The 115,343-nt window shown below is 35.0% G+C and carries 121 protein-coding genes and 1 riboswitch (1 of these 122 running past the window's edge); of the genes, 34 read left to right on the top strand and 87 right to left on the bottom strand.

Annotation, left to right across the window (positions count from 1 at the left end):
* Nucleotides 1-1,233: the 5' portion of an MATE family efflux transporter gene (locus tag HF969_RS02585; RefSeq protein ID WP_210727880.1), read on the bottom strand. The gene continues 99 nt to the left of window position 1, outside the view; only the first 1,233 of its 1,332 coding nucleotides appear in the window; its start codon is at nucleotides 1,231-1,233; the stop codon falls past the left edge of the window.
* A 197-nt stretch (nucleotides 1,234-1,430) separates the two neighbouring features.
* On the opposite strand from HF969_RS02585, the gene HF969_RS02580 reads away from it, so the two are divergent.
* Nucleotides 1,431-2,897: an NCS2 family permease gene (locus HF969_RS02580; protein ID WP_090289213.1), complete on the top strand. Its 1,467-nt coding sequence runs from the start codon at nucleotides 1,431-1,433 to the stop codon at nucleotides 2,895-2,897.
* A gap of 60 nt (nucleotides 2,898-2,957) precedes the next feature.
* Here HF969_RS02580 and HF969_RS02575 read toward each other — a convergent pair whose 3' ends face one another.
* From HF969_RS02575 to HF969_RS02540, 8 genes are all read right to left on the bottom strand, one after another.
* On the bottom strand, nucleotides 2,958-4,943 hold the full coding sequence (locus tag HF969_RS02575) for an FtsX-like permease family protein (protein ID WP_090289212.1): 1,986 nt from the start codon (nucleotides 4,941-4,943) through the stop codon (nucleotides 2,958-2,960).
* On the bottom strand, nucleotides 4,937-5,695 hold the full coding sequence (locus HF969_RS02570; RefSeq protein WP_090289211.1) for an ABC transporter ATP-binding protein: 759 nt from the start codon (nucleotides 5,693-5,695) through the stop codon (nucleotides 4,937-4,939). Before HF969_RS02570 ends, HF969_RS02575 begins: the two co-directional genes overlap by 7 nt.
* Before the next feature lie 104 nt (nucleotides 5,696-5,799).
* Nucleotides 5,800-6,483 carry a sensor histidine kinase gene (locus HF969_RS02565; RefSeq protein ID WP_168427142.1) on the bottom strand — a complete coding sequence of 228 codons (684 nt, stop codon included), beginning with the start codon at nucleotides 6,481-6,483 and terminating at the stop codon, nucleotides 5,800-5,802.
* 216 nt (nucleotides 6,484-6,699) lie between these two features.
* Complete coding sequence (locus tag HF969_RS02560) at nucleotides 6,700-7,383, bottom strand: response regulator transcription factor (protein ID WP_090289209.1); 684 nt, start codon at nucleotides 7,381-7,383, stop codon at nucleotides 6,700-6,702.
* A gap of 14 nt (nucleotides 7,384-7,397) precedes the next feature.
* The gene (gene gloB, locus HF969_RS02555) at nucleotides 7,398-8,102 is read right to left on the bottom strand and encodes a hydroxyacylglutathione hydrolase (protein WP_090289208.1); all 705 of its coding nucleotides are present in this window, start codon (nucleotides 8,100-8,102) and stop codon (nucleotides 7,398-7,400) included.
* 14 nt (nucleotides 8,103-8,116) lie between these two features.
* Nucleotides 8,117-8,686, bottom strand: coding sequence for a methylated-DNA--[protein]-cysteine S-methyltransferase (locus HF969_RS02550; RefSeq protein ID WP_090289207.1), 570 nt, complete (start codon nucleotides 8,684-8,686; stop codon nucleotides 8,117-8,119).
* Nucleotides 8,687-8,740: 54 nt separating this feature from the next.
* Complete coding sequence (locus HF969_RS02545) at nucleotides 8,741-10,129, bottom strand: LPXTG cell wall anchor domain-containing protein (protein WP_090289206.1); 1,389 nt, start codon at nucleotides 10,127-10,129, stop codon at nucleotides 8,741-8,743.
* A gap of 187 nt (nucleotides 10,130-10,316) precedes the next feature.
* Entirely contained in the window at nucleotides 10,317-10,850 is a 534-nt protein-coding gene (locus tag HF969_RS02540; RefSeq protein ID WP_168427141.1) for a GNAT family N-acetyltransferase, read from the bottom strand.
* Nucleotides 10,851-10,939: 89 nt separating this feature from the next.
* On the opposite strand from HF969_RS02540, the gene HF969_RS02535 reads away from it, so the two are divergent.
* Nucleotides 10,940-11,422, top strand: coding sequence for a hypothetical protein (locus HF969_RS02535; protein ID WP_090289204.1), 483 nt, complete (start codon nucleotides 10,940-10,942; stop codon nucleotides 11,420-11,422).
* Nucleotides 11,423-11,480: 58 nt separating this feature from the next.
* On the opposite strand, the gene HF969_RS02530 is transcribed toward HF969_RS02535, so the two are convergent.
* Entirely contained in the window at nucleotides 11,481-12,383 is a 903-nt protein-coding gene (locus HF969_RS02530; protein ID WP_168427140.1) for a magnesium transporter CorA family protein, read from the bottom strand.
* Nucleotides 12,384-12,628: 245 nt separating this feature from the next.
* Between HF969_RS02530 and HF969_RS02525 the strand changes: the two genes are divergently transcribed.
* Entirely contained in the window at nucleotides 12,629-13,921 is a 1,293-nt protein-coding gene (locus HF969_RS02525) for a ClC family H(+)/Cl(-) exchange transporter (RefSeq protein WP_090289202.1), read from the top strand.
* 112 nt (nucleotides 13,922-14,033) lie between these two features.
* On the opposite strand, the gene HF969_RS02520 is transcribed toward HF969_RS02525, so the two are convergent.
* Nucleotides 14,034-14,360, bottom strand: coding sequence for a hypothetical protein (locus HF969_RS02520; protein WP_090289201.1), 327 nt, complete (start codon nucleotides 14,358-14,360; stop codon nucleotides 14,034-14,036).
* A 194-nt stretch (nucleotides 14,361-14,554) separates the two neighbouring features.
* On the opposite strand from HF969_RS02520, the gene HF969_RS02515 reads away from it, so the two are divergent.
* Entirely contained in the window at nucleotides 14,555-14,944 is a 390-nt protein-coding gene (locus HF969_RS02515) for a helix-turn-helix domain-containing protein (RefSeq protein ID WP_090289200.1), read from the top strand.
* A 73-nt stretch (nucleotides 14,945-15,017) separates the two neighbouring features.
* On the opposite strand, the gene HF969_RS02510 is transcribed toward HF969_RS02515, so the two are convergent.
* From HF969_RS02510 to HF969_RS02460, 11 genes are all read right to left on the bottom strand, one after another.
* Nucleotides 15,018-15,644 (bottom strand): ABC-2 transporter permease, encoded by a 627-nt coding sequence (locus HF969_RS02510; protein ID WP_090289199.1) that lies wholly within the window; start codon nucleotides 15,642-15,644, stop codon nucleotides 15,018-15,020.
* A 46-nt stretch (nucleotides 15,645-15,690) separates the two neighbouring features.
* On the bottom strand, nucleotides 15,691-16,317 hold the full coding sequence (locus tag HF969_RS02505; protein ID WP_168427139.1) for an ABC-2 transporter permease: 627 nt from the start codon (nucleotides 16,315-16,317) through the stop codon (nucleotides 15,691-15,693).
* An 11-nt stretch (nucleotides 16,318-16,328) separates the two neighbouring features.
* Nucleotides 16,329-17,183, bottom strand: a complete 855-nt coding sequence (locus HF969_RS02500) for an ABC transporter ATP-binding protein (RefSeq protein ID WP_090289197.1) — start codon at nucleotides 17,181-17,183, stop codon at nucleotides 16,329-16,331.
* A 2-nt stretch (nucleotides 17,184-17,185) separates the two neighbouring features.
* Nucleotides 17,186-17,560: a GntR family transcriptional regulator gene (locus HF969_RS02495; RefSeq protein WP_090289196.1), complete on the bottom strand. Its 375-nt coding sequence runs from the start codon at nucleotides 17,558-17,560 to the stop codon at nucleotides 17,186-17,188.
* Between the two features lie 117 nt (nucleotides 17,561-17,677).
* Complete coding sequence (locus HF969_RS02490; protein ID WP_090289195.1) at nucleotides 17,678-18,088, bottom strand: GNAT family N-acetyltransferase; 411 nt, start codon at nucleotides 18,086-18,088, stop codon at nucleotides 17,678-17,680.
* Nucleotides 18,089-18,223: 135 nt separating this feature from the next.
* Nucleotides 18,224-19,351 carry a radical SAM family heme chaperone HemW gene (gene hemW, locus HF969_RS02485; RefSeq protein ID WP_090289194.1) on the bottom strand — a complete coding sequence of 376 codons (1,128 nt, stop codon included), beginning with the start codon at nucleotides 19,349-19,351 and terminating at the stop codon, nucleotides 18,224-18,226.
* A gap of 118 nt (nucleotides 19,352-19,469) precedes the next feature.
* The gene (locus tag HF969_RS02480; RefSeq protein WP_090289193.1) at nucleotides 19,470-19,733 is read right to left on the bottom strand and encodes a barstar family protein; all 264 of its coding nucleotides are present in this window, start codon (nucleotides 19,731-19,733) and stop codon (nucleotides 19,470-19,472) included.
* Nucleotides 19,730-20,347, bottom strand: a complete 618-nt coding sequence (locus HF969_RS02475) for a ribonuclease domain-containing protein (protein ID WP_245694796.1) — start codon at nucleotides 20,345-20,347, stop codon at nucleotides 19,730-19,732. The genes HF969_RS02480 and HF969_RS02475 overlap by 4 nt, the downstream gene beginning before the upstream one ends.
* Nucleotides 20,348-20,578: 231 nt before the next feature.
* Complete coding sequence (locus tag HF969_RS02470; RefSeq protein WP_090289192.1) at nucleotides 20,579-21,514, bottom strand: metal ABC transporter solute-binding protein, Zn/Mn family; 936 nt, start codon at nucleotides 21,512-21,514, stop codon at nucleotides 20,579-20,581.
* Nucleotides 21,511-22,350: a metal ABC transporter permease gene (locus HF969_RS02465; RefSeq protein ID WP_090289191.1), complete on the bottom strand. Its 840-nt coding sequence runs from the start codon at nucleotides 22,348-22,350 to the stop codon at nucleotides 21,511-21,513. The genes HF969_RS02470 and HF969_RS02465 overlap by 4 nt, the downstream gene beginning before the upstream one ends.
* A 1-nt stretch (nucleotide 22,351) precedes the next feature.
* The gene (locus HF969_RS02460) at nucleotides 22,352-23,083 is read right to left on the bottom strand and encodes a metal ABC transporter ATP-binding protein (RefSeq protein WP_090289190.1); all 732 of its coding nucleotides are present in this window, start codon (nucleotides 23,081-23,083) and stop codon (nucleotides 22,352-22,354) included.
* A 223-nt stretch (nucleotides 23,084-23,306) separates the two neighbouring features.
* Here HF969_RS02460 and HF969_RS02455 point away from each other — a divergent pair, with 223 nt between their 5' ends.
* Nucleotides 23,307-23,960, top strand: a complete 654-nt coding sequence (locus HF969_RS02455) for a metal-dependent transcriptional regulator (RefSeq protein WP_090289189.1) — start codon at nucleotides 23,307-23,309, stop codon at nucleotides 23,958-23,960.
* Nucleotides 23,961-24,019: 59 nt separating this feature from the next.
* Here HF969_RS02455 and HF969_RS02450 read toward each other — a convergent pair whose 3' ends face one another.
* A complete protein-coding gene (locus HF969_RS02450) occupies nucleotides 24,020-24,958 on the bottom strand; it encodes a linear amide C-N hydrolase (RefSeq protein WP_090289188.1) in 939 nt (312 codons plus the stop codon).
* A gap of 157 nt (nucleotides 24,959-25,115) precedes the next feature.
* On the opposite strand from HF969_RS02450, the gene HF969_RS02445 reads away from it, so the two are divergent.
* Nucleotides 25,116-26,291 (top strand): iron-containing alcohol dehydrogenase, encoded by a 1,176-nt coding sequence (locus tag HF969_RS02445; RefSeq protein WP_210727868.1) that lies wholly within the window; start codon nucleotides 25,116-25,118, stop codon nucleotides 26,289-26,291.
* 38 nt (nucleotides 26,292-26,329) lie between these two features.
* Here the strand turns inward: HF969_RS02445 and HF969_RS02440 are convergent, their stop codons facing one another.
* Nucleotides 26,330-26,758 (bottom strand): NusG domain II-containing protein, encoded by a 429-nt coding sequence (locus tag HF969_RS02440; protein ID WP_090289186.1) that lies wholly within the window; start codon nucleotides 26,756-26,758, stop codon nucleotides 26,330-26,332.
* 11 nt (nucleotides 26,759-26,769) lie between these two features.
* Nucleotides 26,770-27,291 (bottom strand): Gx transporter family protein, encoded by a 522-nt coding sequence (locus HF969_RS02435; RefSeq protein WP_090289406.1) that lies wholly within the window; start codon nucleotides 27,289-27,291, stop codon nucleotides 26,770-26,772.
* A 96-nt stretch (nucleotides 27,292-27,387) separates the two neighbouring features.
* Here HF969_RS02435 and HF969_RS02430 point away from each other — a divergent pair, with 96 nt between their 5' ends.
* Entirely contained in the window at nucleotides 27,388-28,431 is a 1,044-nt protein-coding gene (locus HF969_RS02430; protein ID WP_168427138.1) for an FAD:protein FMN transferase, read from the top strand.
* Nucleotides 28,432-28,510: 79 nt separating this feature from the next.
* Here the strand turns inward: HF969_RS02430 and HF969_RS02425 are convergent, their stop codons facing one another.
* From HF969_RS02425 to HF969_RS02410, 4 genes are all read right to left on the bottom strand, one after another.
* Nucleotides 28,511-29,377 (bottom strand): D-alanyl-D-alanine carboxypeptidase family protein, encoded by an 867-nt coding sequence (locus HF969_RS02425; protein WP_090289184.1) that lies wholly within the window; start codon nucleotides 29,375-29,377, stop codon nucleotides 28,511-28,513.
* A gap of 143 nt (nucleotides 29,378-29,520) precedes the next feature.
* On the bottom strand, nucleotides 29,521-29,766 hold the full coding sequence (locus HF969_RS02420) for a hypothetical protein (protein WP_090289183.1): 246 nt from the start codon (nucleotides 29,764-29,766) through the stop codon (nucleotides 29,521-29,523).
* Entirely contained in the window at nucleotides 29,766-31,895 is a 2,130-nt protein-coding gene (feoB, locus tag HF969_RS02415) for a ferrous iron transport protein B (protein ID WP_090289182.1), read from the bottom strand. Before feoB ends, HF969_RS02420 begins: the two co-directional genes overlap by 1 nt.
* On the bottom strand, nucleotides 31,888-32,379 hold the full coding sequence (locus HF969_RS02410) for a FeoA family protein (protein ID WP_090289181.1): 492 nt from the start codon (nucleotides 32,377-32,379) through the stop codon (nucleotides 31,888-31,890). Before HF969_RS02410 ends, feoB begins: the two co-directional genes overlap by 8 nt.
* A gap of 229 nt (nucleotides 32,380-32,608) precedes the next feature.
* On the opposite strand from HF969_RS02410, the gene HF969_RS02405 reads away from it, so the two are divergent.
* The 4 genes from HF969_RS02405 to HF969_RS02390 are packed head-to-tail and all read left to right on the top strand — an operon-like array spanning nucleotide 32,609 to nucleotide 35,702.
* The gene (locus tag HF969_RS02405; protein WP_090289180.1) at nucleotides 32,609-33,565 is read left to right on the top strand and encodes a ring-cleaving dioxygenase; all 957 of its coding nucleotides are present in this window, start codon (nucleotides 32,609-32,611) and stop codon (nucleotides 33,563-33,565) included.
* Between the two features lie 3 nt (nucleotides 33,566-33,568).
* Nucleotides 33,569-34,468 carry a VOC family protein gene (locus HF969_RS02400; RefSeq protein WP_090289179.1) on the top strand — a complete coding sequence of 300 codons (900 nt, stop codon included), beginning with the start codon at nucleotides 33,569-33,571 and terminating at the stop codon, nucleotides 34,466-34,468.
* A gap of 13 nt (nucleotides 34,469-34,481) precedes the next feature.
* Nucleotides 34,482-35,093, top strand: a complete 612-nt coding sequence (locus HF969_RS02395; protein ID WP_090289178.1) for a flavin reductase family protein — start codon at nucleotides 34,482-34,484, stop codon at nucleotides 35,091-35,093.
* A 9-nt stretch (nucleotides 35,094-35,102) separates the two neighbouring features.
* Complete coding sequence (locus HF969_RS02390; RefSeq protein ID WP_090289177.1) at nucleotides 35,103-35,702, top strand: alpha/beta hydrolase; 600 nt, start codon at nucleotides 35,103-35,105, stop codon at nucleotides 35,700-35,702.
* Nucleotides 35,703-35,719: 17 nt separating this feature from the next.
* Here the strand turns inward: HF969_RS02390 and HF969_RS02385 are convergent, their stop codons facing one another.
* Together HF969_RS02385 and HF969_RS02380 are read right to left on the bottom strand one after the other, a co-directional pair.
* Complete coding sequence (locus HF969_RS02385) at nucleotides 35,720-37,093, bottom strand: MATE family efflux transporter (protein ID WP_090289176.1); 1,374 nt, start codon at nucleotides 37,091-37,093, stop codon at nucleotides 35,720-35,722.
* Nucleotides 37,094-37,198: 105 nt separating this feature from the next.
* Nucleotides 37,199-38,092, bottom strand: a complete 894-nt coding sequence (locus HF969_RS02380) for a class I SAM-dependent methyltransferase (protein WP_090289175.1) — start codon at nucleotides 38,090-38,092, stop codon at nucleotides 37,199-37,201.
* A 242-nt stretch (nucleotides 38,093-38,334) separates the two neighbouring features.
* Here HF969_RS02380 and HF969_RS02375 point away from each other — a divergent pair, with 242 nt between their 5' ends.
* From HF969_RS02375 to HF969_RS02365, 3 genes are all read left to right on the top strand, one after another.
* Nucleotides 38,335-38,742, top strand: a complete 408-nt coding sequence (locus HF969_RS02375) for a helix-turn-helix domain-containing protein (RefSeq protein ID WP_090289174.1) — start codon at nucleotides 38,335-38,337, stop codon at nucleotides 38,740-38,742.
* An 11-nt stretch (nucleotides 38,743-38,753) separates the two neighbouring features.
* On the top strand, nucleotides 38,754-39,095 hold the full coding sequence (locus HF969_RS02370) for a hypothetical protein (protein ID WP_090289173.1): 342 nt from the start codon (nucleotides 38,754-38,756) through the stop codon (nucleotides 39,093-39,095).
* Between the two features lie 105 nt (nucleotides 39,096-39,200).
* A complete protein-coding gene (locus HF969_RS02365) occupies nucleotides 39,201-40,277 on the top strand; it encodes a YeiH family protein (protein WP_090289172.1) in 1,077 nt (358 codons plus the stop codon).
* 61 nt (nucleotides 40,278-40,338) lie between these two features.
* On the opposite strand, the gene HF969_RS02360 is transcribed toward HF969_RS02365, so the two are convergent.
* From HF969_RS02360 to HF969_RS02315, 10 genes are all read right to left on the bottom strand, one after another.
* Nucleotides 40,339-40,788, bottom strand: a complete 450-nt coding sequence (locus HF969_RS02360) for a hypothetical protein (protein WP_090289171.1) — start codon at nucleotides 40,786-40,788, stop codon at nucleotides 40,339-40,341.
* 211 nt (nucleotides 40,789-40,999) lie between these two features.
* The gene (locus HF969_RS02355) at nucleotides 41,000-41,533 is read right to left on the bottom strand and encodes a GNAT family N-acetyltransferase (protein WP_090289170.1); all 534 of its coding nucleotides are present in this window, start codon (nucleotides 41,531-41,533) and stop codon (nucleotides 41,000-41,002) included.
* Between the two features lie 27 nt (nucleotides 41,534-41,560).
* Nucleotides 41,561-42,025: a hypothetical protein gene (locus HF969_RS02350; RefSeq protein ID WP_090289169.1), complete on the bottom strand. Its 465-nt coding sequence runs from the start codon at nucleotides 42,023-42,025 to the stop codon at nucleotides 41,561-41,563.
* Between the two features lie 104 nt (nucleotides 42,026-42,129).
* The gene (locus tag HF969_RS02345) at nucleotides 42,130-42,933 is read right to left on the bottom strand and encodes a TatD family hydrolase (protein ID WP_090289168.1); all 804 of its coding nucleotides are present in this window, start codon (nucleotides 42,931-42,933) and stop codon (nucleotides 42,130-42,132) included.
* Between the two features lie 26 nt (nucleotides 42,934-42,959).
* Nucleotides 42,960-43,700 carry a tRNA threonylcarbamoyladenosine dehydratase gene (locus HF969_RS02340; RefSeq protein ID WP_090289167.1) on the bottom strand — a complete coding sequence of 247 codons (741 nt, stop codon included), beginning with the start codon at nucleotides 43,698-43,700 and terminating at the stop codon, nucleotides 42,960-42,962.
* A 125-nt stretch (nucleotides 43,701-43,825) separates the two neighbouring features.
* The gene (locus HF969_RS02335; protein ID WP_090289166.1) at nucleotides 43,826-44,578 is read right to left on the bottom strand and encodes an amino acid ABC transporter ATP-binding protein; all 753 of its coding nucleotides are present in this window, start codon (nucleotides 44,576-44,578) and stop codon (nucleotides 43,826-43,828) included.
* Nucleotides 44,571-46,208 carry an ABC transporter permease subunit gene (locus HF969_RS02330; protein WP_425431564.1) on the bottom strand — a complete coding sequence of 546 codons (1,638 nt, stop codon included), beginning with the start codon at nucleotides 46,206-46,208 and terminating at the stop codon, nucleotides 44,571-44,573. The genes HF969_RS02335 and HF969_RS02330 overlap by 8 nt, the downstream gene beginning before the upstream one ends.
* 208 nt (nucleotides 46,209-46,416) lie before the next feature.
* Complete coding sequence (locus tag HF969_RS02325; RefSeq protein WP_090289165.1) at nucleotides 46,417-47,754, bottom strand: C1 family peptidase; 1,338 nt, start codon at nucleotides 47,752-47,754, stop codon at nucleotides 46,417-46,419.
* Nucleotides 47,755-48,186: 432 nt separating this feature from the next.
* A complete protein-coding gene (locus HF969_RS02320; protein ID WP_090289164.1) occupies nucleotides 48,187-49,038 on the bottom strand; it encodes a DUF2268 domain-containing putative Zn-dependent protease in 852 nt (283 codons plus the stop codon).
* Nucleotides 49,039-49,117: 79 nt separating this feature from the next.
* Nucleotides 49,118-49,768 (bottom strand): alpha/beta fold hydrolase, encoded by a 651-nt coding sequence (locus HF969_RS02315; protein ID WP_090289163.1) that lies wholly within the window; start codon nucleotides 49,766-49,768, stop codon nucleotides 49,118-49,120.
* Nucleotides 49,769-50,225: 457 nt separating this feature from the next.
* Between HF969_RS02315 and HF969_RS02310 the strand changes: the two genes are divergently transcribed.
* From HF969_RS02310 to HF969_RS02290, 5 genes are all read left to right on the top strand, one after another.
* Nucleotides 50,226-52,073, top strand: a complete 1,848-nt coding sequence (locus tag HF969_RS02310; protein WP_090289162.1) for an alkaline phosphatase — start codon at nucleotides 50,226-50,228, stop codon at nucleotides 52,071-52,073.
* A gap of 67 nt (nucleotides 52,074-52,140) precedes the next feature.
* A complete protein-coding gene (locus HF969_RS02305; RefSeq protein ID WP_090289161.1) occupies nucleotides 52,141-52,845 on the top strand; it encodes a hypothetical protein in 705 nt (234 codons plus the stop codon).
* Nucleotides 52,846-52,866: 21 nt separating this feature from the next.
* Nucleotides 52,867-53,922: a hypothetical protein gene (locus HF969_RS02300; protein ID WP_090289160.1), complete on the top strand. Its 1,056-nt coding sequence runs from the start codon at nucleotides 52,867-52,869 to the stop codon at nucleotides 53,920-53,922.
* Complete coding sequence (locus tag HF969_RS02295) at nucleotides 53,903-54,211, top strand: hypothetical protein (protein WP_168427137.1); 309 nt, start codon at nucleotides 53,903-53,905, stop codon at nucleotides 54,209-54,211. Before HF969_RS02300 ends, HF969_RS02295 begins: the two co-directional genes overlap by 20 nt.
* An 85-nt stretch (nucleotides 54,212-54,296) precedes the next feature.
* Entirely contained in the window at nucleotides 54,297-54,593 is a 297-nt protein-coding gene (locus HF969_RS02290) for an antibiotic biosynthesis monooxygenase family protein (protein ID WP_090289158.1), read from the top strand.
* A gap of 275 nt (nucleotides 54,594-54,868) precedes the next feature.
* Here the strand turns inward: HF969_RS02290 and HF969_RS02285 are convergent, their stop codons facing one another.
* The 9 genes from HF969_RS02285 to HF969_RS02240 all read right to left on the bottom strand — a co-directional run bounded on the left by HF969_RS02285 (nucleotide 54,869) and on the right by HF969_RS02240 (nucleotide 63,393).
* Entirely contained in the window at nucleotides 54,869-55,330 is a 462-nt protein-coding gene (locus tag HF969_RS02285) for a peroxiredoxin family protein (protein WP_245694795.1), read from the bottom strand.
* A gap of 284 nt (nucleotides 55,331-55,614) precedes the next feature.
* Nucleotides 55,615-56,229: a glutathione S-transferase family protein gene (locus tag HF969_RS02275; protein ID WP_210727865.1), complete on the bottom strand. Its 615-nt coding sequence runs from the start codon at nucleotides 56,227-56,229 to the stop codon at nucleotides 55,615-55,617.
* A 77-nt stretch (nucleotides 56,230-56,306) separates the two neighbouring features.
* Complete coding sequence (locus HF969_RS02270) at nucleotides 56,307-57,044, bottom strand: SDR family NAD(P)-dependent oxidoreductase (protein WP_090289155.1); 738 nt, start codon at nucleotides 57,042-57,044, stop codon at nucleotides 56,307-56,309.
* Nucleotides 57,045-57,203: 159 nt separating this feature from the next.
* Nucleotides 57,204-58,592: an aldehyde dehydrogenase gene (locus HF969_RS02265; RefSeq protein ID WP_090289154.1), complete on the bottom strand. Its 1,389-nt coding sequence runs from the start codon at nucleotides 58,590-58,592 to the stop codon at nucleotides 57,204-57,206.
* Nucleotides 58,593-58,637: 45 nt separating this feature from the next.
* The gene (locus HF969_RS02260; protein WP_090289153.1) at nucleotides 58,638-59,660 is read right to left on the bottom strand and encodes a D-alanine--D-alanine ligase family protein; all 1,023 of its coding nucleotides are present in this window, start codon (nucleotides 59,658-59,660) and stop codon (nucleotides 58,638-58,640) included.
* 585 nt (nucleotides 59,661-60,245) lie between these two features.
* Nucleotides 60,246-60,620 (bottom strand): dihydroxyacetone kinase phosphoryl donor subunit DhaM, encoded by a 375-nt coding sequence (gene dhaM, locus HF969_RS02255; protein WP_090289152.1) that lies wholly within the window; start codon nucleotides 60,618-60,620, stop codon nucleotides 60,246-60,248.
* Nucleotides 60,620-61,198, bottom strand: a complete 579-nt coding sequence (gene dhaL, locus HF969_RS02250) for a dihydroxyacetone kinase subunit DhaL (RefSeq protein ID WP_090289151.1) — start codon at nucleotides 61,196-61,198, stop codon at nucleotides 60,620-60,622. Before dhaL ends, dhaM begins: the two co-directional genes overlap by 1 nt.
* Before the next feature lie 36 nt (nucleotides 61,199-61,234).
* On the bottom strand, nucleotides 61,235-62,224 hold the full coding sequence (gene dhaK / locus HF969_RS02245; RefSeq protein ID WP_090289403.1) for a dihydroxyacetone kinase subunit DhaK: 990 nt from the start codon (nucleotides 62,222-62,224) through the stop codon (nucleotides 61,235-61,237).
* Between the two features lie 29 nt (nucleotides 62,225-62,253).
* Nucleotides 62,254-63,393 (bottom strand): glycerol dehydrogenase, encoded by a 1,140-nt coding sequence (locus HF969_RS02240; RefSeq protein ID WP_090289150.1) that lies wholly within the window; start codon nucleotides 63,391-63,393, stop codon nucleotides 62,254-62,256.
* Nucleotides 63,394-63,570: 177 nt separating this feature from the next.
* Here HF969_RS02240 and dhaS point away from each other — a divergent pair, with 177 nt between their 5' ends.
* From dhaS to HF969_RS02225, 3 genes are all read left to right on the top strand, one after another.
* Nucleotides 63,571-64,122: a dihydroxyacetone kinase transcriptional activator DhaS gene (gene dhaS / locus HF969_RS02235; protein ID WP_090289149.1), complete on the top strand. Its 552-nt coding sequence runs from the start codon at nucleotides 63,571-63,573 to the stop codon at nucleotides 64,120-64,122.
* Nucleotides 64,123-64,162: 40 nt separating this feature from the next.
* Nucleotides 64,163-65,677 (top strand): glycerol kinase GlpK, encoded by a 1,515-nt coding sequence (gene glpK / locus HF969_RS02230; RefSeq protein WP_090289148.1) that lies wholly within the window; start codon nucleotides 64,163-64,165, stop codon nucleotides 65,675-65,677.
* Nucleotides 65,678-66,029: 352 nt separating this feature from the next.
* Nucleotides 66,030-66,659: a phosphatase PAP2 family protein gene (locus HF969_RS02225; RefSeq protein WP_090289147.1), complete on the top strand. Its 630-nt coding sequence runs from the start codon at nucleotides 66,030-66,032 to the stop codon at nucleotides 66,657-66,659.
* A 39-nt stretch (nucleotides 66,660-66,698) separates the two neighbouring features.
* Here the strand turns inward: HF969_RS02225 and HF969_RS02220 are convergent, their stop codons facing one another.
* Nucleotides 66,699-67,022: a hypothetical protein gene (locus HF969_RS02220; RefSeq protein ID WP_090289146.1), complete on the bottom strand. Its 324-nt coding sequence runs from the start codon at nucleotides 67,020-67,022 to the stop codon at nucleotides 66,699-66,701.
* Between the two features lie 508 nt (nucleotides 67,023-67,530).
* On the opposite strand from HF969_RS02220, the gene HF969_RS02215 reads away from it, so the two are divergent.
* Nucleotides 67,531-68,082, top strand: coding sequence for a DUF421 domain-containing protein (locus tag HF969_RS02215; RefSeq protein WP_168427136.1), 552 nt, complete (start codon nucleotides 67,531-67,533; stop codon nucleotides 68,080-68,082).
* Nucleotides 68,083-68,143: 61 nt separating this feature from the next.
* Here HF969_RS02215 and HF969_RS02210 read toward each other — a convergent pair whose 3' ends face one another.
* The 4 genes from HF969_RS02210 to HF969_RS02195 all read right to left on the bottom strand — a co-directional run bounded on the left by HF969_RS02210 (nucleotide 68,144) and on the right by HF969_RS02195 (nucleotide 71,352).
* A complete protein-coding gene (locus HF969_RS02210; protein ID WP_090289144.1) occupies nucleotides 68,144-68,923 on the bottom strand; it encodes a dimethylarginine dimethylaminohydrolase family protein in 780 nt (259 codons plus the stop codon).
* 500 nt (nucleotides 68,924-69,423) lie between these two features.
* A complete protein-coding gene (locus HF969_RS02205) occupies nucleotides 69,424-70,038 on the bottom strand; it encodes a DUF2812 domain-containing protein (protein WP_090289143.1) in 615 nt (204 codons plus the stop codon).
* A complete protein-coding gene (locus HF969_RS02200; RefSeq protein ID WP_143406539.1) occupies nucleotides 70,025-70,354 on the bottom strand; it encodes a PadR family transcriptional regulator in 330 nt (109 codons plus the stop codon). The genes HF969_RS02205 and HF969_RS02200 overlap by 14 nt, the downstream gene beginning before the upstream one ends.
* A 143-nt stretch (nucleotides 70,355-70,497) precedes the next feature.
* Complete coding sequence (locus HF969_RS02195) at nucleotides 70,498-71,352, bottom strand: MerR family transcriptional regulator (protein ID WP_090289142.1); 855 nt, start codon at nucleotides 71,350-71,352, stop codon at nucleotides 70,498-70,500.
* 544 nt (nucleotides 71,353-71,896) lie between these two features.
* Here HF969_RS02195 and HF969_RS02190 point away from each other — a divergent pair.
* The 7 genes from HF969_RS02190 to HF969_RS02160 all read left to right on the top strand — a co-directional run bounded on the left by HF969_RS02190 (nucleotide 71,897) and on the right by HF969_RS02160 (nucleotide 78,153).
* Entirely contained in the window at nucleotides 71,897-72,877 is a 981-nt protein-coding gene (locus tag HF969_RS02190; protein ID WP_090289141.1) for a LacI family DNA-binding transcriptional regulator, read from the top strand.
* A complete protein-coding gene (gene rbsK / locus HF969_RS02185; protein WP_090289140.1) occupies nucleotides 72,877-73,785 on the top strand; it encodes a ribokinase in 909 nt (302 codons plus the stop codon). Before HF969_RS02190 ends, rbsK begins: the two co-directional genes overlap by 1 nt.
* Nucleotides 73,760-74,158, top strand: a complete 399-nt coding sequence (gene rbsD, locus HF969_RS02180) for a D-ribose pyranase (RefSeq protein ID WP_090289139.1) — start codon at nucleotides 73,760-73,762, stop codon at nucleotides 74,156-74,158. The genes rbsK and rbsD overlap by 26 nt, the downstream gene beginning before the upstream one ends.
* Before the next feature lie 10 nt (nucleotides 74,159-74,168).
* Entirely contained in the window at nucleotides 74,169-75,650 is a 1,482-nt protein-coding gene (locus HF969_RS02175; protein ID WP_090289138.1) for a sugar ABC transporter ATP-binding protein, read from the top strand.
* Nucleotides 75,650-76,603: an ABC transporter permease gene (locus tag HF969_RS02170; protein ID WP_090289137.1), complete on the top strand. Its 954-nt coding sequence runs from the start codon at nucleotides 75,650-75,652 to the stop codon at nucleotides 76,601-76,603. Before HF969_RS02175 ends, HF969_RS02170 begins: the two co-directional genes overlap by 1 nt.
* A gap of 20 nt (nucleotides 76,604-76,623) precedes the next feature.
* Entirely contained in the window at nucleotides 76,624-77,550 is a 927-nt protein-coding gene (gene rbsB / locus HF969_RS02165; RefSeq protein ID WP_090289136.1) for a ribose ABC transporter substrate-binding protein RbsB, read from the top strand.
* 77 nt (nucleotides 77,551-77,627) lie between these two features.
* A riboswitch (SAM riboswitch) is annotated at nucleotides 77,628-77,726 on the top strand.
* 67 nt (nucleotides 77,727-77,793) lie between these two features.
* On the top strand, nucleotides 77,794-78,153 hold the full coding sequence (locus tag HF969_RS02160; protein ID WP_090289135.1) for a hypothetical protein: 360 nt from the start codon (nucleotides 77,794-77,796) through the stop codon (nucleotides 78,151-78,153).
* Nucleotides 78,154-78,505: 352 nt separating this feature from the next.
* Here the strand turns inward: HF969_RS02160 and HF969_RS02155 are convergent, their stop codons facing one another.
* The 11 genes from HF969_RS02155 to HF969_RS02105 all read right to left on the bottom strand — a co-directional run bounded on the left by HF969_RS02155 (nucleotide 78,506) and on the right by HF969_RS02105 (nucleotide 89,888).
* Entirely contained in the window at nucleotides 78,506-79,846 is a 1,341-nt protein-coding gene (locus tag HF969_RS02155; protein WP_090289134.1) for an MATE family efflux transporter, read from the bottom strand.
* Nucleotides 79,809-80,438 carry a TetR/AcrR family transcriptional regulator gene (locus tag HF969_RS02150; protein WP_090289133.1) on the bottom strand — a complete coding sequence of 210 codons (630 nt, stop codon included), beginning with the start codon at nucleotides 80,436-80,438 and terminating at the stop codon, nucleotides 79,809-79,811. The genes HF969_RS02155 and HF969_RS02150 overlap by 38 nt, the downstream gene beginning before the upstream one ends.
* Nucleotides 80,439-81,753: 1,315 nt before the next feature.
* Nucleotides 81,754-82,281, bottom strand: coding sequence for a GNAT family N-acetyltransferase (locus HF969_RS02145; RefSeq protein WP_090289132.1), 528 nt, complete (start codon nucleotides 82,279-82,281; stop codon nucleotides 81,754-81,756).
* 108 nt (nucleotides 82,282-82,389) lie between these two features.
* Nucleotides 82,390-84,483, bottom strand: a complete 2,094-nt coding sequence (locus HF969_RS02140; protein ID WP_210727864.1) for a heavy metal translocating P-type ATPase — start codon at nucleotides 84,481-84,483, stop codon at nucleotides 82,390-82,392.
* Nucleotides 84,473-84,769: a DUF6110 family protein gene (locus tag HF969_RS02135; RefSeq protein ID WP_090289131.1), complete on the bottom strand. Its 297-nt coding sequence runs from the start codon at nucleotides 84,767-84,769 to the stop codon at nucleotides 84,473-84,475. Before HF969_RS02135 ends, HF969_RS02140 begins: the two co-directional genes overlap by 11 nt.
* A 229-nt stretch (nucleotides 84,770-84,998) precedes the next feature.
* Nucleotides 84,999-85,667, bottom strand: a complete 669-nt coding sequence (locus tag HF969_RS02130; RefSeq protein ID WP_090289130.1) for a haloacid dehalogenase type II — start codon at nucleotides 85,665-85,667, stop codon at nucleotides 84,999-85,001.
* A gap of 50 nt (nucleotides 85,668-85,717) precedes the next feature.
* The gene (locus HF969_RS02125; protein ID WP_090289129.1) at nucleotides 85,718-86,101 is read right to left on the bottom strand and encodes a nuclear transport factor 2 family protein; all 384 of its coding nucleotides are present in this window, start codon (nucleotides 86,099-86,101) and stop codon (nucleotides 85,718-85,720) included.
* 86 nt (nucleotides 86,102-86,187) lie between these two features.
* The gene (locus HF969_RS02120; protein ID WP_090289128.1) at nucleotides 86,188-87,708 is read right to left on the bottom strand and encodes an ABC transporter permease/substrate-binding protein; all 1,521 of its coding nucleotides are present in this window, start codon (nucleotides 87,706-87,708) and stop codon (nucleotides 86,188-86,190) included.
* Nucleotides 87,705-88,433: an ATP-binding cassette domain-containing protein gene (locus HF969_RS02115; RefSeq protein ID WP_090289401.1), complete on the bottom strand. Its 729-nt coding sequence runs from the start codon at nucleotides 88,431-88,433 to the stop codon at nucleotides 87,705-87,707. The genes HF969_RS02120 and HF969_RS02115 overlap by 4 nt, the downstream gene beginning before the upstream one ends.
* On the bottom strand, nucleotides 88,426-88,872 hold the full coding sequence (locus tag HF969_RS02110) for a MarR family transcriptional regulator (RefSeq protein WP_090289127.1): 447 nt from the start codon (nucleotides 88,870-88,872) through the stop codon (nucleotides 88,426-88,428). Before HF969_RS02110 ends, HF969_RS02115 begins: the two co-directional genes overlap by 8 nt.
* 353 nt (nucleotides 88,873-89,225) lie before the next feature.
* Nucleotides 89,226-89,888 (bottom strand): DsbA family oxidoreductase, encoded by a 663-nt coding sequence (locus HF969_RS02105; RefSeq protein WP_090289126.1) that lies wholly within the window; start codon nucleotides 89,886-89,888, stop codon nucleotides 89,226-89,228.
* A gap of 406 nt (nucleotides 89,889-90,294) precedes the next feature.
* Here HF969_RS02105 and HF969_RS02100 point away from each other — a divergent pair, with 406 nt between their 5' ends.
* Both HF969_RS02100 and HF969_RS02095 read left to right on the top strand, forming a co-directional pair.
* On the top strand, nucleotides 90,295-90,717 hold the full coding sequence (locus HF969_RS02100) for a hypothetical protein (RefSeq protein WP_090289125.1): 423 nt from the start codon (nucleotides 90,295-90,297) through the stop codon (nucleotides 90,715-90,717).
* Between the two features lie 18 nt (nucleotides 90,718-90,735).
* Complete coding sequence (locus HF969_RS02095) at nucleotides 90,736-91,170, top strand: DUF2871 domain-containing protein (protein WP_090289124.1); 435 nt, start codon at nucleotides 90,736-90,738, stop codon at nucleotides 91,168-91,170.
* 328 nt (nucleotides 91,171-91,498) lie between these two features.
* On the opposite strand, the gene HF969_RS02090 is transcribed toward HF969_RS02095, so the two are convergent.
* From HF969_RS02090 to HF969_RS02040, 11 genes are all read right to left on the bottom strand, one after another.
* Nucleotides 91,499-92,299, bottom strand: a complete 801-nt coding sequence (locus HF969_RS02090) for a PHP domain-containing protein (protein WP_090289123.1) — start codon at nucleotides 92,297-92,299, stop codon at nucleotides 91,499-91,501.
* 208 nt (nucleotides 92,300-92,507) lie between these two features.
* Nucleotides 92,508-93,188, bottom strand: coding sequence for a YesL family protein (locus HF969_RS02085; RefSeq protein WP_090289122.1), 681 nt, complete (start codon nucleotides 93,186-93,188; stop codon nucleotides 92,508-92,510).
* Nucleotides 93,172-94,518: an MATE family efflux transporter gene (locus tag HF969_RS02080; protein ID WP_090289121.1), complete on the bottom strand. Its 1,347-nt coding sequence runs from the start codon at nucleotides 94,516-94,518 to the stop codon at nucleotides 93,172-93,174. Before HF969_RS02080 ends, HF969_RS02085 begins: the two co-directional genes overlap by 17 nt.
* On the bottom strand, nucleotides 94,502-95,398 hold the full coding sequence (locus HF969_RS02075) for a metallophosphoesterase family protein (RefSeq protein ID WP_090289120.1): 897 nt from the start codon (nucleotides 95,396-95,398) through the stop codon (nucleotides 94,502-94,504). The genes HF969_RS02080 and HF969_RS02075 overlap by 17 nt, the downstream gene beginning before the upstream one ends.
* 43 nt (nucleotides 95,399-95,441) lie before the next feature.
* Nucleotides 95,442-96,344 carry a carbohydrate ABC transporter permease gene (locus tag HF969_RS02070; RefSeq protein WP_090289119.1) on the bottom strand — a complete coding sequence of 301 codons (903 nt, stop codon included), beginning with the start codon at nucleotides 96,342-96,344 and terminating at the stop codon, nucleotides 95,442-95,444.
* 70 nt (nucleotides 96,345-96,414) lie between these two features.
* Nucleotides 96,415-98,115, bottom strand: coding sequence for an extracellular solute-binding protein (locus tag HF969_RS02065; RefSeq protein WP_090289118.1), 1,701 nt, complete (start codon nucleotides 98,113-98,115; stop codon nucleotides 96,415-96,417).
* A 31-nt stretch (nucleotides 98,116-98,146) separates the two neighbouring features.
* Entirely contained in the window at nucleotides 98,147-99,154 is a 1,008-nt protein-coding gene (locus HF969_RS02060) for an ABC transporter permease (RefSeq protein ID WP_245694794.1), read from the bottom strand.
* A gap of 1 nt (nucleotide 99,155) precedes the next feature.
* Nucleotides 99,156-100,295, bottom strand: coding sequence for an ABC transporter ATP-binding protein (locus HF969_RS02055; RefSeq protein WP_090289117.1), 1,140 nt, complete (start codon nucleotides 100,293-100,295; stop codon nucleotides 99,156-99,158).
* 488 nt (nucleotides 100,296-100,783) lie between these two features.
* Nucleotides 100,784-101,227, bottom strand: a complete 444-nt coding sequence (locus tag HF969_RS02050) for an 8-oxo-dGTP diphosphatase (RefSeq protein ID WP_090289116.1) — start codon at nucleotides 101,225-101,227, stop codon at nucleotides 100,784-100,786.
* Nucleotides 101,228-101,306: 79 nt separating this feature from the next.
* Nucleotides 101,307-102,530, bottom strand: coding sequence for a peptidase T (gene pepT / locus HF969_RS02045; RefSeq protein ID WP_090289115.1), 1,224 nt, complete (start codon nucleotides 102,528-102,530; stop codon nucleotides 101,307-101,309).
* Nucleotides 102,531-102,555: 25 nt separating this feature from the next.
* On the bottom strand, nucleotides 102,556-104,094 hold the full coding sequence (locus HF969_RS02040) for a YfcC family protein (RefSeq protein WP_090289114.1): 1,539 nt from the start codon (nucleotides 104,092-104,094) through the stop codon (nucleotides 102,556-102,558).
* A 298-nt stretch (nucleotides 104,095-104,392) separates the two neighbouring features.
* On the opposite strand from HF969_RS02040, the gene HF969_RS02035 reads away from it, so the two are divergent.
* Nucleotides 104,393-105,910: a DUF5067 domain-containing protein gene (locus HF969_RS02035; RefSeq protein ID WP_090289113.1), complete on the top strand. Its 1,518-nt coding sequence runs from the start codon at nucleotides 104,393-104,395 to the stop codon at nucleotides 105,908-105,910.
* A 251-nt stretch (nucleotides 105,911-106,161) separates the two neighbouring features.
* The gene (locus HF969_RS02030) at nucleotides 106,162-107,556 is read left to right on the top strand and encodes an alanine/glycine:cation symporter family protein (RefSeq protein ID WP_090289112.1); all 1,395 of its coding nucleotides are present in this window, start codon (nucleotides 106,162-106,164) and stop codon (nucleotides 107,554-107,556) included.
* Between the two features lie 242 nt (nucleotides 107,557-107,798).
* On the opposite strand, the gene HF969_RS02025 is transcribed toward HF969_RS02030, so the two are convergent.
* From HF969_RS02025 to HF969_RS01980, 10 genes are all read right to left on the bottom strand, one after another.
* A complete protein-coding gene (locus HF969_RS02025) occupies nucleotides 107,799-108,293 on the bottom strand; it encodes an AAA family ATPase (RefSeq protein WP_090289111.1) in 495 nt (164 codons plus the stop codon).
* A gap of 44 nt (nucleotides 108,294-108,337) precedes the next feature.
* Nucleotides 108,338-108,769 carry a GNAT family N-acetyltransferase gene (locus HF969_RS02020; RefSeq protein ID WP_090289110.1) on the bottom strand — a complete coding sequence of 144 codons (432 nt, stop codon included), beginning with the start codon at nucleotides 108,767-108,769 and terminating at the stop codon, nucleotides 108,338-108,340.
* Nucleotides 108,770-108,799: 30 nt separating this feature from the next.
* Nucleotides 108,800-109,621, bottom strand: a complete 822-nt coding sequence (locus HF969_RS02015) for a TraX family protein (RefSeq protein WP_090289109.1) — start codon at nucleotides 109,619-109,621, stop codon at nucleotides 108,800-108,802.
* 17 nt (nucleotides 109,622-109,638) lie between these two features.
* Nucleotides 109,639-110,037 carry a YxeA family protein gene (locus HF969_RS02010; protein ID WP_090289108.1) on the bottom strand — a complete coding sequence of 133 codons (399 nt, stop codon included), beginning with the start codon at nucleotides 110,035-110,037 and terminating at the stop codon, nucleotides 109,639-109,641.
* A 13-nt stretch (nucleotides 110,038-110,050) separates the two neighbouring features.
* Nucleotides 110,051-110,800 (bottom strand): hypothetical protein, encoded by a 750-nt coding sequence (locus HF969_RS02005; protein ID WP_090289107.1) that lies wholly within the window; start codon nucleotides 110,798-110,800, stop codon nucleotides 110,051-110,053.
* Nucleotides 110,793-111,593, bottom strand: a complete 801-nt coding sequence (locus HF969_RS02000) for an ABC transporter ATP-binding protein (protein ID WP_090289106.1) — start codon at nucleotides 111,591-111,593, stop codon at nucleotides 110,793-110,795. The genes HF969_RS02005 and HF969_RS02000 overlap by 8 nt, the downstream gene beginning before the upstream one ends.
* Before the next feature lie 12 nt (nucleotides 111,594-111,605).
* Entirely contained in the window at nucleotides 111,606-112,274 is a 669-nt protein-coding gene (locus tag HF969_RS01995) for a zf-HC2 domain-containing protein (RefSeq protein WP_090289105.1), read from the bottom strand.
* Entirely contained in the window at nucleotides 112,264-112,770 is a 507-nt protein-coding gene (locus HF969_RS01990) for an RNA polymerase sigma factor (RefSeq protein ID WP_090289104.1), read from the bottom strand. Before HF969_RS01990 ends, HF969_RS01995 begins: the two co-directional genes overlap by 11 nt.
* A 31-nt stretch (nucleotides 112,771-112,801) precedes the next feature.
* Nucleotides 112,802-113,755, bottom strand: coding sequence for a VanZ family protein (locus tag HF969_RS01985; RefSeq protein ID WP_245694803.1), 954 nt, complete (start codon nucleotides 113,753-113,755; stop codon nucleotides 112,802-112,804).
* A 1,119-nt stretch (nucleotides 113,756-114,874) separates the two neighbouring features.
* On the bottom strand, nucleotides 114,875-115,343 hold a 469-nt coding region (locus HF969_RS01980; protein WP_168427135.1), incomplete at its 5' end, for a hypothetical protein.

The following is a 115,343-nucleotide window of genomic DNA, read 5'->3' as shown; positions in this document are numbered from 1 at the left end:
CGTTCCTGAAAATCCAATAATAGGTGTTAAAACAAAAGCTGCTATGACCCGCATAATTAATTCCGCTATCCCCGCCATCGTTGGAATAAAGCTATCATTTAATCCTTGCAGGGTAGAACGCAAGATGAATAAAAGCGCAAGTAACCAATAAAATGGTGCTGTCAGTAAGAAAAAATGGTGTCCGTAAAGATGAAGTGTTTGTCCTGAAGCAGGATCGCCAAATAAAGAAGTAAAGTATCCCCCCGTAAAAATGAGAAATACAGCAAAAGCAAAAGATACCCCAAACGAAAGTAAGAGAGCTTGTTTCACACCATCATTAATACGACTATATTGTCCAGCCCCATAATTTTGAGCTGAATATGTTGACATAGCAATGCCGAAAGACATTAAAACTTGAATAACCAATTGATCAATCTTTGAAGCTGCTGAGTAACCCCCAACAGCTTCTGGGCCAAGTGTATTCAGGGCTGTAGATACTGAAACAGCACCAATAGCAATAATTGATGTCTGGAATGCCATTGGAAATCCTAATTGACAATGATGAATAATTTCTGATCGTTTGAAGTCAAAATCTTTACGACTAACTTGAAGAAAGTAGATATCTTTTTGAATAACATAATAACAAATCAAGACAGCAATCAGTTGGGATAAGACTGTCGCATAAGCAGCACCAGCTACCCCTAGCTTTAAATAAACAATAAACAAAATATCTAAGATAATATTGGCAACTGTCGTAATCACTAGTGAAACAACCGGAGTTCGACTATCCCCTATCGCTCTTAAGATATTACTGACCATATTAAAGAATACGGTAACAGTCATTCCTGCAAAAATAATGAACATATAGTCATACGCATAAGATATAATAGCATCTGGCGTTCCCATTAATTTTAAAATATCTTTTAAGAATATAGTTGAAAGAATAGTTAGTATGGCAGTGACAAGAATAGCTAAGACAATATTGATAGCCACACTTCGTTTAACCCTAGTATAATCTCTTGCACCAAAGGCTTGAGCTAAGGGTATCGAGGTGCCTCCAGTAAATCCTTGGGCAAAGCCAAGGATTAAGAAGCCTAAAGAACCAGCCAAACCAACACCTGCCAAAGCATTTAAACCAATAGTCCTTCCCACAATGAAAGTATCTACCATATTGTAAACTAATTGAAATAAATTTCCGATAATTAAAGGAACTGAAAAGCGAATTATTTTTTTGATGGGTGAACCACTTGTCATATCATTCACTGGCTTACCTCCTAGATTCTATACCTATTTAGTATATGAGAAATAAGAGATCGCTTCAATGAAATGGAAAAATTTCTTTTTCAAAAAAGACGAACATTTGGATTTACCACCTCTCTAAATGTTTTTATGGTCTTCCGAAAAATCAGCATCTCTGTTACAATCATTTCATCAATTTGAGGAGGAAATTAATGGATACTATTCGCAATTATTTTAAGTTTTCTGAAAATCATACTGATTTTGGCACTGAGGTTCAAGCAGGAATTACAACTTTCCTAGCAATGTCTTATATCATGTTTGTTAATCCGGCTATCTTATCTCAAGCTGGAATGCCTGCTCAAGGGGTATTCCTTGCTACTATTTTCGCAGCAGCTATCTCCACCTTATTTATTGGTTTGTTTGCTAACGTTCCTTATGCTTTAGCACCGGGTATGGGATTAAATGCCTTTTTCACTTATACTGTTGTTTTCGCATTAGGATTTACTTGGCAAGAAGCACTTTCTATGGTCTTTATCTGTGGGATATTAAATGTTCTAATCACCATTACGAAAGTCCGTAAATTATTAATCGTATCAATCCCTTCATTTTTACAACATGCTATTTCGGCTGGTATCGGTATTTTTATTGGTTATATCGGTTTAAAAAATGCTGGCTTACTACAATTCACATCTGGAGCAGGGAATATAATTTCAGTTAACAATGGGGACCCAATGGCCGATACCATTACTGGTGGGGTACATACAGTTGTTACAGATGGTGGTATCGTTCCTGAACTCGTGAATTTTACTCAGCCTGGGGCTTTAATCGCAGTTGTAGGCATTATAGTTACAATTATTTTAATGCTTAGAAAATCCAAAGGAGCGATCTTAATTGGTATCGCGGTTACCACCCTATTAGCTTTTATAACCGGTATCGTTGACTTAGGACAAGTGTCCTTTGCTAATAATTCTCTATCCTCAGCTTTTACAGATTTAGGGAAAATCTTTGGCGTTATCTTTACGAGTGCAGGCATTCCTTCACTATTTGGTGATATTACCCGCCTACCTATTGTTTTAATGACAATCTTTGCTTTCTCACTTTCAGATGTGTTTGATACAATTGGAACTTTTATTGGTACTGGGCTACGTTCAGGCATCTTCTCCAAAGCTGACCAATTAGCTTTAGAGTCGGGTTCAGGCTTCACCTCAAAGATGGATAAAGCTTTGTTCGGTGATTCAGTCGGCACTATCTTTGGAGCTATCTTAGGTACTTCTAATACCACTACCTTTGTGGAATCTTCTGCTGGTATTGGGGCCGGAGGACGTACAGGCTTTACTTCTGTGATTACAGCACTTTGCTTTGTTCTTTCAGCTTTCTTATCACCAATCATCTCATTAATACCAGCGCAAGCAACCGCCCCAGCATTAATTATCGTAGGGATCTTGATGGTTAGCTCTCTATCTGATATTGATTGGTCTAATTTTGAAGATGCTGTTCCTGCTTTCTTTGCTTCTGTTTTCATGGGATTAACCTATTCTATTTCAAACGGTATTGCTGCAGGGTTCATTCTTTATGGCATTATTAAAACCGCAAAAGGACAAGCAAAAGAAGTTCACCCAATCATTTGGGTATCGATTGTCCTCTTCATTATTAACTTTATTGTCCTAGCTATAATCTAATTGCTTAATTTTTTAAAAACCTGCCTTCTCATTTTGAGGAAGCAGGTTTTTAATTATAAATTAATCTTCTTGATTAATAATACGATAGTATGCCTGAGAAGTTAATTGGTAAAAAATGAGATAAAAAAGGACAAACCCCAATACGACTATGGTGAAACTAATCAGATAATCATTAAAATTATTGACTCCTAATAGACCTAAAACTTTGAAAATAATTTGACTTGCGAACAAATTATGAATAAGGGCAAAAATTAATGGTAAGAAGAAAACCCACAGGACTTGAGAGCGGATGGTTTTTTTGATTAATTTTATAGGCAAACCTACTTGTTTCATAATTTGATAATTCTTTTTATCTTCATGCCCTTCTGATACTTGCTTGAAGTAAAGCATTAAGATCATACCTATTATTAGTACACTTGAAACGATTAAACCGATAAATAATAAGCCGCCATTAAGCTGATATAGCGACTCTTTTTTAATAGCTTTACTCTCGATGATAAAGCCTCGCTTATCCGCCAATTTTTGAACCGTATTTTCAAACTGAACCTCTTTCAAATCAAAATATAAAGAGCTAACAGTAGATAGTTTTGCTTCGGGGTTATCTAATAAATACCTTTGCATTGCTTGCAACTCTTCTAAAGAATTTAGACCTAAATACAGTGCATCAACACCAATTATAGGAGGAATAATCTCACCTTTACCAATATAGACCGAGCGTGCTTTTCCTTCTTTCCAATAAATTTTTTTCCAATGCGATAAATCCTTTAAATTAGAAGCAAGAACCCACTGGTCTTCTTGAATAGAATCATCGGGATATCTAGCCAGATAATCTGCCTTTAATCCGAGAACAACAAAGCTATTCTCTCCCTGTTCCACCTTTTGCTTTTGACCAAGCTCTAACAAAGGATAAATATGATCTTCTTTAATCAAGACAGTCTCCAGTGCATTTGTTTCGATTAGATCATTCGAAATTAAATCGGTTGATTGAAGCTCTGATTGAAATTTTTGTAATAAATCAAGTTGTTCCTCAGTTGTTTTTTCATAAGCTTGAGAAGGGGCAAAAGAGACCTCATACTCTCTAGGCATGGAACCTTCTGCCGCATTTTCCATATTTCGATAGGTGGTTAAGGTCATTCCCAAAACCATCAAAATGCCTGAAGCCAAAATAGTAATAGAGGCTAAGGATGTAGCATTTTTGCTGATTCTTTGTAACATACCTGATGTGCTTAAGAAATGAGTAGGTTGATAATAATAGGGTTTATTTTTTTGCATCATTTTCAATACAAACACCAGAAAAGCCATAAAAAAAGTGTAGGTTCCGATCATCACTAAAAAAATAGCTATAAAAATCATAGAGAGTGAATCTAAAACACCTTTAGTGGTAAGAGCGATGTAATACCCCGCCGCTAAAGTGACTAAACAGATCACTAAGATAATCCAACGGTTATTAACACGCCCATGTCCTTTACGACTATCCTTCATCAAATCCAGTGATTGTAAACGCTGAATTTTTAAAGCTGATAAAAAGTAGATAATGGAGTAAGTTGCCACCATCAATATCAAAGTTACAATAGCAGCTGAGGAGTCAAAAGGATAATCCATAAAGCCCGCCCCTGTATCTTTCATCAAACGGTTTAATAAAACAAATAAAAAATTTCCCGTCAAATAACCAATTAATATACTGAATGAGGCGTTAATGATTAAGAGAATAACAAATTGGGTCAAAGAAATACGACGGACATGCTTCTTTTCTAAGCCCAATATGGAATAAAGGCCAAATTCTTGGGTAAGTTTCTTACGGATAAAGCTAGAAGCATAAAGAACAATAATTATGATCAATAAGGTAGCAAAGAAAACCCCAATCATTAAAATTGATCCTAGCGCCGGTGACCTATCGATAATATACTGATTACTAGTAAGGGAAAGTATAATATACTCTAAGGCAAAAAGAATAATCGAAGCTAAACTAAAAGGTAAAAAAAGGGCCTTGTTCGATTTCATTGATTTGATAGCTGACTTACGGATAACTGCGGACATCTTTAACATTTTGCATCCCTCCGCCCGTTCAACATAGCCAAAGAATCTGAAATAGCAATTTGGAAATCACTAGAAGTTTGCTGACCACGATAGATTTCATGATAAATGACTCCGTCTTTAATGAATAAAACACGATTCGCAGATGAAGCAGCTTTAATTGAATGAGTAACCATTAAAATTGTATTACCGATTTGATTCAACTTTACTAAAACTTGCATAATCTGTTCAGAAGTCTTAGAATCTAAAGCCCCTGTAGGTTCATCAGCTAATACAATATCAGGCTGATTTATTAAAGCACGGGCAATAGCAATTCTCTGCGCTTGTCCACCTGAAATTTCATAAGGATACTTATCTAATAGCGACTCCACGCCAACAAATTTAGCCACTTTATCGAGTTGATTTTCCATTTCTTTAATGTTTTTTTGTGAAAGAACCATGGGTAAGAGAATATTATCGCGATTAGTAAACCCATCTAACAAATTGAAATCTTGAAAAACAAAACCTAATTTCTCACGGCGAAAACTAGCTATCTGATCCTCCCTAAGATCTGAGAAATCGAGCTCATTCAATAAAACTTTACCTGCAGTTGGTTGGTCAAAAGTAGCTAAAATATTTAACAAGGTTGATTTACCAGAACCAGACTCTCCCATAATCGCAACATATTCTCCCTCATTGATCCCAAAATCAACATCTCTTAAGGCAATCGTCTTATTTCCTCTACCTTTATAAATTTTTTCAACATGTTCTACTTTTAGTAACATCTATTTCTCCTCCTCTATTCCTTAATTCAATTATAACGAATACTTATATTGACAGCTTTTAAGTAAGCTTACAAATAACAAACTAACCTTACAAAATTGTAAGGTTAGTTTGTTTCTTGATTAAATCGAATAGAAAAAGTGGTCCCTATATTCTTTTGAGACTTTACCTCAATGGGTTGGCTAAGACGTTCACTTATCAAACGGACCATATATAAACCAATACCAGAAGATTGCTCGTTCAATAACCCATTATGTCCTGAATACCCTTTATCAAATATTTTAGGTATATCCTGAGGATTAATCCCCCTACCATCGTCACGAATTTCTAATTCTTGACGGTCTTCTATCCATGTAATCCAAATATTACCATGTGTGCTATATTTTAGAGCATTGGATAAAATTTGTTCAATCATAATCTGGCAAAGATTTGCTTCTGTTAAAACTTCTCGATCGATTGGCTGATAATGCAAGGTGATTGTCTGGTGAATAAATTGATGGCGATAACGTTTCAAAAGTGGTTGGATCAAATCATTCAACCTGATCCGACTAAATAACATATCTCTTTTTGGATTAGTAACTTTGAGATAATTTAAGGCCAAATTCGAATAGGCTTCAATTTTTACTAATTCTTGATTGAGTAATCCATTAAAAGGGTGATTTTTCTTTTCTAACAACATTTTACTTGCTGTGATGGGGGTTTTTATTTGGTGAACCCACAACAAGAAATAGTCTTCCATATCTTTTTCTTTTGTTAAATGTTTGTTTTTTTCAACTTGTGATTCATGCAATAAAATTTGGTACTTCTGCTGATAACTGATTTCCTTTTTAAAATTAAACCATTGAAATATTAAAAACATAAGCAACAGGATTAGTGCTAAGAAAAAAGGGAAAATAAATATTGTCCAGCTAAGATTAAATAAATAAAAAACTAAAGCAAAAAGTGCCAAGGTAAACATAACAAATACAATTAAACTAAGATGTCTGTTTAGAAATGCTTTCATCGACTAGCCCTCATTTCTTAATAAACAATAGCCCACATTCTTTTTGGTTCCAATAACTGGATCACGTTTGAGGATACTTAATTTTTTCCTTAATCTTGAAATATTCACCGCCAAGGTATTATCATCGATAAAATTATTTTCTTGCCAACACGCATCTAAAATATCTTCTCTTCTAGCATAGTCACCTTTTTTCTTGAACAACTCGAATAAAATTTGATATTCTGTTGCAGTTAATTCAATCGCTTCTCCTTGATACTCTATAGTTAAAGCCTGAGTATTAAGAATCATCCCATCAAATATATATTTCATCTTATTTTCAGGTAAATAGTTATAGCTCCTTCTTAAAAGGGCCTGAATCTTTGCAACGGTTAATTGGAGATCAATTGGCTTAATTAAATAGTCATCTCCGCCCATTTGGAGAGCCACCATCTGGTCCAGCTGATCGGACAATGAGGAAATAAAAATAATAGGAATTTGCGAATGAGCCCTTAATTGGCCGCACCAATAATAACCATTTTGAAAAGGTAAGTTAATATCCATTAAGACCAGATGAGCTGGCCAAGCCAAACACTCCTCAACAACACTTTCAAAATTTTGACAAATTTTAACTTCAAACTGATGTCTTTTGAGGGTATTAGCTAGTCCCTCGGCGATAATAGGGTCATCTTCTACTATAAATATGCGCATCCCTAGTTTCCTTTCTAAAATTGATCACGAGCTTTTCTTAATTGGATAAACTCTGTCAAACTTCTTACCTGTAAAAAGAGATTAATTTGCTTTTCTCTTTCGACTGTTGAAGGTAAACTGGGTATCCCCTTAGATCTTATGTCCTTAACATGTTTTTGTTCCTTCATTAGAACTTGGTTATTCGGCTCCACTGTTAAAGCAAAGGCAAGATTGGTTAAAGTGTATTCATGACCAGCATATATTTTAGTGGTATCTGGCAAAGCCTTAATCTTTTGAATCGTCTCAAATTGCGCTTGGTAATCATTGGTAAATACCCGACCACAACCTGCTGAAAATAAAGCATCCCCACAAAACAGATGGCTATCCATCAAATAAGAAACATGCTCTTCACTATGCCCTGCTGTCTTTATAACCTTATATTCACACTGATTGATCGTAAAATGATCACCTTCTCTAACCACATAATCAACACGCTCCTCAAGTTCAACCGGTCCATAAACAGCTACTTCTTGCTTTTGACTAGCCAATAAACTGTCTAATCCTCCCACATGATCTTCGTGAAAGTGAGTTAACAGCACCGCCTTAAGATTTAAGCCATTCGTATTCAGATATTTAAGTAAATCGTCACTTTCTCCAGGATCAACCACAATGATGTCTTGATCCTTTTCAATTAACCAAATATAATTGTCTTCTAATGCAGGTAAGGCTTTTATTTGCATAACTATCTTCCTTTCTATTTATTCGATTTCTTTTTTTCATGTTCAATTAACCAAGCTTTGTTAGCAATACCACCATTATATCCCGCTAAGTCACCTGTAGCAGATAATACACGGTGACAAGGGATAATTAATAAAATAGGATTGGCTGCTAGGGCTCCGCCGACAGCTTGAGGGGATACTGTCCGTTTGTTTTCAACTTGAAGGGAATGCGTTATTTCACCATAAGTGGTCAGTTGTCCATAAGGAATTTCAGCTACTTTTCGCCATACTTGCTGACGAAAAGTAGTTTGAAAAAGAGGTTTAAGTTCAAATTGAATAGGATTAAACCTTTGACCTTGGAAATAGTCGTCTAACCATCTAATAATTGGAGCAAATTCAGGACTCGTACTTGCTATTAATTGATACTTGTCTGACAACTTATTTTCTATTTGACCTTTCCCACGAAACCAAAGGGCAGTTAAGGCACCCTTTTCAATGAGTAATCGCATCTCTCCAATTGGACTGTTATAGTTAGCAGCTAATAACATGACTTCCCTCCGATCCATCTCACTTAGCTTAATCCTATCAGAAAACGAGATCTGCATAAACAAAAACCTGCTTCATAAATGGAAGCAGGTCCAATAATAAAGAATACTCAACTATTCTTTTATGAATCGAATGCCAAACAGGCCTAATATACTAGCCATTAAGACCGGTAAGACACTTTGCGATTCTCCGGTTTGTGGTAATGCCGATTTAACTTGATTGTTTATATCGGCAACCGTTGTTTCTTTTTTATCAACTACTATATCTTTCAGAGATTCTTGGGGGATGTGATATTCCTTCACTAATTGATCCGCCAGGACCGAAAAGCTCTCTTGGCCCTCATTACGGTTTTTGATTCTATAATTTTCCCATAAGATAACATTATCCGCCAAAGCTTTAAGTTTATCAGCATCTAACCCATATTGCTCGATCATGATTTTTTCTAATCTTTGAACTTCATGAGCAAATACGTCCGGATAAGTTTGAACCAGATGGTTAAAGACAGTACTAGGATCTCCACCTTCTTTATTCACTTTTTCTGCTAATAAAATTAAAATGTCATCCGAAAATTCTTGCAATTGCTCTTCTATAATGGGAGTCGATTGCAACAGCTCTTGGCGTATCATTTGCGCTCGAGTTTCATTATTTTTAATTGGTAGAACATGACCTTTATTTATTAATTTATCAGCTAAGGCATCGTAGTCAACCTGCCCTTTTTCTTGCAGGATATGATAATTTTCCCATAGCAATATTTCAGGATCTAATTGTTCGAGAGCAGAAGTCTGTACATTTCCTTGATTCTTAAGGCCTTCTATAATCATTTGAACTTGATTTTTAAAGAGTTCAGGATACTTGACCAATAATCTGTTAAAGACGGTGGCCGGATCTCCACCATTTTGATTGACCTCATTTGCTAACTCAATCAAATCTTCATCAGCGATTTGGCTTATTTGGTCCTTATCAATAGGAGTTGACTCTAAAAGATTTTGTTTAATATTTTCAAGGTCTAATTGGTCATCATTTACTAAAAGTCCTTCTTCTTTTAGTCTCTCTATTAACGCAGTAAGGTCCTCTTCACCTCGATCTTTTTGGACAAGATGGTCAATAAAAAGCAATTGAGAAGGGTCAATTTTTTCAACGACCTCTGCATCCAGTCCTCCTAGCTCTATAAGTTTGTTTTTTAATCCCTCTATCTGATCTTTAAAAACCTGTGGATAGTCATTTAAAAGATAGTGATATAAGGTTGCAATATCTCCTCCGGTGGGAACCTCTGTTTGAACTTTTTTATAAGAGACTTGAAGCTGGTCATCTGAAATTTGATCCATTTGAGACTGAAGCATGGGTGTTTCTTCTACCAGAGAATGACGTAAGCTTTCAAAGTCTATATTTTCTTGGGCCGATACAATCCCTATATTATTAGTTAGAAAAGGTTGTGCCGCTGGAAAACTCGTTAATACGAATACCGATGATAGTGTTAATAAACGAAGCATATATTTATTCATTTTTTTCCTCCTAGTTATTTGGTTATCTATATCCTAACAAGGAAAAATGAAAAAAGATGGTCAAATGATTGAAGAGGCCAAACTTTTTCTAAGATCATTCTAGCAAGGAATTATGAATAGTTTTTGAATATTCATAATTAAATCCAGGCAAACGATCAATGATCATTATAATGATAATGATTCTTATCTATTTGAATTGAGCATATTCTGATAAATCAATCCAATAACGTTTCACCCAGACTCCCTTCTCCATTCTTTGGTCTTCTAATAAACCACCCCATTTTTCAATCGTCGCTTTGGAGGCATCATTATCTGAGCGACATGTGATCAGAATGCGCTCGATTCCTAGATTACTAGCTTCTTTCAAAACTTGCCCTAGCATCCAGGTTGCGACGCCTTGACGTCGGTAGGAAGGATGAACGACATAACCAATTTGACCCCCAGAGTGAAGTAAATAATCGTTCAATTGAGGGCGCAGATTGATGGCACCAAGCATTTCACCTTGAAGGTTAAGACAAATCCACTGAATAACCGGCACACGTCCCTTAGGTAAATTGTGACCTTTCGCCCAATCCTGCATTGTTAATATCCATTGATCAATATTTTCATGGTAGCGATTCAAACTCGATGTCCCAGCTATCCACCAGTTAGAATTAGGGTAAGAATCCAAGAATTCTTGTATTATCTTTAAGTCACTTAAGTCAGGTTGTTTTAAAAGCATTTTTTCTCCTATCATTGATGAATCTTCATAGCTTATTGTAGATCAGTTATGTTATAGTATTGCTAGGTAAATAATAAGGAGTGAGCCCTTTGAAAGATATCGTATCCATTCTCTTAACTATTGTTTTAATCGCAGGTAGCAGTTATCATTTTTATAAAAGAAGTCGGAATATTTTTGTAGAAGTTATTCAAAGCTACTGGATTTGGACACAATTAATCACGATTGGTTTGTTGATCTGGATCGGTTTCCAATTTGCTAGTAGTATTTGGCATTATTTATTAATTGCTTCGGCTATTCTTTATTTCCTCTCTGGTCCTTTAGCCAGAGGAATTTCAAAGTCTGATTTTTCAGTCTTTAGAGGAACTTTATCCGTAATGATCCCCATATCTTTTGCTAAAGTCGATCGAGTGGTAATTACACGAGACCTCGAAAAAAAATGCATCAACTTATTAGGCAAAGCCAATAATCAATACTTTGCCCAATCTTTTCCTTTAAACGATGAAGTTCAATTGATTGCACATCTGAAACAAGCCAATATTGAGGTCGATATACAAGATAGTTTACATTCTTAAAGACGAGCCCGACGATAATTGTCTGGCTTTTTTATTAACATTGTCTCTAAAATGCTTCTCATAAGTAGTCTTTAGACTTTAGCCAAATAGCAACAATAATACTGATCAGAATACTCAATAAAGTTGTGATGATAAACCCTCCACCGTATTCTTGGAACGGGACTGGAACGTTCATGCCCCAAAGTCCTCCTATAATCGTAGGAATGGTAAGAATAATTGTAATTGAAGTTAGAATTTTCATAACATTATTTAAATTATTAGAAATCACATTAGAAAAAATATCACTTAATTGATCAACAATGCGCATCCCTTCGTCAACCATCGATTCTGCTTGGAGAGATTCAATTAGAACATCATGCATCAAGGCTTTTAAGCGGTGAATATTTTGAAATTGATCATTTTTACTTATCTGTTCTAACACTCTTCGATTGTTTTGAACAGCCGTTTTAATGTAAGCTAAAGTTTTATCTAAACTCATCAAACGGTATAACTCCTGATTTTGTGAAGAATATTCAATATCTTTTTGCATTGCCTCAATTTCTTCATGAATCCAGGCTAATACTTTGATTGTTTCATTTTGAATTTTCCAGAAAACCTTCATCACCATTTCTTCGTAATCAAAGCCTACACTATCATTAAATTCTTTAAAGATATCTCTTAAGTATGATGGTGTCTCTGGAAGTGCTGTAATTAATTGATCCTCTACTTTAACAAGAGAAATAGCACGTGTTTTATATTCTCTATATTCTCTAGAGTTCATTTGTGGGAAAAGATATTGCAAAACAATAAGCGAACGTGTACCTCCATTATCAAGTAGAGCTTCTTCGGATCTTGCGATTTCAAAGGGATCATTGACTCCACTAAGGTAGTCGTGAGGGATAGCAAGGTTTTTACAAATATCCTCTAGCTCTAAATCATTTAAACCTTCATAAAGCTGCCAAGTATTATTTTTAATCTCCACAATTCTAAGCTCCTCATCTTTTCTTTAAGCTCATTTTCTTACTCCTACTCAGCTATATTTTTATCGCTAATAGCAGTTTGTACACTTGTAATCTCATTATAAGCAATTACACCTTTCTTTAAAAGATAGTAAAATTAGTTTTTTTCTTACTCAATCTATAAAAAAAATAACTATATACATTAATTTAAAGAAAAACACCTTGTCAAAAAAAAAGACTTGTCCTAGAATTAACTTGGAGGTCACTTATGAAAAATAATTTAATTTCATTTAAAACTTTGTTTCTTTCTCTCCTTACAGGACTAGCAACGGGAAGCGTTGTAGCAGGATTCACTATAGGAATAAGAATTTTATCCAATTATAGTCAACTATTATTGAAAAATGCCCAAGTGAACCCATTTGACAGTGCATCCTTCTTCCTTTTAATTATTAGCTTTGGTGCCTTAGCAGGCTACTGTGTTAATAAGGAACCAGATATAGGAGGGTCTGGAATTCCTCATGTCAGTGGTCACTTACATAATCAACTCAGACAAAATTGGTTTACTGTGCTGATTTATAAATTTTTTGGAGGGTTGGCCACAATTGGATCAGGTTTGACATTAGGTCGAGAAGGGCCATCTGTTCAAATTGGATCAGCAGTTGGTCAAGCTGTAAGTGAACTAACCCACAGCAATCAAAAAGTCCAGCGTTACTTAATCGCTGGTGCTGCTGGTGGAGGTATGGCAGCTGCTTTCAATGCACCCCTTTCTGGTTTAATCTTTATGGTGGAAGAATTATTTCAGCGTACCAGTCGCGAATTAATATTATACGCCGGGGTAATTGTGATTACTGCTAACCATTCTGCTAATTTAATTATTGGAAATAAGCCTGCAATTTCAATACCTACTATCACTACAATAGTACCCAATCTGACCTTAGCTTGTTTAGGTCTAGGTATTCTGACCGGTCTTTCTGGAATACTCTTTAATTTTCTAATTATGAATGGTAAAAAGATCTATCAAAACATTGCTTTACCCCAATGGTTAAAATCTATGCTTCCCTTTTTAATAACAGGAATAATTTTATTTTTTGACCATAACTTATTTGGCTCTGGAGCAAATTTAATAACTTTCCCATTAGGGGAAAATCCTGGAATAAGCCAGCTATCTTATTTCTACTTCATAAAACTAGCTTTAGTGGCCTTAGCTTTTTGTTCCGGAATTCCTGGTGGTATCTTTTTTCCTTTATTATCGATTGGTGCCTTATTAGGTAATATATATGGAACCAGTTTATATAGTTTAGGTCTTGTTCCACAAGAAGCAATCCTATACTTTTCTGTTATTGCTATGAGTAGTCATTTTGCAGCAATTGTCCGTGCTCCTCTAACTGGAATCATCCTAATTATTGAAATGACTGGGGCTGCTCTTCCTTGGCTATTTCCAATCACTTTAGTTACCTATCTTAGTTACTTGATTGCTGATTTCTTTAATTGTCAACCCATTTATGTTAGTCTACTAAACAGCATTCTATCTAACCGCCCGAGTATAGATTCTAAAAACTAAAAATAAAAGTCTGTTTCTTTGTAGTGAAACAGACTTTTTTATTATTTTTATTCGATGTGAGCAGATCCCACTAGACCTATATTTTTGTACATTCTGGAAATATTTAAAACGCTTAGTGATATTCTTTCCACATTACATAAACCAGAGCGATCAAGAAAAGCACTCCCGAAAAATGCCATATAACATAATTCATTATTGCTGCAATAATCAACTTACCAAAATCCTTACTCAGAGGATAAAAGCCTAAATACTGAGTATCTGCTGTTGTCTGCAAACGTTCCTTTAAAATATAAATCACTAACATAATAGCGATTGGGAACAGAATAAAATTCCTTATATCATCAAATCCATTGATCGCAAAATAACTAAAAGAGGCAAAAAAATTATAAATCCAAAAATTCTTGTCAAGGCGTTGAACATAAACATTTAATGGGATCATAGTCATCTTCCTTTCTATAATTTTATTATACTATTTTACAGAATCTATCTTATCGGACTTAGGACCTAAAAGAAAAAGATATCATTATTTTTTTAAATCAACCACTCGTTGTGACTTTGCCAACTATAGTTGGTAGATAAGCAGCTAAATCTTTTGATAAAATTAAGGAAAGTTTTAAATAGGAGGAATTTATTATGACTATTGGTGAGCGTATTCAAGCTTTAAGGAAGAAGCAAGGCTTGTCTCAAGAAGAACTGGCAAATAAAATTGATGTCTCGCGACAAGCTATTTCTAAATGGGAAAGTAATCAAAGTAATCCAGATCTCAAAAACATTGTAGCTTTGAGTGAAGTTTTTAAAACTTCAACAGACTCTATCCTAAAAGATAGTCTAGGAGATTTTCAAGCTTTTCAAAGCAACAATCAACTCTTTATTCTAGCCTTTGCCTTAACTTTTTTCATTTTAGTTGGAGTATGGGCTTATTCAGCGAACCGTTTTCGTGAGGATGAGATCTTTTGGATGGCTTTCTTGTCTGGTATAGCTGGGGGGAAGTTTAGGGTATATTGTACAAGTCATTTTACATAAGAATCCTAAAAATCAATAGAAAGACAACATTTAAGAAAAGTCTTTAATGTTATCTTTCTTAATGAAACTCGCTTTAAAAATCTTTTCTCTTGTAAATATGAACTGAAATGAAATATGAAGCAGTAAGAAAAATAACTGAGATAATAGTGCCAATAATTATTAATTTAGATAACATAAAATGATTGACAATTTCTTTCCATTTCATAAACAAATCATCTCCCGATTTACGATTGAAATAAATGTATACAATAGCAAAAAAATTCACCAAATAAAAATATCCTGTCAACATTTTCTCTTTAAACCAATTTATTGGATAAGCGATAGATAAAGACAAAAAGAAAATGAATTCCGTTAGTAATATTTCATTCAAAGTAAACGCTTTAAATTGTGTCAGGATATTTGAGTAGAGTGAAATTATAATTACACACAGCGTATCAAACCAGATAGCATGAAGATATTTTGCGAGAACAATTTTATTTTGACCCATTGGCAAGCTATTTAACAATACTTCTGCTTTTTTTTGATTATATCCACTAGCCTTGAGCCCAGGATATTGAATAATAATAAGTGATAAAATAAAACTTAAATATTCTATTTGTTGAGAAGATAAAAATATTATAAGTAATACGATTAGGATTAAAATATATAACATATCTTTTTGTTTATTCACCAAAAATTCCCTATATAAAACTGCTTTCATTAGGAACTCCTTTCTTTTAATTTAATTCTATACGATCATTCTTTATCTAAAAATCCTTTTTACCATAAAATCGAATAGCAATAATATAAGCGACAATAAGTGCTATTACCAAAAAGAGACCCAAGGGTTTTATCAAATTATCAGCAGAAAACTGATTAGCGAATTTGCTAAAACCTCCAAATAGAGTACCATAATCCTCTTCAGCAGCTGCCATAATATTATTTATTATTAGTGATATCATGAAGTATTGATATAATTCGATTACTTTTTTGCCAAATGAATAATAGAGCATATAACAAAGTGAAACAATTCCAAGTGAGGACACAACGGAAATTAGTATCTCAGATAGAGTATTGGCCTTAAAATAGGGATGGTAATAATTTATCAATATGACAGTGATAAAGAAAACGCTTGCCATTAAAATAGTGTAGAGATATTTAGCTAAAATAATTTTTCTCGGTCGAATCGGCAAACTATTGATCAGCGCGCCATTTTTCTTGAAATCTTCCTTTATTGTAGTGAACACGGGGTAAATCATTGTAAAATAGATTGGTAAAATAATTGGAATTTGAACCGAATTTGACAAAAACATTCCTAGTAATATTAAACTTATAAATAAAAATTTATCACGCTTATAGTTCATCATAAATTCTTTGTGCAGTATTGCTTTCATTTTTTCACCTCTCATCGCATTAGGTTAACCATAATCTCTTCAAGACTGGCTGGGTCGATGATTACTTCTTGGCCGAATAATTCTCTAAAAAGATCATAATTTTTTGAAAGACCTTCAAACCCGACAGATGTTTCATGGCATGAAATTAATTGCTTTCTTAACTCATCATCTAAGATTTCCTTAGGCCCTTTGACCAACTTGTATTGGTCTAGGATAGTATCTTTTTCTATATTAAAGAGTAATTTACCATAATGGATCATAGCAATATCATCAGCGATTCTTTCTAAATCGGTCATAATATGGCTTGAGAAAAAGACTGATTTATTGGCATCTTGAATGAAATCAAATAAGATATCTAATACCTTACTCCTCACGATCGGATCTAACCCAGAAGTTGGTTCATCAAGAACGATTAAGAGTGGATCATGTGACAAGGCTATCGCTAAAGATAGCTCAACTTTCATACCGGTCGAAAGTTCTTCAATGATTTTATTTTTTGATAAACCAAATAACTTAATATAAGACCAATAGGTTTCCCAATTCCAATTTTTATAGAAGGGCGCGATCATCTTTCCTGTTTCTTCCACCGTTAAGTGGTCATAGAAATAATTTTCAGCGTAAACAAAGCCTATCTTTTCTTTTATCGTTACCGAATGCTTTTTTAGATCCTTACCAAAAACTTTAATCGAACCTGATTCTGGTTTAATAAGACCCATAATCATTTTGATAATTGTTGTTTTCCCAGAACCGTTCGGTCCGACAAAACCCGTAACGTACCCCTTACGTATCCTTAAATTCAAATTTTCAATTGAGAAATCAGTATATGTTTTTGAAACTTGACTCATTTCGATCACGTAGTCTTCCATTATTAAACCTCCTTAAAAATCCTTTCGACCATTTCCTTTATCTCTTCCAAACTCAGTCCAAGCATTTGATTTTCTTCTAATAGCTTTTTAGTTAATTCTTCCATTCTTTTTAAATATTTCCTACGAATAAAGTCGCGGTCTTGTTGAGCAATATAAGTTCCTTTACCAACGACTGAAGTAACATACCCTTCCCTTTCAAGATCTTCGTATGCCCTCTTGGTAGTAATTACACTGATTTTCAAATCTTTTGCTAACCCTCTGACAGAAGGAAGTAAATCCCCTTCATTAACATCACCATTCAAAATTGCTTGGATAATCTGCTCCTTAATTTGTTCGTAAATAGGCTTAGGATTTAGTTTTGATATCAGGATATTCATCTATTCACCTCGCCTTGCCACATGTGTATATACACAGTATATACACATGGTTTTAACCTTTCAAGTTTTTTTTATAAAAAATCCCAATTCTTAATTGAATAAGAATTGGGATTTTTATTACTTTTTCATATAGGTCATTAATTGAAAATCTGCCGTTTGAACAAGTCCATTTTTTTCATAGAATTTTTGTGTTATATCCGTATCATCGGTTAACAAAATGATTTGCCGTACCGATTGGTATTCTTTTAATACCTTTTGCAATAATTGACTGCCCACACCTTGTCTTTGATAATTTTCAAGTACTAAAATATCTTGAATATAGATAATAGTTAGTCCATCTCCTACGACGCGAACTAAACCAACTAACTGTTCCCCTTTCCATGCTGTCCATACTTTTAAACTATTTTGAATGGCTTTTTCTAAGATATCTGGTTCTCTAGTATAGGCTGTCCAATGAACATTTTCAAAGAGAGCTAGCGTCTGATCAAATGGAAGCTGAACATCTTCTTTAATTACAATCATATGCATTTTTGCCCTCCTTTTTTACTTATCTAATTTGAGAATAAGTCTTAATTTTCTATTTCAAACACTCCTTAAATCAATTGAATAATATTCTACTTTTTAAATAAAACTTTTCTTGCCTAGAATATACACCTAAACTATCTAGATAATATCTAAATAAAACTGATTTCCCATATCTAAACCTTTTTCAGTAAACCAGATACGTTCATGGTCATAATCAATTAAGCCTAGCTTTTTATGTTTGGTCAAAACGTCTTGATACTTTTCAAGAAAATTAATTTGGAAGCGCTGGTTAATCGCTTGAAACGCGAACCCCTCTAATAAGCGCAAATTCAACATTATGTATTCCTTTTCTCTATCCTCTACGGATAAGCGCTCACTGATTTGAATGGGAAACTTACCCTGATCGATCATACCATAATAGTCAGCGAAACGCCGGTGGTTCACAAAGCGTACTAAGTCAATATTTGAGGAAGCACCTAAGCCAAGTCCCAAGTAATTTTCTAACTGCCAATACTTCTTATTGTGACGACTTTCTACCTCCCCTTTAGCAAAATTAGAAATTTCATATTGATGAAAACCATGTTTCGCAAGTTCTGATTGAATATAATGATACATTTTTCTTTCAATCTCATCATCTAACACCCGCATTTGACCTGTTAGGACCCAACGTTGAAAAGGCGTATTTTCTTTTATCATTAAAGAATAGTATGAAATATGATTAATAGGTAATTGCATCGCCAGTTCAATATCGTGCTTTAAAACAGCCATATCTTGTTTAGGGTTACCAAACATCAAATCGATCCCTAGCTTCTCCACTCCTAATTCTTTCAATAAGGCCACTTTTTCATAAACCTTCTGTCGATCATGTAAACGGCCCATCATTCTTAACGTTGCATTGTCAAATGACTGAACCCCCATTGAAAAACGATTAAAACCGTATTTTAAATAGGTTTCTACTTTTTCTTTTGTGACCGATTCTGGATTCATTTCAATCGAAATCTCACAATCTGGTAGTATTTCAAAGTGCTTACTGATAGATTCCATAATTTTTGCCATTTGTTCAGCTGCTAGATAGGAGGGAGTCCCCCCACCAAAGTAAATCGTATCTAATTGATATCTTCCGTGATAAAGAGCCATCTCCTTTACTAAATAATCGATATACTCATCCATCTTGTCTTCCATATCAACAAATGTTAAAAAATCACAGTAATGACATTTTTTTTGACAAAAGGGAATATGATTATACAATCCGATTCTTTCTTTCATTATCTTCGACCCCCTTTATTCATCTGCTTATACTATAACGATCTTTGATTTCTTTGAACAGAAAAATATAAGCTGATTAAAAAAAGAGACCTTAAGGTCCCTAATCTGTTTGCTTTCATTACCAACGTAATATAATTTCATGATTGAATTCAATCGATGCGTCACCTAATAAATCGAGCATGGCACGTCCATAGTCACCCAATTGATCAAGGATCAATCTCGCTCGATAAATTTCAATTTCTAAAGGTTGACTATCACCTAAGACATCCCATAAGGCATCTAGATTATAACCGGTATATGTTGGCAAATTAAGCCGATTGATTAAATAGATGTAAGTCGTTTCTTTGTCTCTAAATGCCTGCCCATCTAACAATACTTTCATTCACTTACTTCCTTTCCATATAGTTGGTCAAAAGTTTCATAATGATCATTTGTATAATAGATTAAACCATCATTGGAAAATACGATACGTTCAGGTCCACGATGATGACTATACCCCGCTTGAATATCCGCTTCATAGTAGTATCTTCCTTTTGCTTTAGGCAACTTACCTTCTCGATTACCAAAGCGATCTCCACCAATCACAAACCTTTCATCATTAGTTGTCCAATTTCTCTGTTCAGCTTCTGCTTTCGTAATATAATTATTCGGCAACTGATGATATTGATGAATGTAGGCGGCAACATCTTCAAGAGAATAATAGTCTCGATCCTTTAAAATTGACCTTTTCTGGTCAGGATTTTTTTGTTTTACGACACCAGATTTTTGTTTTTCTCGCACTTGATCATCATGCCAGCGGTCGGGGTCGATTTTTAAATCAGGCATTACTTCATCATTTGTTTCCGTATTCTTATCTAATGTTGTTTCAACAATAGTTTCATTGGTGGATTTTTCAGTAAGATCTTCTACGAAAACTTCCATTTGCGAACATCCACTTAATAAGATAGCAAGTGTGACTACTAATAGGCTAAATAAGGATTTAAATTTTGGTTTCATATACCCTCCAGGATTTTTTTTACTAAAGTGACTTTAGCATAATTAATAGTTGAATGCATTGATAAATAACCGATTACTGTTTTACGCTTCTAAAAACTTATTCATTTACCATAAAAAAACGGTCGAGTTAAGATACTCAACCGTTTTTTTCTTTTTAGTTTTAAAATACTTTATACATAGAAGAATTGATTTAATTTTTTTTGCTAATTGATCAAAGATTTTAACTAATTGTTATTCATTCGTTTCGAGAATACCATTTACAATGTGATCAATATTCCATTTAATCATAGTGATATACGTATCTCCTTCTTCGCCTTCCTTAGCTAATGAGTCGGTAAAAATTTTTGACTTAACAGGAATGCCTGTCTCATGAGAAACTGTCTCCATTGTTTTGGGATTAATTGAAGTCTCGACGAACAAGGCTTTAACATCGCCTTCATTAATAATATTTAAAATACGCTCCATTTGATCAGGAGTACCTTGATTATCCGTATTAATTTCCCAAATATAAGCCGCTTGGAATCCATAAGCTTTAGAAAAGTACTTAAATGCACCTTCTGAAGTAACCAAAATACGTTGTTCTTCTGGAATTTTAGCAATTTTATCTTTTGCGTACTGGTCAAGCTCTTCTAAGGATATTATATATTTTTCCTTATTCTCTTGATAATCTGCTTCATGTTCTGGATCTGCTTCAATTATTTTTTCAGTGATTAATTCAACATATTTAATACCATTTTGAACATCTAACCAAGCATGAGGATCTTGTTCATTTTCTTTACCTTCAGCAGTTAAAAACATCGGGTCAACTTCTTCAGTAACTGCAAAAGCAACATCTTTTTTATCAGTCACATCTAAAAGATCATCAAACCAACCTTTTCCTGTTTCAAGGTTAAATCCATTATAAAAAACGAGGTCTGCTTCAGATACTTCTTGAGCGTCTCCTGGTAAAGGTTCATAGCTATGAGGATCAGTTCCAATGGGTACCAAACTATAGACTTCTCCATGCTCTCCAACTATATTTCTTACCATATCTGCAATAATCGAATAACTGGCTACAATTTTTAATTTCTTATCTTCTGCTGCATGGGCTGTTTCTAGACCTCCAATGGCAGGAATAATAGTAGCTAATAAAAGTGTAAGTGTTATAAATTTTTTAATTAATTTCATGATACTTTTTCCTTTCTAAAAAAATTATTTTTTGGTGAGATAAAAAATGAGATTAAGAAGACCAAGGATCCTAACAGAACAATAGCCGAACTCGTTGGCAAATTATGATGAAAACTTATATAAGTCCCCAGTAACCCCATAGAAGCTCCAATTGTTGATGCTAATAGAATCATATGCGTTAATTTGTTGGTCCAAAGATAGGCAGTAGCAGCAGGTATTACCAACATTGCGATCACTAATACAATCCCTACTTGAGAAAGTGAAGATACGGTCACAACTGACAACATCAGCATTAATAAATAGTGATAAAAATCTGTGTTCAATCCAAATGCTTTAGAAACTACCGGATCGAAAGATGAAATAAGTAGTTCCTTATAGAACAGAGTCACAATAACAATGACTGCGATCATGACCCAAAAAGATTGTTCGAGCTCGGAATTAGGCACAGCCAAAATATTACCAAAAAGGACATGGTTTAAATCAATCCCACTTCGGGCACGAGAAATCAAAATAATTCCTAAAGCAAAAAATGAACTCAAGATTATACCAATTGCCGTATCACTTTTAATGTTCGATTTTTTAGAAATATATTGAATAAGAATAGCTGCAAGAATTCCAAATAATGAGGCTCCGAATAACATATTAATCCCAAATATATAAGAAATTGCTACCCCAGGTAAAACCGCATGAGACAATGCATCTCCCATTAAAGCCATTTTTCTCAAAACAATAAAGCTTCCAATAATACCGGCAACTATACCTAAGAAAATTGCTGATAAACCTGCATTAATAACATAAGAAGGTAGGTCGAAGGCTTGTGAAAGTATATCTGTCATTTTAATCACCCAACCCTTTTATTTGAATATTGCCTAAAGACCCACCGTATGCTTCTTGAATATTTTTATTGGTGAAGACTTCTTTAACAGTCCCTTCAGCAACGACTTTTTTATTTAAAATTAAAAGTCGATCAAAATAAGATTCTACTTCATGCAAGTCATGGTGAACGACCAAAATCGTTTTACCTTCGCTTCGTAACTTACGGAGAATATCTACAATAATTGTCTCACTCTTGAGATCAATTCCCACGAAGGGTTCATCTAAGAAGAATACATCAGCTTGTTGAGCGAGAGCCCGAGCAATAAAAACTCTTTGCAATTGACCTCCCGATAAGTTACTAATTTGCTTTTTCCGCAAATCTTGTATCGATACTTGTTCCAGACATAAATCAACTATTTCTCGTTCATTCTTACCTGGTCTTTTAAAAAGTTGCAACTTAGGATAGGTGCCTGTTAAGACCGTATCCTCTACAGTAATTGGAAAAGTAAGATCTAACTCATTTTTTTGTGGCACATAAGCAATTTTTCTCAAATTCTCTCGAATATCTTTGCCCATATAATGAACTTGACCTTGGCTAGGTATGATTCCTAGCATAGCTTTCATTAAAGTTGATTTTCCAGCGCCATTTGGGCCTATTATTCCCTCACTAAAGCCCATAGGTATTTCCAGATCAACATCTGTCAATGCCTTATGACCAAAATAATCCACATTTAACTGTTTAACTTGAATCATAAAACTCTCCTTTCTTGACTAAACTAGCATATAGTAATTCTTAGTCTTTTGCAATAAAATTTTTAGATTAATCTAAAAAAATATATAACTATTTTCTATCTCGGAGTTAAGCGATAATAAAAATTAATTTCGTTCTTTTTTTTAAAGTTATGGTATACTAAAGCTGAAAAGCACCTAAGTCAACCTAGTTAATTATTCACATTTTAGAAAAGAGGGATAAATAATGAAACGTTCTAATGTCAAAGAAAATTATCTCAAAGCCATCTTCAGTTTAAATGGAAGTGAAGAATATGTATCAAATAAATTAATTGCAGAAAGTCTCAATATTTCTGCCCCATCAGTTACCGATATGATTGGACGTTTAGTCGATGAAAAGCTAGTAGAATCGATTCCCTATAAGGGAGTTCGTTTGACCAAAACAGGATTAGAGAGCGCCATTAGAGTGGTTAGTAAGCATCGTATCACTGAACTCTTTCTATTAGAGGTACTAAAATATGATATTACTCAAGTTCATAAAGATGCTGAAACCATTGAACATTTAGATAGTGAATATTTCTTTAAAAAGTTAGAAGAACTGTTAGACTATCCTAAGTTTTGTCCACATGGTAGCATTATTCCTACCCTTGACAATTATCAAGAAGTGTACCGCACCCCTCTTACTGAATATGAAGAAGGAGATACTCTTGTTTTCCGCCGCTGTATTGACAAACCTGAACTCCTTGACTATTTACAACAAATTAACTTACACTTAAATCAAACAATCAAACTGACAAAAATCGATTCAACGAATCGCATCTTTATTTTTTCATATCAGGATGACGAAACAGGTTATTTTAGCTTCGATATGGCTCAATTAGTTTTCTTTGAGAAAGCTTAATCTTTATACGCATAAATAAAATACAGAGGCCTCATATAATTATATGAGGCCTCTGTATTTTATTTTATATTTTGATAAGAGAATTGTTGTGAAATATAGATTACTTGTCTTGCAGATTGGTTTTGAATGTCATCAAATGACATTGAGTATACCATAGGATTTTCAGCAGCTTGAATAGTTAACCTTTTTGATTGACTATCGTAAGCCGATAAATAAACCGTGTAGGTGTAAGAATGGTATTTTTGATTGGGGATAAATCCTTTCGGTAAGGCTACTGCAGATAGAACTCGGTAGAGATTACCAAATGCAGAGTTACTGTTATGATTATCTAGGGTTTGCTGGGCCAGATAATAAGCCTTTAAAAAACGCGATTTAGGATCATAGCCACCGGGTAAATTTTTGGCACCATTAAATCGATCTAAATTTTCCTTATCAAAAGTTGTCTCTAAAAGTTTTACATGAGAGGAAAATTTTGGCGCATTAGTCATAATACCATAAGGGTTTTGATAAACTTTTAGCTTTTTTTTATTCGGTTCAACTACGATACAATTTTGCTTACTATCCGAAAACATAAAATGAAAAATAGGCGTAATCACTTTATTACCCTTCAAATCTCGACTTGAAATATGAATGGTGGGTAAAATTTTTAGCACCTCATCAATATCGCGGCAATTAGCTAGAATATAATTCATAAAATAAAAGGCAGAGACATTGGTCTTTGATTGATCGACTTGATCATCATATAAACCAAATCCACCAAAGTCATTAGTGATTCCTATCAGGCCATGTTCATTAACACCATCTTTCAAGGGGTCCATATTGCGAAACCCCACACCAAGCATCTTATACTGTGAATGATGATAACCTCCTAAAAGATTTTCAGCCACAGGATAATCCTTGGGTAAATAGAGTATATTATAATCTACTGGTGCCTCTAAATCCATGGTTCTTCCAAGGACATGGCCGCCAGGGTAGTTAATTTTAATTCCTGTACACATAAATATATCCTTTCTTTTTAACTTTATGTGATCATTTTCTGATCTTTATTTCTAAATTCATTTATAGGTACTAGTGTATCATTAGTTATAACTTTAAGCGTTAAAAGTGCTTTTCGTAGTTAAATCCATTAAAATATAAGTACTAGGAGGAATCAAAATGACCATAAATAATTTTACCTTTTATAACCCTACACGTATCTTATTTGGCAAAGGACAAATTGAGTCAATTGATCGTAGTATTCCAAAAGACGCTAAAGTGCTAATCACCTATGGTGGAGGTTCAATCAAAAAATTTGGAACCTTTGATAAGATTGTTACTGCTTTAGGTGAACGACAATGGGATGAATTTGGCGGTATTGAACCTAATCCTTACTTCGAAACGCTGATGAAGGCTGTCAAAAAAATTAAAGAAGAAGGTTTTGACTTTATTCTAGCTGCCGGAGGTGGTTCTGTTATCGACGGTACTAAGTTCATTGCAGCAGCCGCAGCCTTTGAGGGTGATCCGATCGATATTTTCTCAGCAGGTATCGGTCAAGGACTTCCAATTAAGAAGGCCCTACCTTTCGGAACAATCTTAACTTTACCTGCTACCTCTTCCGAGATGAATGCGGGCGGCGTCATAACTATTAAAGAAAAAAATGCCAAAGTTAGTTTTGGGTCTGTTCACACCTATCCACAATTTTCTGTACTTGACCCCGAATTAACCTACACATTACCTCAACGTCAATTAGCCAATGGGATTAGTGATACCTTTGTACATATTTTAGAAAACTACCTCAACCAACCAGTCGGAGCTATCTTACAAGATGGTTGGTCGGAAACAGCCTTAAAAGGTCTTATTCAACTCGCTCCTCAATTAAAAGAAGATAATCACGACTACGACGTGCGAAGTAATTTTATGTGGATTTGCACCAATGGATTAAACGGGTTTATGAGTCAAGGATTACCAACTGACTGGTCAACTCACAAGTTAGGCCATGAAATTACAGCTTTTAATCACACTGATCATGCAAGAACTCTCACCCCAATTATCTTGGCCACCATGGAAGTTCGCTGGGAAGAAAAGTTTGCTAAACTGGTTCAATATGCTGAAAATGTTTGGAATATTCATGAGGGATCTGATCAAGAAAAAGCACAAGCGGCTATTCAAGCTACTCGCAAATTTTTCCAATCGATCAATATGCCTGTTACTTTGGAAGAGATTGATGTGGAAGCTAAGGACATTGATTATCTAGTTGATCAACTTATAGCTCATGAATTTACTGAGATTGGTGAGCATAAAACACAAACACCTGAAGTCTCAAGAGCTATTTATGAAAAAGCCTTAAACTAAAACAAGCAACCATTCATTAAACCTGAATGGTTGCTTTTTTAATTGATTGTTTCTTCCGGAAAAGGCAGGATTAATTCATCCGGATCGATTGATCCTTTAATCTCAATGATTAAGTGATGTGGTAGGCAAACAGAGACCTGACCCGGCTTTGAAATCCAACCTGTTTTAACCGCAATTTGGTCAGGACTATTATCTTCCTTGACCCTAATTTTTTCATTTACTTGTTCTACAATGTTGTATTGATCACGATTCGGTTCATAACGTTTTTCGATATGACCAGCCTTTTTCGATAAGATAAATTCATCTACCACCTGACCATGAATTTTGACCACAGCTTGAAGGGGTTGATCATTTACTGTATCTTGATAAAACCAACCGGTAATTAAAAACGGCACAAAAGATACAGCTAAAGCAAACAAAATGAGTAAATAATCAAACGGTTTCATCATTGCAAAAATTTTTTTCATGTTATAATCCTTTATAGATGATTAAGTGGCAAAATAGATGTATGGGCTAGATAGCCTAGCAATAAATGAGCTAGCACTCCAGTTAAAACTCCTGTCAAAATACCTACTAACGAGAGAATCGGAAGATAATTAAAGATCATCCACGTCTTTGAAAAGATACTTGCCATTGCTAATTGGCCAAGATGATGGAAAAGCGACCCCATTACTGAAACGCCAATTATACTTACTTTTTCTTGCCCTAAGTGCTTCACCAGACACATAGCAAATAAGCTTAGCATCGCACCTGCTAAGCTATAATAAAAAGAGGAAAAACTACCTAACAATAGTGCAACCAACGTCACCCGCACTAAATTGATCTTCAGAGCCGTCTTAACATCTAATGTGTATAAGGCTATCAAAATAACAATATTCGTCAGACCCAACTTAGCTCCTAAGACAAAGTTTGTCGGGCTCGGTAACATTCCTTCAATTAAGCCAAAAATAATGGCTAAGCTCGCTAAAATAGCGCTAAAAACAATTTTTTTTGAAGTCATTTGATCATTCATTTCTTTTAGTCTAGTTAAGATTATTTTAACATGCTCAATCATTTAAATGAACTAACATTTATCACTAACAAAGGAGTCACTTATTTGAAAAAACAAATTATCTTTCTTTTTATCGCCTGTCTTACATTTTTCTATCCGCTTCAAATTGTATCTGCTGACGAAAATCCAGAAGCCTTGGTTCGGTCGGAAGCTTTACTTGATACCTTCACTCAAATAACAATTTATCCCAATGATGCTAACAGTAAACAGGCCATGGATGAAGCTTTTAAATATATTGAGGCAATGGCACAATTATTTTCAGAATTTGAAGAGGGTACGGATATCAGTCAAATTAATGCAGCAGCCGGTAGAGATCCCATCAAAGTGCACCCTCAAACGCTTGAACTGATTGAATACGGTCTGAAAAAATCCCAAAATTTTGAATCTGTTTTTGATATTACAATTGGCCCAATCTCTTATCCATGGAAAAAAGCCGCAGATCAGAATACCATTCCTTCGGAAGCCACAATTAAAGAAAGCTTGAATCTCATCGATTATCATCAAGTCGTTGTTAATCATAGCGATTCAAGTATTTATCTAAAAAAAGAAAAAATGCGATTAGATTTAGGCAGTATCTCAAAAGGCTATATTGCCGACGGGGTTGCGCGTATTTTAAAAGAACATCAAATTGATAAAGCAATTATTAACCTCGGTGGCAATCTCGTCCTCTTAGGAACAAAACCAAACAATGCCCAACCTTGGACGGTAGGCGTCCAGAATCCGGGACATGAAACTGGTTCAGTAGTGGGTTCGCTCCCTATTACTAATAAAAGTGTCGTTACCTCAGGCATTTATGAACGTTTTGTAGAAGTAGATGGCATTAAATATCACCACCTCCTCAATCCTAAAACAGGCTTCCCCATTGATAACACATTAGCAAGTGTTACAATCATCACTGACCGGTCACTAGAAGCAGATGCCTATGCGACCATTGTCTTTGGCCTAGGCCTTGAAGAAGGAATGCATTATATAAATCAATCCCCCGACCTCGAAGCTATCTTTATCACTAAAGACCAAGAGGTATATCTTAGTCAGGGGGTCAAAGATTTCAAGCTGTTAGATGAACAATACCAAATTTTTAACCCATAAAAAATTCCTCAACTATTTGGGGAATTTTTTATGGGTTTTATTCATTAATCTATTCAGGTCTTAAATTATTCGCAGATCCCTATATCTCAGAGAGAATTCTAAGTGTGTCTAGCACTTGACCTTCCACTCGATCGTTGAGGTCATTTAATTCTGAACCTAACACAACGACAATATATTCTTTTTCATCTTTTTCAGCCAAGGTGACCCAACATAAGCCTGCCCCAAAGGTTGTACCGGATTTCCCACCTAAGATTTCAAAACCATCTTGATTAAAATCACGCAATTTTTTAAAAACCGTACTCTCCATATAAACACCGGAAGGATGAATATTTGTCGGTGAGGATAAGTAATCTTTCCGTTTGAAAATAGCTTCGAAATGGCCATTTTTTAAAGCCTCTTTTAATAACATAGCCATCTCTTTAGCAGTCGTAACCTGGCCAGCTTGATCCATACCATCGACACTCTTAAATTTGGTTTTATTCAATCCTAGATCTTCTGCTTTTTCATTCATCCATTTCACAAAAGTTTTCTTTGATCCTGCTACATTAATGGCTAAAGAATTGGCACTTTCAGCACCAGAAGGAAGCATTGTTCCGTAAAGCAAATCACGAAAAGTAGTTGACTCATAAGGAAGATAACCTGCCATAGCAGCCCCTTCCTCAATTGCTTGATAGTAACTGGCCTCATCAATCGGGGCGTATCCAGACAAATTATTAATATGTTCGAGAGCAACTAACGTCGTCATTATTTTAACCAAAGAAGCGGGTTTACGTGGAACATTCGCTTTTAACGAAAAAACTTGCTTATTTTCGGTTAAATTATAGACATAAATACTCTTCGAATAATATTCCGTCAAAGCAACTGCTTGAATGGGATGAAATATATTGACCAAACTTATAAATATTAAGAACAAGAACGCTGATTTAACATATTTTTCTTTTTTCATCCAAAACGTCCTTCCTATTTCATAAATTCATTTTTAGATTCTCATAATTTTTAAAGCCGGTCAAGTTTTGCTGTAAAAAATATTGCATTTCATTCAAAATATATTAAAGCTCTTAAGCTCTCAATCACCGACCCATTCATTTGTTATTTTAATTTAGCTTGGTTAACTTCTTTTAATATCTTTGTCTTATCTCTATCAGCAACGGTCTCACATGGACATTTAGCAGTATTGGGAGGGGATTTGACATTTAAACCTGCCAAAGGACAATCGCTAACTGTACATGATGTGCACTTACTTCGACCCGTTTTTAAAGAATGCCACTCTTTAACTAAAAAATACACTAATAGTCCCAAAATAATAAGCAGAATTATAAGTGTCTGAAGATTCATCAAATAGCTTCCTTTCCTAAAGGCTTAAAGGGATGTGATAGCTGGTATACAAAATCTGCTGGCATAAATAAAAGTCCGATAAAACAAATAAGTAAACTAATAGCCAGCCAAGTTAGGTAGGTTAATTCATAGCCATCAATTAGGACTAAAGAAATTTGATACACAATATAAGAAATATAATAGGCATAAAACATTTGATAGAAAACAGCCTTAAACGCCATCCAATCATCCTGAAACTCAGTCCGCATGGCTCCTACTGCAGCAAAACAAGGCATACAAAGCATATTAAATACTAAAAAGGAAAGTGCTGAAGAGGCTGAAAAGTACAGACTCATTTGACTTAAAAGCGCTCCTGTATTTTCTGTACTATCGGCTGACAAGCCCTGAATAACCCCTAAAGTCGAAACAACATTCTCTTTAGCTACAAAGCCTTGCAAGGTAGCCGCAACAGACTCCCAATTACCGAAACCAAGTGGTATAAAGATTGGCGCAAAAATATTGCCTAAACTGGCCAAAAGTGATTGCTTAGGATCAGATACCACTTGTAGGGAAGATGAAAATGAAGATAAAAACCAAACTAAACAGGAGGAAATAAAGATTATTGATCCGGCACGCTTTATAAAGGCCTGTACCTTATGCCAAACAATTAAAAGGATCGAATACCAGTCAGGCATACGATAAGCCGGTAATTCCATAATAAAGGGAATAGGTTTAGATTTACCAAAAAGTATTTTCTTAAGTAGAATACTTGAAACTAAAACAGAAACTATCCCTAAGACATAAACGGCAAAAGCCACCCATTGACTCCCTCCGAAAATAGCATTGGCAATTAAAGCAATAACCGGTAATTTAGCTGAACATGGTATAAAAGAGGTGGTCAGAATGGTCAGCTTGCGATTTTGTTCATTTTCAATTGTTCTTGAAGCCTGAATCCCGGGTACTGAGCAACCCGATCCTACTAAAAGGGGAATAAAACTTTTCCCAGATAGGCCAAATTTTTTAAAAACTCGATCCATCACAAAAGCAATTCGAGCCATATAGCCGCTGTCCTCCAAAAGAGCTAAACATAAAAAGAGCATAGCCATTTGCGGAATAAATCCTAAAATAGCACCTACACCACCAATAATTCCATCAACCACCAAAGAAATCACTAAGGGATGAATCTTGACGCTTTCTAAGAAAGTGGTCATTGCATTAGGAATGATTTGACCAAAAAGTTCTTCATTTACCCAATCTGTCCCTAAGGATCCTATTGTAGAAATCGATAGATAATACACACAATACATAACCAATAAAAAAAATGGAATACCTAAGAATCGATGAGTGACAACTTGGTCGATTTTGTCGGTAAGACTTAAGGACTCGTTTTTTTCTTTCTTTATCATCGTCATAGCTGTTTCTATCCAATCATAGCGTTCACTGGTAATAATTGATTCACCATCACTATCTAACCATTGCTCTGATTTAGTCACCATAAGCTCAATCAAGGTACAATTTGCTTGCACACAGTCTTTTTTAATCATTTTTTGATCGCGTTCAAAATACTTTATAGCCCAAAACTTGGTCAAGCGATCATGATTAAGTTCACTCGAAATTAAGTCTAATTGCTCTTCAACAATCGGAGAAAAATTAATCGTTGTTCCAACCTTCTCATTCGTTTGAATTTGATGAATTAGAGGCTGAATCCCCTTTCTCCGATAGGCTGAAATTGAAAGAACCGGTAAATCAAAAAGGTCCATTAAAGCACTGAGATCCAATGCAATACCAGCTTTATTAAGAAGGTCAGCCATATTCACCGCGATGACCATCGGAATTTCTAACTCTAATAATTGAGTCGTTAAATAAAGACTTCTTTCTAGATTGGTCCCGTCCACCACATTTAATATTAGATCTGGTCGCTCATCTAAAAGATAATCCCTGGAAACAACTTCTTCCATTGTATAAGGCGATAACGAATAGATTCCTGGTAGATCAACCAATACCACTGTTGGATCAGCTAATAAGTGTCCTTCTTTTTTTGAAATAGTTACTCCCGGCCAATTGCCTACTTTTTGATTGGCTCCTGTTAAAACATTAAAAAGTGTAGTCTTACCACAATTAGGATTACCTACCAAAGCAATTTTACGCATGTCGCACACCTCCTGAAATTACAACTGTTTGGACTGAATCCGCCTCACTCTTTCGGATCGAAAGCTGGTAACCCCTCACACGAATTTCAAGCGGATCACCCAAAGGTGCTAATTTGACCAAATCAATTATCGCATTTTTAGTAATTCCCATATCCATAATCCGCCTTCTGAATTGAGCCTCTCCATCCACTCTGGCCACCTTAGCCTGAGATCCAGCCATTAATTGACTCAAAGGCACTAGTTCTTTTTCATTGATATTAATTCGTTCAATTGTTACATTTTTTGTAAATTCCTTAGAGACTCCTAGGCGCGATCCTTTTAGTTTAATAATCATCTCTTCTTCTTGAGTAGAAATAATTGTTATATAGACACCTGGCACAAATCCTAGATTAGTTAAATGTTTTTTCTGGTCTGCGTGACCATAAACATGTAAAATTTTTGCACTTTCACCTTTCCGTAAATAATTTAGTGTTAAAGTATTCATTTAAACCTCCTTAAATTTTGATAGACATCATTATAATAACTTAAAATCGAGAAGCTCACAATATAAATTTCAAGTAAAAAGTCTCGCAATATATAAAAATCATTTAAAATGTAAAATTCGAGACATAACGCTTGATTTTTTGTCTAATTCATGGTAAATTTATTTCGAATTCGAGATAATTAACTCGAATCTATATTGTATGACTCGCTAAATTAAAGGAGGAACTTATATGAATCACTTACTAGGAATCCATCATGTCACAGCCATGACGGATAGCGCTGAAAGAAATTATGATTTTGTAACGAAGGTACTTGGTATGCGTTTAGTGAAGAAAACCGTCAACCAAGACGATATACATACTTACCATACCTACTTCGCAGACGATCGCGGTAACGCAGGTACTGACTTAACTTTTTTTGATTTCCCTAATCTCCCTCAAGGAATTAAAGGAACAAATTCAATCTCTCGTATTGGTTTACGTGTAAAATCAGATGCTGCCCTCGAATATTATCGCAAACGCTTTGATGAACATAATATTAAACATGATGAGATTAAAGAATTATTTGGTAGCAAGGTGCTCCCTTTCGAAGAAGCTGACGGTCAAGCTTATCAAATTTTTTCCGACGAGCATAATGAAGGTATTCCGGGTGGAATTCCATGGAAAAAAGGTCCTGTACCAGAAGATATGGCAATTTATGGATTAGGCCCTATTGAAATAACTGTTGGATACTTTGATGAGTTTAAAACGGCTTTAACTACCATTTATGAAATGCGCATTGTTGAAGAACATGATGATGTAGCTCTACTTGAAGTAGGTGAAGGTGGTCACGGTGGCCAAGTTATCCTCAGAAAAGATTCAGAAAAACAAGCTCAACAAGGTTATGGGTTAGTTCACCATGTATCCTTCCGTGTAGCAGATGAAGATGCTATTAATGCTTGGATGGAGCGTTATCACAAATTAGAAATTGGCAATTCAGGAATCGTTGATCGTTATTATTTCAAAGCACTGTATGCGAGAATTGGTCACATTCTAATTGAAATCTCAACTGACGGACCTGGTTTCATGGGCGATGAGTCTTATGAGCATTTAGGAGAAACTTTGTCGCTCCCACCTTTCTTAGAAAACCAACGAGAATCAATCGAAAGCCAAGTACGACCATTTGATACGATTTGGAAAGGGGAATAACCTATGGTTGATAAAATTCAAAGTATCCATCATGTTAGCGCAATCGTTGGTAATGTGCAGGAAAACTATGATTTTTACAGTCAAGTTCTCAACTTAAAATTAGTGAAGCAAACAGTCAACTTTGACGACCCTTCGGTTTATCACCTTTATTTTGCTAATGCGAATGTTGATAACGGAACAATCATGACTTTCTTCCCATGGGAAAGCAATAAAAAGGGAACCAAGGGCGGCGGTCAAGTAGGAAGAATTGGCTTTGCTATTCCTAATGGAAGCCTTGAACACTGGCAAAGTCGCTTAGACAAGTTTAATATAAATTATCAAACTAGCAATATGTTTGGGGCTACTACTTTAGAATTTGCTGACCCTCATGATTTAGATATCGCGTTAGTAGAATCTGATATAGCTGCTGATAATATGGAGATACTTGGTTTCTATGGTTTAGTTCTGATTTCAATCCATCCACAAGGTACACTTGATTTATTAACACGTGAAATGGGAGCAAAATTAGTTGAAGAGACGGATAATTATCTTCATATAGCGTTAAGCGGCCCAGAAAAACATCGCCTATTGCTCACAAAAAAAGCGCAACCATTAGGCCGTTTTGGTATCAGTACTGTCCATCACGTGGCATGGTCTGTGGATCAATTAAAAGATCTTAAAGATTGGCATCAACAGCTTAAAGAGGCTCACTATCATTTAACACCTGTAAAAGATCGTAAATACTTTAAATCGATTTACTTAAGAGAAAAAGGCGGTATAATCTTTGAGTTTGCTACGAAAGAACCTGGCTTTCTGGTAGATGAAACCTTTGAAGCGTTAGGCCGCATTTTGAAATTACCCGCACAATTTGAAAAAAAACGCTCACAAATCGTATCTACATTACCATCATTTAAAGTTCGTTAGGAGATATGAATACATGTTATCTTTCAATGTAACCGAATTGACTCAAAAAGAACAGTATAAATTATTGATTGGATCAGTCATTCCAAGACCTGTTGCTCTCATTGCTAGCCTTAATGACGATCAGAGCATCAATTTAGCACCCTTTTCATATTTTAATATGGTGTCTTACAATCCGCCTATCTTGATGGTATCTGTCCAAAGAAAAGGAAAAATGAAGGATACTGCTCGTAATATCTTAGCGAATAAAGAAGCTGTTTTCCACGTTGTCAGCCAAGAGAATCTGGCAGATGTGAACCAAACTGCTAGTAATTTACCCAAAAATAAGAGTGAATTGGAATTAACTCAATTCACTCTTGCTAGCAGTCATTCTATACAAACTCCTGGAATCGCTGAAATGAAAGTTCGTTACGAGACCGTTCTGCATCAACACATTGAAATTCCATCTACCCATCCACAATTCATTGCTGCTGATCTTTTATTAATGCGGGTGGTTCATTTCCACCTATCTGAAGAAGTTTATCAAAACACTTATATCCTTGCAGATCAATTAAAACCGATCAGCCGCTTGGCTGGTAATGATTATGCAACCTTGGGTGACATTATCCAATTAGAAAGACCTGAATAGGAGGAAATTATGGAATATATTTATCAAGCAACTGAAAATGCTAAATGGACGTTCGTTCTTTTACATGGTACAGGTGGAGATGAAACGAATCTCATTCCTATCGCTAAAGAAATCTCAGACTCAGCCAACATCCTCTCCGTTCGAGGAAATGTGAACGAAAATGGTGCTTTACGTTATTTCAAACGCAAGGCAGAAGGTCTTTATGATTTAGAAGACCTTGCTTTTCGCAGTCAGGAATTAGTTGACTTTATTACATCCATGAGTGAAGAAAAGGGCTTTGATTTAAATAAAGTTATTTTTGTTGGTTTTTCAAATGGATCAAATATTGCCTTAAATATTTTAATTCATTTTGCTAAAACATTTAATAAGGGCATTTTATTTGCTCCCCTTTATCCAATGGCTATTGAAGAAGATAAAGATTTATCAAATCATCAACTCTTCTTATCAATGGGTAAAGCTGATCCTATTTGCAGTATGCAAGCAAATAATGAATTAATTGAAAAATTAAACCATGTGGGTGCAAATCTATCGATCGAATGGGTTCATACGCATCAAATTACACCACAAATTCTAACAGATGCTAGACAATGGGTGGAAGAATTAGATTAGTTATTTCACCTTTTAATTTACGCTCTATCAACTGACGCATTTATTGCTGAAGTTTGGTAGAGCTTTTTCCAATTATAGCGCGTTAATATGAAAATTATTACACCCTTTAATATAGTCGAAAGTGACATAGCTATCCAGACACCCACCACCCCATATTGAGGCATAAACAACCATGCAAAAGGAATCCTTAAGAGATTGCAGACCGTATTTACAGTAGCAGGCTGTTGCGTTTTTCCGAGACCGTTGAGGAATCCACTGCCTCCGATCTCAAAACTCATAAATAATTGACTTAAGCCAAATACAAGTAAATAAATCGCTCCTAAGGCAATCGCTTGAGGATCATCTGGGATGAAGAGTTTGAAAAACTGCATTCGAAAAACAATTAAGACTAGCGTCGCAACTGTACCTATTGTCATTAAAGACCTCACAGTGGTTTGATAGATACCTTCAACGCGATCATATAATTTCGCTCCGTAATTCTGTCCCACCATAGCTGTTATCGCTACTGCAAACCCTTCAGTTGTCATCCAAGAAATCGATTCAATATTCGAGCCCACACTTGTGACGGCTAAAGGCATGGCGCCATATGAAGCCACATAACGATTTAATAAAACACTAACTAAGGCATGTGCATTAGACTGAATGGAAGGAGGTAACCCAATTTTGAAAATTGCTTTTAAATGACTCCAATTAAATGTCCATACATGAATGCGACTCCTGTAAATCAAGTCTCCTTGTCGGTATATGGCATAGATATACAAAAGAAAGACGATAAATTGAGCGAAAATGGTTGCCATGGCCGCTCCACTAATCCCCAAGGCCGGAATTGGCCCTAGACCAAAGATTAGAATAGGGTCCAATAAAATGTTTATCACTAAGCCCAATGCATTAACAGCAAAAGGTGTTTTACTGTTACCTAAACTATTATAAGCCCCTGATAAGACTGGATTAATAAAGAAAAGAAAGACACCCGCTGCTATAACAATCAAATATTTTTCGGTTAATTGATTTACATCCTCGTCGAGTTTAAAAAAGTGGATAAATGGATATCTATAAATAATCAGCAAACTACCAAAAATAATTCCCATTATAAGGGCTAACCAAAATCCATTATTAATATAAGATCGGGCTGTCTTCTCATCTCGAGCCCCATAGGCTTGTGCCGTCAAGACACTCATTCCAATTCTAGGGATCAACATCAGACTTGACGCAATCCACAAAGCAAACCCAACTTGCCCTGCTGCAGCCACGGCCTCAGTAGAAAGACGGCCAATCCAAGCAATATCTGTTAGAGTATAAGTCATCTGAATAAAAGCCGTTAACATCAAGGGTGTAGATAATTTCACCATCGTTTTAAATATCTTCCAATTCAATAAATCTAAGTTTCTCATTACTACCCCTCCATATCTCAATAAATAGTAACAAGTTGAAGCATTAAATACAATCAGAAAAAACTTATTGAAAGAAAAAATAACTTTCAATAAGTTTTACACGATTCATTTAATGCCTCTAAGGATGTTTGCGGTAGAAATCTTCGTATCCCACTGTTTTTGGCCCTTTTGATAAAGCTCCCATCTTTTATCATACTTTTGATTTGTTTTTGTAATCATTTGTTGGATGTCTTTTTGTACTTCTTTTAAGAGGGGATTCTTGAATAATTTGTCCAATATTTCAAGATCACCTAGACGATCGCTCTCAATCATCGCATGGGCCAAGCGATCACTTACTGTTGGATTATCCGGGGTCAGATGAGTTGTAATATAAGACATTGAAACGTCTTGGAAGCCAAACTTTTCCATTGTTTGAGGCAATTCTTGCTCGTTTAATTTATACTTACCTATTTGAAAAGTTTGGATAAGATCATCTTGGCCATTTGTTAAGCATTCAATCTGCTGCCAAAAGGTATTTTCCTCTTCATTAAAAGAAAGCAAAGCCGGTGCTTGGTGAATGGTCCCTTGAGCTTGGCTGAGACAAAGACAGACTCCTCCAGATTTTAATGAATGATACTGTGCTTTAAAGAAAGTGCTTGTTTCAATGTGCTCAACCACTGTGTTCGAAATAATAACATCAAAACTATTTTCCTCAAAAGGAAGGTCATAAATATCACCCACTAAAAATTCAACTTCAGGAATATTATCTTTAGCAAATTCTATGAAGTTTTGATCGCGATCTACTCCAATTACATTGGCATTAGGATACCAATCTTTTAATACCTGACATAAAGCACCCGGCCCACAACCAATTTCTAAAATTCTAAGAGGGCGTTTCTGATCGATATTAAAAATCTTTTGATAAGCATTGGCATTTTCTTTATTAAACCGTAGTTTGCGACTAGAATAGAGCGTTTGAATTCCCTGTATTTGGTTAGACCAAAAATTTAAAGTGTTCATTGTATCCCCCTCTTTTCATTCCAACCTAACATCAAAAATGATATTTTGTGTTTTCAGATTTTTTAACAGAGCCTATTATATCATTTATTAGTAATTTTTGATTAAATTTGCCCATCGAGGTCTTAAAATGGGTGATAGGGTCATGTAAAACATCTTTTCCACTATTATTTAACGAATGTAAAAGAATTTTGCTAGACATATCAAGTAGAAATGCTAAATTTAAAACAGAAGGAGGCGACATTATGAGTCTTGGCCAACAACTCAAAACAGCACGCTTGCATGCAAATTTAACTCAAGAAGAAGTTGCAGAAAAAATTGGGGTTACTCGTCAATCCGTTTCAAATTGGGAAAACGAGAAAAATTACCCTGATATTCGGAGTGTCATAGACCTTAGCAATCTTTATCAAATCAGTCTGGATCAATTAATGAAAGGAGACGAAAAATTGATTAATCATTATCAAGAAAGTTCAAATGTAGTTCGTAGTAACAAACATTTATTTAAGATTATTTTAATTAGTTTAACTATCATCTTAGCACTATTCATACTCCATCACCTGATGCCTAACCATTTCGAATGGCTACTTGCTATTTTTATTATAATGGTCATAACGGCAGGAATCATTATTCATGAAATCATTCAAAGAATATAGGAGGCGTAAAAATGAATGAAACTATTAAAATATTTATAATTGTAATTGTCGCTACCATTGCACTGGCTTCTGGCAGCCTATTAGCTTACTTCATCTATAAAATGACTATTATTGATGCTAAGGCGCGAGGGTTAAAACATCCCAAATTTTGGGGTATTTTTAATATCGCTGGAAACAACTCTTCAAATATCATACTCTATCTTATCGGCAGAAGGAAATTTCCTAAAGATAAACTCACTTCCTATGATCAACTCTTAATGAAGCAATATAAAAGAGAAGCTAGTATATCTCTTATTTGCCACCTTTGTGGGACGATTATCCTACTTATCTGCATTGTTTATTTCTATGCCTAACTAGTTCGCCTATCTTTATTAGAAAAAGTAGGGTTTTTGTTATTTTATTAATTAATAAAGTTTGATAGGATAGATGTGATATAAAATTAAAGGAGATCTCTCTGCATGAACTCAGTAAAAAATAAACTTCCAGGACTTCTTTTATGTTTCTTGATTGCTGCTTTTGCTAGCCTTTTAGCTCGTGTATCGATTGGAAACTTTTCACTGGCGATTATTGGAGCACCCGTCTTTGCTATCTTTATAGGCATGATCATCAGTCTTATTCAGCCCCAATTAGCTAATCATGCCGTTTTTCATCTCGGTATTCGCTTTTCAGCGAAAAAGATTTTACAATGGGCAGTTATTTTATTAGGTTTCTCCTTGAACCTCTCAATGATTATTAAAGTTGGCAGCAAAAGCTTACCTGTAATTATTGCTACTATCTCGATTGCACTACTGGTTGCTTGGTTCTTTCATAAGCAATTTAAGATGGAAACGAAATTAGCGACTTTAATTGGGGTCGGATCAGCTATTTGTGGCGGTTCTGCAATTGCAGCCACTGCTCCAGTTATTGAAGCGGATGATAAGCAAGTTGCTCAGGCTATTTCAATTATTTTTATTTTCAATGTACTGGCTGCTTTGATTTTCCCTACCTTAGGTTATAACTTAGGATTAGGAACAGAAGGTTTTGCTATCTTCGCAGGTTCTGCAGTTAATGACACTTCTTCGGTGACAGCAGCAGCAGCGACAGCAGAAAACTTCTATCAAGTGGAAGGTATCCTATCTGCTGCAGTAACGGTCAAATTAACACGAACGCTCGCCATTATCCCCATAACAATTGGACTTTCAATCATCCAAGCCCAAAAAATAAATAAAACAGCCAAAACAAAAGTCTCTCAATTGATGCCACCATTTATTCTTTATTTTATTTTAGCGGCTATGATAACTTCAATGATTGATTTTCTGCCCGTAAATTCATTAACCAATAGCTATCGGGAAGACTTTATTCCTCTCATGAAGATTTTAGCCAAATTCTTTATCAGTATAGCTATGGCTGCTATTGGCTTAAATTCTCAACTAAAAGAGCTGATTAAAGAAGGTAAAAAACCCATCTTACTCGGTTTATCATGCTGGGTAGCGATCAGTTTAGTCTCTTTATTGATCCAAGCCTTAACAGGTACTTTTGATAGTAATCTTTTATAAACAAAAAATGGTTCTCTAGTTCATTACTAGAAAACCATTTTTTAATTTAAAAGCTCATCGATCAGTCATTTTTTGGAAACAACCACGTTTTGTATACCTTATCGATCAGTAGGGTAACAAGTATTTGGATGACCATAGCAATTCCCACAGTAATAGGCAGACCTTTAACAACACCTAAAAAAGATTGAAAATTAAGATCACCTTGTAGAGTTACTGCAATCATTCCCATAATAAATGAGAATATCAAGGCTGGTGGAAATTGGCCAAGTAAAAACACTAACCAATCAGGCTGACTAACACCTAAAAAAGCGACGAACTGTTGAGCGAGTTTAGGAATATCTAAAATGATGGATCCCAAAATAATAGACACCGGTAGAATCACCAATAATTGAAGTAAATATTGTGAAAAATCAAATTTCCCCTGGAGATTACTCATGATAAAAGGCATGATAATCCCAAGATGAATTGAAAAAGCATAGTTTTTGAATGTTGGAAAATCGATTGATTGCACTAGATGGTCACCTTTTTCTTTCGTTTGCTTTTATACTCTACCAAAATAACTATTCGTTAAGCAAATTATTTATCTTCTAATAAATTTAACCATCATCTCTTTGAGATAAAAGAGTCTAAACAATTAAAAAATTAGTTTTTAGAAAACCAAAAAGAATATGTTTATTTTTATCCACAAATCTCAAAATAACGGGTTGAATCGCAATTCATGATCAATCCTCCAATTCTATCCAATACCTTTGATCGACAGTGCCATCAGGATAAACCACTTCATTTTCTAAAACGCCGCCATTTTTTTGAATGGATTTTGCTGATCCACTATTATCTTTATTGCAAATCATTAAAACCCTTCTTATACCGATTCGTTTACACTCTTCTAATGCTAATCCGATCATTGCTGTGGCATAACCTTTGCGTCGCTCACTAGGTCGAATACCATCTCCTATATGTCCACCCTTTAGTAAAAGGACATCATTTAAATAATGGCGAATATTAACTGCCCCAACAAAAATATTCCGATCTCGATCTAAACAGAAAAAGGTAGAGTCAGGTATGCGGTCTGTTCTTTCATCTTTTTTAATTTCTAAGTTATCAAGATACACGGCGAAATCACGGGGATCGTTGCGGAAAATAGCTGACGGAGATCCATTTGTGTGGTTTTGTTCGATATCGGCTTTCCATTCTTCGATCATTTCAACTAATAAGGGTTGATGTTCCTCTTTTAACTTAACTAATTCAATGTTCATTATTTTTACCTCATTTTATACTTTTCTTTATTCCAGATTATCTAAGCCTTTAAATAAATCATTAAAAGTTGGAAGATTATTGCATCTACCGAAAGATATTTCTTTATTCTCACCATATTCCAGTAAAAAACATTTGGCTAATTCCTCCACTGTAACCTCTAAGTTTTCAAAGAAAGTACGGTAAGCAAAATTATATCCCGCACTTCCTACTTCAAAATTACTTTTAATTAATGACTCTGTTACCTGATCAAGTGGGTACATTTTTAAGTGCATCAATTCGTGAACAATGATTTCTTCTATATTTTTCTCATCCATCGGATTGTGAACATTTAAAAGCAAAACTGCCTTTTTATCTGTACAGTCGATCTTAATGTCTCCAGTTTTTTTAAAATTCGAATCATCTACCAGTTCAAGACGGACACTCCATTCAGGTGAAATCCGTAATTTCTGCGTCCACTTTTCTAATAATGGTTCTAAAGCAATTGGATTCATTATAATTCTCTCCTTTATTTCTTTCGCATAAATGATTATCTAACATAAGCTTAATTAGGTAAATAATTTAGTTCTTGATAAAGCTCATTAATCAATTATTCACATTAATAATACAGTCGGTTTTGCGTTTTCAAAATAAGTTCTGCCATGTTTTCTTGGCGAATCGATGATAGCTTATCAACCGTTTGATTAAGCATTTCTTTTAAGTCCTTAACCCTCTGTTCAACTTCTTCCGCCTCCCACTCATCTTGAGGTCCATCGGGCAAATCACTTTCAAGTAAGAGATGGTCACCGCTCATTTGTTGAAGATAGGCCCGACCCTTTTTGCTTTTTAGCATACTGGGATGAACTGAAAGATACCCACCCATATCACGATGTCTGGTTAATTCATCACTCGTGCCATTAAAACGGTGTAGAATAGGTAAAATCTTATCACTTGGAGCCCCTACTTCTTCAAGTAAATCTAACACTTTTGAAGCTGAACGAACCGCATGAATCGATAAAATAAATCGTTGTTCAGTATGATCTGTCAGTGCCTTCAAAATTTCTGAGAAAACATAGACCTGTAGATTTTCTTGGGCTTTTTCTAAGCCTTTCACTGAAAAATCTAAACCAACCTCACCTATCAACTGAGACTTTGTCAATTCTTTTCGGAATATCGCTAATTCTTTATCAGCTTGACTCTTTGATTCAATCCACCAAGGGTGAAAACCTAAAGATAAATAAGGTGTTTGGCCTGGCTTTAAATTCAATTTATCCAATGATTGTTTTAAAAGGGAAAAACCTGAAGGTGTGACTGTTTGAGCCACAATCGTTATCTCTTCTTTAACCAGTTCTTGTAAAAATAAGTAACGTGCATTAGAGTCTTTTATAAAATCAAAGTGATAATGACTATCTAACCATTGCATCAGCCTTCTCCTTTCATTTTCTCCATTTACCAAATCTTATAGTCTTCTATTCCAGCTAAACGACGAATCACCTTACCTGCAAGCATCATGCCCATAATGGGAGGCATATAACTCATTGAACCTAGCGTCTGAGCCTTGGTATTTCCATCTGGATCTTGGACTTTGAAAGGCTGTTCATTGGAATAAAGAACTTCTAAACCTTTTATGTCACGTCTACGACACTCTAGACGAATTATTTTGGACATAGGACAATACGATGTATTTTCTATCTTACTAAATTTTAGATAGGCGGGATCCAATTTATTAGCAGCTCCCATTGATGATAGTAAGGGTATTTTTTCTGATTGACAAAAAGCAGCGACTTCTAACTTTTGTGAGATGGTATCAATACAATCAATAACATAATCAGGCCGAGGAAAACTCTTTAAAGTTTCTTTGATATTCTCTTTTGTAAGAAAGATTTGTTGGGCATCCACTTGACACTCTGGATTGATTTCTTTGACCATGGCCCGCATCACATCCGTTTTGGCCTTGCCCACTGTTGAAGAAAAAGCCAAAGCTTGGCGATTAATATTACTTTCTTCAATTATATCTCCATCGAACAAAATTAAATATCCAACTCCTCCACGAGCAAGGGCTTCCGCACAAGCAGAACCAACTCCGCCTAAACCTAAAACCATTACTCGCGATTGGGCTAGACGCGTCAAGCCCTCCTCTTTTAATAGTAAACTCAAGCGTGATAATCTTGCTGGTATCTTCTTTTCCATATTCTCATCCTTCTAAATTCTACTAATTATCTATAACATTAAAGCATGATTATTAATCACGCAACTAGATTATTAAAAAAGTGTAATCTATTTTAAGATCCCACTTCACACAAATTATTTTCACTTTACATCTGTTCCTTATGAAACCGGTTAAGAAAGAGTTTTGTCCGTTCATGCTGTGGTTCATTAATTACTTGTTGGGCAAGGCCATCTTCTACAATAAATCCCTTATCCATAAAAACAACACGTGTAGACACATCACGGGCAAAGGCCATCTCATGGGTCACAACAATCATGGTCAAACCCTCTTTTGCTAATTGAGTCATGGTATCTAAGACTTCGCCAACCATTTCGGGATCCAAAGCAGAAGTTGGCTCATCGAAAAGTAATAACTCTGGATCCATAGATAAGGCCCGAGCGATAGCTACACGTTGTTGTTGACCTCCTGATAATTGCTTAGGTCTAGCATTTATATAAGGAGCCATGCCCACTTTAGTGAGATTATCTAGGGCTATCTTTTCTGCTTCTTCTTTTGTCCGCCCTAAAATTTTCACTTGCCCGATTGTACAGTTTTTGAGCACATTCATATTGTTAAATAGATTAAATTGTTGAAATACCATTCCTACTTCGGCTCGATAGTGATTCAGTGGATAACGATTAGCCAGAATAGATTGACCTTTATAGAGAATATCGCCACCACTCGGTTGCTCTAGAAGATTAAGGCAACGTAAAAGGGTTGATTTCCCCGATCCTGAAGAACCAATGATGGAAATTACTTCACCCTTTTTAACACTAAAATCAATATCTTTAAGGACTCTATGGTCACCAAATTGTTTAGATAAATGTACAATTTCTAAAATCTTACTAGAATTAGTCATGTGTTTTGACCCCCTTAACTGAATCAGTGGACGAAGACTGCTTAACGGTGTAAGAATCTGATCCCGACATTTTTTTCTCAATTAAATTTAAAATACGTGTCGTGGTAAAAGTTAAAACAAAATAAATCATCGAAGTGATCAAAAAGGTCTGAAAAGTTTGATAGGTTGAACCGGCAACTGACTTTGAAACAAAAAATAATTCTGTCACCGCAATCACATTTAAGACAGATGTATCTTTAATATTGATAACAAATTCATTTCCTAATGTGGGTAGAATAGACAAAACAGCTTGCGGTAACACCACATGACGCATGGTCTGCCCATGAGACATCCCAATCGCTTTAGCCCCTTCATACTGGCCCTTATCCACTCCATGAATTCCTCCACGCATTACTTCTGATAAATACGCCCCTGTATTGATCGAGACAATAAATAGAGCCGCTGTCATCGATGACAGGTCAATATTAAAGAAAAGTTTCAACCCATAAAAGATCAACATGGCTTGAACCATCATCGGAGTCCCTCTAAAAATTTCAATATAAGCAACCAATAAAAAATCAACTAACTTAAATAAGTAATAAGAAGGCCTCCCCTTATGAAACAAGTTCTTCATGGATCTTACTACAGCAATTGCCAATCCAATTATCGACCCTACAATTGTTGCGAATAAAGCTATAAAAAGTGTATTTAAAGCCCCTCTAATAAATTGACCGCCATAAGTAGTCCATAATCCTTGAACATCTTGCCAGAAACTTAAGTTTTCCTGACCTTGATTAAGTTTCACCATTTCTTTCATCAGACTGTTTCGCTCTTCTTCATGAATGTCAGCTAAAACCTGATTAATTGGCTGTACCAAAGAACTTCCTTTACGTAAACCAATAGCTATACCCGTATCCACTTGACTTAGATCAAACCCCTTCCCCTCTGTAAACTTCAAGTAAGTTAGATCTGAGTTGGCCGCAACTGCTGCCATGGCGCCCGGTTCTTCTGATACATAGGCATCTATTTTGCCAGATAATACCGAAGAAATCATAGTTGGGAAAGAATCTAAAGCCGTTTTTTTCTGAACGTCTGGTATTTGATCAATTAAACTATAGTGAAAAGTGTTTAATTGGGCAGTTACCTTAGCTCCTGATAAATCAGCTAATGATTGGGCTTGCGCATAATCTGACTCTTGACGAACCACTAAAACCATCTGGCTTTCGTAATAATTATTAGAAAAATCAATTTCTTTTTTTCGATCTGGGGTTACAGACATTCCTGCAATAATCGCGTCCACTTTGCCCGAGTTCAAAGCCGGTGGTAGTCCGTCCCATTCTAATTTTACTATTTCTAACTTTAAACCTAACTTTTGCGCTAATTTTTTTGCGATATGAACATCATAACCATTCGCAAATTCTCCCTTTGAATTTGTGATAGCCAGGGCTCCGTTATCATGTGTGGGTTGCGACCAGTTAAATGGAGAATAGTTGGCTTCCATCCCAACTTTTAAAACACCAGGTTCTTCTAGATCATCTTGAAGTTGATCCCAATGAATGTCCTTTTCCTGTTTATTTTCGGCACCTACAATCATGTTAAAGGGTATAAGTAATAAAGCAAAGAGTATAACGGTGATGATTTTTTTCAGCAAGCCTTGATTCCCTTTCATTCTGAACCTCCTCTTGTTTTTTATTGAAATGTAAATATACCGTGTGGTTTGAAAAAGGTCAAGTTTTCATACAAAAAGTCTTCTATAAAAAAAAGACCTCTGCTTAAAACATAGTTTCAGCAGAGGTCTCTATTAAAAAATTTAATGAAATTAGAGGGTATGTTTAGTGATCATATAAACTAATAAAAATTTATTTTAAATTTGCCAATGACCCCATTGGATCCCATGGTTCCAATTCAATAATTGGTTGATCTAAGGCTTCTAACCATTTCTGGTCAAGGTATTTCTTATCAACTGTCACTTGGTAATTATATTCATCAAACCAATCATCACTCATTGAGAAAATACCCTTATCGCCAGATTTTTCACCCCAGCTATTTTCAACTTTCCAATTAACTGGTTTGCCATCCGCATCTAAGTCTACACCCACTAAAAGCATGGCATGAGTTAATAAACTCTCACCATAATCTAAGCGCTCAGCCTTATTTAATTGAGGCGCTTCAGTTAAGATGGCTTCATAATCATATAAGTCTTTATCCATAATACCCAATTCACGATCACTCATCTTACCAACATCACAACCGAACCAAACTGGCTTGCCATCTTTGATTGAAGCGATCGCAGAGTCTTTGAGCACTTCAATTGGAGCATTAATGTATGTAATCGGGTGGCCTTCAGCTACGGAAGCTAAATATTTGACGGTGAATGCGCGTCCGAAAGGCTTATCTTCAGTCGGTGCATTGATTACACTGATTTGGCCTTCCAAGTCCCAACCTACATATTTATTAAAGAAATCTTGTGGTGTGATGTCTTCAATCCGGTGATATTTTCCATCCTTGTCACGGTAACTGTATGAGAATTTTTCTGGAACCTGACCCAACGCTTTAACTAAGATGTTGTAAATAACGTACAACATATCTTCTTTCATTGCCTTTAAGTCTTCTTTTGAAGCCTTATTTTGATAAGCTGTTCTTAATTCTTTAGCAAAAGCTCTTAAACGTTTAGTAATTATTGATACCATTTCATAAGTATTAGAAGAATGGTAAGTTTCTGGCATTACCGATTTAGGAACTGAACCATACTTTTGCAGTAAAGCTGTGAACATATCCCATTGTCCACCATCTTCGACCGGTGCTTGCAATAAGTGTTGAACCACGCGTGAATTTAAAGGTTCATCTGCCGTTTCAATGATAGAATCCAAGAAGAAGTTTGATTTTTCTAACTTATCCCAGAATAGAGTATAATTTTGCGAAAATTCAAAAGTTTCTAAGTTCAACTCTTCCATTGCATTCACACGCGCGCCATTTAAGGCAGCAAACATCCAACAACGACCGCTTTTCTTCTGATCAGTAATCTTACCTCGTTTTGTTTCATCAGAGAAAACAAACGAATGGTCTTTTACAGCCTCATTGTTAAATGAAGATTGATTGAATCCAACTTTTGCTACAGCATTTTCTACTGAATGGTTGATAGGTTCTGTTTGATATTTTGTTTTGAATGATTGTATTAGTTCTTGATTAATTGTCATAGTCATTTCCTTTCTTTTGCAACATTTTTATGATTTTTCCAAATGAATTGGAATTTAAAATTTATTTAAACGGCTGAATTGCTTTGGATAATATTACCCTATTATCCTAGCCGCTCTTCACCTAAATATCTTATAGTGACATCACTTCCTTTGATAGAAATTATGAATGAACGAACTAGTCCTATTAGAGCTGTCCTCAATAGCAATGCATTCTATGTAAATTTCACTAGAATGGTCTTGCTCTCAATAGGTAGAATAATTACTTAGGCTGATTGACACAGCATTTTTAATATAAGAAAAACTAAACTAAGAGTTCTTCTTTAATAATATCATATACTAACATTAGATTAATTTCAATGTTTTTTTAGGTTAATCTAAATTACCTTTTTTGTTATATCTTTTATAACCGAATTTATTTACATAACTCTCTTTCTATAAGCGAAGAAATTCAAGCCACAATGCCTTTACTTGATCTAGATCAAATTGAATCACTTGATTAAAATGATACCTCGAACAAATAAATTGAACAAAGCGCGCTCCTAAATAATAACCACAATCGGGTCTACCTCGATAGCTCACCCAGTCACCAAAGTAAATTTGATTATCGGTAGTCATCTTGCTTATATCATGATGAAAATCTTTCTTGATAGTAGCTAAGTGAAGATCGCACCATTCTAACCATCCATTAGAATCTTGATGAAAATAATTCAAATTTCCTACTAATACTTGCTCAAAATACATTGCAATTCCTTCGGTAAAGAGTAACCATAAAAAATAGTTTTCACCTTGCTCAAATTGGTCAAAATTACCATATTGTTGATGATAGACATGCCCTAATTCATGATAAATAAGTCCATACATACGGTCTTTACTCATCCAATCTAACTCGATAATTTTTTCAATTCCCAATAGAATATAAGTTTTTCTGTCCAGTTCTACTACCCAACCTGCCCCATTACATAAACCTAAATAAAGCATAATTGTAACATCTAGCTCTTTGCCAAATGCTTGAATAACTTTTTTATTTAACCCCCCAGTTACTTGCCTAAATGAGTCTACTACTTTGAGCCGCTTTTTGCTTTCTGAAAAAGCCCTATTTATAATTGGTAAAAAATCTTTTTCAAAGCTAAACTTTCCACTAGCATGCAGTCTTTTGACGTCATCAATAAATAAATCCTGATGGTTGGGTAGCCATTTATCAATATATTCTTTCCATAAATTGAATTGAAACTGTCCATTTACAAATAATTGATCAACTTCAGCGGTCGTATTAATGATTTCCATACCAAATCTCCTCTTATTAACTATGTCAGCACACCCTATAGATCTGATCATTGCCAAATAAAGACCAGGATAATTTAAGCTATTTAGGATTAGTCTTATTCAGCCAACCAGCAATTTCTTCAGCTATTTTTTCAGGTTGGTCTTGATAGATAGCATGACTCGTGTTTTCGATAATTTTCATGCTTATATTATCATTTAAATTTTTAGATCTTTTTAGCTTGGTCGGTAAAACCTCTTGAAGATCACTAATCAGAAGCAATGTAGGTGTTTTATATGCTTTACTAGTAATCGATAACTGAATCGAATGATTAAGAATCAAAAGATTCAAAGCACTCTCCTCGTTCATATATTTATAATTACCACTAGATAAGATTTGCTTTGCATTGATCAGTTCATCTTCCAGTGATACTCCAAAATCTTCACTTGAGATAATCCCTCCATCAAGTAAAATGACTTTAGAAATATTACTTAAATGTGTAGCTAGAAAAGCAGCTATTTCACCTCCGATAGAATGCCCTATTATAATAGATGGTTTCTCCCCGATAGTCTCCTTATAAAAGTTAATCAGATCTTCTTTAGCTACTACCTTGTCATTAAAGGCCTCTTCATGTCCGGGTAAATAGAGATAATTTACTCGTAATCCTTTGTTAGACAATAATTTCAAAAAATTTTCACTATCTTCCTTTATGCCACCAAAACCATTAATAAAATAGATACATTCTTCCAACATATTGCTCTCCTTAATCTTATAAAAAACAGATTGTTAAAGTGGTTAAATACATAAATCAATTATACAGCTATACTAAGACTACTTTCAAAGTATTTTTGAATGTTCCATAAACTTGCTCAATGGATAAAAATCATAAATTTATGAGGACTTTAACTCAACTTATAATCAAATAATAATAGTTACATTTTAACATAGTAATAGTTACTGTTTTTTTCTTATTTGTACCGTAGTTATTATCATTTGTGTTGGTCTAATCGCTTATTGATATACCGTTATTCATCTCAGTCCTCTTGTCGCAACAGTCGTGTTTTCATTTATGTAACTTGAAGTTATTTCTTTTATATTTTTTTTAAATTTACCTTACTTTTACTTAGAATTTACTGAAAATTTACAATGCTTTGCTATGTTATATCTAGATGAATAAATCATCAATAAATTATAAAGAAGGATTGAGCAAATGAAAAAAACAGTAATTCTATCATTATGTGCTTCTGTATTAATGTCAGTATGTGCCCCTACAATGGCTTCTGCTAAACAAGAAGAAGGTCAATGGTCTGAACTCCCAGTAGCAACTTTAGAAGAAGGCCGTCCTTTAACTGAAGATTTATCTCTAATCTCTGAAAGCCAAGCTAAATACGTCTTCTTATTCATCGGAGATGGCATGGGTAATATCCCTGTTTCAGCTGCTGAATACTACTTAGGCCCAGATAACGGTGATGAAGGTAACGGACAGGCAGTAGCTCAACCGTTAAATTTCGCTAAATTCCCTGTTGTTGGTTTGCAAAATCCGACAGATGCTGATCACTATGTTCCAGACTCTGCTGGTACTGCTACTGCTTTTGGAAACGGCGTGAAGATTGATTCAAACGTTATTGGTTTAACCCCTGGGTTTACTGAACAAACAGAATCAATTGCTGAAAAAGCTCAAGCTCAAGGTAAAGCTGTTGGTATCCTTTCTACAGTAACTTTAAATCACGCTACTCCTGCTGCCTTCTATTCAAACGTTGAACACCGTAGAAATTATTACGAAATCGGTGAACAAATGGCTGCTTCAAACTTTGAATATTTTGCAGGTGGTTCTCTTGGAAAGCGTACAGGTGCTGAAGATGATCAAAAAGACTTATACGAAGTTTTAGAAGAAAAAGGATATATGGTAGCCGATACTCAAGAAGAATTTGATACTATTACTGCTGACACAGAGAAAGTTTATGCACCTGCATCTGTTCTTTCTGAATTAGATGGTTCTTCTATGAAATATGCGATTGACCGTCAAGAAGGTGAACCTACATTAGCAGATATGGTTTCTAAAGGAATTGAAGTCTTAAGCGCTAATGAAGAAGGATTCTTCATGATGACAGAATCTGGTAAGATTGACTGGGCAGAGCACGCAAACGATGCAGCAACAACTATTAAAGAAGTTATTGACTTCCAAGACTCTATCCAAGAAGCAATTGATTTCTACTATGAACATCCGGAAGAAACTTTAATCGTTGTTACAGCTGACCATCCTACAGGCGGCTTCTCTATCGGAAACTCAGAAACAGGCTATAACTCTTACTTCCACTTATTAGACAACCAAAAAGTTTCTCAAGAACAATTTGATGTAATCTTTGCTAAAGCCAAAGAAGAAAACCCAGAAATGACTTTTGAAGATGCTGTTCCGTTACTAGAAGAAAACTTCGGATTTATCTTTGACCTAGAAGCAGAAGAAGTTGTAAAGACTGCTGGCGAAGTCGAGAAAGCTGCTGAAGAAGGTGAAGAAGAAGCCAAAGACTTAATGTTAGTAACACCTTATGAATTAGCAGAATTACGTTATGCTTTCGAACAAACAATGAAACCATATGAAGAACGTAATCTGGGGCAAGCAGATATTATCAAAGGCTACCATGCATATGAACCATTATCCATCGCTGCTACACGTCTATTAGCACGTAAAGCTGGTTTAGCATTCACAACTGTTGACCACTCACCTGAGAAAGTTCCAGTATTTGCAATCGGTGCTGGTGCTGCCATGTTTGAAGGCAACTTCGAAAATACAGATATTGCTTACAAGATCTTAGCAGCTATGGGCTTATATGAAGGCGGCGACACTAAGATCGCACCTTTAGAAGTAACAAAGAAAGTAACTGGAGCAAGTGAAGAAGAAACAAAAGAAACTTCTGTTGCAGATGAAACAGTTGAAGAAGAAGAATCTTCCGAAGAAAGTACTGAAGCTGAATCAAGTGAAGAAACTACTGATAATACTTCAGAAGAGGATTCATCTGAAGAAACCTCTGAAGAAACTACAGAAAGCTCTGCTGAATAATTAATACATTTGTCACAAAAAGCACAGCTAAGATAAGGCTGTGCTTTTATTCTTTAAGGAGAATCTTATGCAACTTAAATCTATTTTAGCAAGTTTCCTTTTGTTTATTTCCCTACTCTCACCTTATTCTCTTGTTAAAGCTGAAAGCTCAAGCATGAAAGAATTACCTTTCAGCGGATACTATCTAGCCCCTGAAGCAAGCGGTATCGAAGGGTTGCTTTTTCAAGAAAATCAATTAGTTATCTATATAAAAGATGAGTCGAGATATACTCATCATGATCATGGACATGACCATGAATATAACTATGATAATGAACAGCAACATGTGGAAAAAGATATTATATCAAACGAAGACCATCACGAAGACACCATTGATCAAGCATTTATAGAATGGTTATTCGAATTTAACGCTTACCCTTATCCAGACCTTAAGGATTATTCTACATCTGTTCAAGAAAGATATAAGAAAGAAAATAATCTTCCAATTGACTTAAAAGAAGTTTATCTAGCCATTGTAGATCAGATAACACCTGAAATGACTCAAAGAAACATCTTAGACTTGATCAATCAAACGGTTCCTGATATTTCGTATACCGAAAAAAATGATTATAATTATTTCACTATTTCCTGCCCAACCGTAACTGTAAATAACGATAATTGGACCGTCCAATTATTCGGTGAAGAAATTTTTTCTTTTGTGCAACAGTCTGGACAATTAGTTGATAATCATGGAAATACCTATGAATATATTGATGGAATTACCCCCAATTAAACGCTGATAGGTTGTGATAAAATGAAAAAAATACATATTTCTTTATTGCTTTTAACTGTCTTAACCCTCAATCTACTTTTTCCACACGACACTTTCGCACAACCAGAAGCTGAGGTTAAAGAAACACATCATATGAAAGTAGACGGTCACCATGAAGGACATCACATTAAGGCTAATTTTATTCCTAATAAAATTCTTAATCCTGACGATAGTCTATATCAAGCCCCAGATAGAATTAAACAATATGTTGGTTTTTATAAGGCTCAAGTCGAAGTTCCTCCATTAGATCTAAATTTACACATTATTGTCTCAATCGAAGAAAATGGACTATTTAATTTGGCCCACTACTTTTCCAAACGAGATGGTAAAGAAAGCATTCGTTTCTACGTAAATGAGAATGAAACAATTGAATCTATACCCGCTCCATATCAAGACCTCGTTATCTTGACAGGAGGTCTCAAAGATTTTGAAGGTGGCTTAGGGTCAGGCTTAGTTCGTAAGACCTTGTCACCTGTTGTATTTTTAAATAATCATGGCAAACCCGAAAGCTTATATCCTTATCAATCAATGGCTTATGATCTTCGTGAAAACTATCAAGATGCCAGAGTTTATCAAAACGTTGGTCTTTATATAATAAATGATGAAATTGTGATCGATGTAAACCATTTGATTGGTCTAGATGATGAACAAGAAAATAGAATCGTATTAAAAGCTACACGTTTTAAAAATGAAGATGCTTTCCTAGTTGAACAGAAAACATATGAAATTCTTCAAGAAGCTTTTGATCACTATCTTGATGATTATAATGATTTTAAGCTTCAATTTAAAAATAGTAATGACTTTGTTCAAGTCATTCAAGCGATGCATTTGAAGACCAACGCCAGTTTTCCTGCCGACACTAAATTTGAACTGATCGATCCTAGTCTAGTTAATAAAGACAGTAAAAATGAAAATACATTTGCCCTATTAATTAATGACCAAATCTTATATTTCTATGACGGAGAAAAATTATTTGTTGCAGATGAAATTGAAAATACTAATGGAAGCTATTCTGCGCATGAATGGCAGACGAATTAGTAAATTCATGACACATGAGAGGAGCTTCACTATGGATAAAGAAAAAGACGAATTTCGTAATGACCCGCATGATCCGGATAACTTCCGCAACAAACTGAAACAGGATGATCTTGCTTCTAAAGGTCCGAAAGAAATTGTCTCAGAAACGAAGATCGCTGACCCGCATGATCCAAACCACCTTCGAAACAAATTAAACCAGAAGAATCATGCCTGTAGAAATTTAGAAAATACATTGTCAGAAACGAAGATCACTGACCCGCATGATTCAGATCGTCGTGGCAATCGTTGATAGAATTTACTTACATCTCTTAAAAGCATATCTCTTGTAACATAAACAAAAAGTTGATACTCTAAAGTTAAAGGAGATGATATAAATGTTTTTAATCATGCAACACATCATACCAAAAGCAGGAAAAGCAGAAAACATCATCAATAAATTATCGAACCGAGAATTAATTACTAAACAACCCGGCTTCATCAACCTTTCAGTAAGTAAAGGAATTGAAGAAGACTTAATTGTCGTTTTAGGTTCATGGAAATCAAAAGAAGATTGGGAAAATTGGGAAAATTCAGAAGAGCGTAAAAAGTTAGGAGATCCTGATAAAGATCATATCGAATCAATAGAATCACATAAGCTTCAAATTCTAAAGGATGAAAAAATGCCTAAGTAAAAATACTATTTACTCAAAAAAGCGAGAACCATACGGTTCCTCGCTTTTTTTACTCTGGAAAAACCATTCATTCAAAATCTTAAAGAATGATCTCTTCAAAAATAATTTCTACCACTAAATTTTAATCTACTGTTTGAAATAAATCTTGTTAAAAAATTTGGCGAGTCGTTTTTTGCAATTTGAATATCTATCTTCTCAATTAAGTTAAATGAAAAAAAGCTACACATCAAATTTAGAATTAATGTGTAGCATTTTTAATGACTTGATTTCCCCTATTATAAGCTATCAATCAATTCTAACATCTCACTATTTTCAGGGATATCCTTCATTGAATGGCCATAATGGATAAAGCGCAATTTTCCATTTTTATCCACTAGCATTTGGGCTGGCATGCGACCCATTTTAAATAAATTCACTTCTTGACCATATAATTTTAAAACGGAATGGTTCGGGTCTGGTAGCCCATAAAATTCTAATTCATTTTCTTTCCAATACTCGGCAAATTTTTCATTTCCTTCAGGACCAATGACAACAATAGCGGTATCCCTCTCTTCAAACATGTTATAATCTTTATGCAACTGCATCATGTGCTTGCGGCAGAAAGGTCATACAAAACCTCTGTTTAATACAAGCATTACATTTTTACTTCCTTTAAAATCTGACAGCTTAACTGTTTTTCCTTCGAAATCCTCTAATTCAAAGTCTGGTGCTTTTTTATTGACTTCAATACTTGCCATAAAATCATTCCTTCCGTTCATTGATTAAAAGATATACTATTTAAAATTAATTATCATTCAACTTTATTAAATAGGTAAATTAGTTGAGTTATTAATCTTAAATCATTAACTTCATATACCTAATTAAATAAAACCGCTTTAAATAGTTGATACTTATATGATACCACTCATTACTTATTAGGTTTAAGCATTTGCAAAAACAATTATATAAATATAGAGATATTAATAAAGACATGAATAAAAATTCATGTCTCTCAAAATTAATTTATTTTAACACTTTTATCCTATTCATTAGATTCAGTCAGAACTTTTTGAACAGCTGGATCTTCTTTAAGATGCTCCACCATTCGTTTAACATTTGGATAATCTTTATATGTTTTTTCTAAATTCTTAGTCCAAGTTGCAAAAATGAATGCTAATGCATCAAGAACAGTTCGTTTGTTTTGATAAAGATGGTTGCTGTCACCAATAATATCATCAAGATGCTTGAAGTTTGCGTCAATACGAGCGGGCGCAGATTTCCTAGCCATCTCGATAGTATCAGAGTTTTCTGAAATGGTATAACGTTGTGGGTTAAAGAATGGCCAAAATGATGGGTGAATATCAGCTGAAAGGAATAATGCAGTCTCATCGAATTCAAAGATATTTTCCAAACCTTCATTTGCTCCTAAATCTTTCTCCGGTACTAAATTAGCAATATATTGCAAAATAGCTCCGGCTTGTGTCATCGGACGGTCAGCGCCAATTTCAAGGGCTGGTACCATGCCTAAAGGGTTAATTTTACGATATTCTGGATCATTGTAGTTTACTCGAACTGTTTCATACTCTAATCCAGACCATTCTAACGCAATCCAACAAGCCAAGGAACAAGTGCCCGGTGCATAGTATAACTTCAACATTTTATCAAACCTTCCTTTTATAAAAATTTAACCAAATATTTTGATTACCTTTAACCGATTGATATGACTAGCTATTCTTAAAGAGAAGCAGTTACGCCACCATCAATTACAAACTCTGAACCCGTAGAATATCTTGCTTCATCTGAAGCTAAAAAGACGATCATATTAGATACTTCTTCTGGTTGTGCTACTCGACGCATCGGAATGGTCTCTTTAAACTTATCTACCGCTTCTTTAACACCAGGTTGTTCTAGCATTGGGGTGTGAACTACACCTGGATGAACCGAATTGACCGTAATATTATAAGGTGATAATTCTCTAGCAGCCGCTTTAGTCATTCCTCTAATAGCAAACTTGGTGTCTGTATAACCAATAGCGCCACCAATCAAACCGTTCATGGAAGAAATATTAATTATCGAGCCTTGTTTTTGCTCCTTCATAATTGGAGTGACAGCTTTAATTCCTAAGAAAACAGATACTTGATTTATATTTACAATTTTCATGTAATCATCAAGTGAGATGTCTTCAATTTTCATATTATAAGTTATGCCAGCGTTATTAACGAGGGCATCGATTTTTCCCCACTTGTCCATCGTCGCATCAATGACTTTTTTCCAGTCTTCTTCTTTGGTAACATCTTGCTTAATAAATAAGATGTTTTGTCCAAGTTCTTTCGCTACCTCATTACCTTTTTCTTCATTAATATCAGTAATGACTACCATAGCACCTTCGGTTAAAGCTACTTCAGCATGGACCTTCCCCATTCCCTGAGCACCACCTGTAATAATAATGACTTTGTCTTTTAATCTTTCCAACTTATTACCTCCTAGTATTAATATTTAACAAGTTATAACATCTACTATCTCAATAGTACGCCTCTTTATACACTTAAGCCAACAAAGAGTCTCATCAAATAAGGCGATATAAATTTTTTACAAAATGAAAAGACGCTCTAATAAGATTGGAAAGAAAAATTATAGAATTTTTCTCAAAATTTTATGTTTAAAATCTGTGTAAGGTGGAAACATTAAATGAGGGTTAAAGCAAGTTGACCGCTTCAACATTGATTTCTGATGGGTAAATGCTTTAAAACTAGCATACCCATGATAAGCTCCCCTACCAGATGGTCCAACTCCTCCAAAAGGCAAATTTGGATTACCGAGATGAAGCATGGTGTCATTTATACAGCCGCCACCAAAGGATAGATTCATCGTGAAATAATTAATCGCTTCTTTATTTTGACTAAAAATATACGCAGCTAAAGGTTTAGGGCGTTTCTTCATCTCTTGAATTAAGACGTGCATATCTGAATAAACCATAATGGGTAAGATGGGACCAAACAATTCCTCTTGCATCGAAGGATCTGTCCAGTTCACTTCATCCATTAAGGTTGGAGCAACATACCGCTCCTCGACATTTACCTGTCCCCCTAAAATAATATTATCTCTTTCTTGTTCAATGATAGAAGCGAGTCGCTGAGTGGATTCTCTAGTGATTATTCTGCCATAATCTTTACTGTTTTTTGGGGAATTCCCATAAAATTGTTGGATCGTTTGACGTAATGCTTGAATAAACTGCTTATGAACTGATTGATGAACCAAGACGTAATCAGGAGCCACGCAAGTTTGTCCAGCGTTCGTAAATTTCCCGAAAGCAATTCGTTTAGCGGCCACTGAAAGATTAGCTGTTTCATCTATAATCGCTGGACTTTTACCACCTAATTCTAAGGTATGAGGCGTTAAACGCTCTGCACAAGCTTTAGCAATTACCTTCCCTACTGCTACACTTCCCGTAAAGAAGATATAATCAAACGGAGCATGGATAAGAGCGGTTACCGTTTCTTTTCCTCCTTCAACTACCGAAATATAAGCAGGATTAAAAGCCATATTCACGATTTTTTTTATAACTCTTGCAGTATTTATAGCTGTTTCAGACGGCTTGATAATCGCTGTATTTCCTCCAATAATAGCTCCAATCAAAGGTTCGATCACTAACTGAAAGGGATAATTGAAGGGACCTATAATACACGTTACCCCATAAGGATCATGTACCTTGTAACTTTTAGCTGGTTGTAAAGGTAAAGGCGTACGAACTCTTACAGGTCGCATCCAGCGTGAAAGTTTTTTCTTAATCTTATTAATGCTCATGTAAACCAAACTAATTTCAGTTAAATAGGCTTCAACTTCATTCTTATGTAAGTCTTTTTGTAAGGCCTCAAGGATTTCTTTTTCATAATGGTGAATAGCTTCTTCTAAATTTTCGATCTGCCGAATACGAAAGGCATGCGATTGTGTTGCACCACTATTGAAAAAGGACTGTTGATCTGCTAGTAATTGTTCGATTTTTTGCTCAATAACCGCCATTAGAATCCCCGCTTTCTTTATATTGATTTTACTTAAAGAATTAATTTAATACTTTTCTAAAGAGAGTTCTACGATTTGCTGACATAGTTCTTCATAACATATACCTTTAGCCAGAGCTTCTTGAGGTAATAAACTAGTAGGAGTCATACCTGGCAATGAATTTACTTCAATGCAATAAATATCATTTTCACTATTCATTAAAAAATCTACCCTGCCATACACTTTTAAATCAAGCTTACGAAAAATCTTAAGGGCAATTTGTTGCATTTTTTTGCTGAGATTAGGTTGAAGGTTTGCTGGTGTAATTTCTTCAGTAGCCCCTGCTTGATATTTATTCGAATAGTCGTAAAAGCCCTCTTTAGGTATTAACTCTATTACAGGAAGAGCTTGGTTTCCTAATATACCTACCGAAAATTCGCGACCTATAATCTTTTTTTCCACTAAGATTTTGTCAGAATATTTTTTCGCCTGATTAATCGAAGCCATAAGCTGCGATTGTTCGTCAACAATCTCAACACCAATACTTGATCCGTTATCATTTGGCTTAACAACCGCTGGAGCTTCCATATTCACTTCGTCATAATCTTCAATTACCCACCATTCTGGAGTTGGAATATTGTTTGCTACCATGATTTCTTTAGAAACAATTTTATCCATGGCTAGTAAACTGCCTTTATAATCCGAACCCGTATATTTAATTTGATACAAATCGAATAATGCTTGAAGAACACCATTCTCGCCTATTCCACCGTGCAAGCCAAGGAAAACAATATCAGCCGATTGACAAATTGAAATAACGTTCATTCCAATTTGATTCGTTCGGTTTTGATTTTCCCGTATCATTTTTTGTAAATCTGGTGCTTTTTTAGGAACTCGATAGGTGTACTTACTTTTACCATATAAACGGTAAGCCTCTTCAAATTCTCGCACATCTTTCATACCAATATACAAGTCTAAAAGTAATACACGATGCCCGTTTTTAATTAAAGCATTAGAAATTTGTGAACCAGATGATAGCGAAACATCTCTTTCATCACTGAGCCCACCAGCTAAAACAACAATATCCATAAAGTCTCCCTCAACTTTCAAATATTAAAAATATAAATTTTTACGTAATCAAATGACTCTTACTATATATTATAAAGAATTTGACTGCTATATTTATCTTTTGGAAGAGATTGTTAAAAACTTCGATTATGCAAAAATATAAGCATATCTCTTCTTAAACCTCTCACTTTATTTAAAACATACTCTTGTTGGATGTAAGAGGCAACTAAGAAGCCTCATTGATTTTAATATAAAAAAAACTTCCTACAAATCAGACGTAATGTTTAAATCTATCTCCCTTTTGCTTATGGTTTAATTCTTTAATCAAGGTGACAACAACTAGGCTCAGAATCAATACAAAAGATAATGAAATAATAACAATGAAATAAAAAATTATTAAAAATTAAAAATTAAGGTAGAATTGGAGCTTTAAAAGGAATAAAAAGGGCTCTAACTCTCCTATACTATCTAGGAAAGTTAGAGTTTTGGTTTGCGCTGTACATCAGTTACAGATATTTATAAGTGTTTTATCTAAGTATGTAGCATTCTCAATAAAACGTTCAGCAATACTAAAAATATTTTATTGTGATAAAAAGATTTTGTCTTTTATTTTACCATATGCATTTCTTCTAGTTGTGCCTCGATACTTTCTTGGTCGACACCAGCTTGTAACAAAGTTGCAGCAGTATAAGCTCCTTCTACAACTGGCACATCGTATATCTTGATCGTTTTATCGCTCATTTCCATAGCCATTTCTAGATTCATCTTTGCACTACCCAAATCATAAAAAGCTAATATGTTTTCAGCTGAATTATTATTGATAGCTTCTAATGCTGTATCATAGCTTGTCCCTACTTCTTTTTGATCCACTCCGCCTATGACTTGAATATCAACATCTGCTGCTACTTGTTGTAATAAACGGTGAATTCCTTCAGCAATTTCATAGACATGTGAGACAATCACAATTCCTGTTTTTTTCATTATTTTGCCTCCGCTTCTAGCATTGCGTGGAATAATAAACCTGAAGAATATGCACCTGGGTCAATATGACCAACAGAACGCTCTCCCACATAAGATGCTCGTCCCTTTTTAGCTTTTAAAGGCTTGGTCGCTTCCACTGCCTCATCAATTAATTCGTGGGTTAATTGATCCTTTTCAACCGCTTCTACCACAGCTATCCATAAATCAACCATTGTTTTGTCGCCTTTTTCGGCTTTTCCACGCTTTTGAATATTTTCTAACCCAGCTTTTAAAACAGTTGCCCAATCCTCAGCTGTTGATTCAGCTTTCATCATACCCATAAATGCTGAACCATACAGTGGTCCTGAAGCTCCACCAACTTTACTTAACAAATTGGTCGTAATTAATTTAAGTAAGTCATTGAATGTTTCTGGTTTTTGCTCTTCAATCGTTTTCATTACATGAGTCATACCACGAGACATATTATTTCCATGGTCACTATCTCCAATAGGGGTATCTAATTGTGTTAGATATTCTTTTTCATTTTGAACTTTTTCATTGAATAATTCCATCCAACGAATTCCAGTCTCTAGATTCATTTAAAATAATCATCCTTTCATTTTTCGAATTTCGCCTTACCAACTAATGGTATCAACCGGTGCTTCTAAGGCTTCAAGATAGAATGCTTCATTTAAACGAAGCAGAGTTAAAGATAAACCTTGCATTTCTAACGATGTCATCAAATTGCCTACTTTAGAAAAATCGATCACTAAGTCATGCTCTTTCATTGACTTATGCACATCATTTGCAAATACATATTGCTCCATTAATGGCGTTCCGCCTAATCCGTTCACGATAATTGCAAAACGATCTTGTGCTTTTGCATCAAACTCTTTTAGTAATTTTGTCAGTAATTCTTCGGATAAACCTTGTGAACTCTGCAATTTTTCACGTCGATATCCAGGCTCACCATGTATTCCTACTCCATACTCGATTTCGTCATCGGCTAAAGTAAAACTTGGTTCATTACTCCCAGGTGTAGTAACACCTGTTAATGCTACTCCAACCGTTTTAATATTTGGAACAAGAGCTTCTGCTAATTTTTTAATTTCTTCAATTGATTGGCCTTGTTCAGCAGCATATCCTAAAATTTTATGAACAAAGATCGTTCCTGCTACTCCACGTTTTCCTTGTGTGTAGAGACTATCTTCAACAGCAATGTCATCATCAACGATGATGCTATCTACTTTTATATCTTCCATCTCTGCTAGTTCCTGAGCCATCTCGAAATTCATAATATCTCCTGAATAATTCTTAATGACTAGAAAAACACCTGCACCCTCATCCGCTGCTTTGATCGCTTCTAAAATTTGATCGGGGGTTGGAGAAGTAAAGACTGCTCCACAAACAGCTGCTGACAACATTCCTTTTCCAACAAATCCAGCATGTGCAGGCTCATGTCCACTTCCTCCCCCTGAGATAATGGCCACTTTCCCTGTCTTTTCTAGAGATCGTTGAATAATTCCAGTTTCAGGAATTCGTTTAACCAATTTCGAATGACTTTGTACCACTCCATCAATCATCTCATCGACACTATTTTCTGGATTATTTAATATTTTTTTTATCACATTAAACTCCTACCTTGTTATTTAGTTTATTTTTCTTGTTTTCTTGCTTTATAATCGCGACCCATCGCATCCGCTACAATAATTGCATTTGCAACAGCTTCCTCTGTAATCTCGAAAGGCATTGAATGAATGGATTCTTCTGGGATACAAGCTTTTTTAGCTACTTTTAGAATTTCTTCGTAATTAACCTCTTGGACATCTAAATCCGCTAAGGATACTGGTAAACCAACAGAAAGACTAAAGTCTAATAATTCTTCAACTTCTGATTTCGGAGCATCTTCTAGTACTAATTGAACAAGGGTTGTAAAAGCTACTTGTTCGCCATGGTAATAATTTCCTGGCCCATCTAAAACAGTTAAACCATTGTAGATTGCATGAGCAGCTGCTAAACCTCCCGATTCAAAGCCTAAACCAGACAATAAGGTGTTTGCTTCTACTATATCTTCTAGTGCTTGTGTCACAACATTATAATCAGCTGCTATTTTTGCGTCGTACCCTTTTTCTAGAATAACCTCTAAGCTTTTTTCAGCTAAAGTCATAGCTGCGATTGTTCCTTTAGCTGGTCCTGTATCTCCAGTATGATAACCATTTGGTAAACCAGCATTTACATTCGAATTTGATTGACGAGTAGCTCGTGCTTCATAATAAGTAGCTAGACAATCACCCATACCAGCTACTAGAAATCGACTTGGTGCTTGTGCAATGACGGTTGTATCCATTAAAACGACATCTGGATTCTTAATAAAATAGGCATAATCATCAAATTGGTGATCGGCTGTATATAAGACAGCGGAGTGACTAGTTGGTGCATCTTGAGCTGCAATCGTAGGGCAAATAATAATATTCTTTCCATCCGCTACAACTTTGGATGTATCGATTGCTTTTCCTCCCCCTAATCCTACAACAACATCGGCTCCTCTTTCTTTTGCTAATTCTTTCAATCGTTTGACTTCTTCACGTGTCGCTTCGCCACCAAAATCTCCGCGATGTAATTTAACGTTATATTTTTCAGCTGTTTGATCCAACTTATCTTGCACTCGATCAATATCTGCTTTATTCCCTATAATAAGAGCAGATTCACCCAAAGACTTAATGTAAAATCCTAAATTCAATAATTCGTCTTCACCTTGTACATACTTACTTGGACTGATAAAAGCTTTTCTCATTGCAATTCCTCCTATGTCATTTAAACATTTTCTGCACCACTAAATAAATAGTAACAAGTAAGCGCTATCACTGCAACAGACAAAAAATATCATCTGTCCGTTTGGTTTAAGATAGAGTCTATCGTATACTTATACTATCAAATACTGTTTTGTTTATAATGAGGGGAGTTTGCGTGGATGAAAGAAAGAACGGATACACAAGAGATCATTGCTCTTGCATTTCAAGAACTAACGATGACAAAAGAGATTGATAAAATTTCAATCACCGATATTATGAAACAAGCAGATTTTCGTCGCCAAACTTTCTATGATCATTTTGATGATAAATATGATTTAGTGACTTGGATTTTTTCTCATGAGCTCTGCCATTCTATTCAATCAATAAGGGATTGGAAAAATTGGGAAGAAATTTTATGGCAGCTATTAACTTATCTCGAATCAAACAGTAACTATTATAGAAAAATCTTTATCAATGAAAAACTGGATTCTTTTAAAGAATATTTTATTTACTCGATTAAAAATATAATCCAACATTTAGTAGAAGATTATTTTAAAGAACAGTTTCTTTCATCAGGTAAAAAGCAAATTATCAAAACTGGTATAGATTTTTACAGCTATGGTCTATCTGAAAGCCTCTATCATTGGGTTTTAGAAAATTGTGAACCCAACAGTAAAATTTACCATGCAATGCTCGTTAAACTTGTAAAATATCGAACAAAAACTAATTAACACTTTAGTATTTTCATAAGGTAAAGGGAAGGGATAAGTAATGGCAGAATACATATTATCAATCGATCAAGGAACGACAACAACACGCGCTTTTATTATTGATCGCAAAGGAAATTATATTGGAACAGCGAGTCAAAAATTCCAGCAAATTAGTCCACACACTGGATGGGTAGAACACGATCCGAATGTCATTTGGGAAACTGTTTGTAATGTGATTGAAGAAGTTATTCAAAAATCTGGGATTAATTATTCTCAAATCAAAGCACTTGGATTAACCAATCAACGTGAAACAACTGTTGTTTGGGATAAGATAACAGGTGAGCCGATATATAATGCAATTGTTTGGAGTTCTAACCAATCATTAGATACGATTAATCAATTAAAATCCAGTAAAAATGAAGAATATATTCATAAAAACACCGGACTTGTTATGAGCCCTTATTTCTCAGCCAGTAAAATTCGTTGGATTTTAGATCATTATTCAGGAGCACAGATTAAAGCTGAAGGAGGAAAATTACTTTTTGGAACCATCGATAGTTGGATTATTTGGAAATTAACGAATGGTGCGTTACATGTCACTGATCATACTAATGCATCAAGAACCATGCTCTTTAATATTCATAGTTTAGAATGGGATAATCAATTACTTAAGCTTTTTAATATTCCAAAAGCAATGTTACCAAATGTTTTTCCTAGCTCTCATTACTATGGAGAAACAAATTGTGATCTTTTCCAAGGAGTAAAAATACCAATTACTGGTGTGGCTGGCAATCAGCAAGCTTCCTTATTTGGTCAACTTGCTTTTCAATCTGGACAAGTTAAAAGCACTTATGGTCAAGGAACTTTTATCGTTATGAATACCGGTTCCGAAGCAAAATTATCTAATCATCGGTTACTGACAACCATTGCTTATTCCATCGATGATCAAATTAATTATGCTTTAGAAGGGGCTGCTTTAATTTCTGGGAGTGCCATTGAATGGTTAAAGGATGGTTTAGAATTGTTTGAAAAGATTGAAGATTCGGAAGAGCTAGCCCTAGAGGCAAATCAAAAATCTTCCGTCTATTCTCTCCCAACTTTTAGAGGGATTGGAGCTCCTTATTGGGAAACGAATGTCAGAGGAGCTATTTTAGGAATGGATGAATATACTAGTAAAAGAGAGCTGATTCTTGCCACTTTTGAATCTTTAGCTTACCAAGTCCATGACATTATTGATTTAATGGAATCTGATACGGAAATTGAGCTTGATGTTTTACATGTCGATGGTGGCGTGGCTCAGAATAATTTACTTATCCAATTTCAAGCAGACATTCTTAATAAAAAAGTTGTTCGTGTTGAACGTTTAGAGACAACAGGTTTAGGTGCCGCTTATCTTGCTGGATTAGCTGTCGATTACTGGAAAGATTTAGATGAATTGAGAGCTTTAGTATCCGAGAACGAAGTTTTCAATCCAAATATGCTTGAAATTGATCGAATTAAAAAGCTCAGAGGATGGCACAATGCACTTAAAACTGTTCGATATTATTCTCAGTTAAATCAAGATTCCTTTTTATAAAAATTTTAATGTGTATACAAGGATTTCATACCAAGTGAAGAAACGCTCGTATCTATATTTAAAGTAACCTATCTAAAAACGACAGATCAGATACCTTTTTAAGGGTTCTCTATCTGTCGTTTTTTGAGTGAATCCTAAAATTTAATGTAAAAGACTATACCTTATAGACTGATTCGATTTATTAACTAAAGCTTCCTCCTTTTTTAAATAAGAATAAAAACTCACACAAATGATTAAGGTTCTAATAATTTTAGAATCTTTGCATTAGGTATAGAAAGTTTAATTACTTGTTGTCATTATTGAAATTTTGTATAGTAATAAATTATATAACCACTTAGAAAGGACCCCTTCTATGAACAAAAAAATCATTCGAAAAGTAACGAGTGCTTACTTTCTTTTTGCTGCACTCTCCATGCTGTTTGTCCATTTAGGTCTAGAAATCAAAGAAAATGACCTAGTTACTTTTGATACCACAATTCAGAATTGGGTACGCAATCATCACAGCCCTGTCTTAGATCATATAATGCTTTTTATCACGCATTCTTCTAGTGCCCTACCCGTCCTAATCATTTTTGCTTTCATCGTATATCAACTCTATAGGCAGAAACTATTTGATAAAATGCGGTTCATTTTAGTTACCATACCAGGAACGATGATTATCAATACCCTCTTGAAACTGATCTTTCAAAGAAATCGTCCTGATCTAATTAATCTGTTAGTTGAAGAAAAATTTTATTCCTTTCCCTCAGGACATGCAATGATCAGTTCGACTGCGGTCTTCGCGATAATTGTTTTATTCTGGCAGAGTAAACATTTTTATAAAATAATGGCTGTGGGTATCCTTTACACTTTCTTCGTTGGATATTCACGTATCTACTTAGGGGTCCATTATCCTTCAGATATTATAGGTGGCTGGATCATTAGTTTTGCTTGGGTTATATTGGCACAAAAACTTCTCTTAACTAACAATGTAATTGAATAAAACAGAAAGTCAGCTCAATTCTATGAGCTGGCTTTAAAATTAAAAGTTAATTGCATTTTGAAAATGCAACATGAATAGATAAATTAAAAAGACGATGAATACAATATAAGGTAGCGATGCAAGTAATGAGGTTCTCTGGAAGTATTTAAAGGCGCGATAGCCAAATGTTCCTATTAAATACCCTTCTATTAAAGTAGAAATAGGATAGAGATTAAGCTCTTGCTTAAAAGAAATAATTGTCAATATTCCTAAAGGGATAAACGCAATGCATAAACCAAGAATATGACCTGCATTTTTATTGACTCTTTGCTCAGTGTGAGTTGATGTCGTATGAACTCCAATATAATTTAATATTTTTTCCATTTTATCTCTCCTTACCTCATTGAATAAAGGACAATTACTGTTTAACTACAATTGTTTTCCCACCTGTTTCATTTCTTTAAAAAGTAAAATGTAATCTTGATAATGACTGAAGTCATAATAAATCGAAGCCCTTTTTTCTTCAAAATAATTTTCGCTCTCAACTCCTTAGAATCAACTATCACCCTCCTAGAAGGTTTGTTAAATTTTTTATATCTCATATCTATTATATCACTTTGAATAATTAGTTGAAAATACTAATTTAAAGGATCTGATTATTCATTTGTACACTTTTGATTCTCATTCAAAAATTTACCTGGTTTTATAAAAACTATTTTCTTTATACATCTTTCTAGAAACTTGGTGGCAATCAGCCGGCTTGACTTCCTTTCCTCCTTTTTGTTAAGTTTAAAAAAATTCAAGTCTACTAAATTAGTATATTGAAAACTCTATTCAGTTTTTACCTTGCTTACTGTCTATGATCCACTTTTTTCATTGGAAAGGAACTTATATGAAGGACTTATTATTTGAGATTGAAAAACTATTGAATCAACCTAATCTGCTTTTTAATAGCTATCAGGATATATGGCGTGTAGTGATTTCCGGTATTTTATTTTACTTCTTTTTAATAATCGTCTTGAACATATCTGGCAAGCGCTCGATCACTAATTTGAGTATGTATGATTATATAGTTACTTTGGCACTCGGGTCACTGGTTTCTTCAGCCATAATCTTAAAAAGTGTGAGTTTTATGGATGGTGTAGTTGGCGTACTCATACTACTGGCCTTACAATTTTTAATCACTTACCTCACTCGTTTTAATGTTGGACTCTTTAGATTTCTTAATCCTGCACCTTCTGTCTTATTTTATAAGGGAACTTTTGTTGAAGAAAATCTCAGGAAAAATCGGGCAACAAAAGATGAGGTCTATGCTGCTATACGCTCTCAAGGTCAAACCACCTCGGACCAAATTTTTGCGGTCGTGCTTGAATCAAACGGCAATCTTTCCGTCATTAAATCAGCAAGTGAAGAATACGCTCATGAAATCACTCGTTATTTATAGATCGTAATCATATAAAAGACACCCACTCAAAAATTGAGTGGGTGTCTTTTATTTAACTTTCTTAAAATCGCAAGGATAAACAGGTAAGGCTTCCGTCTATCTTCTTAAATTCGTCAGTATTAATAACTTTGACAGGGTAACCCAAACTTTCAATGTGGGTCTGAGTTTTAGGGTGACCTTCTGGAACAAGGATGGTCCCATTTATATATAAGCTATTTATAGCATACAATTCTTCTGGTTCAACCACGTAGCAATTGTAGTTTTGGAATTCGTTAACTTGGTTCATGACCGGACTGACCAGCATATTATTGTTTTCCAAATAAATAACAAAATCTTTTAAATGCAAGCCTTCTGTCACAGGTACCGTTGAGGAGGTATAGCCAAATTGACGCACAATTTGATCAAACTGCTTTGCCCCTTCTTGATTCGTCCGATCGGATAAACCGACAAAAAAGTGCTTGTCTACTAACATCACATCGCCACCCTCCATAGTGCCGGGTGCCTCAATATAAAAGATATGATCTTCATCATAAAAGTCCTTGAGAGCCTTTATGATTTCATGCTTTTCGCCGTTGCGCGATTCCTTAGGTGAATTTGTTACAATGGCACACTCCTCCATAACCACGGCTGGATCTTCCACAAAGCAAGAGTCCGGATATTCCTCTAAAGGTTCTAGAACAGTTACTTTAATGCCTAAATCTTCTATTGCACTGATATAGTGCGCATGTTGAATTAAAGCATCTTGGTAGACAGGTACGTCATCACTGAACATGCCTGTTGTGATACCTTCTAACATTGAAGCACTCGGTGTTCGAACTATTGCGTGAGTAAATTTTACCATTAAAATTACCTCCTAATTTTATCGATTCAATATTATTCTTCAAGACTTAATATTTACTTCAAGATGATGATATTGATTGCTATCATAACAACAATAGAATCGAAAGAATAATAAAGGACACGACTGTTAAACAATCTTAACTTCCACATTTCAAAGCATCTTTTCATTTCAATGTTTTAATATGCCTGCTTATAAAGAAATATTAAATAGAAAACGATTATACATTCAGTATACACTGTTAGAAATCCTATTTCATTGACTATTCTAACTTTTAGAAACCCTTTTTTCTAGTGATTTAAACAAATCATCAACGATAAATACTACAATATCAATTCTTAACACATAGTCTCGGAGGAGTATGATAGAGATAAATGATCAGCTGAATAGAAGAATGATCATCAACTGTTTGAAAGTTCATAAATTTCTTTTACTCAATTTAGAAAATAAGAATTTTGAAAAAAAGCTGCTGATAAAAGTAAATACAGTAATCTGAAATTTATCTACCGTTCTTGTGTTAGTGAACAACTTAGATAGTCTTTGTATTTCTGGTGATTTTTAAAAGTAATATAGGAAAAATACACTAAAAATAATCCCGCTATGATAGCTAGAGTAATTTCAGACCATCCATTATTTTCTATTATTTTCTTAATACTCATCGCAAACAAAATCAAAAGCATAATCACTCCTTGCAAATAAGCATTTCGACTTTTCTTATACTGAATGGCAATGTCACTATAGTCCGTAAAAAGTTCTTCTTTTTCCAAAGATCCGATGATTAAAATTTCCTTATTATAATCCATAAAAGTATTAGCAAACTTTCCTGATCCTTCCGCAAAAGGTCTCAAGCGAAATTTAAAAGGAGTCAGATTCCCTTGATTGATGGGAGTTCTATAAAGCTCTTTGTTGCTTTCTTTTAACATACTAATATATTTTTGGTTGGCCTCATAAGCATTGCCCCCAATATACTGAGTCTCATAATAATAACGTTGATTGGTTTTTTCAAAATCATAAATACAATGATGTAACGCAACAAGTTTATAGCCCTTCTCGCTCATTTGATTCAACCAAATCTTAATATCCTTGATGGGGTCTGCAAAAAATTTAATTTTTCTCATAATGATCCTCCTTTAATTCCTCTATTAAACTAATTACTTCCCTAAGTCTTTCTTCTTCTCTTAACACTTGAGCCTTACCAGCTTCAGTAATCAAATAATTAATTCGATTACCATCTTTAGAACTTTGCTTAATCCAGCTTTTTTGCTCCATATTGTTGATCGCCCCATACAGTGTCCCCATACCTAGAATGACTCTTCCTTGAGTCTTCTCTTCTACCAATTGTTTAATCCCATACCCATGCAGTTCCTTAAAGAGAGACAAAAGAATAAGTAAAGAAGTCTCAGTCAAAGCACCGCTCGAAACATTATCACGCATTGAACCCCTCCTATATATCACTATTCGTAGTGTATCGCTATACGTAGTATATCACTATGCGTAGACTTGTCAATAGAAATCATTGACTAATAGTTAAAACCACCTGCCATGATGACAGGTGGTAAATATGAATGGCCCCGTAATTATTGATCAAGATTCATCTCTAAAAATTTTTTATTAGCTTGTATTAACTTTTTATAATAATTATCGTAGCTCTGACTAAAACTTCTTAATAAAGGTATGGCATGCTCATAATAATTGTTATCTTGTAGAAAATTAACAAACTTTTCTTGAATCTTATTTAAAGGGCTATTTAGATAGTCTGAACTTCCTTTAAATGTTTGATAGTCAGTAATAAATTCTTGATTTTCAAGCAGCCACTCCTCTGGATTATTAACAGCTTGAATTTTATTAAAATTAACCTCTTTTAATAGGTCGAGAGACCAAGTGGAACTTAATTTTTCGATATACCTATATTCATTATCTTCTAACTCAAATGCTGGTAAGTTATCTAAAAAACATATGTATTGCTGAAAATAGTGCTCTTTTCCTTCTTTTATAGGTTCATCTAAAAATGGTTGGTAGGCAACAAATAGCATTTGACCAATATAGCCAGGAAAAGCCATTGTCAATCTATCGTAAATGGTTAGTTCATTTTCAATTAATGTTAATTGTTCAGCAATGGTTTGATTGTCTACTCCTTGAATGATCATATCCAACACCCGTCTTTTTCGCCCAGCCATCTCCATCGCGTATTCCTTCCTTCTCAAAACAGCCGACAAGGCATCTATTCCAGAATGTAGAATTTCTTCTATTTCTTCAATCTTTAATCCTAATTTGCGATAAACAGATATTTTATTTAATACTTCTAAATCTTCGTCATCATAATCACGGTATCCATTTTCTAATCGTTGGGGACGAATAAGCCCTTTTTCTTGATAATATTCAATAGCCTTTCTAGTTAGTCCTGTTATCTTTTGAATTTCATTTCTCAACATGATTCTCCCTCCTTAATTAAATGATATCACGGATCCTAAGGGGCAGGTCAAAAGTTTTTTCAGTTTACCTCATTAAGTTTTTCCATATTAAAGTAGTTTAGGGATTTTATTGATAAAGAATGTTCCAATATCATTTAGCATCATCAAGTCTAGATAATAAAGGATGTATTTTTTCTTCAAAGACAACTCCTAATAAGGTTTACTCATCGCCTTCATCTACTATGTAGCTTCTAACTCCACTACTATTATAGAGGTAGTATAATTTTTAGTTAGTTCTACTATAAATTTACAACTTAAATGATCAAAACTTCTTCATCAAACTCGTATTGTTTTATTCTTTCACTTAATTCTTTTAAGCAATAAGTTAAAGCCTAATATTAACAATGCTTTCTCCTGCTTTATCAATCGCTAGCGGTACTATTTAAATTATGTATCTTTAGAATAATCTCCACTTATTAAACAAACATTTAGATATTGACAATCCTTAAAAATTTTATATAATATGGATGTGTAACCGTTTACACATGATTGGATGTGAAAGTAATTGACAACAATTCGTGATGTAGCAGATGAAGCGGGTGTCTCAGTTGCAACTGTGTCACGATTAATTAATAACAGTGGTTATGTGGGCGAGCAATCTAGACAAAAGATCCTCACTGCTATCAAAAAATTAAATTATATACCTAATGAAATTGCCAGATCTTTAAATAAACAGTCAATGAAGATCTTAGGATTATTGGTTCCGGATATCACTAATCCTTATTTCCCTTCCTTAATCAAGGGAGTCGAACAATGCGCGATGCAACACGGCTATATGCTTCTATTAGGCAATACCGAGGGCCAAGAAGCAATTGGTGAGAACTATCTTCATTTTTTTAAGCAATATAAGGTTGCTGGTTTAATCAAAATTGATGGGACTCATTTGAATACACCTGAAAATGTTCCGACTGTTTCATTGGATCGAATGAATGATCATGACCGATTTGCAGTGGTTTCGGATGATTTTTATGGTGGTAAATTAATCGGCCAAGCTATCAAAGAGACTAACCATGGCTCGATTCTAATCGTGACTGGTCCATTGGATATTAAAGTGTCCCAATTACGATTGCAAGGCATGCAGTCTGTTTTTGATCAGCACAAAATAACTTATCAGATATACTCTACCCCTTCCTTCCAAATGGAATTTGCCGATCAAGTCGCGTTGGAAATTATTCATAACTATCCAAATATTGATACTGTAATTGCTCCTAATGACATCTACGCTTTAGCCCTTATTCAAGCGTGGAGTCAATTCGGTTATGTTATCCCAAAGAATGTACAAATCATTGGCTATGATGGAATTGTTTTTGGAGCCTATGCTCATCCGGGATTAACTACTATCGAACAACCTGCTTATCAGATTGGTTACCAAGGGACGGAATTATTACTCGCAATTATTAATCAACAAATCGATCAACAGTCCTCTAAAATTATCCAAATCAAACCACAATTATTACAAAGAAATTCATTAAGGGAGGTAGAATAATGGTAAAAATGGCAGTCATTGGTAGTATTTCAACTGATTTTGTAGTGACTTCTAAACGAAGGCCTCAGGCAGGAGAAACCATTTTTGGTGAGAACTTTGAAACTTATTTTGGTGGCAAAGGAGCTAATCAAGCCGTTGCAACTCGCCGACTGGGTGCAGAAACATATATGCTAGGAGCAGTAGGAACAGATAATTTTGGTGCAAATTTAATAATGAATTTGGAAAACAACCAGATTGATGTCTCACATATCAAAACGAAGCAAAATCTTCCTTCTGGTTCAGCTATTATCAATGTGGTGGAAGGAGAGAATACGATCATTTATGTAGCTGGAGCTAATGACGCCTACTCATGCGAAGATGTTTCAAAAGAACGAGCATTTCTCAGCAGCTGTGATCTGATTTTGATCCAAAATGAAAGCTCGCCTGAGACCGTCGAATTTGTCTTTAATAACCTGGCAAATGAACAATGTAAAATAATCTATAACCCTGCTCCTGCGCGTGAATTTGATTCGCAATTTATGGCAGCCATTGATTATATAACCCCTAATGAACATGAGTTTCAATTGATGTTTCCCGAGCAAACAATGGAAGAAATCCTCTCACAATATCCTAATAAAATGATTGTGACCTTAGGATCTCAAGGAGCTCTCTTTCATAATGGACATGAACTGGTTAGAGTCCCCTCCTATACAGCGGAGCAAATTATTGATACAACTGGTGCTGGCGATACCTTTAATGGAGCTCTCGCTTTTGCCATCGGAAACCACCTCGAACTAGAAGAGGCCATTCGTTTTGCCAACCTGGCTGCCGCCCTATCAATCGGTAAAGAAGGCGCTCAAAACGGAATGCCAACAATTAAGCAAATGAAGGAGAGTGTATATTTTGAAAAAACATGGAATATTAAATAGTCATATCTCCAAGGTTCTATCGGATATGGGTCATACCGATCAACTAACAATTGCAGATTGCGGGCTTCCCATCACTAAGAATATAGAAAAAATTGACTTAGCGATTCGTATTGGTGAACCTGATTTTATCAGTGTTTTAAAAGCAGTGATCAATGACATGAAAGTTGAACGAATTATTTTAGCGGAAGAAATAAAGCAGCACAATCCCAATTTATTAGAAAAAATCCAGTCGCTTTTTGATTCCTCAATTGAGATTGTCTTTATTGACCATGAGGCTTTCAAAAGCCAAACCCAAATCACTAAAGCTGTCATAAGAACGGGTGAAGCGACTCCTTATGCAAATGTTATCTTGCAATCAGGCGTCATTTTCTAGGAGGAATATTATGGAAATTCAAATGACTAATATCCATAAACAATTCGCGGCGAACCAAGTCTTAAAAGGAGTCCATTTCAACTTAAAAGCTGGAGAGGTACACTCATTAATGGGTGAAAATGGCGCAGGCAAATCCACCTTAATGAACATTTTAACCGGTCTATTAAAAACTGATCAGGGCAAAATTACAATTGATGGCAAAGAAACCGTGTTCGCTAATCCTAAAGACGCTGAAAACCACAGGATAAGCTTCATCCATCAAGAATTAATTACTTGGCCAGAAATGACCGTCTTAGAAAATATGTTTATGGGCAAAGAAATGACTAAATATGGTATTTTTTGTAATCAACAAGCAATGGAAGAAAAGGCGGAAGCTGTTTTAAAACAATTGGGAATCCAAATTGATCTAAATGATTCTATGGGGAAACTCAGCATTGGTCAGCAACAACTCATTGAAATTGCTAAGATCTTAATGAATGAAGCTTCTGTTATTATTATGGACGAACCTACAGCGGCTTTGACCGATAAAGAAATCGTAACTTTATTTTCGATTATTCGTAAACTTAAACAAAAAGGTGTCGCTATTGTCTATATCTCACATCGTTTAAAAGAAATATTTGAAATCAGTGATCGCATCACGGTCATGCGAGATGGCATTTCAATTATGACTAGAGATATAAAAGAAACCCAGGAGAAAGAAATTGTGAGTGCGATGGTTGGACGTGATATTGGTGACTATTATCCAAGTGAGCGCTCAAAAATCGGTCGTACCCTTCTAGAAGTCAATGATTTAACTGTAAATGGTCTTTTTAAAGATATCACTTTTACCCTAAAACAAGGTGAGATTCTAGGGGTTTCTGGTTTAATGGGAGCTGGAAGAACGGAAATTATGTCAGCTATCTTTGGTTTACATCCGCTTGAGCGTGGAACAATAGCTATTAATGATAAAGTTATACAAATTTCTTCCCCACTACAAGCCATTAAAAATGGTATTGGCTATGTAACAGAAAATCGTAAAGAAGAAGGTTTAATTCTTGACTTTTCTATTAAAGACAATATTGGGATTACTGCACTCGATGAGTTTTCTGAACATGGCTTCATTCATAACAAAGAAGAAGAAGATTTTGTTCAATTATTGATTGAGCGTTTAGCTATTAAAACAGGCAGTATGCATCTTCCTGTATCGTCTTTATCAGGCGGAAATCAGCAGAAAGTTGTCTTAGCAAAATGGATTGCGGCAGGTACGCAAATTTTAATTTTGGATGAACCCACTCGCGGCGTGGACATTGGTGCTAAACGTGAAATTTACCTTTTAATGCGTGAATTAACCGATCGCGGTGTGGGCATTATCATGGTTTCAAGTGACCTACCTGAAATCATTGGAGTCAGTGATCGTGTACTTGTCATTCATGAAGGACAAGTAAATGGTTGTCTTACTCAAGAAGAATTATCTGAAGAACGCATCATGACCTTGGCTACAGGAGGGAAATAATGGATACAGTGGGAAAAAAATCATTTCAAAAACGATTGAATTTCAGAAGATTAGGTCCGGTACTTGCGCTTATTATTTTATTTGTGTTAGTAAGTGTATTGAACCCAAACTTCATTAAAGTTAACAATTTACTGAACTTACTCAGACAAGTCTCAATCAATGCTTTCATTGCTTTTGGAATGACATTTGTCATCATAACCGGAGGTATCGACTTGTCAGTCGGGTCCATTCTAGCTTTATCGAGTTCGATAGTTGCTTACTTAATGATGTATGGTATGAGCCCTATACTGGCTGTCCTTTTAGGCGTTGTCCTTGGTGCTCTTTTAGGATTCATTAACGGTGTAATCATTACTAAAGGTAATGTCGTACCGTTTATCGCAACCCTATCAACAATGACTATTTATCGCGGCTTGACTTTGGTGCTAACAGGGGGCAATCCTCTGACGAAATTTGAAGGAGGTCAATTTTTTGAATCTATTGGAAGGGGGTATTTGTGGAAAATTCCAGTGCCAGTTCTTCTCATGTTAATTGTTTTTGCAGGCTTATATTGTCTTTTGCATAAGACAACCTTTGGTCGCAAAACTTTTTCTGTTGGTGGCAATGAGAAAGCGGCTTATATTGCTGGAATTAATAGTAATCGAGTAAAAGTCATTGTTTATACCATTTCAGGAGCCTTAGCATCCATTGCAGGTCTGATTTTGACTTCACGGTTAAATTCAGCTCAACCAACAGCCGGAGTAGCTTATGAAATGGATGCCATTGCAGCTGTCGTGATTGGTGGCACAAGTATGGCAGGAGGTCATGGTCGCATTGTTGGAACTTTAATCGGAGCATTAATCATTGGAACATTAAATAACGGCTTAAATTTATTAGGTGTTTCAAGCTTCTACCAACAAATTGTTCAAGGTGTGGTTATTTTAATCGCCGTCTTATTAGATCGTAAAGATAAATAAAATTAAAAAGGAGCATTTATATGAAAAATATTAAAAAGATTGTTATCGCCCTATTCGCTATCTTCCCTCTCGTTCTATCCAACCTAAGTATTGCACCGGGTGTTTTGGCTAAAGAAGACTATACAATTGGTTTAGCTCTTTCAACCACTAATAATCCTTTCTTTGTCGACTTACAAAAAGGCGTCGAAGAAGCTGCTAAGGAAATGGGAGCAACTGTACAAGTTGTTGATGCACAAGATGACGCAACAACTCAGCTTAACGGTTTAGATGATTTAATGACCCAAGGTGTCGATATTCTTCTGATCAACCCTGTCGATTCTGACGCTATTGTCCCAGCTATTAAAAACGCTAACGAAGCAGATATTCCTGTCATTACAATCGACAGAAATGCAGCAGATGGTGAAGTTGTTTCATTAGTTGCTTCTAATAACGTTGAAGGTGGTAAGATGGCTGCTGAATTCATTATTGAAAAGGTTGGAGAAGGTTCAAAAGTTATTCAATTAGAAGGGGTTCCAGGCGCTTCTGCAACTAACGAAAGAGGTGAAGGTTTTGAAGAGGGGGCGAAAGATAAATTAGATATTATCGCTAGTCAGTCTGCTAACTTTAACCGTTCCGAAGGATTAACGGTTATGGAAAATCTTCTTCAGGCACACCCTGATGTTAAGGCCGTCTTTGCTCAAAATGACGAAATGGCTTTAGGGGCTATTGAAGCTATCAAAGCAGCAGGTCTAGAAGAAGACGTGCTTGTTGTTGGATTTGATGGCAATGACGATGGTCTAGAAGCTGTTAAAGAAGGCGAATTAGCTGCAACGATCGCTCAACAACCTAAAGAAATGGGTAGATTAGCTGTCGAAGCAGCCATCAACCACTTAAATGAAAAAGAAGTTGAGGAGTCTATTGCTTCTCCATTAGAATTAGTAACCAAGGATACATTAGAAGAGAAATAAACTATGTAATTCCCCAAATTTAAAAAATGAACAGATTATTGTTAAAAAGTGAATATCCTTCACAATTAAGCAACCACAACTTATCGAGAGTAAGCTGAGGGAATTAGCCCGACGACGCTTCAGCAACCTACCATTCGGCAAGGTGTTCCTTCCAACTCAAAAGAGAAAGATAAGTCTTATCCAGTTAATAGGCACGACTCTTGAAGTTGTGCCTATTTAATTGGATTTTTTAAGAGTGATTTTATGCCAGAAGTAGCGAATATGCATGAAAAAGATAGCATTAATCAATATTATTTTGAAAATGGGTCAAATGAGCAAAATTTAGATTTTTTTCATGCAGCGATTGTAATGCAAATTAACTATTTGGTAAAGAAGATCGATCCCCGTTTTCTGACCAGTGCCACAGTCATTAACCAGCGCTTAAAGTTGCCTATTGAATGTCACTATGAAATTGGAATCTTAGACCAAAAAAATATTGTGCCAGATCATTTACTTAAAAATATTAAAGATCACATCTCGCTTCTTTGTTACTCAGGAAGTGTAATCAAGCAAATAAATAAGAAAAGCTATGAAAACAAATTGACTCCCAAAAGTGAAAATTAGTACACTTACTTTTGAGAGTCAAATTTCTCTCCGATTTATATAATCTAAGCTTACTTGAGTCAACAAACAAATCCGATCTACTATTTAAAACCTTTTAATCATCTGGTTAAGTTAGATTCTCTTTGTATTTAAACACAATCTTCGTCATAATTAATATAAATATACAACTAACCAGTTAAACATTAGCTTATTCAGAGCCAATCGTTTACCCAGTAGAATATAATAAGATCGTAGGAATAATACATTATTAGATGTTTTAAAAACTAATATTTTTATACTTAAAATTAAAACTTTTATTATTCTATAATCATTATTCAAAGTTATAGTTTCTTCAATAATAGCGTTCAAAAATTTAAATGGTTTTTAACTTATTTAATTCTTTAAACATCATCACTAGAGAGATAACAATTACAGTGAAATCAACTAGAGGCTCTGTCCACCAGACTGCTCCACTTCCAAATAATTCCGGAAAGATAAGCATAGCTGGTACGAAGAGGATTAATTGCCTTAACATAACAATAATTCCAGCTTTTTTCCCATTCCCAATGGATTGAAAAAACGTGATTGCCATAATCATTGCTGCATAAAGAATATAAACAGAGTAGAAAATTTTAAAATGTCCAATTCCATTTCCTAAAATCGCGTGACTTACATTAAAAATGGAAAGGAGTTTGGAAGTAAAAAATTGAGCTGGAATGTAGAAGACCAAAGCTAGAATCGTTCCAGCTATGATGAAAATTTTCATTGTCTCCTTGACTCTTTTATACTGTTTCGCGCCAAAATTTGCTCCAATAATAGGTTGAAGCGCTTGACTCATTCCCCACAACGGAATAAATGAGAAACCATAAAACCTAAGAGTTGCTGCCATCAGAGTTGCCCATTCATCGCCTCCATATTGAAACGCTTGCTTATATAACAAGCTTTGCTGAACCATAAACAAAACCTGCATAAGCATGGCCGAAACACCTACTCCCATCATTTCTTTTGAAATATATTTGTTCTTATTAATTTTACCTATTTTCACTACTTTACTCTGACGACGGAAATAATATAAAGTAACACCGGCTTGAACAAATTGAGCTATGAGAGTAGCTATAGCTACCCCTTCTATTCCATGCTGGCCCATAGCAATCATAAAAATGGGATCAAGTGCTATATTTAAAGCTGCCCCTAGACCCATAATGACCATCGCCTTTTTAATTTGACCTTCTCCTCTCATTACCATAGTTGCGGATTGGGCAAAATTTACAAATATCGAACCTAAAAATATAATTCTTACATATCGAAGACCAAGTTCCTTAATCTCTCCACTTGCCCCCAAGATATCCAAAAAATAGGGAGCCAAAAGAAGTCCAGATATGGTAATTACAAGTGATAACAATATCACCCAATAAATTAAGTTTCCCATAATCTTATCAATTTTATCTTGGTCACCTTCTCCTAAGGCTCTGGACAGAATCGAAGCGCTCCCAATTCCTATCAGTGTTGCTACGCCATTATTAATAAAGGTAATGGGCGCAGAAACAGAACAGGCCGTCAAGGCCTTCTCACCTAAAATATTACCCGCAAAAATACCATCCATCAGTGGATACAATCCTATTACTATCATACCAATAACAGCTGGAATAGCTTGATGAAACATAAGCCGAACCAGATTATCTTTTAAGAGCTTCTCTTTCATTGTTTTTTCCATTTTTGTTGCCTCCTTCTTCAATAAGAATAATTGCCATTCTTTCTAAAATGTTCCTGTTTATTTTTAAATTTTCTCTAGCATCTAAAATTTCGGCACCTATAATCATAGAGTTAATAAAATTAGTCACTAAATCATACATATTATCATCCATCAAATATTGTTGATTTTTATTTTCAAGAATTAGAAATTCCTGTCTGCTTTGTTCTTTTAAAACTTCAAATAATTTATTCAACTTTTCATTTCTCTTCTTTTCGATTAAAAATTGAACATAAATATCCATATAAAAATTATCATCGAGTATTTTATCGACGATTTGCTTGGCTATAAATTTAATTTCATACCCTTTTTTGAAATCACTTAAATTTGATTGGATAACTTCATTCCTGTAATGAATGCCATCAACCATAAGATCATGAAGAATATCCAGCGTACTCGCATAATAATGATAAACTCCCCCTTTTGACATAGTTGTTTCATTAATAACATCTTCCATTGTAGTCTTTGAAAACCCTTTTCCCACAAATACTTTCGCTGCTGCTTTTTTAATTTCATTTTTTCTTTCTTCTGGCTTTAATCTTTTGGCAGAGCACATACAAAACTCCCCTTTCTATACCGACGTTTACGTCGATATATACTTTATAGTTATTTTCATAGATAGTCAACAGTTTTAATAAAATAAATTTTGAGAATCTACGCTTATAAGATATATTTTTTATAATTTCTATTGACTGACCTGTCTGATAATGAAGCAGGTAATCATTATGAACTTGTCATTGGTCAACTGTGAGACGTTTAGTTTCTTTGTAATCTGCTACCTGAGATATAGATAATTCTTTTAAGTAGCAAACTTGAACCTGAATTTCAAACCAAAGCTACAATCGTTAACTTTCAGTTAAAGTTAACGATTCACTGTCAAAAAAATTAAGTGACTTAAGCAATAATAAAGGTATAAATTGAAATAATTGGATGAAAAATCAAACCTCTTTGACTCACTGGAAGTGGAATAAGTTAAATACTAGAAGCCTACTATTGCAAAAATGCAATAGTAGACTTCTAGTAATTTTTGGTGAAGACTTACGATTTCTTTTTTTTGTTATTCGTATTCTCTGGCTCCAGGCTTATTAAAATTGAACTCAATTTAAAAAAACTTTTGCTGATGAAGTTCTTCTTAGATCAGAATTACTTCTTTATCCATATTATCGTGATCAAGCGGTTAATGCCCAAGATCATATTTCGCAAGACGGTCATTCCATAAAGTAAGATTTGATTCTTTGGACCAACCTGTAATTGTTGGAGATAGATATCATTTTTTAATTCTATCGTTTATTTCTGTCATCTTTGTTTTTTTATTTCTATCAAAAGTTCTGCTTGTGTCTTGCATCCTCATCATTTTATAGCACCTATCATTTAATTGGAAATTTAAGAAGAAAGAATAAATAAAGCGCATCTAGCAGAATTTTAATATAACTATATTAAATAGTTGTTTCTTTAAAGCTAATAAATTTCAAGGTGTTTTAGCTATAGAGTATTCATCTAATTTTATGGAGTTTTGATTGTCAATTATATTTATTAAACCTTCAATCTACTTATTTTGAATATATAAATGACAAAGCGACTATAATTGATATGATCAGCCTTATCAGAATATGTTGCCATGAGAGTGTCGAGGTGATAACTCCCGCTATAATCACGATTATAACCATATAGACTAAAGTAACCTATACATAAATATCTTTATCCATTATAGAAGCTCCTAAATTTCAATCAACTGTCACCTCTTTAATTTTCTATTATTTTTAGTCATATAATCAACAACCCAATTAAAAAACGCCTTGTTAGTTAGTAAAACGCTAACTTACAAGGAGTAGACATAAATTTTATCTGTTATTCATATTCAAATAATATAGTTATACAGCATAATCCCTAAAATCATTTTCCACTAACTCATAATCAACACTCGATTGGCGACAACCAAGTTGGTCGACCCAAGAGTTATAGTTAATGCGCAACTTTTTAAAACCTAATAGCTCATATACATGTTGGGCTCTAGTGTTTTGGGGATTAACGTCTAAAATTATCTTTTGATAGCCTTGATTAAATAATTCTTTAGTCAGTAAACTTAGAAAAATTCTACCAAGGCCTTTATTACGATAAATTGCTTCACAAATCTTTATATGTATTTCTGCGACTTGATTCCCCAAGTTATCATAAAACATTTCGCCAATTGATTTGCCTTGATACTCAATTAGTAAAAGTCGACCCTTTTCATCGGTATAATTTTCAATTTTATCTTCGATTTCTGCGACTGATTTACCTAATCCATTGGGAAATCCTAAAATTGCCATTATTTTTCCATCATTCCACCACTGACACAATTTGGCAGCATCTGCTTTTTCAGCATTACGTATTAATATGTTTTTATACGTTATTTCCATAAAAATCCCTCATTTTAGCAACTGTTAATTTTATATTAACCAATTATTGAAATTGATCATCCAGTCTAACTATGATACAGCAAAGTTGATCATATCTAACTCGTTTTGTTAAGTCAGACTTGATACATGATCAGCTTTTTTCGTTTTAAAACCATACATGCTTCTCAAGATAATTCCAGTCGTAGTTAGATTATGTAGAATCGATAAGGAACTTGGTGATAATATATCAAAAACACCAAGTAAGATTAGCCCGCTATTAATAGCAATTGTTTCTTTGACATTCTTTTTAATCCGCTGATCTAATAGATAACTTATTTCAGCTAATTCTATTAGGCTTTCTAAGTGATTATTAGATAAAACGAGGTCACTCGTTTGCTTGCAAATATCAGCAGCATCATTCATTACTGCACCAATATCAGCCAGAGATAGTGCAGCCGAATCATTGAGACCGTCTCCAAGCATCATGATTTTTTTGCCTAAGTTTTTATGTTCCTCAATAAACTGATATTTATCATTAGGCGAAGCTTCTGTTTGAAGATATTGAACGGTCAGATCATTCATAAGGTTTTGTGTTCGCTCTTTGGTATCACCTGTAATTATGGCTACCTCTTTATTATTACTTTGAAACCACTCAATCACTTTAGTGGCATTCGGTCTTAGAGGTGTATCAATCAGAAAGAGACCAATCAATCTTCCCTCATAACCAAGATAAAGCAGATTATATTGTTGCTCATATCGCTTAATTACAACCATTTGCTCATTCGAGATGTTTATCTTTTTCTCTTTCATTAAGAGATAACTGCCAATTACCACTTCTTTTTCATCGATCGTTGATAAAATTCCGCGAGAAGCAATGTGGTGTAATTGACCGTGCATTTCATCATGAACAATAGCTTTTTCCTGTGCCTCATTAACAACAGCATTAGCCAATGGATGGTGAATATGTTCTTCTAAACATGCACCAATTCGTAACACATCTTCTGTTTTATACTCATCAAACGGGACTGTTTTATAAACTTTAGGATCAGAAACAGTTAAAGTTCCTGTTTTATCAAATACTATCAGATCGATATCGTTATATTTTTCAACCACGTCCATACTTTTAATCAAGATTTCCTTATCCACAGCTTCTTTAATTGCTGTTAAGTAAGAGATGGGAACCGAAAGTTTTAAAGCACAAGAAAAATCAACTAATAGAAAAGATAAAGCTTTCTGTAGTGATCCAGTGAATAAATAGGTGAGAATCACACCTAAAAAATTATATTTAACTAAATTGTCGGCTAAAGCTATGTATTTGGTTTGTTGACTATCTTTCTGGTTATCTGATTTACGGATTAATGACATCAATTCTTGAATCCGATAGTTTAAGGTGGTATTTGTAACCCTAATCAATAGTTCTCCTGATTCAATGACTGTATTTGAAAATACTTTATCTGCTTCCTGCTTTAGAATCGGAAAAAATTCACCCGTGAGCGAACTTTCGTTGACCATGGCTGAGCCAGCATCAACCACCCCATCAAATAAAATTTCCTTACCTTCAGATACAATTATTATATCATTCAGCTGAACCTCTTTAGCTTTACGTTCAACCTTATTCCCTTGACGATCTATCAACCAAACTGTTTTGGTTTGATCTTTTAAACTGTTTTCTAAATCGGTGATCGATTTTTTATTGGTCCAATCATTTAGTTGGTCACCAAGACCCATAATAAACATAATAGAACTAGCTGTTCTAGGCTGGCCAATCAATATTGCCGTTAAAATAGCAGTCCCATCTAAAACTTCCATATTAATAGTGTTATTTGACAAAGATTGGATAGCTTTTTTTATATAATTAGTAGCTAAATACATTGTATAAAGATTCTGAAGCGGATGAGGTAAAAACAAGCGTCTTAAGGCAAACAAACTGAGTTCCTTAGAAATAATTACATAAGGCGTCCTTTCTTTGCGATATGGTTCTCGTAGACAACTTATTAAACGGTCTTTATTTAATTGATTTAAAAATTTAAGCGCCTCTGAAATTGAATTCTCTTCATTAACGTAGATAGCTATTGTCTTTTCATCATTATAAAAGACTATTTTTTGAATGGATGGTTCAAGTCGTGCCTCTTCCTTAATCATTTCACGGACTGGTAATGTCAGAAGAAAAGAGCTTTTCACCCTCACTCGCTTTTTATTCTGGTGACAAATTTTAAACTTCATTAGAGCCTTCTATATCCTCAATACTCTCTGCTTGTTCTTGTTGTTTTTGAGCAAGATATATTTCTTGAGCATCTGCCAAGACATCATCAGTATGTTGCTTAATTGTTGATACGCTTGCATCAAGTTCATCTTTTAATTGATAAGATTTTGCGATCACTTCGGCATACTTTTCTTTAGCTTTTCTACTGGTTAAGAGTTTTAAACCAAGGCTACCGAAAAGAGCGCCTCCTAGGAATAAACCAGATGATTTTGATAATTCTGTTGCTTTTTTTAAATTTTTCAACATTTTAATTCCTTCTTTCTGTTTATATCTAAATAATTATAGCACTGATAAAAGGAGCCTTCAAATATCAAAGCAAGTTGAGTGCTTTTTTGGAAATCAGTAACTATAAAGATTGTTTAATCCATCATTTTTAAGCGGATATCAACATCTTATAAATTAATGATCACTTTATAAATAGCTGGGTAATTCTATAAAACGATCGCATACACCTCATTCGTTCAGAAAAACCTTCTTATTGGAAAATAACTATTTTTTTAACTAATAAAACTAAACTGTCATCCTCTAAGTCCGGCTTGGGATAACAAGGGTAAAAAACACTCTGTTTTCGATCGATATAGGCTGTCTTCATCCCCACAGATTTAGCTCCATACAAATCCCAATCATGCGAAGCGACCATCATTACTTCCGAAGGATCCAGCCCTTCTTCTTCACTCGCATAGAGATAAATATCTTTAAAAGGTTTATTCTTTTTTACCGCCTCAACTGAATAATAGTTATCAAAATAATTAAATATTCCCGCATGCGTTAATTGCTGTTTAATCATCGACTCAGAAGAATTTGACACAGCTAGAACTTTTAGATTAGAATCTTTTAAAATCCTTAAAGATTCAGCAACATCATCAAATGGATCCATCGATTTGAAAGAGTCTAGGAGTATTTTCTTATCTTCTTTTTTAAGATCTTCTCCTGCTTCTTTAAATACATCTTCTAAGACAAATTCAGCCATCTTATCGAAGTTTAGATAATTGTCCTGACTTCCCATAACCATTGATGTCTTTAATAGTTTGGTAAACCAATACTTTAAGAAAGTAGTGTCTTTACCATATTTTTCGAAAGCTCCTTTAATTGAATCTAAGCGTAGGATCGTCTCATTAATATCAAAGAATACTGCTTTTATCATTTTAATGCTCCTTTATACTTAAATGGCAGAATGACAATTAGACGTTTTTGTTAATACATTAAGTTTCCCGATTTAGAATCTTTTGGAATTTCTTGAATGGAGTCCCAGTGTTCGACGATTTTCCCTTTGGAATCAAAACGAAAGAAATCCATTGTGACATATTCTATATCATCGGGCCATATTTGATGGGTGTGTAATGAAACCAAATTATCTTCAGCGATAACTCTCACAAACTCAATTTGCTTACTAGGAAACTCCAGCACCATTTGCTTGAAATATTTTATAAATCCCTCTTTTCCATTTTCTACCGAAGGATTGTGTTGTATGTATTCCTTTCCGACAAAATCACTAACAGCTTTCTCCGGATCTCCCATATAAGCTGTTTTATAAAAATTAACCGCATTTCTTTTGTTTCTTTTTAAATCTGGAGTCATATTTTTTCTTACCTTTCTATTTCCTAAAAGCAATCAGTCTTAGCAGATTTGCTAGACTTTAAACCGTATGATACTTTTGGTGAAACTTATTGATTGCCTAATAAGTTACTAGCTTCTAAGTATGCCTTAGCTACTTGACTCGCAGGCTTTTCTTCAAACAAAACTTCATAATTCATTCTCGCCATCTGCTCTTCAGTAATTTTTCCACCCAACTGATTTAAAATGTCCTTAAGCTCAGGATGTTTTTCTAAAGTCTCTGCCCGCAGCAAAGGTGCCCCTTGATAAGGTGGGAAAAGTTTTTTGTCATCTTTTAATAAGACCAAATCATATTTAGCTATTTCACCATCTGTTGAATACGTTTCAATAATTTGAACATCATCGTTGAGCAAAGCTTGGTAACGCAGAGAAGGTTCCATGGTTGCTACATTAAGATTTAAACCATACAAATCCCTTAAACCTAATACACCATCTTCTCGATCATTAAATTCTAAAGTAAAGCCAGCCTTAGCTGTCTCTTCAACACGAGAAAGATCTGAAATCTGAGTTAAATTATTCTGCTTTGCATAATCGTTTCGCACAGCTAAGGCATAAGTGTTTTGGAAGGCCATGGCATCCAGAAGAACCAGGTCATCTTGTTCCCTGATGCTTTCTTTGGCGGTTTCATAAACTTCTTGCGGATCATTGGAGAGTTCAGGGGCTTTATTCAATAAGGAAGTAACTATTGTCCCTGTATACTCCGTATATATATCAATATCCCCGCCCTTTAAGGCTTCATAGATAAAGGTTGTTTTACCAAAATTAGGCTTTACTTCAACTTTAAGATCCGTTGCTTCTTCAATCAATAATTTATACATATTCATCAGTATTTCGGGTTCGGGACCGAGTTTGCCAGCCACTGTAATGGTTTCTTCTTCTTTACCGAAAAACTTATTGCTGTAAGAAGCCGACACACCAATTAAAAGCGCCATAAAAATAATTATTATTTTCTTTAAAGGCATTGTTTCCATTTTTTTAATTAGATAATTAAAGACAACCGCTATAATAGCTGAACTGATTGCTCCAATTAAAATTAAGTCGGAATTATTTCGATCAATGCCTAGTAATATGAAAGAGCCCATACCGCCTGCACCAATTAAAGCAGCTAAGGTGGCAGTTCCAATCACTAAGACGGCTGAAGTACGTATCCCTGATATGATGACTGGTAAGGCTAAGGCAATTTGATACTTTCTGAGTTTTTCAAAGCGATTTAATCCAAAGGCTTCAGCAGCCTCTTCCAAGTTAGGATCAATTTGATAAAATCCGGTGATTGTATTTTGTAATATCGGAAAAATAGCGTAGAGTGTTAATGCGACGATCGCTGGAAGTGTTCCAATTCCCATAATCGGAATAAATAAACCCAATAGAGCTAAAGACGGAATGGTTTGTAAAATACCCGATATTTGTAGTAACCCTTCGGTTAGTTTTTTATATTTTAAAATAAATATGGCTAAGGGTACCGCGATTAAAACGGCTAATAAAATAGCGATCAGTGAAATTTGTAAATGTTGACCCAGAGCGATTAGCCATTCATCATAACGTTGAATAAAAGTATCATAAATCGTTTTCATAATAGCTCCTCACTCTCAAAAAGTTCTCTGACAAAATCATTGGCGGGATCATGTAAAATTTCTTCTGGCCCTGCTATTTGAATGATGGAACCCTCATGAATAATGCAAATTTTTGTAGCTAATTTAAGCGCTTCGCGCATATCATGTGTCACAAAGACAACGGTAATACCTAATTCCTTATGTAAATTCTTCGTAATTTCTTGTAAATCCTTACGCATCAAAGGATCTAATGCTGAAAAAGGCTCATCCATTAACAAAACTTTAGGTTGAGTGATTATAGCCCGTAAGATTCCAATTCTCTGTTTTTCTCCCCCAGAAAGCTCATCAGGATAGCGGTCCAAATATTTTTCAGGTAATAATCCTACTTTTTCTAATAGACGTTGTGTTTCGCTTGAAGTTTTACTTTTATCCCATTTTTTAATTTCAGGAAGTAAGCCGATATTCTCCTTAACCGTCAAATTGGGAAATAAGGCTCCTTGCTGCAAAACATATCCCATATTAAATCTTAATGCTCGCTTGTCCCATTCTTTTAATTCTTTGCCATCAAATAAAATTTCCCCCGAAGGTGCATCAATTAATCGATTCATCATACTTAATAACGTTGTTTTACCTGAACCAGACAGTCCCACAATAACAAAAAAGTCGCCATCCTCAATTTCAAAGTTCACATTCTTAATCGTCTCAATATTTGAATAGGATTTGCTTACGTTGTTGAATTTAAAAATGTTGATCACCTGCTTCCAAATTATTAACCACACGCTCTAATAAGGCTTCAAAGAGCTTAGATTCTTCTTCGGTGAAACCTTCATAAAAAATTGCGCTGAGTTTTTTGCTTGCCGCTTCTCCTACAATACTTTGCTTTCTGCCTTCTTCTGTCAAATCAAAATATCGCTTTCTTTTATCGGACGGATGCGGAAAAGAATAAATTAATCCTGCTTTTTCCATTCGATTTAACATACTGGATAAAGTGTTTTTGGCAAGACCCGATTCCATTGATAGATCAGTGGTCGTTAAAGGGGCTTTTTCCCATAAACAATATAAAATTTTCCCTTGTTCGGAATTAAATTTTGCTCTATCATCTAACGATAAAATCTTATGAAAAAGTCTCCCGTTTATTAAAGCGATTTTCGAAATATACTTACCGACTTTAGCAGAGTCAATCATCAATAAAACCTCCTTATTAGTTCTATATAGAACTATATATTAAGTATAATATTATTCGTTAATCTGTCAAATGATTTACTTCTAAGAATGATGTTATAACTAAAAGGGCTCAGTCTAACATCCAATCTGCTCTATCCATAAAAAACAAAAAATCCCCGAAAATAGAGTTAGTAAACTCACTTCAGAGATCAATCAACGATAAGGAAATCAATTTTTTTAAAGGAATGTCTTCACAACATTTTTACTATATTTATTCAGATTCTACACCCATCTTTCTCAACTTGAGCTTCATGGTTTATCTTAATTACTAAAAGATTGATTGATCTTTTAGTGAAAATGTATCATGAAAATCATTACTCTTCATCTTCGTACAAATGATTGTTTTCTACTTCTTGCTTAATAATGTCTTTGAAGGTATCAACCGACATCGCTCCTGGAACCGTCACTTGTCCAATCACAAAATAAGGCACTCCTTTTACCTCTTCAGCTCGAGCCTTTTGCTGGTCTTTAAGAACTTCTTCTTTATATTGAGAACTATCTAGACACTCTGCTACTTGATCAATATTTAAGCCAGCTTCTTCTGCGATCTTTAACAAAACTTCATGATTGGCTAGTTCTAAATACTCTTCAAAATAAGCTTTATAAATAGCCATTCTAAAATCTGCCATCTGTTTAATTGATAAGTGCTCCATTGCAAATTTAGATAAACGGTGCGCATCAAGGGTGTTGGTAAAGCGGACCTTTGTATAGTCAAAATCTAATCCATCTTCTATAGCGTATTCTTTAATGCCAGAAACACGCTCTGCAGCTTCTTTTTTGGTAATCCCGTACTTATTAGCTAGCCGGGTTGCCATATCGCCTTCAGCCACTTGACTCGCATTTGGGTCCAGTTGATAGGCCCGCATCTGTAAATGAAGTTTATCTGATAAGCCTAGTTCCTCAATTGCTCGCTTAATTCTCACTTCTCCAATATAGCAGTATGGACAGGCATAATCGGCCCAGTAATTAATTTTCATCACTAACACACCTTTTCTTAAGTTTATTATTAAAATCTTAGATATACCATTCAGCAAAATACTCTATAGAACCAATGGCCTCAAACATTCTTTGACTTCGCCTATTAAATGAATAATAGTAGCTTTTACTATCGGCATTCTCTTCTCCCAGCCAGTTTTACATGTTTTCAAACGAAAAAATAAAATAAAAAACCAGTAACTTAATTATACTATCAAAAATAGGCTATCTTAAGTCTTTTTGCGTTTTTATTGCAAAACTAGTCCTCATAGGCTCTTAAGTTAGACGTAAATAATTGCTAAATCGAACAGATGCGCATAGAATTTATAGTAGGTCACCTTAGATTCAAATGAAGAAGATGAAAATAGAGTGACTTTTCAAAAAACAGCCATTGATAGGAGAGATAATATGAAAGTAAAAAATAGGACATTACTGCTTATAGCAGCTATCGTCTGGGGTATAGCTGGTTTTAATATTTTGCGAATTGGCATTGTCGCTTATTCAGGTTATTGGACCTTGATTAATTTGCTTATATCATTAGTAATTTTCAGTTTATTTTGGTTTATGGTTTTTAAAAATCTAGTAGTGAAACATACAAAAAGGATTGTTAGCTATCGCGAAGAAAAGACCTTTTTTCTTAAGTTCTTTGATGTGAAATCCTTCATTATTATGGCAGTTATGATGACTTTGGGGATTTCTATTCGGTCTTTCAATTTATGGCCTTTACATTGGATTGCTGTGTTTTACCTTGGTTTAGGTGCAGCCCTATTCCTTGCTGGTTTATTATTTTTATGGAATTATTTTAGTAAAGCAGATCAGTTTACTGTTTAAATCGATCGGAGGTTAATTATGAAAAAATATATTGATTTATCTATTTTTTATTTCGTCCTAGCCATGATCAGCGGTGTATTTTATAGAGAATTTTATAAGTTTATGGATTTTAGAGGAGATTCGACCTTAGGAACGCTTCATGTTCACTTAATGGTCTTAGGGGTGCTTGTATTTCTATTAGTAATTATCCTTGCTAAACTTTTCCCTATTGAACAAAACAAAAACATGAAGCGATTTATGATTGTTTATAATGTAGGATTGCTGATGCTCACGGCAACCCTTACTACTCGAGGAATCGTGCAGGTAAATGGGATCGCTTTATCAGCTGCTGCTAATGGAGCCTTATCTGGCATCGCCGGTCTTTCCCATATATTGTTAGCTATTGGCTGGCTGTTTTTACTTCTTATCTTACGGAAAACTATCACCAACGATATCGATGATAAAAAAGACTAAATATTATTTATCTTTTAAGAAATAAAACAGCAGGAGTCCACTGAACAGCCTCTCAATCAGGTAGACAGACACAAATACAAAATTATTTAACGAGTTTTTCGAAACTCGTTTTTCTATGCTGAATTTTTACCCCATCGATACTGTCACTCTTCCCTCATCAAAAAAGAATATCTTTATCTCTTTTAAAAATGATCCGAAGGAGGGTAGGTATTTTATCGGTGTTTTCCCTTTTAATGTTACCCATAAGAATTCAATTGTTCCGTCAGCAATACTTTTCCCTAATCATCAAGCCTACCCTAATATTTCTTGAAGGAGCTTCTTAAAGTATTTAAATAAGAGAATATGGATTTTCTAACGGTACCTTGTGCAAAATCTGTTTGATATAGACTGCTAGTTCTTTGACGCCAAACTGATGGAGCAAGGCTACCGATTCGTCAAAATGTAAGCCCAGATCTGAAGCTACATGACTATCAGAACCTAGACTGAATAATTGCCCCCCCACCGACTGGTAAACTGGTATCACATATTCGTACAAATGTTTATTGCCATAGCGGTACATCGATTTAGAATTCAATTCCAAAGCCATATCATTTTTAATCATCTCTTGAAAAATTAAGCATAGCTGGTCTTCATGCTTAGCCAATTGATCAATGGTTACATCAAACATTCTTAAACCATAATCAAAATGAGCCAGAATATTGGCTTGCTTAAAAGCTTTGATCCCTTCTAACATTAAAGTAAAATATTCCTGCATGAGCTTTTCTAGATGATAAATTTGCAGAATATTTTCATCCATAAATTCATTCGGACCATCCTTGTGGAAAGATAGAACTAAAAGATCAAATGCATGTTGATTAATATAAGCAATGATTTGATCATGATCATCTGGATGATAGCCAACTTCCACTCCTCTTAAAAACCGATCTCCATATTCCACTTTTAATTTTTCAATCTCAATGGATTGCTGCTGATAATCGGGGATATTATCTTGATAGTTTATGAAAGGGTTTTTAAAATCTAAGTGTTCGGTCGTAATAAGATACCCCTCCGTTTTTTTAGCGTAATTTTCTAATTGCTCCTTTGAATCATATGAGAAATGGGTATGCATGTGTTGGTCGAAATATTTCATGATACAACTCCTTTTAATCGCTAGTTAATATACATCTGAAAACATTTTTTCATTGGATTACAAAAATTGGCTCTTATTAGATATTTTCCATCCTTGACACTAAATAGGAACATGGTTGATTCCTCAACTCACTCGACAGTCACTGTGGTCTACTTGTAAATAGATTCAAGCTACAAACAACAAAATACCGTTTTATCTTCTGTAGGATCTAGTCATGAGCTCGCCAATAGTGCCCTAATTTTGAAAAAGACCCACCTTGAGTTAAAAATTTGAAGAAGTAATAGTGGCTAGCAATGACTAAACCAATCCCACAAAAAACCAACAGCCCCGTCATTATTTGATAAATGACTAGCAGAACCGCCACCAAGAAAACATAAAAAACAATCGCTTCTGGCAATCTTGCCAGACTATAAGCCAAGGTGTTTTGGATTCTCTCTTTATTAGAAGTTTTGGGATAATTAGCAGACAAATAAGCAAAACAAACAACCATAAAGCAGAATATTTCTAGCATAATAATGGTTAGGTAATAGAGCCATAAAGTAAATAAACTAGTTTGCCCCTCCAAAAAGATAATGTTATTAAGAAGCATGAACGTCACAACAAAAATCAATAGACTATGTAACCAGTATTTTTTCAGATTGAGAAAATAATTATGCCAGAAAAAATGAATCGGATTGATCCTTATCACTTTAACGGCATCATATTCGGGAATAATTAATTGAAAAGCTGTGATTAAGGCTGGTAAAAACCCAAAAATTCCCAAACCAAAAGCTAATCCAAAAATAAAGAAAAATTGGATACAAAGTAGTAAATAAACACCGATCATTAGGTTCTGTAATTTACTAAAATTAAAATTACCCCGCTTAATCTTCTTAAAAATATTTTGCATGCTGCATCCACTCTCCCCTTTGCCAACGCCTTACAAATAGCCCTAAGCGTATACCTTCATCAAGGATAAAGATGATCCAAATAAAAATGATCCCCCATTCGAGAATTGAACCTACTAAAACAGAACCTGGTACAGTAAACAGATAGGTAACTAATAAAGCCATATAAACCGGATACCTGACTTCTCCCATCACATTTAAACTAGCAATAATTATTTCATTCCCTGCTCGCAAGGGATCATAAAGCACATTCATCCACAATAAAATCCTCGCAATATGGATAATTTCTGGGTCGCTCGTAAAAATTTGTAAAATCCAAGGCCCAACCAGTGCAATGACTAGATTTATGCTAGCGCCTATCCCCATGAATAAGAACATATTATTAAGACTAAAGGTTTGTGCTTCTTTTAATTCCTTCTTACGCGAAAGTCGGCCTAAAATCACTTGCCCCGCTTGACCGGCCGCCACCGAAAGCGTGAATACAATCGCTGTAAGCGTTTGGGTATATATTCGAGCCGATATTTGAGCTGTTCCTAACGAGGCAATGACTGCTGTAATGATCGTTTGGGAGAAATTATATGATACATTCTCCATCCCTGAAGGTACCCCTAAAGCTAAGATTCTTTGTCCGATTTGCCAATCCTTATGGTTGAAAGTGAAGATTCCTTGCCAGACTTGAGGCAAAATCTGCTTTATACAAACAATTGAAAAAACTGCTCCCACTATCCGGGTAATGATTGTAGCCACGGATAGGCCAAAGATTCCTTCACCAAATAAAGAAAAAGGCGTCAAAACTACCAGGGCATTACCGGTAATGATTAAGAGTGTATTAATAATCGAGATCCCCATAGATAGCTTGACCTTACCAAAAGCACGTAATAAAGCCGCAGCTGAGGTAGAAATTGCTTGAAAGATTAATGATAAAGAAACCATCCTAAAATATAGAATCGATGCTCCTAATATTTCTTTGGGAGTTTGCATCCAACTCATAATTTCTCGACCTAAAAATAAAGCTACCAATACAATTATAAGTCCTAAAATCATATTTAAAAAAACGGATTGACGCACTACCCCACGCAAATAAGGAAGCTGGTCATCAGCAGCATTTTGCAGAAAGAGAATAGTTGAACCTAATGAAACAATCCCCATCGCCATCGTTCCAATGACTAAGATTTGATCAGCAATACCTATAGCAGCTACTACCTGGTCATTATAACGAGAATATAAGAAAATATTGACATTACCTATCAACATCATAAAGACTTGTTCAATCAACAAAGGCCATAACAAATGAAAATAGTCATTTTTAAGTTTTTTAGCGACTAAAGACATTGGCTTTTACCCTATAAGTCTTGATTGACTGATCATCTTCCTTTAATTCGATAATTCTTACACCACGTTCCTCTGCGCCATAAGTCTGGTAGCCAGAAACATTACCATAGACTAAATGAATATCATGGTAGACTCCTTCAAAGTCATTATCATGATCATGTCCAACAAACATGCCCCATGTTTCTCCATCGATCACCATATTGGCAAATAAACCGGTATTAATATAAGGGGCTGATATAGCATCATTGGTTTCATGGTTAACACCATCGATAATTTTTGTCGCTGCTTGCCAGTACTCTGGAAGTGGAATGTGCTGAAAAACTAGATGACGTTTATGCCTGTCACCTCGTCGATAGTTGGCGGATGTTTCAGAAAACCACGCAACCTGTTGAGGAAGTACCCAATCATAAGTGCCGATATCTAAAGGAGCGGCGGCTCCAGAATCGATCAAATAGATTGCATGAGCTACTTGATCCTTATCTGAATGAAAAATTTCTAAACAATATGCTTCTCGATCATTGACAATCATTGAATGAGTTTTTTCCGCTTTTACTTCTACCTTCTGATCAAAAATTCTTCTTAAATCACTGCGAGTGATTATTTCTTCTGTATCATGATTACCGAAGGTAATTGCCATTGGTATCTTAGCCTTATCAAAATATTCCATTGTTTTCTCAAAGACAATGTCGGCATCCTTCACTCCTTCTGACCAAATAATATCACCTGTATGGATAATAAGGTCAACATCAAAGTAAGCCAAAGCATCTTCAATTAATTTGAAAGTCCGTTCATCCTCTTCATGGAAAGGCATGTTACCGATATGGGTATCGGTAAACTGAATAATACGAAAGGTCCCATCGGGCCGATATTTTAATTGCATCCACATTCACTCCTATTTTAAAAATAAAATTCTTTTCTAGTCGCTATTCCTTCACCGAACCGATCGTAATCCCTTGGACAAAATATTTCTGAATAAAAGGATACATGATAACAATTGGCAAAATAACCACAATAATTGTCGCCATTTGAAGCGATTGACCAGTAATATCCACCTTATCTAACTGCTGATAAGCTGCTGACCCTGATCCTGCTCGCATTAAAACATCCGCTAGGTTAGCTTGGCGAGTCAACATTTCTTGCAAAATCGTTGCCAACGGTTTTAATTCAGCCTTTCTCACATAAAAAGAGCCAGCAAACCAATCATTCCAGTGTCCTACTGCGGTGAACAAGGAAACGGTCGCAAGGGTAGGCTTTGACATGGGCAAAATGATCCTAGTAAAAATCCTGAATTCACCCATTCCATCAATTCGTGCTGCTTCTACAATTGACATGGGTAATTGCTTGAAGGCTGATCTTAGTAGGAGAATATTCGTTACTGAATAGAGTCCTGGAACAATATATACCCAAATCGTATTAGTTAATTTCAATTCACTTAAGACTAAGTAATAAGGAATGGTTCCTCCAGAAAATAACATCGTAAAAAAGATGAAGAAGGTAATTTTTCCTGAAAAGGGTAAATCTGGGATAGTTAAAGCCCAAGAAGCCATCGCCATCAGAAATACTCCAATAACAGTTCCTAAGACCGTCCTGAAAATTGAAATACCTAAGCCAGTCAATAAATTATCTTGTCTAAAAACTTCTTGAAAATTCTCTATTGAAAAAAGACGTGGCCAAAACCAAATCCCCCCCGTAGCCGCATCTGTCCCCGAGTTAAATGCTAAGGCCAAGATATGCATAAAGGGTAAAATAATAATTAAACATAAACAAATTAATAAAAGGTGGAAGAGAATTCTCACCCATTTACTTGTCTGCATCGTTTCAGACATGCAACCCCTCCTAAATAGCAGAGACTAGCCTAAGCTAGTCTCGCAAAGATTCCTTTTTAAAAGATAACTTTTAATAGAAGATAACATCGCCATTTGCTTCTTTTTCTTGTAAGAACTGACAATATTCTTCAATACCAGCGTCAATTAAATCTTGACGAGCTGCATCAATAATCGCTTGGGCTTCTTCATCTGATGTAGCATAATATGCCTTTACAATATCTTCATCCCAGCCATCTAATGCCTCAGTTAATTTTGTATCTTCACCAGCATATTCATATAAATAAGCGCGAGCAAACAAACCGTCGATGACTTCTTTATCCTCATAACGTTCATCAAAATTAGCATAGTCAATAATTTGTTGAGCAGCAGAGGCGGTCTCGCCTTCTGCTCCTCTAACTTTATCACCCCAAGCCGCTTCGCCAAACTGATCCATATTATTCATATTTGTATAGGCTAAATGCTCTCCCCACCAAGCTCTTACACCACGGAAACCTTCTTTTAAAGCTTCATCCGGTTTTTCTGCTTGTAATTTTACTAAGTCAGGATTTGGCATTGGTTTGCCATCCTCACCGATTGTATAGTGTTCTCCTTCTAAACCATAGAAGTAGAGCATTTTACCTTCTGGTCCTGCTAACCAATCAGCAAACTTAACAATTTCTTCAGGGTTTTCTGTTGTGGCCGGAATCGCCCACCCAGCATAACCAGATTTATAAGGCATAACCATATGGTTCTTACCATCTACACGATTAATTGGGCCTAAGGGAACATACTTTAATTCTTCTGCTGTCCCTACCTCCGGACGATAATTATGCATGTCAGCAACAATAGCAAAAGAACCATTCACAACTCCTTCTTGAGCACGGGTTTCTTCCATTGTATAAAACTCTGGATGCATTAGACCTTCTGCCATTAATTGACGTACAAATGCTACACGTTTTTCAGCGTAATCGGTCATGGACTCATGTTTGATCGTTTCGCCTTCTTTCCAGAATTTCTCACCACCAGCTCCTGACCAGACAAGGTCATTATAGATGAAAGGTCTTTCTGAGCCGCCCCATACCGTTGGACCTAGTGGCATCACTGGATTGCCATTATTATCGGTGAAACCACCTTCAGCAATTTGCTTTAGTAAGTCTTGTAATTGCTCTGTGGTCGTTATGGATTTAGGATCAATACCTAATTTATCAACGATATCCTTGCGTATATAGGGGCCACCGATAGTTTTATTGCCTGGATCGGCTGGCTTCTCATTAATAGACATATGGACTAAGTAAGTGGCACCATTTTGATCTTCGCGCATCATAATATTTTCTTTTGTATCTCTTGGAAGATAGCCTTCTTCGAAATATTTACCATAATTTTCCCCTTCTTTTAAAAAGGGAGCGATATCATGGAACATCCCTTGGTTGGATGCAGATAAAAGCAATGGAAATTCTGGTCTACCAGAGTTATTTAAATAGAATGAAATAAAATCGGGCAAATCTCCTGCTGCTAATCCAGCTGCTAATGCTTGCGTTGAATCCTCTGCAGTCACTGTCGTTAAGGTTAAGGTAATTCCAGTACGGTCCTTAATATATTTAGCAATTTCAGGTGACATGGAATCCACCCCAGCGTCTCCCGCAGATTGGAAAATTAATCCTGTGATTTCACGATCAGCAATAAAAGCATCAGACTTTTCTTGAGCCGAAGTAATCATGGTCGTTGAATTTAATAATAACAAACTCGTTGTTACGATTGTTAAACCTTTATTAATCATTGTTTTGATATTCATATTTAAGCTCCTTTTTAATTTTTATTGAGTATTACCAAACGGCATTATCTCCATATTTATCAGCCATTTTGTTGGCTATGACTGTTAAGACTAATCCAGCAATCCCTTGCAAGAGTCCAACAGCAGTTGCAGGCCCGTATTTAGCTTGTTCTAAACCGGTCTTTACGATATACGTATCAATGGTTTCTGATACAGTGTAATTTCCTGGGTTTTGCATCAAATAAATTTGATCAAAGCCAGCAGTCAAGATCCCTCCTAATGAAAGAATAAAGAGAATCATGATAGTCCCTCTGATTCCAGGCAAGGTAATATGTCTCGTTTGCTGAAGTCGGCTAGCTCCATCAATGGCAGCTGCTTCATAAAGCGAAGGAGAAATCCCCATAATCGCTGCAAAGTAAATGATCGAGTCCCAGCCAATATTCTTCCAAAGGTAAGAAATAAAGACTGCTGGATAAAAGAAGCCGGTATCCATCATCCAAAATTTACTTCCATCACTGAGACCTAAATCCCGCAAGAAAACATTGATTAAACCTGTATCAGGAGCAAAGAGTCGACTGATTATTCCTACAACAACCACCCAAGAAATAAAATAAGGAAGGTAGGAAACTGATTGATAGAACCCTCTTAATTTAGGCTTGCGAATTTCATTCAGCATTAAAGCGAGCATAATTGGAAATGGAAGATAGAGAAACAACTTAATCAAAGAAATAATTAAGGTATTACGAACGAACATCCCAGATTCTCGGTCATTAAAGAAGTTTTTAAAATACTCTAATCCAACCCAATCGGCTCCATACATACCTGAGGTAAAAGTGAATTTGCGAAAAGCGAGTACCACTCCGGTCATCGGCCAGTATGAGAAGACTAAGAAAAAGATGATGGCTGGTAACAACATCAAATAGAAGACACCATACTTCTGCCACTTTTGTTTCCAAGTCCTTTTATTAGGCCGAAAGTGTGGGTCCACTGGTTTTTTCTCTACTTGGTGGGAACCTTTAAATTGAAACCAATTATCCATTTTCGATTTTTCCTTTTCCACATTATCCCTCCTCTTCGATAGAGAAAGCTGGGTCAAGCCTTTGTATCGGAATTCTTTGTTCAGTGTCATGATCAAAGAAATGAATATGTTCAAAATCTAAAACAAAACTTTCTTCTTGATAACGTTCAAAAGGTTCCATGGTGAATAACTTCGCAACCATTGCCTGTCCAATTAAGTCAAAATGCACTAAAGTCTCTGACCCTAGCATTTCCGCCAGCTTAATAGGTGCCCTACAAGCAAAGCCCTGCAAGGCTTTAGGAGCTTTTCTAGCCAAATGAAAATGTTCAGGTCGAATGCCCAAAGTTACGGTCTTATTCAAATAGTCCTTAGCAACCAAATCATCCAACATCGTTTGGGGCACCTTCATGGATAGGTTGTCTCTTTCAAGACCTTCTGAAGTCACTTTAACATCAATAAAGTTCATGGCAGGTGACCCCATAAAGCCAGCAACAAACTTATTAACGGGCTCAAGATATAAATCTCTTGGACTGCCGACTTGTTGAATAAAGCCCTTGTCCATTATCACGATCCGGTCAGCCATGGTCATAGCTTCTACTTGGTCATGAGTGACATAGATGGTGGTGATACCTAAGTCACGTGTCAATTCAATAATTTCAGCCCGGGTTTGACCTCTTAATTTAGCATCTAAGTTGGATAAAGGCTCGTCCATTAAGAACACCTTCGGTTGCCGAGCGATCGCTCGGCCTAGTGCGACCCTTTGACGTTGGCCACCAGATAATTCTTTTGGTAAACGATCCAAATATTCTTCCAAACCAATCGATTTGGCAGTTTCCTTCACCCGACTATTAACATCTCCATGATCCACTTTCTTCATTTTTAGTCCGAAACCCATATTTTCAGCAACAGTCATATGAGGATATAAGGCATAGTTTTGAAAAACCATGGCAATATTACGGTCTTTAGGATGAATATTATTAACAACTTGACCTCCAATCATAACTTCACCAGCAGTAATATCTTCCAGACCGGCTATCATTCTCAGGGTTGTTGATTTGCCACATCCTGAAGGTCCTACTAAAACCACAAATTCCCCATCTTCAATAACTAAGTTCAAATTGGTTACTGCATGAATACCAGGGACATAATCCTTGTAGATATTTTTCAATTCAATACCTGACATTTCTGTCCTCCTAAGAAACATTTTATAAATTAATAAATTACTAAAATAATTCAATAATTCACTAACACCTACAAAGTGTACCAAGCGATTGTAAATTCTAGGTAATTTTCATGTAAAATTTGCACTCCTATTGTAAATTTTTAAAAACTAGCTTAACAATAAATTTACATATCCACTATTATCTATACGGTCTTCACAAATGGTTTGAATTTATCAAATAAAAAGATATTCTCAAGCAAAGATGAAGAGCTCCCTAAATCCTAGTCTGGATTTAAGGAGCTCTTCATCTTTAGGAAAAAGTCTTTTCCTCTTATATATATATGATAAATAAATTGCCTCACTATTACGAAAAGCTTTCACGATAGTATAAAATATATTGGTAGGTTTAATTAAGGTCAAGACTTTAGATTGCCTTCTTTTATTGGGGGTGAGAGGATTCTCTTTCTGACCGTTTTATATTTATATATAAAAATATATGAATCTTTGCCCTACTTTAACTCTTTTTTCCACTCTTGATCTTCTAATCGATAGTGGAATTCATTTATACCATCCCCAGTGAAAAGACAGATCATATCTAGCATATCAAGCGCTAAATCTAAGGCTGGCAGATTTGCTAGCTTTTCCCACCAAACCTCACCTTCTGTTGAAGAAGAAATTCTTCCTTCACATTCAGTAGCTTTATATAGAAAGACTACATATCTCTGATTGTCATCCATCCAATGTTTAATGCCACTTAGATGGAGACCTGAAATTAACAATCCTGTTTCTTCTTTTACCTCACGAATAACAGAATCGACAAATGATTCTCCATATTCAACCTTACCACCTGGAAAAGTAATTCCGGGCCAATCCTGATTTTTTCGATCCATTACAAGGACTTGATCGCCTTGGCAAATCATACACATATTCATAAAAACCACTGTTTCTGACACCCATCATTCCTCCAGCAAGAACATTTTGGCTAATTATAATAACATACATAACATACGATCTATCAAAACTTTTACAGACTTACTTTTCTTGATGCATTTTCACATTATTTTCAGCTAACTTAATAATCACTTCAATCGCTTTGTTCATCTGATCAATAGAAAGGAATTCATACCGTCCATGGAAGTTATAGCCACCTGTGAACATATTGGGACATGGTAAGCCTTTATAAGATAATTGCGCGCCATCAGATCCTCCACGAATTGGCTTGATATCCGGTTCAACTCCGGCATCTACCATTGATTGTTCTAACATATTAATAATTTCAATATGGGGTTCAATTTTCTCACGCATGTTGTAGTAGGTATCTTCGATTTCTAGCTGGATATTGTCACCATATTTTTTGTTTAAGAAAGCAACAATGTCCTCCATCATTTCTTTCTTCTGGTTAAAAGCTTCAATAGAATGATCACGAATAAGATATTCCATTCTGGCTTCTTCAACATTGCCTTCGATAACATCTAATAAGAAAAAGCCTTCATATCCTTCCGTATATTCGGGTTTTTGTTCACCGGGTAACATACTCTCAATTTCAAGTGCAATACGCAAGGCATTAACCATCACGTTTTTAGCTGATCCCGGATGAACATTTTTGCCTTGAATCTTAATAAAAGCACTCGCCGCATTAAAATTCTCGTATTCCATTCCGCCGATTAAGCCACCGTCTACTGTATAGGCAAAGTCACAGCCAAACTGCTCTACATCAAATTTAGCTGGGCCACGGCCAATTTCTTCATCCGGCGTTATCGCTAAACGAATATCGCCGTGTGGAATTTCAGGATGGGTTAATAAATGATCAGCAACAGCCAATAAGATAACAATTCCAGCCTTGTTGTCCGCACCTAATAATGTCGTTCCATCTGTTGTAATCAACGTCTCCCCTACTAAATCTTCTAAGAAGGGAAAATCTTCAACCTTCATAGTAAATTGGTCATTTAGTTTGATATCGCCGCCCTTGTAATCTACGATCTGAGGGTTGTCACACTTACCATTCATCTCGACGGCTGTGTCCAAGTGAACAACTAAACCAAAGGTTGGGACCCCTTCGACATTTCCAGGAATCGTGGCATAAATATAACCATGATCGTCTTGGACAACATCTGTTATACCGATTTCCTTTAAATCTTCAACCACTACTTTACCCAATTCCATTTGTCCTGGTGAAGAGGGCACAGTGTCCGATTTTGGATCACTTTGCGAATCAATGCTAATATATTTATAGAATCTTTCGATATTTTTATTCATTCTTTCTCCTCCAAGTTTATTTTTGTTAGAACATTACCTGTAGTCCTAGCATAGCAATGGCGAATAGTCCAATAATGATCATTAATGGTAAGACAAATTTTAACCATTTATCATAAGTAACTCCGACTAATTCAAGCGTTGCAAGAATTAAACCTGTCGGTGTGATAAAAGCCATGAGACCTTGACCGTAGTTATAAGCTGAAACAACCACATCACGTCCAACATTCACCACATCGGCTAAAGGTGCAATAATCGGCATCGAAAGAGTTGCTAAACCAGATGAAGATGGAATAAAAATACCTAAAAAAGTATATAAAATCATTTGTACCACAGCAAAGGCAAAACCATTCATCTTACCAATAATTTCAGAGGCTTGAAATAGGAAAGTATCTGAAATCATACCGTTATCTAAAATGATATTGATACCACGTGCCACCCCAATAATCAGCGCCACACTGACCAAACTTGCCGCACCTGATAAGAAAGTAGAAACTGCTTCCTTTTCAGATAAACCTGAAATAATCATTACAACGATTCCGATGAATAAGAATAAGGCGGACATTTCCTCAAACCACCAATCTTGACTGGTGACGCCCCAAATCATTACAACGAAAGCTAAAGCAAAAATAATTAAACTCACACTTTTACGCCAATCAAACGCATGTACTACATTCGTATCAATCCCTTCCAAGAAACGTTCGCGAATAGCTGGCATTTCATCAGCAATAATTGACTGAGAAGGATCATTTTTGACCTTAACAGCGTAGCGACGTATATAAAACAAGGTAATGAGGGTAGCTCCAATTACACCTACAATTTTATAAGGTAGACTAGCTCCTAAAGATACTCCAGCCGCATTCGAAGCAACGACTACTGAGAAAGGATTGACAGTAGAGAACATGGTACCTACCGCGGAACCTAAGAAAATAGCCGAAATACAAACTATGGCGTCATAACCTGAAGCTAAAATGATAGGCATTAGAATTGGATAAAAAGCAATCGTTTCTTCAGCAAAACCGAAGGTTGTTCCTCCCAAAGAAACTAGGAATAAAATAATTGAAACAAGGACAAATTCTTTGCCTTTCGTTTTGTTAGATAATGCTCCAACTCCAGCGGCAAAAGCCCCTGTCTTATTTAAGATTTCAATAATTCCACCTAAAATTAAAACAAAGGTAATAATTCCGATACTTTCCGCCACCCCAATAATGGGTGCTTTAAGAATATCGACAAAACCTTGTGGTTTACTTTCCATTTCTTGATAAGTGCCCGGGATTGCTACAGGCTTTGTTACCTTCCCATTTACAAAATTTTCATAAGGAACAGTAATATTATTCTCTTTTAGAACTTCCTCACTGGCAGGCATCGTTGTTTCACTGCCATCAATGGCTATTCTGACAAAAGTGTTATCTTCAGCTTGGTAGCGTAAACGATCAAAAGATCCCGCAGGAACTAAAAAAGTTAAAATCGATGATAACACTAGAATTAAGAATAAAACAGTAAAAGCCGTTGGGAAACTTCTCTTTTTCTTTTTAATAACTTGATTTTTCTTTGTCTCTTCCGACATAAATAATTCCTCCTATAATTAAAAAATAAATAAATACTTACGCTTTATTAATTACCCATAGGCACCGCTCCTTACCACTTTAGTGACTCTACCTGGATGAATCGTTAACTGGTTTCAGATAGATTGATAGGGCTCACTAAAGCGATCCTCTTTTAAAAACTGCACATTAAGTTTAACGCTTACATATATATGCGTCAATCGCATTTTATTATGAAGTTATAGTTAAAATATAAATAAAAAGCTGTAAATAATATGTTAAAATATAAATAATAAAATTAAAACGATAAGGAGTCCTGTCATGTCATTAAGAAATAAATTAGTGCCTACCCTTGCTATCCTCTCTCTTGTAGCATCTAGTTTACCTATCGGTATCTGTGCCCAAGAAACAGGTGAAGCGGACCAGACAAAGGTTGAGAATAAAGATAACGGATTAAGCTATACTTATGAGGAAGCCGCAAAAAAAGTTGATGAAGATTTTTACGATCAGTACCTCTACTCTCTACATTATTACGGCGTTACGGACCAAATGATTGCCAACCTACCGGAAGGTGCTGTACGTGAAGCAGCGATCCAGTATTTAATTGAATTACCCACTGGCGGGGATGTTTCAATGCCCTACGCTCATTTCAAAAAGTTATATCCTTCGATTGTTTCAAATACGCAAACAAGCACTGAGAAGAACCCATCTAGTTCTGAAGATAAGGGGCTATCCTATACTTATGCGGAAGCGGCTGAAAAAGTAGATCAAGGTTTTTATGACGAATACCTTTATTCTTTACATTATTATGGTGTAACAGATGAAATGTTGGCAAAACTTCCGGAAGGTGCTGTACGCGAAGCAGCGATTCGATACTTAATTAAACTGCCTACCGGGGGAGATATCACAATGCCCTATAACAATTTCAAAAAATTATATCCAGAAATCTTCAGTACATCTGATTCCGATCCAAAAAATCAGAACAAAGATGAAAGTGAGAGCTCACCCAAATATGAACAGCTCGCTCACCATTTAAACAATCAAAAAGAAATTTCTCAAGATCAAAAAGAAACTTTACCACTTCATTATACGTTCAAAACGGAAACTGGTGAGTATCTCATTAAATACATCTCCTTATTAGCACCAAATTCTGCTGGAAATCAAGATGAAGAATTACCAATGCTAGTAGTAAAATATGAATTCAAAAATACTTCTAATCAAATAGTGAAAGATTATGCACACAATTGGGATGAGCAAGTCTTCGTCTCTCAATCTCAAGAAGATTCCACTATAAAATTAGAACCAGGGAACTATCAATTAGATCCAAATCAACAAAGTTTCCCAACCTTTGAAGAAGTTAAACCAAGAGAAGAGACAGTCGTAACTGCCTATTATCAATTACAAGATCTTGAATCACCATTGAATATTTCAATTTTAGAAGATGACGCGATCACTGATTTTGACCTGCAAATCGAAAGTCTTCTTAAACATCCTAAGCAAAGTGCTCTATATTTTGATGAAAGCAATCACGGCTATCTATTTGACTTTAATACGATCTATTTATTAAATCCTAGTCAAGATGTAGCTGATCAATTAGGGCTTGAGATTAAAAATTTAACAGATTTTGAATTATCTGAAGAAGTCGAAATTCAAATAGCGAAAACGACTGAGCCAGTTGCTAATGCCATTCAAATAGAAAATATTCACTACCAAGTGGTGGAAAATGATACAATTGAAATCCTTAATGATGAGGAAGAGGTTATCCTAGCTTTACAAACAGAATCAAATTGGGAAACCTTTGAAGACGCTAATGAACAGACATTTCAAATAGTTCAGTAATAATTAGAATATCATTAAAGAATCTATCTCATTTGATGGGATAGATTCTTTTTCTTAAGCTATAATTTTAAACTAATTAGCTGAGCAATGGATAATTTTTCTAAATAATAAAAAATATTTAGTCAAAATGCTGTGTTTTAAGCCATCTAACTAGCATATTTAACAAAATTTGTTTCCGCTTTCAATAATTTATTGACATAGCGTTTTTGCTAAATTAAAATTTAATTGAATAAAAATAAGGGGTGATAGAGATGGATGCATTTTTAAATTCTTTGGTTGAAGGAATTTCTAAGGCGAGTGACATAATGTGGGATGATGTGCTTTGGATTCTTCTCATGATTGTTGGATCAATTTATTCTATATATCTAGGATTCCCTCAAATCCGTTACTTCAAAAGAGCTTTTAAAGAAACATTCGGAAGCGTTTTTGGAGATAAAGAAAAAGATAAAGCAGGTACGATGTCATCGTTTCAAGCACTTGCAACCGCAATTGCTGCTCAGGTTGGAACGGGAAATATCGCTGGAATTGCAACAGCTATAATGGCTGGTGGACCAGGAGCTATTTTCTGGATGTGGATATCAGGTATTATAGGTATGGCAACTATTTTTGGAGAGGCAGTCTTAGCACAGAAATACCGTGAAGTTCGCGATGGTGACTATGTAGGAGGTCCTGCTTTCTATATTAGTAAAGGTTTAAAGTATAAGCCCCTTGCTAAATTTTTAGCTGGTTTCTTCTCAGTAGCGATTATTTTGGCCTTAGGTTTTATTGGTAATTTGGTGCAATCAAATTCTATTTCTGCCGCTGTCACCGAAGCGACAGGCATCAATCCAATTTTTATTGGGGTAGGCATTGCTATTGCCGCAGCGCTCGTCTTCATGGGTGGAATGAAGCGAATTGCTAACTTTGCCGAAATGGTAGTACCATTTATGGCTGCCCTATACATCGTAGGTGTAATCGTTGTCATGTTCAAATTTGGTGATCAAGTAGTTCCTGCATTCAAGTCAATCTTTGTGGAAGCATTTAAGCCAACTTCTGTTATGGGTGGTGCTATCGGGGTCACTGTAAAACAAGCCATCCGCTTTGGTGTAGCTAGAGGTCTCTTTTCTAACGAAGCAGGTATGGGTTCTACTCCTCATGCCCACGCAGTTGCTAATGTAAAGCATCCGGCTGAGCAAGGGCTAGTTGCCATTGTCGGTGTCTTCGTTGATACACTCGTTGTTGGAACTGCCACAGCTATGGTCATTTTGGTGACAGGAGCGCATGAAAAAGGTTTAGCAGGGCCATTAGTTACCCAGGATGCTTTCTCCACTGCATTCGGTACCTATGGAACTATCTTCCTTGCTATTTGTCTAACCTTCTTCGCCTTTACTACGATTGTGGGTTGGTATTACTTTGGTGAAACTAATATCCGTTATTTATTTGGTAAAAAAGGACTTCTGCCTTATCGGATCCTAGTTGTTTTGTTTATCGTATTAGGATCTTCTTTAACACAAAAAGTTGACTTTGTTTGGAAAATGGCCGACTTCTTTAATGGCTTAATGGTCTTCCCTAACATGATCGCTCTCCTATTCCTAGCAAGTCAAGTTAAGCGCATTCTCGATAGCTACAAGGCTGGTCAAGAGTTCATCCGAGAGGAAATAGGTTAGTTCAACTATCTCTCTTAATAAAAAGACCTCAAAAGTTGAGATAAATCAACATTTGAGGTCTTTATCTGTGGAATGAAACAAGTGAATGCCTACAGTTATTAACTAGAGCAAATTTTAAGAACCTGTCAAATTCCTAGAACTTATGTTTTGAAAAAGCCTTCAACTTTTTAATTATTAATTCAACTTGGCAGCTTCTCAACCGTCTTTCCATTAATATTCATTTGAGTAACAAATTAATTATGCTAATTCATTTTAGCAACAATCATTTTAACTGCTTCTTCAATTTCTATCTCTTTAGTGATCACTTCTTCTTTGATACATTCAATATAATCCCTTTCATTCCACCATCTTTTTAACTCTCTCTCACCAAAATCATTTCGTTCGGCTTTGGTTAGATGTCTTTTAAAAGTTTCTTCAAAAGGTAATTCGTAATAATAAGCAAAGATATTTTCTGGACCATAGAGTTCTTCGGCCTTTTCAAAAAGCGATTGATACCATTTTGAATTAAGAATCCCCTCGAGAATCGTTACTTTGTTGTTTGAATGGCCATATTCAATCAACGTCTTCAACAGTTTAATTGTTTCGCTACCATTGCCGTCATGAACACGCAACATTTCCCTTCTAATAGTGTCTTGCGAAATCACTAATGTATTCGGTCCGAAGGCTTTTTGGAGTTCTTTGGCTAAAGTTGTTTTCCCACTTCCCGAATTCCCTCTGATGATGATTAACTTCCGCATGCCTTTCTTCTCCTTAGACGTAATTTAAAATCTTATTCTGCTTATCATACATTCTTTAACTCAAGAAGCATGTTCACTTCACGACAGCTAGGTTCATCTACACTATCAATTTCTGCAAATCCAATTTTCTTATATAAATTTTTTGCTCTTTCATTCCCATAGCGATAAGTTGTAGTAATTTCAGATGCACAAAAATTTTCTTTCATTATTTTTAACAGTATCTCTAAAGCCCTAAAACCTAGTCCTAGCCCTTGAAATTTTTTATCGATGGCATAATTCCAAAGAAACCAGCTCCCTCTGCTAAATTGTTTAAGCATGGCAAAGCCTACTAATTCATCATCGTCAAAAATATCGTAGGCTATGACGTCTTTTTGCTTACACCCATTTCTAATTATATCAGGTGAAGAAATTTGATCGATTTGTTCTTCATTTAAAGAAATTTTTATTTCATTTGACTGTATAAATTTTATATTCATTCCACACCTCTAAAAAACAATCTCAATATATTACAACACTCCATTTTTTATCAGTACATACGCTATTATGTATAGTGCAAATATATGGGCGGGATAAAAAATATAGAAAAAGTATTTTGAGCTTTTCCCTCTTTGACCGTTATACAGAGAAATGGGTATTAATGAAAAGACCATCATCCATTGTATATTCTGTGTAAATAGGTCTACAAAAGAAATAGAAAATCCCTTCGACACAAAATTCAAGACAATACCGATAAATGACACTATAATTAAACAAATAGATTGCTTCATTCTATTTTCTCTAAATACATAAAAAAGGACTGCCAATATTACGGCTGTAAATCCACCTTCTACTGCAAGATACATTGGTAGAAAAAGAACAATCGATATCAAAGAAACATTCCCAGTGAAAATGGCAACATTTAATAGCACATCACCTAAAAGTGGGATTGCAAAAAATAATATTGCTTTTAAAAACTTCTTTTCTCTGATGCTATCGATCGCCATCATAACAATAACGGATACAAACATTGTATAAAAAACATTATTCATTAGATTGACTTCATACTTAGTAATAGGGAAAAGCGTATTAATCGTCGATGTACCAATACGCATCGCAACTGCTGCTATCAGTAAGCGTAATGCATATTTTTTCTTTGAACGTGTATGATAATAGCCTTCCGCGCACATAAATAAAAAAATAGGAAGGACAGGTCGACCTAAGATTCGCAGCCATTCTAAATCGCCTGCATAATAAAACATCTGATGGATATGATCAAATACCATCAAAATGACACCAATCATTTTTAGTTGGTAACCAGTGATTCCGTCTTTTTTTATATCCTTTTCCATCTTTTAACCACCTTATTCTAATTTATTCTTGTTCCATTTTCCGTAATTTTGTCCAGTGCAACTTTTGGAACTTCGTTTTTATCCACCACACTTGATTTCAACAAAATAGTTTTTGACATACTGCACTGAATATATATTCCTGCTGAAAAATAATCACTTGCTTCTCCGCGTTTAAAGAAATTTATTTCCCTCTCGTTTCCTTTTTCATCATAGGCCACAAGATGGTATTCCTTTCCTTTTTCAACCTTATTACCATCATCATCTATAATCCATTCATCCTTCTCATTCTTTTCATCCAATGGTATTTGTGTGTAATATACTCCGGATTCTACATATCGATCATTGTAATACCCCTTCGCCCAGACAGCTCCTAATAGAATGAGTACGCTAATGATCAATCCTATTACTTTTTTCATATTTTTCTCCTTTCTAAAACTCCAATTCTTTATTCCTAAAAGCTGCGATTGAAAGCAGAATAGGAATAAGAATATACAAAATTAATATAAAACTTTTTACTAAAGAAATCTCCTCACTGCGTATGATTTGGGTTTTAAGTGAATAAACATTAAAAGTCAAGAGATACTGAGATAAATCACCAAAGATTTTCCTAATGAATTCTCTTTCTAAAATTGAGGATCCTATCAACAAAACAAATCTTGAGGCTAGTAAAATATAAATCAATACACCATTTATCACATTTTGTGTGTAATAAATTAGCGGAATGCTCAGACATACCATCCCTACTGTTCGAATCCATTCGGTAACGCCACTTAAAATTATTTGCTTGATTTGACTATTTGTAAAGTGACTCCCAAATACTTGTGGTATTCCAATCAAGAATAGACATATTACAGCCATCATTAATCCAACAAGTATAAAGATTGAAATAATTTTTGATAAGACGACCTTATTTCTAGAGATTCCAAATCCAATCGCTATCTGCATTGTTTTTGCCTTAAAGTCATCGTAGTAGACGGCCAAGAACAAGACTAATCCACAAAACAATGGAAACCACCCATTTAACGATTCAATATCTGAAATTATATCTTGCGACTGATAAGTTGGACCACTTTTTATAAAATAGATTAAAAAGAAAAGCAATAAATAACCTATTACAACGTACAAAAAGGAATTCTTCTTCATTATTCTTTTGATATCTGCCACTATATAATCAATCATCTTCTCTATCCACCAATCTAAAGTAATAATTTTCAAGAGATGTCGCTTTTATACTAGCTTCTAGTAGTTCGATATTGTTTTCTAGCAATACTTTTTTTGCCCTCTCCAAATCTTCTACTCGAATCTCTACACGGTCCTTATTTTCAGATAAATCCTCTCTTGTCAGTTCCTTCAGTATCTTACCATTATGAACGATTCCAAAACGATTAGCCGTATTTTCAAGCTCACTCAAATTATGAGAAGATACGATAATCGTCATTTTATGTTCCTCATTTAATTGTTTTATCAAGTTCCTAATATTAGCAATGCCCTGTGGATCGAGTCCGTTTGTTGGCTCATCTAATATCAGCGTTTCTGGATTACCTAATAAGGCATTAGCTATTCCGAGCCTTTGTTTCATCCCCATGGAAAATGACTTATACGCCTTATTATTACCATCAAGCCCGACAATTTTTAAAACACGATCAACTTCGCCTTTATTCGTAATTCCCTTCAGTTGACAATAGTATTTCAAATTAGCTTCTGCATTTAAGTAGCCAAAGAAATTAAGCCCAATAAAAAAACCTATTTTTTTTCTACTTTCTATTAGTTCCTTACGGGTTCTACTCTCATTAATTATAAGTTTTCCACTATCAAGCTTAGATAGTCCTAAAATCATCTTAAATATAGTTGTCTTTCCTGCACCATTTTTTCCAATCAAGCCATAAATTTCTCCATCATTCACTTCAAGGGTTACGCCCTTTAATATATGCGAATCTTTATAACTCTTATTTAAGTTTTCTAATTTTATCATTTATTTCACCTTTTACTTAAGAAAATAATAAATGGTTCCATCTGGTATAAATACATAGACAAATCTATCGTCTTGATAGTATCTCACGCCTTCTGGTTCCTTTTCCAAGGTCTTTTTCACTTCATTATAATTTCCATCAATTGCTTCGGTAGCCATTCTTAAGTGGTCAACCGTTGCCTTCTTGAGCCCACTTTGCATTTTTTTCATATCTTGGGCATTGACATGGAATTTCCCATTTAATTTTTTACCTTCAGTTTGGTAAATGATCGAAATATGCTCTGCCGTTTCCGGCATGATCTTAGGCACCTTCCCCTCCTTAATATATTCTTTAGCTTCTTGATAAGTAGCAATGTCAGTAGCGATATATTCGAAAGGATCATGGGTAGCAAAATAGGTCATAATAGATGCTGCACCTATACACACAAAAAATAGTGCGCCTAAAGCCAGCCTAATTATTCTTTTTCTTTTCTTTACCCTTTCGGTATATTCTTTGACGTGTGTTTCATAAGATTCTTTTTCTTTTAAACGAAGAGAATTATCCTTTTTAAGTTCTTCTAATAGTTCTATGCAATCTTCACATTCTCTTAAGTGTTCTTCGACAATCTCATTACTCGTTTGACTCAAAACCCCTTCAACATATAGGGGAAGTAAATCTACAATTAGATCACAATCATACTTCATAGTGGTATTCCTCCTTTAACGATTTCTTTAACTTCTTTCTAGCCCGACATACTAAAACTTTTGCAGATGATACAGATATACAATTATCTTTTGAAATCTTTTCGTAAGAGTCCTCTGTGTATATCCTAGCTAAAAATACAAGTCGCATAGTTTCAGGAAAATCAAATATAATTTTTAAGATCAGCTCCATTAATTCTCTATTTTCATTTTCTTTCATCGAATCATGTCGGTCTGCTATTCCAAAATTTTCTAAGTTATCAATTGATTGACACTTTATTTGTTTCTTTCTAACCTGATCCAGGAAGGTATTCTTGGCTATTGTAAAAAGCCACGTTTTAATACTACTATCGCCTCGATATTTTTCTATATTGAGATAGGCTTTTAGAAAAACTTCTTGTGTAATATCATCCGCTATATCCAATTGATAATCACAAAGTTTAGTGATAAATCGATATACATCATCTTTATAATCCAGATAGATATTATTAAAGTCCAAAGAATTATCCTCCTTTCATACCCTATTTTCTTTACCCCGATTTAACCTCGCTAATATAGCTCACATTACATATTTTATCAAACACAAACTTTCTATAGGCAAAGATCGTATAGATAGTCACAATAATATATATCATAAATACCATAAAACACACAAAAGCAGCTGCGGATTCTACTATCGTTCCACCATTTCCGTTTATGATTTCGATTGTCCACAATGATGAATAGGGGATTCCATAAAAATACAAGAGCATCATCACGCTTCTTACCACGTATAAAAGATTGTGATCTTTCTTTGGAATGCTCATTTTAAATTTTAATAGCTTCATTCCAAGAGTGCTTCCTTTTTTCTTAGGAAGCAGTGTAAAATATCCCAAGTATATGAGCAGAAAAAGCCAAGGAAGCATACTAAAACTACTAATAAGACCTATGATTTGAATATCTATTGCATATGCCAGGATAAATCTAATTCCTGATACCTTTTTGCCTTTCTCAAAAGACTCGCTATCGATTAAATCTCGTGTAGGCATTATTCGAGTGAAAAGACTCGCAACAAAATAACCTACCATTCCTCCTGCTGTATTTTGAATCAGATCATCCATATCAAATAGTCGATAGGGCGCATTATAGATAAAGTACAATCCTGATAGTTGGGTTAATTCAAAAAATAAACTCAGTAAGAAGGTGTACAAGACGACCTTCTTAAAACTACACTTAAAAAAATATCTTAAATAGCTGCCAAATGGCACTAGCATTAATACATTAAACGCCGGTACTAAAAAGGTAGAATGTTTTAATCCCAATAAATAGGTGCTCGGTTGACTCAATCTAAACGGATTTTCATTAAAAAAGTCTGCAACAAAAGAAAATGGAACCAAATTAATCTTATCCATGTAACTTCCGCTGACAGTTGACGAATCTGGTAGAGGTAAAATAACTAGCAGATAGCAGGTCAATAGATACAAGGAAAACGAGTAAATAATCATCGTCCTAAAAAAGCTGAGGGCTCCGTATTTCCTATAGGTATAGAGCATATAGGGGAAGGTCATCAAAAGAGCTAGTAAGGGAAAAATGATTACACTTTGTTTTATTATTTCAATATATGTCATAAAAAAACTCCTTTATCGTCTTTATATATTATTAGACGAACAGTTTTAAATAAGGTTACATTTTTTGCTTAATTTTTTTCAGCCAATTAAAATTTTCGTCTCAGTCTCTTCAAACATCACTTAAAAACGATAATAGCTTCTGTACGGTATAATAAAATGTTACTGACTTTGGACAGCAATAAACCAGCTTTTACTAATAAAATTTAACTTTCTGGTAAAGTCAGTTCATCAACGAAATCTATTTTTACTCAATAAGCTTTTGCTCAGTTGCTAAAAGTGGTATGGCAAGGCTAACAATTTATTCAAATCATTTTCTAACTTCATTGATAAACATCTAGTTCCTTCTTATCCTAAAGACTTTTCCCCTTAAACTTTCAGATAAAATAGATAAGATTATTCAAGGAAGACATGTTAGCTACACGGCCCAGCAGTGGCAAAAGTTTTTGGACAAGTCATTGAAGTAGAATCGCGGAGAGGACATGCGCTAGTAGCTACAGATTATGTGATTAAAACTAATCAATCATGCCTTTGTAAAGTTATTAACAAAGCAAAGAAGAACGAGAATGGTAACTGTATCCATTAGAATAGCTCATCAAAGACGGCAAATTTTGCTAGTTTATTCTTGCTCTATATTTAGCTACGCTAGTAAAATTGATAGGTTATGCCATTTAAAGAAACAAATAACATCAGCTTACCCATTTACTGCTCCTATCTATAAATAAAAAAGCACCTACTTCATAGTAAGTGCTTACCGCTTCTATTATTCTTTCTCTTCTTTACTTTTCTTAAATTCGAAGCGAGTTTAAGATTCCCTAAGTTTTTATTTACCGAGTTCATAAGTGAACGAAACTTGCTTACATTCATCAAAAGGAAAGGTTCGAAAATAATTTGCGGATTTTTTCTACAATTTTTTAATATCCAGTATTCTAACATTTTCGATCATTAAACACCTTAAATAGAAAACTTATTGCCATCGGGTCACTCTCAACGATCATTCTACTTCTTATAATATGTCCCATCGGCATATACAACAAATACATCGATGATAGCCTCTTTTTTCGAAGTATTTGGATCAACCATCTTATCTCTTGATGCAATGGTCAAAGTATAAGAACCATCATCATTGAACTCGAAGTCACTCATATAAGCATCGGCTGGGAAGTCCTCTTTACCCAATAAATAAAAATAAGCAATATCGGGATCAAATGGTTTGATGACTGCATTCTCCGGATAACGATCAAACCAATCCGGAATCCAATCCGGGACAGTTGGTGTCGGTGTCGGATTGGCTTCTTTTACTCTTGCTAAACGCGATTCCTCATTACGATTGAATACAAAGCCTTCACTGGTACTGATTTCACCATCTCCCGCCACAAAGTATTTGACTCCATCGACAGGAAATTTATATCCCCCAGCAATTGCATAGCCAGTATTATAATCAACAGGTAACCCAGTCACTTTTACT

The sequence above is a fragment of the Facklamia miroungae genome (assembly GCF_012396555.1).
Classification (GTDB): Bacteria; Bacillota; Bacilli; order Lactobacillales; family Aerococcaceae; genus Facklamia; species Facklamia miroungae.
Note: the sequence above shows the minus strand (reverse complement) of the source record. Positions and strands in the feature narration are given on the sequence as shown.

Coding starts and splice junctions, on each gene's coding strand:
- HF969_RS02305 (WP_090289161.1), top strand. CDS start 52,141: ATGCAACTTAAATCTATTTTAGCAAGTTTCCTTTTGTTTATTTCCCTA.
- HF969_RS01995 (WP_090289105.1), bottom strand. CDS start 112,274: ATGAAGTATGATTGTGATCTAATTGTAGATTTACTTCCCCTATATGTT.
- HF969_RS02145 (WP_090289132.1), bottom strand. CDS start 82,281: ATGGAAATAACGTATAAAAACATATTAATACGTAATGCTGAAAAAGCA.
- HF969_RS02455 (WP_090289189.1), top strand. CDS start 23,307: ATGAAACGTTCTAATGTCAAAGAAAATTATCTCAAAGCCATCTTCAGT.
- HF969_RS02300 (WP_090289160.1), top strand. CDS start 52,867: ATGAAAAAAATACATATTTCTTTATTGCTTTTAACTGTCTTAACCCTC.
- HF969_RS02040 (WP_090289114.1), bottom strand. CDS start 104,094: ATGTCGGAAGAGACAAAGAAAAATCAAGTTATTAAAAAGAAAAAGAGA.
- HF969_RS02560 (WP_090289209.1), bottom strand. CDS start 7,383: ATGCGCATATTTATAGTAGAAGATGACCCTATTATCGCCGAGGGACTA.
- glpK (WP_090289148.1), top strand. CDS start 64,163: ATGGCAGAATACATATTATCAATCGATCAAGGAACGACAACAACACGC.
- HF969_RS02575 (WP_090289212.1), bottom strand. CDS start 4,943: ATGTTAAAGATGTCCGCAGTTATCCGTAAGTCAGCTATCAAATCAATG.
- HF969_RS02445 (WP_210727868.1), top strand. CDS start 25,116: ATGACCATAAATAATTTTACCTTTTATAACCCTACACGTATCTTATTT.
- HF969_RS02025 (WP_090289111.1), bottom strand. CDS start 108,293: ATGCGGAAGTTAATCATCATCAGAGGGAATTCGGGAAGTGGGAAAACA.
- HF969_RS02265 (WP_090289154.1), bottom strand. CDS start 58,592: ATGGCGGTTATTGAGCAAAAAATCGAACAATTACTAGCAGATCAACAG.
- HF969_RS02225 (WP_090289147.1), top strand. CDS start 66,030: ATGAACAAAAAAATCATTCGAAAAGTAACGAGTGCTTACTTTCTTTTT.
- HF969_RS02425 (WP_090289184.1), bottom strand. CDS start 29,377: ATGAAAAAAGAAAAATATGTTAAATCAGCGTTCTTGTTCTTAATATTT.
- HF969_RS02355 (WP_090289170.1), bottom strand. CDS start 41,533: ATGAACATTGAATTAGTTAAGTTAAAAGAGGAACATCAACCCTTATTA.
- HF969_RS02495 (WP_090289196.1), bottom strand. CDS start 17,560: ATGAATATCCTGATATCAAAACTAAATCCTAAGCCTATTTACGAACAA.
- dhaL (WP_090289151.1), bottom strand. CDS start 61,198: ATGAATCTAGAGACTGGAATTCGTTGGATGGAATTATTCAATGAAAAA.
- HF969_RS02095 (WP_090289124.1), top strand. CDS start 90,736: ATGAAAAAATATATTGATTTATCTATTTTTTATTTCGTCCTAGCCATG.
- HF969_RS02545 (WP_090289206.1), bottom strand. CDS start 10,129: ATGAATAAATATATGCTTCGTTTATTAACACTATCATCGGTATTCGTA.
- HF969_RS02335 (WP_090289166.1), bottom strand. CDS start 44,578: ATGACTAATTCTAGTAAGATTTTAGAAATTGTACATTTATCTAAACAA.
- HF969_RS02315 (WP_090289163.1), bottom strand. CDS start 49,768: ATGTTGGAAGAATGTATCTATTTTATTAATGGTTTTGGTGGCATAAAG.
- HF969_RS02520 (WP_090289201.1), bottom strand. CDS start 14,360: ATGATCCCATTAAATGTTTATGTTCAACGCCTTGACAAGAATTTTTGG.
- feoB (WP_090289182.1), bottom strand. CDS start 31,895: ATGCGTAAAATTGCTTTGGTAGGTAATCCTAATTGTGGTAAGACTACA.
- gloB (WP_090289208.1), bottom strand. CDS start 8,102: ATGCAAATAAAAGCCTTACCTGCATTAGAAGACAATTATATTTGGTTA.
- HF969_RS02540 (WP_168427141.1), bottom strand. CDS start 10,850: ATGCTTTTAAAACAACCTGACTTAAGTGACTTAAAGATAATACAAGAA.
- HF969_RS02195 (WP_090289142.1), bottom strand. CDS start 71,352: ATGTTGAGAAATGAAATTCAAAAGATAACAGGACTAACTAGAAAGGCT.
- HF969_RS02375 (WP_090289174.1), top strand. CDS start 38,335: ATGAGTCTTGGCCAACAACTCAAAACAGCACGCTTGCATGCAAATTTA.
- HF969_RS02440 (WP_090289186.1), bottom strand. CDS start 26,758: ATGAAAAAAATTTTTGCAATGATGAAACCGTTTGATTATTTACTCATT.
- HF969_RS02470 (WP_090289192.1), bottom strand. CDS start 21,514: ATGAAATTAATTAAAAAATTTATAACACTTACACTTTTATTAGCTACT.
- HF969_RS01985 (WP_245694803.1), bottom strand. CDS start 113,755: ATGATTATTTACTCGTTTTCCTTGTATCTATTGACCTGCTATCTGCTA.
- HF969_RS02130 (WP_090289130.1), bottom strand. CDS start 85,667: ATGATAAAAGCAGTATTCTTTGATATTAATGAGACGATCCTACGCTTA.
- HF969_RS02410 (WP_090289181.1), bottom strand. CDS start 32,379: ATGAATACTTTAACACTAAATTATTTACGGAAAGGTGAAAGTGCAAAA.
- HF969_RS02400 (WP_090289179.1), top strand. CDS start 33,569: ATGGTTGATAAAATTCAAAGTATCCATCATGTTAGCGCAATCGTTGGT.
- HF969_RS02120 (WP_090289128.1), bottom strand. CDS start 87,708: ATGAAAACGATTTATGATACTTTTATTCAACGTTATGATGAATGGCTA.
- HF969_RS02450 (WP_090289188.1), bottom strand. CDS start 24,958: ATGTGTACAGGAATTAAAATTAACTACCCTGGCGGCCATGTCCTTGGA.
- HF969_RS02080 (WP_090289121.1), bottom strand. CDS start 94,518: ATGTCTTTAGTCGCTAAAAAACTTAAAAATGACTATTTTCATTTGTTA.
- HF969_RS02570 (WP_090289211.1), bottom strand. CDS start 5,695: ATGTTACTAAAAGTAGAACATGTTGAAAAAATTTATAAAGGTAGAGGA.
- HF969_RS02420 (WP_090289183.1), bottom strand. CDS start 29,766: ATGAATCTTCAGACACTTATAATTCTGCTTATTATTTTGGGACTATTA.
- HF969_RS02510 (WP_090289199.1), bottom strand. CDS start 15,644: ATGAAAGCAGTTTTATATAGGGAATTTTTGGTGAATAAACAAAAAGAT.
- HF969_RS02135 (WP_090289131.1), bottom strand. CDS start 84,769: ATGTTGAAAAATTTAAAAAAAGCAACAGAATTATCAAAATCATCTGGT.
- dhaS (WP_090289149.1), top strand. CDS start 63,571: ATGAAAGAAAGAACGGATACACAAGAGATCATTGCTCTTGCATTTCAA.
- HF969_RS02020 (WP_090289110.1), bottom strand. CDS start 108,769: ATGAATATAAAATTTATACAGTCAAATGAAATAAAAATTTCTTTAAAT.
- HF969_RS02365 (WP_090289172.1), top strand. CDS start 39,201: ATGAACTCAGTAAAAAATAAACTTCCAGGACTTCTTTTATGTTTCTTG.
- HF969_RS02390 (WP_090289177.1), top strand. CDS start 35,103: ATGGAATATATTTATCAAGCAACTGAAAATGCTAAATGGACGTTCGTT.
- HF969_RS02175 (WP_090289138.1), top strand. CDS start 74,169: ATGGAAATTCAAATGACTAATATCCATAAACAATTCGCGGCGAACCAA.
- HF969_RS02170 (WP_090289137.1), top strand. CDS start 75,650: ATGGATACAGTGGGAAAAAAATCATTTCAAAAACGATTGAATTTCAGA.
- HF969_RS02215 (WP_168427136.1), top strand. CDS start 67,531: ATGAAGGACTTATTATTTGAGATTGAAAAACTATTGAATCAACCTAAT.
- HF969_RS02505 (WP_168427139.1), bottom strand. CDS start 16,317: ATGAAAGCAATACTGCACAAAGAATTTATGATGAACTATAAGCGTGAT.
- HF969_RS02125 (WP_090289129.1), bottom strand. CDS start 86,101: ATGACTCCAGATTTAAAAAGAAACAAAAGAAATGCGGTTAATTTTTAT.
- HF969_RS02035 (WP_090289113.1), top strand. CDS start 104,393: ATGTCATTAAGAAATAAATTAGTGCCTACCCTTGCTATCCTCTCTCTT.
- HF969_RS02490 (WP_090289195.1), bottom strand. CDS start 18,088: ATGCATATGATTGTAATTAAAGAAGATGTTCAGCTTCCATTTGATCAG.
- HF969_RS02380 (WP_090289175.1), bottom strand. CDS start 38,092: ATGAACACTTTAAATTTTTGGTCTAACCAAATACAGGGAATTCAAACG.
- HF969_RS02435 (WP_090289406.1), bottom strand. CDS start 27,291: ATGACTTCAAAAAAAATTGTTTTTAGCGCTATTTTAGCGAGCTTAGCC.
- HF969_RS02030 (WP_090289112.1), top strand. CDS start 106,162: ATGGATGCATTTTTAAATTCTTTGGTTGAAGGAATTTCTAAGGCGAGT.
- HF969_RS02205 (WP_090289143.1), bottom strand. CDS start 70,038: ATGAGAAAAATTAAATTTTTTGCAGACCCCATCAAGGATATTAAGATT.
- HF969_RS02200 (WP_143406539.1), bottom strand. CDS start 70,354: ATGCGTGATAATGTTTCGAGCGGTGCTTTGACTGAGACTTCTTTACTT.
- HF969_RS02340 (WP_090289167.1), bottom strand. CDS start 43,700: ATGGAAAAGAAGATACCAGCAAGATTATCACGCTTGAGTTTACTATTA.
- rbsB (WP_090289136.1), top strand. CDS start 76,624: ATGAAAAATATTAAAAAGATTGTTATCGCCCTATTCGCTATCTTCCCT.
- HF969_RS02290 (WP_090289158.1), top strand. CDS start 54,297: ATGTTTTTAATCATGCAACACATCATACCAAAAGCAGGAAAAGCAGAA.
- dhaM (WP_090289152.1), bottom strand. CDS start 60,620: ATGAAAAAAACAGGAATTGTGATTGTCTCACATGTCTATGAAATTGCT.
- HF969_RS02275 (WP_210727865.1), bottom strand. CDS start 56,229: ATGTTGAAGTTATACTATGCACCGGGCACTTGTTCCTTGGCTTGTTGG.
- HF969_RS02210 (WP_090289144.1), bottom strand. CDS start 68,923: ATGGTAAAATTTACTCACGCAATAGTTCGAACACCGAGTGCTTCAATG.
- HF969_RS02405 (WP_090289180.1), top strand. CDS start 32,609: ATGAATCACTTACTAGGAATCCATCATGTCACAGCCATGACGGATAGC.
- HF969_RS02475 (WP_245694796.1), bottom strand. CDS start 20,347: ATGAAACCAAAATTTAAATCCTTATTTAGCCTATTAGTAGTCACACTT.
- HF969_RS02385 (WP_090289176.1), bottom strand. CDS start 37,093: ATGAGAAACTTAGATTTATTGAATTGGAAGATATTTAAAACGATGGTG.
- HF969_RS02155 (WP_090289134.1), bottom strand. CDS start 79,846: ATGGAAAAAACAATGAAAGAGAAGCTCTTAAAAGATAATCTGGTTCGG.
- HF969_RS02310 (WP_090289162.1), top strand. CDS start 50,226: ATGAAAAAAACAGTAATTCTATCATTATGTGCTTCTGTATTAATGTCA.
- hemW (WP_090289194.1), bottom strand. CDS start 19,351: ATGAAAGAAAGAATCGGATTGTATAATCATATTCCCTTTTGTCAAAAA.
- HF969_RS02000 (WP_090289106.1), bottom strand. CDS start 111,593: ATGATAAAATTAGAAAACTTAAATAAGAGTTATAAAGATTCGCATATA.
- HF969_RS02240 (WP_090289150.1), bottom strand. CDS start 63,393: ATGAGAAAAGCTTTTATCAGTCCAAGTAAGTATGTACAAGGTGAAGAC.
- HF969_RS02500 (WP_090289197.1), bottom strand. CDS start 17,183: ATGGAAGACTACGTGATCGAAATGAGTCAAGTTTCAAAAACATATACT.
- HF969_RS02075 (WP_090289120.1), bottom strand. CDS start 95,398: ATGCAATTAAAATATCGGCCCGATGGGACCTTTCGTATTATTCAGTTT.
- HF969_RS02110 (WP_090289127.1), bottom strand. CDS start 88,872: ATGATTGACTCTGCTAAAGTCGGTAAGTATATTTCGAAAATCGCTTTA.
- HF969_RS02395 (WP_090289178.1), top strand. CDS start 34,482: ATGTTATCTTTCAATGTAACCGAATTGACTCAAAAAGAACAGTATAAA.
- HF969_RS02140 (WP_210727864.1), bottom strand. CDS start 84,483: ATGAAGTTTAAAATTTGTCACCAGAATAAAAAGCGAGTGAGGGTGAAA.
- HF969_RS02370 (WP_090289173.1), top strand. CDS start 38,754: ATGAATGAAACTATTAAAATATTTATAATTGTAATTGTCGCTACCATT.
- HF969_RS02005 (WP_090289107.1), bottom strand. CDS start 110,800: ATGATTGATTATATAGTGGCAGATATCAAAAGAATAATGAAGAAGAAT.
- HF969_RS02100 (WP_090289125.1), top strand. CDS start 90,295: ATGAAAGTAAAAAATAGGACATTACTGCTTATAGCAGCTATCGTCTGG.
- HF969_RS02325 (WP_090289165.1), bottom strand. CDS start 47,754: ATGACAATTAATCAAGAACTAATACAATCATTCAAAACAAAATATCAA.
- HF969_RS02460 (WP_090289190.1), bottom strand. CDS start 23,083: ATGATTCAAGTTAAACAGTTAAATGTGGATTATTTTGGTCATAAGGCA.
- HF969_RS02580 (WP_090289213.1), top strand. CDS start 1,431: ATGGATACTATTCGCAATTATTTTAAGTTTTCTGAAAATCATACTGAT.
- HF969_RS02160 (WP_090289135.1), top strand. CDS start 77,794: ATGCCAGAAGTAGCGAATATGCATGAAAAAGATAGCATTAATCAATAT.
- rbsK (WP_090289140.1), top strand. CDS start 72,877: ATGGTAAAAATGGCAGTCATTGGTAGTATTTCAACTGATTTTGTAGTG.
- HF969_RS02015 (WP_090289109.1), bottom strand. CDS start 109,621: ATGGAAAAGGATATAAAAAAAGACGGAATCACTGGTTACCAACTAAAA.
- HF969_RS02105 (WP_090289126.1), bottom strand. CDS start 89,888: ATGAAAATTAATTACTGGGCCGATTATGCCTGTCCATACTGCTATATT.
- HF969_RS02515 (WP_090289200.1), top strand. CDS start 14,555: ATGACTATTGGTGAGCGTATTCAAGCTTTAAGGAAGAAGCAAGGCTTG.
- HF969_RS02295 (WP_168427137.1), top strand. CDS start 53,903: ATGAATGGCAGACGAATTAGTAAATTCATGACACATGAGAGGAGCTTC.
- HF969_RS02480 (WP_090289193.1), bottom strand. CDS start 19,733: ATGAAAGTATTGTTAGATGGGCAGGCATTTAGAGACAAAGAAACGACT.
- HF969_RS02350 (WP_090289169.1), bottom strand. CDS start 42,025: ATGAATCCAATTGCTTTAGAACCATTATTAGAAAAGTGGACGCAGAAA.
- HF969_RS02085 (WP_090289122.1), bottom strand. CDS start 93,188: ATGCAAAATATTTTTAAGAAGATTAAGCGGGGTAATTTTAATTTTAGT.
- HF969_RS02465 (WP_090289191.1), bottom strand. CDS start 22,350: ATGACAGATATACTTTCACAAGCCTTCGACCTACCTTCTTATGTTATT.
- HF969_RS02525 (WP_090289202.1), top strand. CDS start 12,629: ATGAAAAATAATTTAATTTCATTTAAAACTTTGTTTCTTTCTCTCCTT.
- HF969_RS02150 (WP_090289133.1), bottom strand. CDS start 80,438: ATGTGCTCTGCCAAAAGATTAAAGCCAGAAGAAAGAAAAAATGAAATT.
- HF969_RS02320 (WP_090289164.1), bottom strand. CDS start 49,038: ATGGAAATCATTAATACGACCGCTGAAGTTGATCAATTATTTGTAAAT.
- HF969_RS02065 (WP_090289118.1), bottom strand. CDS start 98,115: ATGAATATCAAAACAATGATTAATAAAGGTTTAACAATCGTAACAACG.
- pepT (WP_090289115.1), bottom strand. CDS start 102,530: ATGAATAAAAATATCGAAAGATTCTATAAATATATTAGCATTGATTCG.
- HF969_RS02345 (WP_090289168.1), bottom strand. CDS start 42,933: ATGCAATGGTTAGATAGTCATTATCACTTTGATTTTATAAAAGACTCT.
- HF969_RS02090 (WP_090289123.1), bottom strand. CDS start 92,299: ATGAAATATTTCGACCAACACATGCATACCCATTTCTCATATGATTCA.
- HF969_RS02260 (WP_090289153.1), bottom strand. CDS start 59,660: ATGGATATTGTTGTTTTAGCTGGTGGGCTCAGTGATGAAAGAGATGTT.
- HF969_RS02010 (WP_090289108.1), bottom strand. CDS start 110,037: ATGAAAAAAGTAATAGGATTGATCATTAGCGTACTCATTCTATTAGGA.
- HF969_RS02220 (WP_090289146.1), bottom strand. CDS start 67,022: ATGGAAAAAATATTAAATTATATTGGAGTTCATACGACATCAACTCAC.
- HF969_RS02550 (WP_090289207.1), bottom strand. CDS start 8,686: ATGCAGATCTCGTTTTCTGATAGGATTAAGCTAAGTGAGATGGATCGG.
- HF969_RS02055 (WP_090289117.1), bottom strand. CDS start 100,295: ATGTCAGGTATTGAATTGAAAAATATCTACAAGGATTATGTCCCTGGT.
- HF969_RS02070 (WP_090289119.1), bottom strand. CDS start 96,344: ATGTCTGAAACGATGCAGACAAGTAAATGGGTGAGAATTCTCTTCCAC.